Annotated in this window: 90 protein-coding genes, 1 tRNA gene and 8 pseudogenes (2 of these 99 running past the window's edge); 67 read left to right on the top strand and 32 right to left on the bottom strand. The window is 71.4% G+C overall.

Annotated elements, in window-relative coordinates; translation table 11 throughout:
• The 11 genes from ligD to V4Y04_RS31860 form a co-directional block, all read left to right on the top strand.
• Positions 1–200, top strand: the 3' portion of a protein-coding gene (gene ligD, locus V4Y04_RS31810) for a non-homologous end-joining DNA ligase (protein ID WP_332431808.1). 790 nt of this gene lie to the left of the window's left edge; 200 of the gene's 990 nt are visible here — the last part of the coding sequence; its start codon lies beyond the left edge, outside the window; its stop codon occupies positions 198–200.
• A gap of 53 nt (positions 201–253) precedes the next feature.
• Complete coding sequence (locus tag V4Y04_RS31815; protein WP_332431809.1) at positions 254–625, top strand: gas vesicle protein GvpO; 372 nt, start codon at positions 254–256, stop codon at positions 623–625.
• Positions 626–677: 52 nt separating this feature from the next.
• Entirely contained in the window at positions 678–1,112 is a 435-nt protein-coding gene (locus tag V4Y04_RS31820; protein WP_332431810.1) for a gas vesicle structural protein GvpA, read from the top strand.
• Complete coding sequence (locus tag V4Y04_RS31825; RefSeq protein WP_332431811.1) at positions 1,109–1,876, top strand: GvpL/GvpF family gas vesicle protein; 768 nt, start codon at positions 1,109–1,111, stop codon at positions 1,874–1,876. The genes V4Y04_RS31820 and V4Y04_RS31825 overlap by 4 nt, the downstream gene beginning before the upstream one ends.
• Positions 1,877–1,880: 4 nt before the next feature.
• On the top strand, positions 1,881–2,144 hold the full coding sequence (locus V4Y04_RS31830) for a gas vesicle protein GvpG (RefSeq protein WP_332431812.1): 264 nt from the start codon (positions 1,881–1,883) through the stop codon (positions 2,142–2,144).
• Positions 2,141–2,791: a DNA primase gene (locus V4Y04_RS31835; protein ID WP_332431813.1), complete on the top strand. Its 651-nt coding sequence runs from the start codon at positions 2,141–2,143 to the stop codon at positions 2,789–2,791. Before V4Y04_RS31830 ends, V4Y04_RS31835 begins: the two co-directional genes overlap by 4 nt.
• On the top strand, positions 2,788–3,933 hold the full coding sequence (locus V4Y04_RS31840) for an SRPBCC family protein (RefSeq protein WP_332431814.1): 1,146 nt from the start codon (positions 2,788–2,790) through the stop codon (positions 3,931–3,933). The genes V4Y04_RS31835 and V4Y04_RS31840 overlap by 4 nt, the downstream gene beginning before the upstream one ends.
• Positions 3,930–4,328 carry a gas vesicle protein gene (locus tag V4Y04_RS31845; protein WP_332431815.1) on the top strand — a complete coding sequence of 133 codons (399 nt, stop codon included), beginning with the start codon at positions 3,930–3,932 and terminating at the stop codon, positions 4,326–4,328. Before V4Y04_RS31840 ends, V4Y04_RS31845 begins: the two co-directional genes overlap by 4 nt.
• A complete protein-coding gene (locus V4Y04_RS31850; RefSeq protein ID WP_332431816.1) occupies positions 4,325–5,110 on the top strand; it encodes a GvpL/GvpF family gas vesicle protein in 786 nt (261 codons plus the stop codon). Before V4Y04_RS31845 ends, V4Y04_RS31850 begins: the two co-directional genes overlap by 4 nt.
• Positions 5,107–5,295, top strand: coding sequence for a gas vesicle protein (locus V4Y04_RS31855; RefSeq protein ID WP_332431817.1), 189 nt, complete (start codon positions 5,107–5,109; stop codon positions 5,293–5,295). The genes V4Y04_RS31850 and V4Y04_RS31855 overlap by 4 nt, the downstream gene beginning before the upstream one ends.
• A 158-nt stretch (positions 5,296–5,453) precedes the next feature.
• Positions 5,454–5,711, top strand: a complete 258-nt coding sequence (locus V4Y04_RS31860) for a gas vesicle protein K (protein WP_332433062.1) — start codon at positions 5,454–5,456, stop codon at positions 5,709–5,711.
• Between the two features lie 86 nt (positions 5,712–5,797).
• On the opposite strand, the gene V4Y04_RS31865 is transcribed toward V4Y04_RS31860, so the two are convergent.
• A complete protein-coding gene (locus V4Y04_RS31865) occupies positions 5,798–5,968 on the bottom strand; it encodes a hypothetical protein (protein WP_055597260.1) in 171 nt (56 codons plus the stop codon).
• Between the two features lie 42 nt (positions 5,969–6,010).
• A complete protein-coding gene (locus V4Y04_RS31870) occupies positions 6,011–6,832 on the bottom strand; it encodes a class I SAM-dependent methyltransferase (RefSeq protein ID WP_332431818.1) in 822 nt (273 codons plus the stop codon).
• Positions 6,833–7,013: 181 nt separating this feature from the next.
• On the opposite strand from V4Y04_RS31870, the gene V4Y04_RS31875 reads away from it, so the two are divergent.
• From V4Y04_RS31875 to V4Y04_RS31890, 4 genes and pseudogenes are all read left to right on the top strand, one after another.
• A complete protein-coding gene (locus V4Y04_RS31875; protein WP_332431819.1) occupies positions 7,014–8,633 on the top strand; it encodes an ABC-F family ATP-binding cassette domain-containing protein in 1,620 nt (539 codons plus the stop codon).
• Between the two features lie 93 nt (positions 8,634–8,726).
• Positions 8,727–9,025: pseudogene (locus V4Y04_RS31880) on the top strand (DUF6158 family protein).
• A gap of 44 nt (positions 9,026–9,069) precedes the next feature.
• Entirely contained in the window at positions 9,070–9,252 is a 183-nt protein-coding gene (locus V4Y04_RS31885; protein WP_332431821.1) for a hypothetical protein, read from the top strand.
• A 70-nt stretch (positions 9,253–9,322) separates the two neighbouring features.
• Positions 9,323–9,604 carry a hypothetical protein gene (locus V4Y04_RS31890; protein ID WP_332431822.1) on the top strand — a complete coding sequence of 94 codons (282 nt, stop codon included), beginning with the start codon at positions 9,323–9,325 and terminating at the stop codon, positions 9,602–9,604.
• Positions 9,605–9,640: 36 nt separating this feature from the next.
• On the opposite strand, the gene V4Y04_RS31895 is transcribed toward V4Y04_RS31890, so the two are convergent.
• Positions 9,641–10,033 carry a DUF2795 domain-containing protein gene (locus V4Y04_RS31895; RefSeq protein WP_332431823.1) on the bottom strand — a complete coding sequence of 131 codons (393 nt, stop codon included), beginning with the start codon at positions 10,031–10,033 and terminating at the stop codon, positions 9,641–9,643.
• Between the two features lie 188 nt (positions 10,034–10,221).
• On the opposite strand from V4Y04_RS31895, the gene V4Y04_RS31900 reads away from it, so the two are divergent.
• The 3 genes from V4Y04_RS31900 (at position 10,222) to V4Y04_RS31910 (ending at position 13,096) form a co-directional block, all read left to right on the top strand.
• On the top strand, positions 10,222–10,428 hold the full coding sequence (locus V4Y04_RS31900) for a hypothetical protein (protein ID WP_332431824.1): 207 nt from the start codon (positions 10,222–10,224) through the stop codon (positions 10,426–10,428).
• 204 nt (positions 10,429–10,632) lie between these two features.
• Complete coding sequence (locus tag V4Y04_RS31905) at positions 10,633–11,598, top strand: hypothetical protein (protein WP_332431825.1); 966 nt, start codon at positions 10,633–10,635, stop codon at positions 11,596–11,598.
• Between the two features lie 121 nt (positions 11,599–11,719).
• Positions 11,720–13,096 carry an aminotransferase class I/II-fold pyridoxal phosphate-dependent enzyme gene (locus tag V4Y04_RS31910; RefSeq protein WP_332431826.1) on the top strand — a complete coding sequence of 459 codons (1,377 nt, stop codon included), beginning with the start codon at positions 11,720–11,722 and terminating at the stop codon, positions 13,094–13,096.
• 149 nt (positions 13,097–13,245) lie between these two features.
• On the opposite strand, the gene V4Y04_RS31915 is transcribed toward V4Y04_RS31910, so the two are convergent.
• Positions 13,246–13,872, bottom strand: coding sequence for a DedA family protein (locus V4Y04_RS31915; RefSeq protein WP_332433063.1), 627 nt, complete (start codon positions 13,870–13,872; stop codon positions 13,246–13,248).
• A gap of 92 nt (positions 13,873–13,964) precedes the next feature.
• Positions 13,965–14,738, bottom strand: a complete 774-nt coding sequence (locus V4Y04_RS31920) for an MBL fold metallo-hydrolase (protein WP_332431827.1) — start codon at positions 14,736–14,738, stop codon at positions 13,965–13,967.
• An 82-nt stretch (positions 14,739–14,820) separates the two neighbouring features.
• Between V4Y04_RS31920 and V4Y04_RS31925 the strand changes: the two genes are divergently transcribed.
• From V4Y04_RS31925 to dnaK, 7 genes are all read left to right on the top strand, one after another.
• On the top strand, positions 14,821–15,222 hold the full coding sequence (locus tag V4Y04_RS31925) for a hypothetical protein (RefSeq protein ID WP_332431828.1): 402 nt from the start codon (positions 14,821–14,823) through the stop codon (positions 15,220–15,222).
• A 230-nt stretch (positions 15,223–15,452) separates the two neighbouring features.
• Complete coding sequence (locus V4Y04_RS31930) at positions 15,453–17,474, top strand: phage holin family protein (RefSeq protein WP_332433064.1); 2,022 nt, start codon at positions 15,453–15,455, stop codon at positions 17,472–17,474.
• 154 nt (positions 17,475–17,628) lie between these two features.
• Entirely contained in the window at positions 17,629–18,690 is a 1,062-nt protein-coding gene (locus tag V4Y04_RS31935) for an ATP-binding protein (RefSeq protein ID WP_332431829.1), read from the top strand.
• Positions 18,691–18,776: 86 nt separating this feature from the next.
• Positions 18,777–20,519, top strand: coding sequence for a vWA domain-containing protein (locus tag V4Y04_RS31940; RefSeq protein WP_332433065.1), 1,743 nt, complete (start codon positions 18,777–18,779; stop codon positions 20,517–20,519).
• 99 nt (positions 20,520–20,618) lie between these two features.
• Positions 20,619–21,047 (top strand): OsmC family peroxiredoxin, encoded by a 429-nt coding sequence (locus V4Y04_RS31945; RefSeq protein ID WP_332431830.1) that lies wholly within the window; start codon positions 20,619–20,621, stop codon positions 21,045–21,047.
• Positions 21,048–21,192: 145 nt separating this feature from the next.
• Positions 21,193–21,921 carry a glycerophosphodiester phosphodiesterase family protein gene (locus V4Y04_RS31950; RefSeq protein ID WP_332431831.1) on the top strand — a complete coding sequence of 243 codons (729 nt, stop codon included), beginning with the start codon at positions 21,193–21,195 and terminating at the stop codon, positions 21,919–21,921.
• A gap of 108 nt (positions 21,922–22,029) precedes the next feature.
• On the top strand, positions 22,030–23,928 hold the full coding sequence (dnaK, locus tag V4Y04_RS31955) for a molecular chaperone DnaK (RefSeq protein ID WP_332431832.1): 1,899 nt from the start codon (positions 22,030–22,032) through the stop codon (positions 23,926–23,928).
• Positions 23,929–23,943: 15 nt separating this feature from the next.
• Here dnaK and V4Y04_RS31960 read toward each other — a convergent pair whose 3' ends face one another.
• Positions 23,944–24,807: a helix-turn-helix domain-containing protein gene (locus V4Y04_RS31960; protein ID WP_332431833.1), complete on the bottom strand. Its 864-nt coding sequence runs from the start codon at positions 24,805–24,807 to the stop codon at positions 23,944–23,946.
• Between the two features lie 418 nt (positions 24,808–25,225).
• On the opposite strand from V4Y04_RS31960, the gene V4Y04_RS31965 reads away from it, so the two are divergent.
• Positions 25,226–25,651, top strand: a complete 426-nt coding sequence (locus tag V4Y04_RS31965) for a hypothetical protein (protein WP_332431834.1) — start codon at positions 25,226–25,228, stop codon at positions 25,649–25,651.
• Here the strand turns inward: V4Y04_RS31965 and V4Y04_RS31970 are convergent.
• Positions 25,633–26,487, bottom strand: coding sequence for a helix-turn-helix domain-containing protein (locus tag V4Y04_RS31970; RefSeq protein ID WP_332431835.1), 855 nt, complete (start codon positions 26,485–26,487; stop codon positions 25,633–25,635). The two genes, V4Y04_RS31965 and V4Y04_RS31970, sit on opposite strands and share 19 nt — an antisense overlap.
• Positions 26,488–26,673: 186 nt before the next feature.
• Between V4Y04_RS31970 and V4Y04_RS31975 the strand changes: the two genes are divergently transcribed.
• From V4Y04_RS31975 to V4Y04_RS31985, 3 genes are all read left to right on the top strand, one after another.
• A complete protein-coding gene (locus V4Y04_RS31975; protein WP_332431836.1) occupies positions 26,674–26,997 on the top strand; it encodes a 4a-hydroxytetrahydrobiopterin dehydratase in 324 nt (107 codons plus the stop codon).
• Between the two features lie 5 nt (positions 26,998–27,002).
• Positions 27,003–27,806 (top strand): class I SAM-dependent methyltransferase, encoded by an 804-nt coding sequence (locus V4Y04_RS31980; RefSeq protein ID WP_332431837.1) that lies wholly within the window; start codon positions 27,003–27,005, stop codon positions 27,804–27,806.
• An 85-nt stretch (positions 27,807–27,891) separates the two neighbouring features.
• Positions 27,892–29,787: a rhamnogalacturonan lyase gene (locus V4Y04_RS31985; RefSeq protein WP_332431838.1), complete on the top strand. Its 1,896-nt coding sequence runs from the start codon at positions 27,892–27,894 to the stop codon at positions 29,785–29,787.
• A 98-nt stretch (positions 29,788–29,885) separates the two neighbouring features.
• On the opposite strand, the gene V4Y04_RS31990 is transcribed toward V4Y04_RS31985, so the two are convergent.
• Together V4Y04_RS31990 and V4Y04_RS31995 are read right to left on the bottom strand one after the other, a co-directional pair.
• Positions 29,886–32,588: a cellulose binding domain-containing protein gene (locus tag V4Y04_RS31990; protein WP_332431839.1), complete on the bottom strand. Its 2,703-nt coding sequence runs from the start codon at positions 32,586–32,588 to the stop codon at positions 29,886–29,888.
• A gap of 178 nt (positions 32,589–32,766) precedes the next feature.
• Positions 32,767–35,685, bottom strand: a complete 2,919-nt coding sequence (locus V4Y04_RS31995) for a glycoside hydrolase family 48 protein (protein WP_332431840.1) — start codon at positions 35,683–35,685, stop codon at positions 32,767–32,769.
• Between the two features lie 584 nt (positions 35,686–36,269).
• Here V4Y04_RS31995 and V4Y04_RS32000 point away from each other — a divergent pair.
• From V4Y04_RS32000 to V4Y04_RS32010, 3 genes are all read left to right on the top strand, one after another.
• Positions 36,270–37,991: a glycoside hydrolase family 6 protein gene (locus V4Y04_RS32000; RefSeq protein WP_332431841.1), complete on the top strand. Its 1,722-nt coding sequence runs from the start codon at positions 36,270–36,272 to the stop codon at positions 37,989–37,991.
• Positions 37,992–38,207: 216 nt separating this feature from the next.
• Positions 38,208–39,131, top strand: a complete 924-nt coding sequence (locus V4Y04_RS32005) for a class I SAM-dependent methyltransferase (RefSeq protein WP_332431842.1) — start codon at positions 38,208–38,210, stop codon at positions 39,129–39,131.
• A gap of 123 nt (positions 39,132–39,254) precedes the next feature.
• Positions 39,255–39,956 (top strand): SDR family oxidoreductase, encoded by a 702-nt coding sequence (locus tag V4Y04_RS32010; protein ID WP_332431843.1) that lies wholly within the window; start codon positions 39,255–39,257, stop codon positions 39,954–39,956.
• 112 nt (positions 39,957–40,068) lie between these two features.
• Here the strand turns inward: V4Y04_RS32010 and V4Y04_RS32015 are convergent, their stop codons facing one another.
• From V4Y04_RS32015 to V4Y04_RS32025, 3 genes and pseudogenes are all read right to left on the bottom strand, one after another.
• A complete protein-coding gene (locus tag V4Y04_RS32015; protein WP_332433066.1) occupies positions 40,069–40,890 on the bottom strand; it encodes an aldo/keto reductase in 822 nt (273 codons plus the stop codon).
• A gap of 143 nt (positions 40,891–41,033) precedes the next feature.
• Positions 41,034–41,993: pseudogene (locus V4Y04_RS32020) on the bottom strand (AMP-dependent synthetase/ligase); the annotation flags it as partial.
• Between the two features lie 32 nt (positions 41,994–42,025).
• Positions 42,026–42,904: a LysR family transcriptional regulator gene (locus tag V4Y04_RS32025; RefSeq protein WP_332433067.1), complete on the bottom strand. Its 879-nt coding sequence runs from the start codon at positions 42,902–42,904 to the stop codon at positions 42,026–42,028.
• 230 nt (positions 42,905–43,134) lie between these two features.
• Here V4Y04_RS32025 and V4Y04_RS32030 point away from each other — a divergent pair, with 230 nt between their 5' ends.
• A complete protein-coding gene (locus tag V4Y04_RS32030; RefSeq protein WP_332433068.1) occupies positions 43,135–44,208 on the top strand; it encodes a bile acid:sodium symporter family protein in 1,074 nt (357 codons plus the stop codon).
• On the opposite strand, the gene V4Y04_RS32035 is transcribed toward V4Y04_RS32030, so the two are convergent.
• The 6 genes and pseudogenes from V4Y04_RS32035 to V4Y04_RS32060 all read right to left on the bottom strand — a co-directional run bounded on the left by V4Y04_RS32035 (position 44,144) and on the right by V4Y04_RS32060 (position 52,270).
• Entirely contained in the window at positions 44,144–45,355 is a 1,212-nt protein-coding gene (locus V4Y04_RS32035; RefSeq protein WP_332433069.1) for a DUF4185 domain-containing protein, read from the bottom strand. The genes V4Y04_RS32030 and V4Y04_RS32035 overlap by 65 nt on opposite strands.
• A gap of 334 nt (positions 45,356–45,689) precedes the next feature.
• Entirely contained in the window at positions 45,690–46,538 is an 849-nt protein-coding gene (gene fdhD, locus V4Y04_RS32040) for a formate dehydrogenase accessory sulfurtransferase FdhD (RefSeq protein ID WP_332431844.1), read from the bottom strand.
• A gap of 26 nt (positions 46,539–46,564) precedes the next feature.
• On the bottom strand, positions 46,565–47,425 hold the full coding sequence (locus tag V4Y04_RS32045; protein WP_332431845.1) for a 2Fe-2S iron-sulfur cluster-binding protein: 861 nt from the start codon (positions 47,423–47,425) through the stop codon (positions 46,565–46,567).
• Positions 47,422–49,299: an NAD(P)H-dependent oxidoreductase subunit E gene (locus V4Y04_RS32050; protein WP_332433070.1), complete on the bottom strand. Its 1,878-nt coding sequence runs from the start codon at positions 49,297–49,299 to the stop codon at positions 47,422–47,424. Before V4Y04_RS32050 ends, V4Y04_RS32045 begins: the two co-directional genes overlap by 4 nt.
• A 77-nt stretch (positions 49,300–49,376) precedes the next feature.
• A pseudogene (locus V4Y04_RS32055) lies at positions 49,377–51,302 on the bottom strand (molybdopterin oxidoreductase family protein); the annotation flags it as partial.
• Positions 51,299–52,270, bottom strand: a complete 972-nt coding sequence (locus tag V4Y04_RS32060; protein WP_332431846.1) for a 2-dehydropantoate 2-reductase — start codon at positions 52,268–52,270, stop codon at positions 51,299–51,301. The pseudogene V4Y04_RS32055 and the gene V4Y04_RS32060, both read right to left, overlap by 4 nt.
• Positions 52,271–52,580: 310 nt before the next feature.
• Here V4Y04_RS32060 and V4Y04_RS32065 point away from each other — a divergent pair, with 310 nt between their 5' ends.
• The 19 genes from V4Y04_RS32065 (at position 52,581) to V4Y04_RS32155 (ending at position 76,165) form a co-directional block, all read left to right on the top strand.
• Entirely contained in the window at positions 52,581–53,261 is a 681-nt protein-coding gene (locus V4Y04_RS32065; protein ID WP_332431847.1) for an MFS transporter, read from the top strand.
• Entirely contained in the window at positions 53,230–53,385 is a 156-nt protein-coding gene (locus tag V4Y04_RS32070; protein ID WP_332431848.1) for an MFS transporter small subunit, read from the top strand. Before V4Y04_RS32065 ends, V4Y04_RS32070 begins: the two co-directional genes overlap by 32 nt.
• A gap of 191 nt (positions 53,386–53,576) precedes the next feature.
• The gene (locus V4Y04_RS32075; protein ID WP_332431849.1) at positions 53,577–54,524 is read left to right on the top strand and encodes a beta-ketoacyl-ACP synthase III; all 948 of its coding nucleotides are present in this window, start codon (positions 53,577–53,579) and stop codon (positions 54,522–54,524) included.
• 197 nt (positions 54,525–54,721) lie between these two features.
• Positions 54,722–55,399 carry a GntR family transcriptional regulator gene (locus V4Y04_RS32080; RefSeq protein WP_332431850.1) on the top strand — a complete coding sequence of 226 codons (678 nt, stop codon included), beginning with the start codon at positions 54,722–54,724 and terminating at the stop codon, positions 55,397–55,399.
• Positions 55,400–55,592: 193 nt separating this feature from the next.
• Positions 55,593–56,774 (top strand): ROK family protein, encoded by a 1,182-nt coding sequence (locus V4Y04_RS32085; RefSeq protein WP_332433071.1) that lies wholly within the window; start codon positions 55,593–55,595, stop codon positions 56,772–56,774.
• Positions 56,775–57,125: 351 nt separating this feature from the next.
• Positions 57,126–58,643 carry a sugar ABC transporter ATP-binding protein gene (locus V4Y04_RS32090; RefSeq protein ID WP_332431851.1) on the top strand — a complete coding sequence of 506 codons (1,518 nt, stop codon included), beginning with the start codon at positions 57,126–57,128 and terminating at the stop codon, positions 58,641–58,643.
• Positions 58,640–59,659 carry an ABC transporter permease gene (locus V4Y04_RS32095; RefSeq protein WP_332431852.1) on the top strand — a complete coding sequence of 340 codons (1,020 nt, stop codon included), beginning with the start codon at positions 58,640–58,642 and terminating at the stop codon, positions 59,657–59,659. The genes V4Y04_RS32090 and V4Y04_RS32095 overlap by 4 nt, the downstream gene beginning before the upstream one ends.
• A gap of 17 nt (positions 59,660–59,676) precedes the next feature.
• Positions 59,677–60,723 carry a substrate-binding domain-containing protein gene (locus V4Y04_RS32100; RefSeq protein ID WP_332431853.1) on the top strand — a complete coding sequence of 349 codons (1,047 nt, stop codon included), beginning with the start codon at positions 59,677–59,679 and terminating at the stop codon, positions 60,721–60,723.
• 80 nt (positions 60,724–60,803) lie between these two features.
• Positions 60,804–62,012 (top strand): Gfo/Idh/MocA family protein, encoded by a 1,209-nt coding sequence (locus V4Y04_RS32105; RefSeq protein WP_332433072.1) that lies wholly within the window; start codon positions 60,804–60,806, stop codon positions 62,010–62,012.
• Between the two features lie 24 nt (positions 62,013–62,036).
• Positions 62,037–63,035, top strand: coding sequence for a sugar phosphate isomerase/epimerase family protein (locus tag V4Y04_RS32110; protein WP_332431854.1), 999 nt, complete (start codon positions 62,037–62,039; stop codon positions 63,033–63,035).
• Positions 63,036–63,300: 265 nt separating this feature from the next.
• The gene (locus V4Y04_RS32115; protein ID WP_332431855.1) at positions 63,301–67,023 is read left to right on the top strand and encodes a ThuA domain-containing protein; all 3,723 of its coding nucleotides are present in this window, start codon (positions 63,301–63,303) and stop codon (positions 67,021–67,023) included.
• Positions 67,024–67,145: 122 nt separating this feature from the next.
• Positions 67,146–68,369 (top strand): inositol-3-phosphate synthase, encoded by a 1,224-nt coding sequence (locus V4Y04_RS32120; protein ID WP_332431856.1) that lies wholly within the window; start codon positions 67,146–67,148, stop codon positions 68,367–68,369.
• Complete coding sequence (locus V4Y04_RS32125) at positions 68,366–69,460, top strand: SCO3242 family prenyltransferase (RefSeq protein WP_443080115.1); 1,095 nt, start codon at positions 68,366–68,368, stop codon at positions 69,458–69,460. Before V4Y04_RS32120 ends, V4Y04_RS32125 begins: the two co-directional genes overlap by 4 nt.
• Positions 69,457–70,419: a sugar phosphate isomerase/epimerase family protein gene (locus V4Y04_RS32130; RefSeq protein ID WP_332431857.1), complete on the top strand. Its 963-nt coding sequence runs from the start codon at positions 69,457–69,459 to the stop codon at positions 70,417–70,419. The genes V4Y04_RS32125 and V4Y04_RS32130 overlap by 4 nt, the downstream gene beginning before the upstream one ends.
• 125 nt (positions 70,420–70,544) lie before the next feature.
• On the top strand, positions 70,545–71,288 hold the full coding sequence (locus tag V4Y04_RS32135) for an EboA domain-containing protein (RefSeq protein WP_443080214.1): 744 nt from the start codon (positions 70,545–70,547) through the stop codon (positions 71,286–71,288).
• Positions 71,288–72,181 carry a TatD family hydrolase gene (locus V4Y04_RS32140; protein WP_332431858.1) on the top strand — a complete coding sequence of 298 codons (894 nt, stop codon included), beginning with the start codon at positions 71,288–71,290 and terminating at the stop codon, positions 72,179–72,181. The genes V4Y04_RS32135 and V4Y04_RS32140 overlap by 1 nt, the downstream gene beginning before the upstream one ends.
• A gap of 3 nt (positions 72,182–72,184) precedes the next feature.
• Positions 72,185–73,354, top strand: a complete 1,170-nt coding sequence (eboE, locus tag V4Y04_RS32145) for a metabolite traffic protein EboE (protein WP_332431859.1) — start codon at positions 72,185–72,187, stop codon at positions 73,352–73,354.
• Between the two features lie 122 nt (positions 73,355–73,476).
• The gene (locus V4Y04_RS32150; protein ID WP_332433075.1) at positions 73,477–74,820 is read left to right on the top strand and encodes a nucleotide pyrophosphatase/phosphodiesterase family protein; all 1,344 of its coding nucleotides are present in this window, start codon (positions 73,477–73,479) and stop codon (positions 74,818–74,820) included.
• A gap of 133 nt (positions 74,821–74,953) precedes the next feature.
• Complete coding sequence (locus V4Y04_RS32155) at positions 74,954–76,165, top strand: sugar phosphate isomerase/epimerase family protein (protein WP_332431860.1); 1,212 nt, start codon at positions 74,954–74,956, stop codon at positions 76,163–76,165.
• Positions 76,166–76,315: 150 nt separating this feature from the next.
• Here V4Y04_RS32155 and V4Y04_RS32160 read toward each other — a convergent pair whose 3' ends face one another.
• From V4Y04_RS32160 to V4Y04_RS32175, 4 genes are all read right to left on the bottom strand, one after another.
• Positions 76,316–77,704, bottom strand: a complete 1,389-nt coding sequence (locus V4Y04_RS32160) for an OFA family MFS transporter (protein WP_332431861.1) — start codon at positions 77,702–77,704, stop codon at positions 76,316–76,318.
• Positions 77,705–77,826: 122 nt separating this feature from the next.
• The gene (locus V4Y04_RS32165) at positions 77,827–79,971 is read right to left on the bottom strand and encodes an acetate--CoA ligase family protein (protein ID WP_332431862.1); all 2,145 of its coding nucleotides are present in this window, start codon (positions 79,969–79,971) and stop codon (positions 77,827–77,829) included.
• A 261-nt stretch (positions 79,972–80,232) separates the two neighbouring features.
• The gene (gene frc / locus V4Y04_RS32170) at positions 80,233–81,486 is read right to left on the bottom strand and encodes a formyl-CoA transferase (RefSeq protein ID WP_332433076.1); all 1,254 of its coding nucleotides are present in this window, start codon (positions 81,484–81,486) and stop codon (positions 80,233–80,235) included.
• Between the two features lie 46 nt (positions 81,487–81,532).
• A complete protein-coding gene (locus tag V4Y04_RS32175; RefSeq protein ID WP_332431863.1) occupies positions 81,533–83,215 on the bottom strand; it encodes a thiamine pyrophosphate-binding protein in 1,683 nt (560 codons plus the stop codon).
• A 250-nt stretch (positions 83,216–83,465) separates the two neighbouring features.
• Between V4Y04_RS32175 and sucC the strand changes: the two genes are divergently transcribed.
• The 4 genes from sucC to V4Y04_RS32195 all read left to right on the top strand — a co-directional run bounded on the left by sucC (position 83,466) and on the right by V4Y04_RS32195 (position 87,409).
• Positions 83,466–84,596, top strand: coding sequence for an ADP-forming succinate--CoA ligase subunit beta (gene sucC / locus V4Y04_RS32180; protein WP_332431864.1), 1,131 nt, complete (start codon positions 83,466–83,468; stop codon positions 84,594–84,596).
• An 11-nt stretch (positions 84,597–84,607) separates the two neighbouring features.
• A complete protein-coding gene (sucD, locus tag V4Y04_RS32185) occupies positions 84,608–85,492 on the top strand; it encodes a succinate--CoA ligase subunit alpha (RefSeq protein WP_332431865.1) in 885 nt (294 codons plus the stop codon).
• A 94-nt stretch (positions 85,493–85,586) separates the two neighbouring features.
• Positions 85,587–87,173 (top strand): aldehyde dehydrogenase family protein, encoded by a 1,587-nt coding sequence (locus V4Y04_RS32190; protein ID WP_332431866.1) that lies wholly within the window; start codon positions 85,587–85,589, stop codon positions 87,171–87,173.
• Between the two features lie 151 nt (positions 87,174–87,324).
• Positions 87,325–87,409: transfer RNA gene (locus V4Y04_RS32195), tRNA-Leu, on the top strand.
• Positions 87,410–87,552: 143 nt separating this feature from the next.
• Here the strand turns inward: V4Y04_RS32195 and V4Y04_RS32200 are convergent.
• The 3 genes from V4Y04_RS32200 to uriH all read right to left on the bottom strand — a co-directional run bounded on the left by V4Y04_RS32200 (position 87,553) and on the right by uriH (position 91,884).
• Positions 87,553–88,974: an MFS transporter gene (locus tag V4Y04_RS32200; RefSeq protein ID WP_332431867.1), complete on the bottom strand. Its 1,422-nt coding sequence runs from the start codon at positions 88,972–88,974 to the stop codon at positions 87,553–87,555.
• 526 nt (positions 88,975–89,500) lie between these two features.
• The gene (uriT, locus tag V4Y04_RS32205) at positions 89,501–90,940 is read right to left on the bottom strand and encodes a uridine transporter UriT (RefSeq protein WP_332431868.1); all 1,440 of its coding nucleotides are present in this window, start codon (positions 90,938–90,940) and stop codon (positions 89,501–89,503) included.
• On the bottom strand, positions 90,937–91,884 hold the full coding sequence (gene uriH, locus V4Y04_RS32210) for a uridine-preferring nucleoside hydrolase UriH (RefSeq protein ID WP_332431869.1): 948 nt from the start codon (positions 91,882–91,884) through the stop codon (positions 90,937–90,939). The genes uriT and uriH overlap by 4 nt, the downstream gene beginning before the upstream one ends.
• Before the next feature lie 413 nt (positions 91,885–92,297).
• Here uriH and V4Y04_RS32215 point away from each other — a divergent pair, with 413 nt between their 5' ends.
• The 3 genes and pseudogenes from V4Y04_RS32215 to V4Y04_RS32225 form a co-directional block, all read left to right on the top strand.
• Positions 92,298–93,356, top strand: coding sequence for a LacI family DNA-binding transcriptional regulator (locus V4Y04_RS32215; RefSeq protein WP_332431870.1), 1,059 nt, complete (start codon positions 92,298–92,300; stop codon positions 93,354–93,356).
• A complete protein-coding gene (rbsK, locus tag V4Y04_RS32220; RefSeq protein WP_332431871.1) occupies positions 93,353–94,252 on the top strand; it encodes a ribokinase in 900 nt (299 codons plus the stop codon). Before V4Y04_RS32215 ends, rbsK begins: the two co-directional genes overlap by 4 nt.
• Before the next feature lie 6 nt (positions 94,253–94,258).
• Positions 94,259–94,823, top strand: a pseudogene (locus V4Y04_RS32225) (phosphodiester glycosidase family protein); the annotation flags it as partial.
• 175 nt (positions 94,824–94,998) lie between these two features.
• On the opposite strand, the gene V4Y04_RS32230 reads toward V4Y04_RS32225, so the two are convergent.
• The gene (locus tag V4Y04_RS32230; RefSeq protein ID WP_332431872.1) at positions 94,999–96,210 is read right to left on the bottom strand and encodes a globin domain-containing protein; all 1,212 of its coding nucleotides are present in this window, start codon (positions 96,208–96,210) and stop codon (positions 94,999–95,001) included.
• A gap of 250 nt (positions 96,211–96,460) precedes the next feature.
• Between V4Y04_RS32230 and V4Y04_RS32235 the strand changes: the two are divergent.
• Positions 96,461–97,207, top strand: a pseudogene (locus tag V4Y04_RS32235) (ATP-grasp peptide maturase system methyltransferase); the annotation flags it as partial.
• Here the strand turns inward: V4Y04_RS32235 and V4Y04_RS32240 are convergent.
• A pseudogene (locus tag V4Y04_RS32240) lies at positions 97,195–97,332 on the bottom strand (FAD binding domain-containing protein); the annotation flags it as partial. The pseudogenes V4Y04_RS32235 and V4Y04_RS32240 sit on opposite strands and share 13 nt — an antisense overlap.
• Positions 97,333–97,364: 32 nt before the next feature.
• Positions 97,365–98,006 carry a TetR/AcrR family transcriptional regulator gene (locus V4Y04_RS32245; protein ID WP_332431874.1) on the bottom strand — a complete coding sequence of 214 codons (642 nt, stop codon included), beginning with the start codon at positions 98,004–98,006 and terminating at the stop codon, positions 97,365–97,367.
• A gap of 76 nt (positions 98,007–98,082) precedes the next feature.
• Between V4Y04_RS32245 and V4Y04_RS32250 the strand changes: the two genes are divergently transcribed.
• Together V4Y04_RS32250 and fusA are read left to right on the top strand one after the other, a co-directional pair.
• Complete coding sequence (locus tag V4Y04_RS32250; RefSeq protein WP_332431875.1) at positions 98,083–98,778, top strand: alpha/beta hydrolase; 696 nt, start codon at positions 98,083–98,085, stop codon at positions 98,776–98,778.
• A gap of 751 nt (positions 98,779–99,529) precedes the next feature.
• Entirely contained in the window at positions 99,530–101,695 is a 2,166-nt protein-coding gene (fusA, locus tag V4Y04_RS32255; protein WP_332433077.1) for an elongation factor G, read from the top strand.
• Positions 101,696–101,815: 120 nt separating this feature from the next.
• On the opposite strand, the gene V4Y04_RS32260 is transcribed toward fusA, so the two are convergent.
• Positions 101,816–103,672, bottom strand: a complete 1,857-nt coding sequence (locus V4Y04_RS32260; protein WP_332431876.1) for a coagulation factor 5/8 type domain-containing protein — start codon at positions 103,670–103,672, stop codon at positions 101,816–101,818.
• Between the two features lie 311 nt (positions 103,673–103,983).
• Here V4Y04_RS32260 and V4Y04_RS32265 point away from each other — a divergent pair, with 311 nt between their 5' ends.
• The 4 genes from V4Y04_RS32265 (at position 103,984) to V4Y04_RS32280 (ending at position 108,658) form a co-directional block, all read left to right on the top strand.
• Positions 103,984–105,297, top strand: coding sequence for an ABC transporter substrate-binding protein (locus tag V4Y04_RS32265; RefSeq protein WP_332431877.1), 1,314 nt, complete (start codon positions 103,984–103,986; stop codon positions 105,295–105,297).
• 14 nt (positions 105,298–105,311) lie between these two features.
• Positions 105,312–106,304 (top strand): carbohydrate ABC transporter permease, encoded by a 993-nt coding sequence (locus V4Y04_RS32270; RefSeq protein WP_332431878.1) that lies wholly within the window; start codon positions 105,312–105,314, stop codon positions 106,302–106,304.
• A 73-nt stretch (positions 106,305–106,377) separates the two neighbouring features.
• The gene (locus tag V4Y04_RS32275; protein WP_332431879.1) at positions 106,378–107,217 is read left to right on the top strand and encodes a carbohydrate ABC transporter permease; all 840 of its coding nucleotides are present in this window, start codon (positions 106,378–106,380) and stop codon (positions 107,215–107,217) included.
• An 82-nt stretch (positions 107,218–107,299) separates the two neighbouring features.
• Complete coding sequence (locus V4Y04_RS32280) at positions 107,300–108,658, top strand: GH1 family beta-glucosidase (protein WP_332431880.1); 1,359 nt, start codon at positions 107,300–107,302, stop codon at positions 108,656–108,658.
• A 263-nt stretch (positions 108,659–108,921) separates the two neighbouring features.
• On the opposite strand, the pseudogene V4Y04_RS32285 reads toward V4Y04_RS32280, so the two are convergent.
• Positions 108,922–109,823 (bottom strand): annotated as a pseudogene (locus V4Y04_RS32285) (amidase); the annotation flags it as partial.
• Between V4Y04_RS32285 and V4Y04_RS32290 the strand changes: the two are divergent.
• Positions 109,819–109,965: pseudogene (locus tag V4Y04_RS32290) on the top strand (TetR family transcriptional regulator); the annotation flags it as partial. The pseudogenes V4Y04_RS32285 and V4Y04_RS32290 overlap by 5 nt on opposite strands.
• 199 nt (positions 109,966–110,164) lie before the next feature.
• Here the strand turns inward: V4Y04_RS32290 and V4Y04_RS32295 are convergent.
• Together V4Y04_RS32295 and V4Y04_RS32300 are read right to left on the bottom strand one after the other, a co-directional pair.
• A complete protein-coding gene (locus V4Y04_RS32295) occupies positions 110,165–111,679 on the bottom strand; it encodes a hypothetical protein (protein WP_332431881.1) in 1,515 nt (504 codons plus the stop codon).
• Positions 111,676–115,343, bottom strand: the 3' portion of a protein-coding gene (locus tag V4Y04_RS32300; protein ID WP_332431882.1) for a hypothetical protein. Its footprint extends 2,242 nt past the window's final position; only the last 3,668 of its 5,910 coding nucleotides appear in the window; the start codon falls outside the window, past its right edge — the gene reads right to left on this strand; its stop codon occupies positions 111,676–111,678. Before V4Y04_RS32300 ends, V4Y04_RS32295 begins: the two co-directional genes overlap by 4 nt.

Consider the following 115,343-nt stretch of genomic DNA (forward strand, 5'->3'; position numbering starts at 1 on the left):
ACCAGCTGGACGACCCGGAGCTGCACGCCCGCCGCTGGACCGTCGCCGACGCCCTCGACCAGCTGCGTACCGGCCCCTGGGCCGGGCTGCCACGCCGGGGCCGGGCCCTGGGCCCGGCCCGCCGACGGCTGGAGACGCTGCGGGGGCGACCGGCCCGGCCGGCCGGGCCGGCACGGAGCGCGACTGTGGCAATCGGGTGAACCCCGGGAGGTTTGGCGAACGGACTTGAGGCCACACGGAGTAGGAGGTGCCCATGGCGAACGCAAGAAACACCGAAGAGTCCAAGGGTTCACAGGAGCCACAGGATTCTCACGGATCCCGCAAGTCCACGGAAAACAGCAGAGCGAACAAGCGGCCGGGCCCGATGGAGGTGCTGCGCCAAGCGCGCGGCCAGCTCGCGGAGCTCACCGGTATGGAAGCCGAGTCCGTGTCGTCCTTCGAGCAGACGGAGAACGGCTGGGCGCTGGAGGTCGAGGTCCTCGAACTCGAGCGCGTGCCCGACACGATGAGCCTGATGGCGAGCTACCAGGTGGAGCTCGATCCCGACGGTCAGCTCACCGGCTACCGGCGTGTCCGCCGCTACGAGCGAGGACGGGCCGACGCGCGCAGGTCCGGCGGCCAGTAGGCCGCCCGCCCGGCCCCGCTCCCACACCCACAGAAATGGAGGAACAGTCGGCATGACAGTCGTACCGGCACAACAGTCCGGCGGTGGAGGCGGCAGCAGTGGCCTCTACGACGTGCTTGAGCTCGTCCTGGACAGGGGGCTCGTCATCGACGCATTCGTGCGGGTCTCCCTGGTCGGCATCGAGATTCTCAAGATCGACGTGCGTGTCGTCGTCGCCAGCGTCGACACCTATCTGCGCTTCGCCGAGGCGTGCAACCGGCTCGACCTGGAGTCCGGGCCCCGCAAGGACCCGGGCCTGCCCGACCTGGTCGGTGAGATGACCGAGTCCGGCGCCCGTGGCAAGTCCAAGGGCGCGCTGTCCGGCGCGGCCGAGACCATCTCCGACGCCTTCCAGCAGGCGCGCGGCGAAAGCTCCGAGCGGGAGAGCTCGTCTCGCCCGCGGGCCCGCAAGAGCACCTCGTCACGCCGGAAGGAGGAGCAGGAGTGAGCACATACGTCTACGGCATCATCGCGAGTACGCACCCCGCCGTTCCCGAGCACCTGGGCGGCGTGGGGGAGAACCCGCTGCGCGTCCTGAAGGCGGGCGACCTGGCGGCCGTCGTCAGTGACGCCCCCGAGGGGCTGCGCCCCAAGCGCAGGGAACTGCTCGCCCACCAGAACGTGCTCGGTGAGGTCGGCGCGGAGGGTTGTGTGCTGCCGATGCGGTTCGGCAGCGTCGCCCCCGACGACGACTCCGTCACCGACGTCCTCACCGAGCGCGCCGAGCACTACAAGGAGCGCCTGCGGACGCTGGACAGCCGGGTCGAGTACAACGTCAAGGCCAATCATGTCGAGGAAGCCGTCCTGCACCACGTGATGGCCGGCAACCCGGAGGTCCGTGCCCTCGCGGAAGCCAACCGGAAGGCCGGCGGCGGAAGTTACGACGACAAGATCCGCCTCGGTGAGATGGTCGCCGGTGCGGTCAGGGCTCAGGAGGCCGAGGACGGCGCCGCCGTGCAGCGCGCCCTGGAAGCGGCGGCCGACTCCGTGAGCGTGGGCCCCGAGTCCACGGGCTGGCTCGCCAACATCTCCTACCTGGTGGAGCGCGCCGCCGCCGCGGACTTCATGGCCGCCGTGGACCGGGTGCGCGAGGACATGCCGCACCTGGAGGTGCGGCTCAACGGTCCGCTGCCGCCGTACAGCTTCGTGGAACCCGGCCCGGCCGAACCGGCGGGCACCACGGCCGGCGGGGCGGACACCGGAGTGGGGTGACGGCGTGGGTCTGATCTCGGAGGTACTGCTGCTGCCGTTCGCCCCCGTGCGCGGCAGCGGCTGGGCCATCCAACAGGTGCTTCGCGAGGCGGAACGCATTTACTACGACCCCGCCACGATCCGTACCGAACTGGCGCGGCTCGAGGAGCAGTTGGAGGCCGGAGAGATCACCGAGGAGGAGTTCGACCAACAGGAGGACGTACTCCTCGACCGGTTGGAGACCGCAATGCACACCGGCACCACAGGGGACGGGACGGCACCACGATGAACCGAACGGCACTCGGCCTCGCGATAGGGGCCGGATATTTTCTCGGACGGACGAAGAAACTGAAGATGGCGGTCGCCGTCGGCGGCCTGGTGGCAGGCAAGAAGCTGAACCTCGGCCCACGGATGATCGGCGACCTGGTGTCCACGCAGCTGCGGAACAACCCGCAGTTCAAGGAACTGGGGGACCAGCTGCGCGGGGACCTGCGCGGCGCCGGCAAGGCGGCCTCCGGGGCCCTGGTGGAGCGGCAGCTCGACGCCCTCGCCGGCAAGCTGCACGGGCGTACCGCCGAGATGCGCGACCGGCTGAGCGGTGCGGGCGGCCGGCCGGACCGCGAGGCGGAGGACGACGAGTACGACGAGGACGAGGCCGCCGAGTACGACGAGGACGACGAACCGGACGGCGAGGAGTCGGAACCGCCCCCCGAGCGGCCGTCGAAGAGGGCCCCGTCGAAGGAGGAGGCCAAGAAGGCCCCGGCGAAGAAGACTCCTGCCAAGAAGGCCCCCGCGAAGAAGGCGCCTGCGGGGAAGGCCGCCCCGGCGAAGAAGGCCGCGGCCAAGAAGACGGCCGACAGGAAGACCACGGCCGCGCGGACGGCCTCGTCCCGGGGCACCCGCTCCCGCACCTCGAAGGGAGGCGGTGAACGATGACCGACGCACTCGGATCGGCCACGTCCGCCGCGCGCGAGCGGACGTCGAAGAACCCGCTCGCCGACGTGGCCCAGAGCGAGGCCGCCGACCGCCTGAAGGCGGAACTGCAGGATTACCTCGCGGCCCAGGCCACCCGTCTGCTGACCGGTGCCGGCCGCAAACTCGGCGAGACGACCGGCAAGCTCACCGACATCGCCGAGGGCAACAGTTCCGGATTCGCCAAGCTGGCGCTCGACGGCGGCCGTAAACTCGCCGAGGGCAAGAGCCCTCTGCGCACCGCCGTCGAACTGGGCGCCTCGCGCGTCAAGGACAACGTGATGGGTGCCTTCAAGGGCCTGCTGGGCGGCAAGGGCAAGGGCAAGCGCTCGGCGGGGAAGAAGCCCACCGTCATCATCGAGCACATCGATGTCGGCGTCCCGCTGCGCACCGCCTACGACCAGTGGACCCAGTACCAGGACTTCAGCACCTTCGCGAAGGGTGTCAAGAGCGCCAGTAAGGGCGACGACACCACCTCGGACTGGCAGCTGAAGGTCTTCTGGTCCAACCGCAGCTGGAAGGCGAAGACCACCGAGCAGGTCCCCGACTACCGCATCGTCTGGTCCTCCGAGGGTGCCAAGGGCACCACGAAGGGCGTCGTCTCCTTCCACCAACTCGCCGACAACCTCACCCGGGTCCTCCTGGTCATCGAGTACTACCCCGCCGGCCTGTTCGAGAAGACCGGCAACATCTGGCGCGCCCAGGGCCGCCGGGCCCGGCTCGACCTGAAGAACTTCGCCCGCTTCATCACGTTCAAGGGCGAGGCCGAGGACGGCTGGCGCGGCGAGATCCAGGACGGGGAAGTGGTCCGCAGCCACGAGGACGCCGTCGCCGAGGAGGAGGAAGCCTCGCGCGACGAGGCGGCCGACGAGGACGAGGCGGCCGGCGAAGGCGAGACGGACGAGGAACTGGAGGGCGACGAGGAGCCGGAGGCCGAGTACGAGGACGACGCGTACGAGGAGACGGACGAAGCCGCGGAGGACGGAGAACCGGCGGAGGACGCCTACGAGGACGAGGAACGGGCGGAGGACACCTACGAGGACGAGGAGGAGGAAGGCGAGGGCGAGTACGAGCCCGAGTACGCCGAGGGCGGGAGCCGACGATGACCACACCCGGCCGCTTCCCTGAGCCGTACGGCCAGGGGAGCGGCGCCAACCTCGCGGACATCCTCGAGCGGGTGCTCGACAAGGGCATCGTCATCGCGGGCGACATCCGCATCAACCTGCTCGACATCGAACTGCTCACCATCAAACTGCGGCTCGTCATCGCTTCCGTCGACAAGGCGAAGGAGATGGGGATCGACTGGTGGGAGACGGACCCGGCGCTGTCCTCACGCGCCCGCCGCTCCGAACTGGCGAAGGAGAACGCTGAGTTGCGTGAGCGGCTGGCCGAACTGGAGACCGGCCGCCAGGAGGAGACCGGCCGTTCACTGGAGACCGGCCGTCAGCAGGGGGCCGACCGTCAGCGGGAGGCCGACCGTCCACACAGGGAGGCCCCGTGACCGGACTGCGGTACGTCTACGCCGTCTGCCGGCCCTTCGGCGCTCCGCTCCAGGCGCAGTTGGCCGGTGTGGCGGGGGATCCGCCCCGGCTGCTGACCCACCACGGCCTGGTGGTCGTCGTCAGCCACGTACCGGAGGCGGACTTCGCCGAGGAGCCCTTCCGCGCGCATCTGGAGGATCTCGACTGGCTGACCACGACCGCCCGCGCGCACCAGGGTGTCATCGACGCCCTCACCACCGTCACGACGCCGCTGCCGCTGCGGCTCGGCACCGTGTTCCGCGACGACAGCGGCGTACGGACGATGGTGGAGGCGCGCGAGGAGAGCTTCCTGCGGACGCTGGCCCGGTTGGACGGCCGGGTCGAATGGGGCGTGAAGGTCTTCGTCGAGGCGGAGCAGACGCCGGACCCCGCCGCCGCACCGCCCCCGCGCAAGCCCGCCTCGGGCCGGGACTACCTGCGCCAACGGCGCATGGAGACGAAATCGCACGACGACCTGTGGCAGCGGGCCGAGGCTTTCTCGACCCACCTGCACGAGACGCTTTCCGGCCGCGCCGAGGATTCCCGGTTGCACGCACCGCAGAATCCCACGCTCTCCGGCGCCTCGGGGCGCAATGTGCTGAATGCGGCCTACCTCGTGCCGCGGGCGGAGTCCGAGGAATTCGTGGAAACGGTGGAACGGACGAGGGACGGGGCGCCCGGAATACGGGTGGAACTCACCGGCCCCTGGGCGGCCTATTCGTTCGCCGGGGAGGAATCGGTGGCGGGGGAGGAGGGGGCATGACCGTCGTCGAACGCCGGGAGATAGCCCTGGTGGATCTGCTCGACCGGCTCCTGGCCGGCGGCGTCGTCATCACCGGCGACCTCACGTTGCGCATCGCGGACGTCGACCTGGTCCGTATCGACCTCAACGCGCTCATCAGCTCGGTCAACGCGAACGTTCCGTCGCCCTTCGAGGAGTCGCGGTGACGGCCACCCCGGACGACCCTCATGCCGAGCCGCACGGAGGCCGGGGTGACCAGGGAGACCGGGGTGACCAGGGAGACCGGCGTGACCGGGGAGACCGGCGTGACCGGGGTGACCAGGGTGACCGGGGTGGCCCTGGCGGCCGGCGCAACCGGCTCGACCTGGATCCGGACACGGTCGAACGCGACCTGGTCAAACTGGTGCTCACCGTCGTGGAACTGCTGCGCCAGCTCATGGAGCGCCAGGCGTTGCGCCGGTTCGACGAGGGAGACCTGACGGAGGAGCAGGAGGAGCGCATCGGGCTCACCCTCATGCTCCTCGGGGACCGGATGGCGGAACTGCGGGACCGTTACGGACTGCGGCCCGAGGACCTGAATCTGGACCTCGGGCCGCTCGGACCGCTGCTGCCACGGGACTGAGCCCCCAAGGGCCCGGTGACGGGAAGTTTCCCCGTCACCGGGCCCTTGGGGCTGCGTCGGCCGTCATCACAAGCCCGGCCGTCACCTCACCACCTGTACCAGCGGCCCCTGCCCCCGCCCGCCGTCGTGCTGCGCATGAGGAATCCCAGCAGCCACACGACGAGAACGGCCAAGGCGATCCACCAGAGCACCTTCACCGCGAAGCCGGCGCCGAAAAGAACCAGGGCCAGAAGCAGAACGAGCAGAATGGGAACCATGATGTCGACCTCCTGCCTTTCTGATGGCCCGGAATTCGGGTTTCACGCTTCCTTCCGGCACAGAATCTCTCCGTGCAGCACGCTGAACCAGCCGTCGTCCCGCGCGCCCCATTCCCGCCAGGCCCGTGCCGCCGCCCGCAGCTGCCCACCGTTGGCGTGGCCCTGTTCGGTGGCCCGCTCGGCGTAGGCCGACGCCACCGTGCGGTCCGCCCACAGACCGCTCCACCAGGCCCGCTCCTCATCGGTCGAGAAGGTCCAGGTGCCCGAGCCGGCGGTGACGTCCGTGAGTCCCGCGGCCAGCGCCCAGGACTTCAGCCGCCGTCCGGCGTCCGGTTCGCCGCCGTTGGCCCGCGCCACCCGCCGGTACAGCTCCAGCCAGTCGTCCATGCCCCGCGACGGGGGATACCAGGTCATCGCCGCGTAGTCCGCGTCGCGGACGGCGATGTACCCGCCCGGCCTGGTCACCCGTGCCATCTCGCGCAGCGCCCGCACCGGATCCCCCACGTGCTGGAGCACCTGATGGGCATGGACCACACAGAACGTGTCGTCCGGGAAGTCCAGCGCGTGCACGTCGCCCACCGTGAAGGAGGTGTTCGCCAGCCCTCGCGCGGCCGCCGTGGCACGGGCCTGCTCCAGGACGCCCGGAGCCCGGTCGAGACCGGTGACGTGCCCGTCGGGGGCGAGCGACGCCAGGTCCGCGGTGATGGTGCCGGGCCCGCATCCGATGTCCAGGATCCGCATGTCGGGCCGCAGCGCCCCGAGGAGGTACGCGGCCGAGTTGGCCGCGGTCCGCCAGGTGTGCGACCGCAGCACCGACTCGTGGTGCCCGTGGGTGTAGACAGCGGTCTCTCGCGGTGCCGACATGGTGAACCCGTCCCGTCCCGTCGCGTACGTATCGTCCGAACGACTGTCACGGTAAGGGCTCTGGCCGTATGGTGAGACATGCATTTCACCATGTGGACGGTGAGGATGTTCGGGGGCGTCGCCGGGCCCGAGGGGCGAAACGGTTTGCCACCCGTGCCGGCGCCCCGGACAATGGCCTCCCATGGGTCACCTCGAAGCCGCGCATCTGGAGTACTTCCTTCCCGACGGGAGGGCACTCCTGGGCGACGTGTCCTTCCGGGTGGGAGAAGGGGCCGTCATGGCCCTGGTCGGACCCAACGGCGCGGGCAAGACGACCCTCCTGCGCCTCCTGGCCGGCGAACTGAAGCCGCACGGCGGGACGGTCACGGTCAGCGGCGGGCTCGGCGTCATGCGCCAGTTCGTGGGCTCCGTACGCGACGAGACGACCGTGCGCGACCTCCTCGTCTCCGTCGCCACGCCCCGCATCCGCGAAGCGGCCCGCACCGTGGACAAGGCCGAGCACGCCCTCCTCACAGTCGACGACGAGGCCGCCCAGCTGGGGTACGCGCAGGCCCTCGCCGACTGGGCGGAGGCGCGCGGCTACGAGGCCGAGACGATGTGGGACATGTGCACGACGGCCGCGCTCGGCGTCCCGTACGACCAGGCGCAGTGGCGCCAGGTGCGCACCCTCTCCGGCGGCGAACAGAAACGCCTGGTCCTCGAGGCACTCCTGCGCGGCACCGACGAGGTCCTGCTCCTCGACGAGCCCGACAACTACCTCGACGTGCCCGGCAAGCGCTGGCTGGAGGAGCGGCTCGAACAGACCCGCAAGACCGTGCTGTTCGTGTCCCACGACCGGGAACTGCTCGCCCGCGCGGCCCAGCGCATCGTCTCCCTCGAACCGAGCCCCACCGGCGCCGACGCCTGGGTGCACGGCGGCGGCTTCGCCACCTACCACGAGGCCCGCCGCGAACGCTTCGCCCGCTTCGAGGAGTTGCGCCGACGGTGGGACGAGAAGCACGCCCAGCTGAAGAAGCTCGTGCTGAACCTCCGTCAGGCCGCCTCCGTCAGCCACGACATGGCGTCCCGGTACCAGGCGGCGCAGACTCGGCTGCGCAAGTTCGAGGAGGCCGGCCCGCCGCCGGAGCCGCCGCGCGAGCAGGACATCAGGATGCGGCTCAAGGGCGGCCGGACCGGAGTCCGCGCGGTCACCTGCGAGCAGCTCGAACTCACCGGTCTGATGAAACCCTTCGACCTGGAGGTCTTCTACGGCGAACGGGTCGCCGTCCTCGGCTCCAACGGCTCCGGCAAGTCGCACTTCCTGCGCCTGCTCGCCGGGGACGAGGTGAGCCACACCGGCGGCTGGCGGCTCGGCGCCCGGGTCGTGCCCGGACACTTCGCGCAGACGCACGCACACCCCGAACTGGAGGGCCGCGCTCTTCTGGACATCCTGTGGAAGGAGCACGCCCAGGACCGGGGCGCCGCCATGTCCCGGCTGCGCCGCTACGAACTGACCGGCCAGGCCGAGCAGGCCTTCGAACGGCTCTCCGGCGGCCAGCAGGCCAGGTTCCAGATCCTGCTGCTCGAGCTCCAGGGCGTCACCGCGCTGCTGCTGGACGAGCCGACGGACAACCTGGACCTGGAGTCGGCGGAGGCACTCCAGGAAGGCCTGGAAGCCTTCGAGGGCACGGTCGTGGCCGTCACGCACGACCGCTGGTTCGCCCGCTCCTTCGACCGCTACCTGGTCTTCGGCAGCGACGGCAGGGTCCGGGAGACGCCCGAACCGGTGTGGGACGAACGCAGGGTGGAACGGGCCCGGTAGCCCCAGCGGGTCCGGTCGGCGCAACGGGCCCGGCGCCCGGGATGTTCGTAGAGTGGACACAGGGACGCGGGGACTCGCGGCCTCCCCGGGCGGGTGCCCGGACCGCAGGACGCACACGACGAGCGGGGCACACGATGACCGGAGTCGAGCCGGACCGCCTGGACGACCAGCAGCTCATGAAGGAGCTGGAAACCATCCACCGCACGCGCCACGACACCCTGCTGTACGCCTCCGACGACGCTCTGCGGGCCCACAACGGGCGCATGGCTCAGCTGGAGGGCGAGTACCTGCGCCGCAACCCCCGCCGCTTGGTGGCGGCGGGCCGCACCCGTGAAGGGGCCCGGGAGCGCGGCGGCACGGGCACGGCGACCCCCGCGGACCCGGGCACTTGACCGACGGGCCCGGCCCGGGGCCTGACGGCTGCCGGACCGGGCCCGTGCGACGGCCGCCGACCCGGGACTCCGCCCTCGAAGCCCTCGAAGAATCCTGGAACGCAGCTCCCGAGACGGTCCGGGTCCACCCGACGAGCCGGGAGCTGATGCGCGTGCTGACCTCACTGCACCACCGCAGCAACCCGAGGCTGACACGGCTGGCCAAGCGCGCGGGTGTGCCGTTCTGACCTGCCGGCCAAAGCGTGCGTTCCAGCTGGGCTCAGAAGATCACTGTTCCTGCGATCACTGTGAGGGGCCATGGCCGTCACGTACTTGATGCTCGCGCGGCTGCCGGAAGGGGGCTTGGGCGCCTTCGACGCTTATGAAAGCGCCGTTTTGCCGCTCCTTGCCGAGCACGGGGGGCGTCTTCAGCGCCGATTGCGCACGCTGGACGATCGGGTCGAGGCCCACCTTGTGACCTTTCCCGACAGTGAGGCCTTCGCTGCCTACCGAGCGGATCCCAGGCGTTCTACCGCGGCACCGCTGCTGGATTCGTCCGGGGCAGTGATCGAACTACTCGCGGTGCGCGACGTGGAGTGACTGTAACGAACGACCGTTGACGGAGCCGGCGGGCCCCTACGCGTTCTCCGTCTCCCGGGACCGCGTCAGCGCCTCGGCCAGTTCCTGCACGTTGTCGTAGTGGGCCCGCCGGGGCAGGTGTTCCAGCGTGTCGACGAGTGTGTCCGGAGCGTGCCGTCGGCTCAGGGTGCGCATCAGCTCGCGCGGACCCGCGGGGAACGCCCCGCGGCCCAGGATCCTGGCCAGTTCCAGCCGCACCGACTCCAGTGATGTCGGCGCGCGACCCGGCGTCACCGGGCCGCGTGCCACCTCCGGGTCGTCCTCGGCGGACGGCTCCGGGTCGTTCCACTCCTCGGACCGGGTGGGGTGCCCCGACCTCAGCAGGCCCTGCAGTTCGTGCTTCATCTCGTCGTCGCGGTGGGCGCTCAGCCGGTTGCTGCCTCGCTGCATGTTTCCCTCCAGGTGGTTCAAGGTTCGTACCGCGTACCCGGAGGGCGGAGACCGACACGGGGTTCGTCGGCCGGATCGTCACCTCATCGGCACCGGGCCCGTGCGCTGCCGGTTTGCCCCGGGAACGGCGGGAGACCCGGATGTCTCACCCGTACGTGCCTCTGCCCGCCTCCTGGGAAGGGACCGCCATGGCGGTGCTCGCAGTGCTCGTCCCGCCACTCATGCTCGGCATCCTGATCATGCTGGGCCGTTACGAGGATCTTCTGCTGCCCGGCGTGCGTGAGCAGGCCCCCGACGGCGTCCCCGCACCGCAGGACGTGGGTCCCCGGGCCGGTCCCGCGGCCGCCGCGTCCACCGGCCGGACGGACCCGGGCGGGTTCACCGGCGGCTCCTGAACCACCGGACGGGCGCCCCCGCGCACCGGCTTCACCCGCTCGGGCGTGCCCGTCCCGCGAATGGTGTCCGGCCGCGCGCGACGCGGCGGCCGGAGGGCTCTGATGGATGCGGGGCGCGACCCCGCGCCCCGCCGACGTGGGGCCACCCCCGCGGCCGTCGAACGGGACGCCGTGCCCCGGCCGTCGCCCGAAGGAGCCCGCACCATGCGCCGCACCGCCCGTGCCCTGTCCCTCGCCGCCGCCGTCGGCACCGTCCTCGGCGTGTTCGTACCGGCCGCGTCCGCGGATCCGTCCGCCGAGGTCAGTCCGGGCAGCGCGGCCCCGGGCGGCACCGTCACCGTCTCGGTCTCCTGCGACCCGGCCGACGGGCCGCCGCCGAAGACCCTCGAGGCGGCCTCGGAAGCCTTCGACGGGGGTGTCGTCGAGCTGGATCAGGTGACCGGCGGCGACGCGCAGGAGTCCGGCCCCGCCTACCGGGGCACCGCGGACATCCAGGACGCGGGGGCCGCCGGGGGCCCCGACCACGTGGGGGGCACGGCAGGGACCGAGGACGACGAGGCCTTGGACGAGGCTCTGGACGAGATCTTGGACGAGAAGGCCGACGCCGGCGTCGATGACGTCGAGGACACCGGTGACCTCGACGAGACCGAGGACGCCGGGAACCCCGCCGACGACGCGCTCGACGTGCTCGACGCGTTCGGCGGCCTCGATGCCGGCGGCACGGCCGGGGGCGGGGCCGCATGGACCGTCGAGGGCATGTGTCCCGCCGCGCCCGGCGAGAAGGGCAAGCCGTGGAGCGCCGCCTTCACCGTCGTCGCCCGCCACCCGGGAGGTTCCGGCGCCCCGTCCCCCTCCCACAAGCCGTCTCCCTCCCACAAGCCCTCGCCCTCCTACAAGCCCTCGCCCTCCCACAAACCGTCGCCTTCCCACAAACCTTTCCCCTCCCACAAACCGTCTTCTTCCCCTGCGCCTTCCTTCTCGCCCTGCTCCGGCCCCGAGCGCGCCCACTGCGGCGGACCCGAGGTCCCGCGGGGCGTCCAGGCGGGGACAGGCGGCGGGTTCACCGACTCCGTGCCCGCCCTGATCGCGGGCGGGCTGCTGATCGCGGCCGCGTTCGGCGCCGCCGCCCACCGGCTGTACCGCGGCAGGAACACCCGTACGCACGGCTGACGCACCGATCGGCCTGGCCCGCCGACCGCCCCGCCCACCTGGTCCTTGTCAGCGGCGGCGCCCACCGGGAGTGGTCGGCGCAACCGTGGGTACTGACACCGGACACCGACTGGAGGCGCGAATGCGGCGGACGGACCCCGAACCCCACAGCCCCGCGAGCCGGCATCCCGACGGGGCAGGCCCCGCAGGCCGTGATCCCGCAGACCGTGATCCCGCAGACCGTGATCCCGCGGGCAGTGCCCCCACGGGCCGTGACCCCGTCGGCCACGGTCCGGTCCGCTTCGGCCCGGTGCTGCCCGAGGACGGGCTGCCCGTACTGCCCGAACTGGCCGCCGTCCTCGCCGCCGCCGCGTCCCGCGCGGCGACGGAGCCGGTCGGTGGCGGCCCCGTCCTGCTGGACGCCGCGTGCGGCCACGGCGACCGGCGCGGCCTGCCCGCGGCCCCGGACCGGGTGGCCGTCGCCCCCGGCGCGCCCGCGCTGCTCGTGGCGCTCACCGCGGCCATCGGCGGGGACGTACTGGTGCCCCGGCCCTGCGCCGCCTGGTGGGCGCCCTCCGCGCGGTTGCTCGGCCGCCCGGCGTTCCCGGTGCCGGTACCCGCCGAGAGCGGCGGCGTCCCCGACCCGTACGCCCTGCTGGAGACCGTACGGCGGCTGCGCGCCGAGGGCGGCGACCCGCGCCTGCTGGTGCTCTCCGTCGCCGACGACCCCACCGGCACCGTCACCCCGCCCGAGCTGCTGCACGAGACCCTCGAGGCCGCCGCCGGTGAAGGGCTGCACCTGGTGAGCGACGAGACCTGGCGCGACACCCTGCACACCCCGCACGACACCGTGCTGCTCAGCCCCGCCGAGATGCTGCCCGGACAGGTCACCGTGGTCACCGACCTGGCGGGCGCCCTGCTCCCGCCCGGCTGGCCCGCCGCCGTCGCCCGCTTCCCGGCGGGCCCGGAGGGCGGAGCGCTCCACGCGCGTGTGCTCGACGTCCTGACCGCGCTCGACGCGCGCGTCGCCACCCCGGTGGCCGCGGCCGCCGCCTACGCCCTGTCCGAGCCGGAACCGGTCACCGCGCGGGTGGCGGCCGCCGTACACCTGCACGCGCGCGTGGCCGCGGCCGCGCGCGAGACGGTCGTCGCCGCGGGCGCCCTGGCACGGCCCCCGCAGGCCGGGCGGCACCTGTACGTCGACCTCGCGCCGCTGGCCCCGGCACTCGCCGCGCACGGTGTCGGCGACGCGCAGGAGCTGGAGGACTTCCTCACCGGACGGCTCGGCATGCCCGCGGCGGGCGGTCACCGCTTCGGCGACGACCTCGAAGCACCCCGCGTACGGCTGTCCACCGCGCCCCTGCTCGGCGACACCGCCGAGCGGCGCGCGGAATGCCTCGGATCCCCCACACCGTTGGAGCTTCCGTACGTGCGACGCGCGTTGATCCACCTGAAGACGGTCTTCGACGATCTCCGCGACGATGCCCGGCGAGGGGAGCCCCGCCGATCGAGCGGCTGACGAACCTCTCACTCACGTCCGTGCCGCGTGGCAGCCGGCCGGGTCTGTCCCGCGAGAACCTCCGGGACCTGCCGGTGGGCGGTTCCCGCGTCCTGGACCGGCCGCCGCGACGCACCGGCCGATTCGCCGACCGGGGGACGGCCGGCGGCTCACCGCGCCGTCGGCCCCCACAGGCGGCGCCAGACGGCCGGGGCCACGCTGATCAGGACGGTCAGGACGATCGCCGCGAGCACCCCCTGCCAGGGCTCGGCGAACAGCGAGCCGCCCAGGACGCCGACCAGCTGGTACGTCGCCGCCCAGGCCAGACAGGCCGGCAGGTTGCCGCGGACGAAGCGACGGACCGGCCAGTCGGCGATCAGGCAGGCCAGCATCACCGGCAGGCGCCCCGCCGGCACCAGCCGGGACAGCACCAGCACCGTCACGTCGTGATCGGCGAGTTTCTCCTGCGCCTGCGTCAGCCGGTCCTCCGGCGCCCGCGCCCGGATCGCCTCCAGCCAGCGCGAGCCGTTCCGCGACCGCATTCCGCGCCGCCCCAGCCAGTACAGCGCCACGTCCCCGAGGAACGCGGCCAGCGCCGCCGTCGCGAACACCAGCACCATCGAGAGGGGCGCCGCCCGGTGGAAGGCGACCACCGCCGCCGAACTGACCAGCGCCCCGGTCGGCACCACCGGCACCAGCGCCCCGATCAGCACCAGCAGAAACAGCGAGGGATAACCGATCGCCTGCTGGGTGGTGTCCGCGACCACCGTCGCCGGCACGGCCACCGCCGAGACCAGGGCGGACACGGCGGACAGGGCGGGCACGGCGGACAGGGCGGGCACGGCGGACAGGGGCACACCGGCCGCCTGCGCCAGGGCGGCGGGCAGGATCACCTGGGAACCCCCAGGCGCACGCTCTCCCCGTGCCCCAGCCGGTGCACCGGAACCCCGGGCGCCTGCTCGGCCGCCCGCCGCACGAACTCGTCGCCCGGCGAGTGGAATTCGTGCGGACGCACGGCGTCCATGCCGATCGGCCAGTACGTGCCGTAGTGCACCGGCACCGCGTGGCGCGCCCCCAGCCGGGCCAGTGCCTCGGCCGCGCGCGCCGCGTCCAGATGCTCCTCGCCGAGATACGGACCCCAGCCGCCCACCGGCAGCAGTGCCACGTCGACCGGGCCGACCTCCTCGGCCATCGTGTCGAACAGCCCGGTGTCACCGGCGAAGTACGTCCGCGCCTCGCCCTCCAGGACGTAGCCGAGGGCGGGGGAGCGGTGCCGGCCGAGCGGCAGCCGCCGCCCGTCGTGCCGGGCGGGCACCACCCGGACCACCAGATCGCCGGCCGCCAGCACATCGCCGGGCGTCACCTCGCTCACCCTGAGATGCGTGAGCCGGCGCAGCGCCGGCACCGCGCGGCGTGCGCCCCGGGGCACGAGCAGGTGCGTACCCGGGGCGAGCAGGGCCAGCGACGGCACATGCAGATGGTCGGCGTGCAGATGGGAGACCAGCGCCAGGTCCGCGTCGCGGGCGCCCGGTGGCGGCAACGCGCCGCGCCGTCGCCGCAGATGCACGAGCCGGCGGGCGAACAGGGGATCGGTGATCACGCGTGTGTGCGCATCCTCGACCGTGCAAGTGGCGTGACCCCACCAGGTGATCTCCACCGGCACCTCTTCGCCTCCTTCCGCGACTCCCCGAAGCCTACGTGCAGGAGTAGGGTCGACGGCGAAGTCCGGAGGTGAGGGGGGCGCCATGGGGCCGGTGCGGGTGATCGCGATCGCGAGTCTGACGCCGCTGGAGGAACTGGACGCGGATCCCTTCCTCGTGGACTCCCGCAGCCAGCACGCCATGTGCGCCCGCTGGGCCGCCGAACGCGGGTACGTGGTGACCCGGGAGCTGCTGGTGCGCGGCCTTCGCCCCGACCACTGCGTGCTGTGGGACGGCGTACGGCCCGGCTCCGACCTGTTCGTGGCACCCAGCCGCCGGGTACTGGAGAGCGCCCTGTCCTCCGTCGAGGAGTTCACCGCCGAGTGCGCGCGGCGCGGGGTGCGCGTGGAGACCGCCGGCCACGCCGAACCGTTGTACGACGCCGCGATGAAGGCCCGGGTGCACCGCCGCCTGTCCATGCCGACCGCGGGCTACGACGGCCGCTGAGGCCCGCCCGTCGGCTCCGGGGCACCGCCCCCGTTCCCGGCCGTACGTCCTCGTCCGTCGGTTTCCGGGGGACGAAACGGCACGTTCGGGCGTTGTGGCAGGGTGTGGGGCACGGGCAGGGGCCGGTTCGCAGGCCGCCCTGGCGGCAGCGGGCCGGGACGTGAGGTGGACTGGGCGTGAGTGGCGTGCGGTGGCGGCGGATCGCCAGTCAGATCGGTCGGAGCGTCACGGTGTGGGCGGTCGCCACCCTCACCATGCTGGTGCTCGCCGGCATCCTCCCCGACTTCCGGCTGCGCTCCGCCGACGGTGACAGCGCCACCGACATCGCGGTCACCGCGGCGCTCGGCGCCGGCGCCTTCGGCCTGCTGTCGGCGCTGGTGTGGCCCCTGCTGGTGCGGCTGCTGCTGCTCGTCCCGGCGCTCGTCCTCGGCCTGCTGGTGTTCTTCCTCAACGGCGCGCTCCTGCTGGTGGCGCTGCGGCTCAACCCGGTCGAGCGCGGCACCGCCGCCTGGGAGACCGCGATCGTGGTCGCCGCCGTGATGTCCGCCGTGGCCTCCGCCACCGGAGCGGCCCTCGCCGTGCGCGACGACGCCGCCTACCGCCGCCGCCTCTACCGCCTCGCCGACCGCCGCCGGCGCTCCACACCGCCCGTCCCGGCCACCCCCGGCACCGTCTTCCTGCAACTGGACGGCGTCGGCCACGACGTCCTGCTGCACGCGGTCGACCAGGGACTGATGCCGACCGTCGCCCGCTGGCTCGGCACCGACGACGCCGGCCTGCCCCACTCCCACCGGCTCACCCCCTGGCGCACCGACTGGTCCAGCCAGACCGGCGCCAGCCAGCTCGGCATCCTGCACGGCAACAACCACGACGTCCCCGCCTTCCGCTGGTACGAGAAGGACCGCCAGGAGGTGATGGTCTGCAACCGCCCCACCAGCGCGGTGGAACTCCAGCAGCGCGCCGTCCGGTACGCCGGACACCCCGGACTGCTCGCCGACGACGGCGCCAGCCGCGGCAACCTGTTCAGCGGCGGCGCCGACGAACAGGCCCTCGTGCTGTCCATCGCCGCCCGCCGCCGCAGCCCCGAGAACCGCTCCCGCTCCGGCTACTTCGCCTACTTCTCCGACCCGGCCAACGCCGTGCGCACCGCCCTGTCCTTCGCCGCCGAGGTGACCCGGGAGATCGTCCAGTCCACCCGCGCCCGGTGGGCCAAGCAGCTCCCGCGGGTCTCCCGCGGCGGCCTCTACCCCTTCATACGGGCCTTCGCGACCGTCGTCGAACGGGACGTGGTCGTCTCCGCCGTCATGGGAGACCTGCTCGCCGGCCGCACCTCCGTCTACGCCGACCTGGTCGCCTACGACGAGGTGGCCCACCACTCCGGAGCCACGAGCCGGGACGCCGAAAAGGTCCTGCACCGCCTCGACCGCTCCCTCGCCCTGATCGAACACGTCGCCGCACACGCCCCGCGCCCGTACCGGATCGTGGTCCTCTCCGACCACGGGCAGAGCCCCGGCGAGACCTTCCGCTCCCGCTACGGCCTCACCCTCGGCGACCTGGTGCGGGCCGGCGGCGGACTGCCCGTGCCGCGCCGCGCCCGGCGCACCCGCAGCGGCGCCGAGGCCCGCGCGGCGGTCCGGGCGGCGCTGCGCCGCCCGGTCGAGGAGGGCATCGAGCAGTATCGCCCCCCGCGCGGCTCCGAGCCCGTCGTCCTGGCCTCCGGCAACCTCGGCCTGGTCTCCTTCCCGGACGTGCCGCGCCGGATGACCAAGGAGGAGATCGACGTCCGCCACCCCGCCCTGCTGCCGACCCTCGCCAACCACCCCGGCATCGGCTTCCTGCTCGTCGGCAGCGAACGGCACGGCGGCGTCGTGCTCGGCGCACACGGCGCGGAGATCCCCCTGGACGAGCTCGACGACGACCCCGGGCCGCTCGCCGCGTTCGGGCCGGGCGCCGCCGACGCCGTTCGCCGCACTCACTCCTTCCCGCACACCGCCGACATCATGGTCAACTCCTTCCACGACCCCGTCGACGGCGAGGTGCTCGCCTTCGAGGAGCAGATCGGCTCCCACGGCGGCCTCGGTGGTGCCCAGTCCCGTCCCTTCCTGCTGTCCCCGCTCGCGCTGTCCGTGCCGGTCGCCGACGGGGAGGAACTCGCCGGCGCCGAGCAGGTGCACCACGTACTGCGCCGCTGGCTGAAGGAGTCGGACGACTCGCACCTGCCGGCCGATCCGCGCCGGGAACGGGCCGCCTGAGCCCGGTCTGCGGGGGGACGCCACCCCCACTCATGATCGGACGACCGAAAAATATTCACGTGACGACCGCAACCACCGCTTGAGAACCTCAACGGCGAACGACCACATCCGCGAAAGCGGCGCCGGCTTAGGCGCAAAGAGGAGGAACCCCCGCGTGCAGGCAGCCGTCACCGTCACCCCCGCCCATATCCCGGAGCTGCTGCTCGGCCTCGCGACCGTACGCCCGGTGTTCCTCTGGGGCGCGCCGGGCATCGGCAAGTCCTCCCTGGTGAGGGAGTTCGCCGAGTCCCTGGGGCTGGAGTGCGTGAGCCTGCTGGGCACCCAGCTCGCCCCCGAGGACCTCATCGGCGTACCGCAGATCCGCGACGGCCGCTCGGTGTTCTGCCCGCCCGAGGCGATCGCCCGCGACGAGCCGTACTGCCTGTTCCTGGACGAGCTGAACGCGGCGACGCCCGATGTGCAGAAGGCGTTCTACTCGCTGATCCTGGACCGCCGTATCGGCGCCTACGAACTGCCCGAGGGCTCGATCGTCATCGGCGCCGGGAACCGCGCCACCGACAACGCGCTCGCCCGCCCCATCGCCTCCGCGCTCGTCAACCGCCTCACCCACGTGCACCTGGAGGCCTCCGCCGGGGACTGGCTGGTGTGGGCCGGGAACAACGGCATCCACCCGTGGATCGTGGACCACCTCACCGACCGGCCCGACCACCTGTGGTCCAAGCCGCCGAAGACAGAGGAGCCGTTCTCCACACCCCGCTCCTGGCACATGCTCTCCGACGCGCTGCACTCCTTCGGCCCGGGCCTCGACGAGGACACCCTGAAGGTCCTCGCGCACGGCACGCTCACCCCCGCGCACGCCACCGCCTTCTGCGGCTACGTCCGGGTCGTGCGCAGCCGCTTCGGTATCGAGGCCGTCCTCAAGGGCGAGGCCCGCTGGCCGCACCGCACCGAGGACCGCGACCTGCTGTACTACCTCGCCGACTCGTTCCGCGGTCGGCTCCTGAAGGAACTGCCCGCGGACAAGGCGCACATGTCCGCCGCCGGCCGGCAGACCGCCTACCGGGCCAAGGCGCTGCTGGTGCAGCTCGCCGAAATCTCCGTCGAGGTCGCCCAGACCGTCATCGCCTCCGACACCGACGGAAACCCGGTCCTGCCGTCCTGGTTCCTGGTCGAGGCGGCCCGTGACATGCCCCGCCTGGTGGAGGCCCGCCGGTGACCCTGGGAAAGCGGGGGAGCAAGGGGGGCGGGCGGACCAAGCAGGACCGGAAGCGGGAGGCCGCGGCGGCGGCCTTCGACGAGGGGATGCGGCTGCTGCGGGCCGACCCGGCACTCGCCGCGGTCGAGTTCACCGTCTGCCGCGACGAGAACTGCGACCTCGCCCCCCGCCACGGTCTGCTGCGGACCGACTCCGACGCCGTACTGCACATCCATCCGGACCGCCTGGCCGACCCAGGGGAATGGGCCTGGGCCCTCGCGCACGCCGTCCTCCACCTCGGCTTCGGCCACGTCCCCGCCGTCCAGGGCGTGCGCGAGCAGCCGGACCGCCACGACCTCGCCGCACGTTGCGTCGTCGTCAACCGCTTCCTCCTCGGGCACACCATCGGGACGACTCCCGAGGACCTGCCGGCCTCCTACCCCGACGGCGACGAGGACCAGCTCGCCGCCCGGTGGCGCAGGGACGGCCTGCCCGCCGCCTACGAACGCCGCGGCACCGCCGGCGGCGATCCGGACCTGCTGCTCGTGCCCTGGGCCGGCTGGTGGGGACAGCCGCCGGACCGGCAGCTCGCCTTCGCCACCGCCCTGACCCGCGCCGTGTCCGCCGCGATGGACCTGGCGGGCGGCCGCCGTGACAGCCCGGACGGCGAACCGACCGTGCTGCGCCCCTGGGCCAGGGCGCTGAGCTGGTTCGTCTCCTCGTACCCCCTGCTCGGCGGCATCGCGGCCGGCATCACCCTGGTCGCCGACGCCGAACTCGCCCGCGCGCACCAGATCTCCGTAGCCGCCGTCGACGCCGAGGCCGGCGAGATCTACGTCAACCCGCTGTGCCGCCTCGAGGACGAGGAATGGCGCTTCGTGCTCGCCCACGAAATGCTCCACGCCGCCCTGCGCCACGGCGACCGCCGGGGCGGACGCGACCCCTACCTGTTCAACGTCGCCTGCGACTACGTCATCAACGGATGGCTGGAGGAGATGCGGATCGGCACCATGCCCGAGGGCCTGCTCCACGACCCCCGGCTCGCCGGACTGTCCGCCGAGGAGGTCTACGACCGCATCGCCGACGACCGGCGGCGCATGCTGCGCCTGGCCACCCTGCGCGGCAAGGGCCTCGGTGACATCCTCGGCGGGCGCCTCGGACCGCTCGACCCGTCCTGCCACGGAGTCGACCTGGACGGCTTCTACCGCCGCGGTCTCGCCCAGGGCCTGGACCTGCACCAGCGCCAGGGCCGCGGCCTCCTGCCCGGCGGGCTGATCGAGGAGATCCGCGCGCTCAGCCATCCGCCGCTGCCCTGGGACGCGCGGCTCGCCCGCTGGTTCGACGAGTACGTGCCCCGCCCCGAGCCCGTACGGTCCTACGCCCGCCCCGCGCGCCGGCAGGCGTCCACCCCCGACATCCCCCGCGCGGGCCGGTACTTCCCGCCCGAGGAGGTTGCCCGCTGCACCTTCGGCGTCGTCCTGGACACCTCCGGTTCGATGAGCCGGGTTCTGCTCGGCAAGGCGCTCGGCGCCATCGCCTCCTATGCCGAGGCCCGCGACGTACCGGCGGCCCGCGTGGTGTTCTGCGACGCGGCGCCGCACGACGCCGGCTATCTGCCCGTCACCGAGATCGCCGGACAGGTCCGGGTCCGCGGGCGCGGCGGCACGGTGCTCCAGCCCGGCATCGACCTGCTCCAGCGCGTGGACGACTTCCCGGGGACCGCGCCGGTCCTCGTCATCACCGACGGCTGGTGCGACGTGGTGCGGGTACGGCGCGAGCACGCCTACCTGGTCCCCCGCGGTGCACGGCTGCCGTTCACCGCTAAGGGGCCTGTCTTCCACGTCAGTTGACCTGGAGTGTGATCAGATGGGAGGCGGGAACCCGGTGACGCGGGTGCCCCGGACCAAGTACGGACCGGACACGCGTTCGGATATTTGGAAGGAACAGCCATGGCAGCCACGCGCTCCGCACACACCGTTTGGGAAGGCAACCTCATCAAGGGCAGCGGGGTCGTCACCTTCGACTCCTCCGGCAGCATCGGCGAGCAGCCGGTCACCTGGGCGTCGCGTGCGGAGGAGGCGAACGGCAAGACCAGCCCCGAGGAGCTGATCGCCGCCGCGCACTCCAGCTGCTACTCGATGGCCTTCTCCAACATCCTCGACAAGGCCGGCAACCCGCCGACCCGCCTGGTGACCTCCGCCGACGTCACCCTCGTGCCCGGCGAGGGCATCACCGGCATCCACCTCACCGTCGAGGGCACCGTCCCCGGCCTGGACGAGGCGGCCTTCCTCGCCGCCGCCGAGGACGCCAAGGTCAACTGCCCGGTCAGCCAGGCGCTGAAGGGCACCGAGATCACCCTGACGGCGAAGCTCTCCTGACCCGCTCGCCGCACCCGCAGGACACGCAGGACACCCGCAGGCCGCTCCGCAGGGGGCGGCCTGCGCCACGTCCGCGTCCGCCCGGAGGCCTCTGCCTCCAGGACCCCGGCCCGCGACGCCCCCGAACACGCAGGGAGACGCCCGTATGACGTCACGGCCCGCCGTCTCCGCACACCGGGGAGGCTCCGAACACGCCGCGCCCGCGACCCGTGAGGCCTACGAGGACGCCCTGCGGTCCGGCGCGGACTACGTCGAGTTCGACGTACGGCGCACGGCCGACGGAGTCTTCGTCGTCCACCACGACGCCCGCGCGGGACGCACCGGCCCGCCGCTGGCCACGCTCACCCACGCCGGGCTCTGCGCGCACGCCGGGTACCCCGTTCCCGTCGTGGACGACGTCATGGAGCTGATCGCCGGAAAACTCGTAGGGCATCTCGACCTGAAGGAGACCGGTCACGAGCGAGAGGTGATCGACCGCGCGATCGCCCTGCTCGGCAGGGACGGCTTCGTCGCCACCAGTCTGGAGGACCGTTCCGTCGCCGCGATCACCACGGCCTTCCCCGGCGTACGCACCGCGCTCTCCCTCGGCCGGGACGGCACCGGGGTCCCACGGGCCCGGCTGGCACGCACCCGGATCAGCGAACTGCTGCCCATGCGGCGGGTCCGTGCCTGCGGCGCCCACGGAATCGCGGCGCACCAGCGGCTCGCCCGTGGCGGGGCGCTGCGCGAAGCGGGCCGCAACGGGCTCTTCACCATGGTGTGGACGGTCAACGACGACGCCCCGATGCGAGACTTCCTCACCGACCGCCGGGTGGACGTACTGATCACCGACCGCCCCCGGCGTGCCGTGGAACTGCGCGCCGCGAGCGGTTGACGAGTGCTCGACGAACCCTCCGGGCACACTATGGACATTGGCGCACTCGAGTTTTGTGCTGGAAGTCCGGGAGTCCGCAGGGGTGTGCCCTGACGGAAGGGGACAGCGATGGGACGTGCGGTCGGAATCGACCTGGGAACCACGAACTCGGTGGTGGCCGTTCTGGAGGGCGGTGAGTCCACGGTCGTCGCCAACGCGGAGGGAGCCAGGACCACCCCCTCCGTCGTGGCCTTCGCCAAGAACGGCGAGGTGCTCGTCGGCGAGGTCGCCAAGCGGCAGGCGGTGACGAACGTCGACCGCACCGCCCGCTCGGTCAAGCGCCACATGGGCGACGGACAGTGGCACTTCCCGGAACAGGGTTCCGTGGACGGCACCCGCTACCGGGCGCAGGAACTGTCCGCCCGCGTGCTGCAGAAGCTGAAGCGGGACGCCGAGGCCTACCTCGGCGAGGACGTCACCGACGCCGTGATCACCGTACCGGCGTACTTCGACGACACCCAGCGCCAGGCCACCAAGGAGGCCGGGGAGATCGCCGGGCTGAAGGTCCTGCGGGTCATCAACGAGCCCACGGCGGCGGCCCTCGCGTACGGCCTGGACAAGGAGAACGAGCAGACCGTCCTCGTCTTCGACCTGGGCGGCGGCACCTTCGACGTGTCGCTCCTGGAGATGGGCGACGGCGTCATCGAGGTCAAGGCGACCAACGGCGACACCCTGCTCGGCGGCGACGACTGGGACCAGCGGCTCCTCGAACATCTCGCCCAGGGCTTCAAGGGCCGGTACGGCATCGACCTGACGCGGGACAAGATGGCCGTGCAACGGCTGCGGGAGGCCGCCGAGAAGGCCAAGATCGAGCTGTCCTCCTCCTCCGAGACCACCGTCAACCTGCCCTACATCACCGCCTCCGCCGACGGTCCGCTGCACCTGGACGAGAAGCTCACCCGGGCCCAGTTCCAGGAACTGACCGCCGACCTGCTGGAGCGCTGCAAGACGCCCTTCCACCAGGCCGTGAAGGACGCCGGGGTGAAACTCTCCGCGATCGACCACGTCATCCTCGTCGGTGGTTCCACCCGCATGCCCGCCGTCACCGACCTGGTCCGCGAACTCACCGGCAAGGACCCGCACAAGGGTGTCAACCCGGACGAGGTCGTCGCCGTCGGAGCGGCTCTCCAGGCGGGTGTCATCCGCGGCGACGTGAAGGACGTGCTGCTGCTCGACGTCACCCCGCTGTCCCTCGGCATCGAGACCAAGGGCGGCATCATGACCAAGCTGATCGAACGCAACACGACCATCCCCACCCGGCGCTCGGAGACCTTCACCACCGCCGTCGACAACCAGCCCTCGGTCGGTATCCAGGTCTACCAGGGCGAACGCGAGATCGCGGCGTACAACAAGAAGCTCGGCGTCTTCGACCTGACCGGTCTGCCCCCCGCCCCGCGCGGCGTCCCGCAGATCGAGGTGGCCTTCGACATCGACGCCAACGGCATCATGCACGTCTCCGCCAAGGACCTCGCCACCGGCCGGGAACAGAAGATGACCGTCACCGGCGGCTCGGCACTGGCCAAGGACGACATCGACCGCATGATGCGCGAGGCCGAGCAGTACGCCGACGAGGACCGCAGGCGCCGGGAGGCCGCCGAGACCCGTAACCAGGCCGAGCAGCTCGTCTACCAGACCGAGAACTTCATCCGGGACAACGAGGACCGGATCCCCGCCGGCACCAGGTCCGAGGTGGAGGCCGCCGTCGCCGACCTGAAGCCCCTGCTGGAGCAGTCCGCCGACACCGCCGCCCTGCGCGCCGGCGTCGAGAAACTCGCCGCGGTCAGCCAGCGGATGGGCCAGGCGATGTACGCCCGGGCCGATCAGGAGTCCACCGGCGACGCCGGGCAGCACACCTCACCACAGGAGGAGGAAGGGGTCGTCGACGCGGAGATCGTCGACGACGAAAGCGACGGGCATGACGGGGGTCGCGGGGGTCACGGGCAGGGCGGGAGCGGCGACGCTCAGTAGCTGCTCAGTAGCTGCTCAGTAACTGTCCCGGAACTTCCGCAACAGCTTCTGCGTGTCCTCGGCGGAGGCGGCCCGCGCCGTCATGTGGTCCAGCACCTCCAGGTGCACCGAGACCTCCTTGCGGGAGTCCAGATACAGGGCACCGGTCAGGTACTCGGTGAACACCATGTCGGGCAGTTCCGGCTCGGCGAACCGGAACAGCGAGAAGGGCGCATACGTCCCCGGGTGCGGGCCGTCGGCGAACTCGGCCACCTGGAGAGTGATCCGGTCCCGCTCGGACCACTCCAGCAACTTGTCGAACTGCTCGCGCATCACCCGGCCGTCCTGGGCCACCGGGCGCCGCAGGACCGTCTCCTCCACGATCACCCACAGGTGGGGCGGATCCCGGCGCTCCAGGAGCCGCTGCCGCTCCAGCCGCAGCGACACATGCCGCTCGACGGCCTCCGGCCCCCGGTTGCCGATCGTCCCGGCCTCCAGGACGGCACGCGCGTAGGCCTCCGTCTGCAGCAGCCCCGGCACAAAGTGCGGCTCGTAGGAGCGGATGACCCGGGCAGCGCCCTCGAGGCTCACGTACAGGCTGAACCACTCGGGCAGCACGTCGTGGAACCGCTGCCACCAGCCGGGGCGGTTCGCATCCTCCGCGAGCCCGATGAAGGTGGCGGCCTCGCCCTGGGACACCCCGTACGCCGTCAGCAGGATCTGGATGTACGGGATCTTCAGCGCGACCTCGGCCGTCTCCATCCGCCGGACGGTCGCGGGAGCCACCCGCAGGACCCGGGCGGCCTCCTCCCGGGTGAGGCCCGCCGTCTCCCGCAGCTCCTGCAACCGCCTGCCGAGTACCACTTGGCCCACCGTGGGTGCGGCCCGCCGTTCACTCACGCCACGTCTCCCCAACGCCCCCGACCACACGATCAGTCTGCCATGCCCGCTCGACCCTCTCACGGGGGACGGCCGGACGCCCCTGTTCCCGGGCGCCCGGGTCATTACGTCCCAGGTAATCGACCGCGACCCGCTGCGGGCGGGATCGTGGACGCACCGGGTTCCGGGCCGGCGCACTCCGGCCCGGGATCCGGCCCGGATCCGTCCCGTGATCCGGCTGCGCGCAAGGTATGCAATATCCGGCATCTCGTATGGCATGTGCGGTCATCGCGACCCAGCCCGCACGCCGGCCCGCCACCCAGCCCGCGGTGGTGACCCGCAGTCCACCACCGATCCGGCGAGACCCCGACCCCGACCCCGACCTCGATCCCGCCCCGACCTCGACCCCGACCCCGACCCCGACGGAGGGTTATTCGTCATGTCCGCGACCCAGCCTGCCTCACTGGCCCGGACCTCCGGCCCGCAGTCCGTGCTGCACCGGCTCCTGGTTCTCGACGCCGCCGTGACCGGCGTCAACGCACTCGCCTACCTCTCCCTTTCCGGCCCGCTCGGCCGCTTTCTCGGCGTCGGCTCGGGCCTGCTGTCCGGGCTCGGTGCCCTCCTCGCGGTGTACGCGGCCGCTGTGGGGCTGCTGGCTTCGCGCAGGCATCCGCCGACGCTCGGGGTCCGGGCCGTCATCGAGGTCAACCTGGCCTGGGCGGTGGTGAGCTGCGCCGCCCTCGTGCTGTGGCTCGAGCCGAGCGCGGCGGGCGCGGTGTGGGCGGTTCTCCAGGCGCTCGTCGTGGCCGGCTTCGCGCTGTTCCAGCACATGGCCCTGAAATCACGTCAACTCATCCAGGAATGAAGGTACTTGGCCGTTGCCGGATCGGCCGGGAGGAGGGTCTCCACGGCCAGTTCGGCGACGGTCACGTCCATCGGGGTGTTGAAGGTGGAGATCGACGACACGAACGACAGGATCCGGCCCCCGTGCTCGATCCTCATCGGCAGCGCGAAGTACGCCACGGACGCGGACCGCTGCGACCCGTCCGTGTCCCCCGTCCCCTCACCCGGCCCCTCATCCGGCCCGGACTCCGGCACCGGGAAGGCCGCGACCTCCTCGTACAGCGCCCGCAGCGGTGCGGAGCGGCGGAGCGCGATCTGCCGTTCCATCTGCTCCAGCAGATGACCGCGCCACTCCCGCAGATTCCGGATCCGGGGCGCGAGGCCCTGCGGGTGCAACGTGAGCCGCACCGCGTTCAACGGCGGCACCAGCAGCGACTCCGGCACGCCGTCGAACAGCATCATGACCCCGCGGTTGGCGGCCACGACGTCGTACCTCGCGTCCACCACCAGTGCCGGATACGGTTCGTATCCGACGATCAGCCGCTCGATGCCCTCGCGCAGCGCGTCCAGCGCCGGATCGTCCAGCGGGGTCTCGGGGAACCGGGGCGCGTAACCGGCCGCCAACAGCAGAGCGTTGCGCTCCCGCACGGGGATGTCCAGGTGCTCGGCCAGCCGCAGCACCATCTGCTCGCTGGGCCGTGAACGGCCGGTCTCGATGAAGCTGATGTGCCGGGCGGACGAGTCCGCGCGCAGCGCGAGCTCCAGCTGACTGACCCGTCGCTGCTCCCGCCAGGCCCGCAGCAGCGGACCCACGCCTTCGGCAGCGGCGGGAGCGGTACCGGGCAGGAGAGGGCTCATGCCGGGACGGTAGCCGAGAAGGCGCCGCAAGCGGGAGCCGTACCTCCCGGCCGCCCTCCCCGGCCTCCGTCCTGCCCTCTCTCCTGTCCCCTTCTGGCTTCTTGCGCAGGGTCCGGCGGCACCTCCTGTGGCACGCTGGGCGGAGGGAAACCCGACCGCCAGGGGGACAGAGGAGGAGAACAGCCCATGCCCGCCGCATCCGCCGCATCCGCCGCGCCGCTGTCGCCGAAGGAGATCGAGGAAAGGCTGACCGGCCTGCCGGGCTGGTCGCTCGACGACGGCCGGCTCACCCGTTCCTACCGGCTCGGCTCCCACTTCGCGGCGACCGCGATGGTCGTGCACGTCGCCCGGGTGCAGGAGGAACTCGACCACCACTCCGACCTCACCCTCGGCTACAACACGGTGTCCGTCGCCGTCCACACGCACAGCGCGGGAGGCGCCGTCACCGCGAAGGATGTTGAACTGGCGCACAGAGTAGAGGACTTGGCGCCCGGTCACGGTGCACACTGAGGCGTGTGCTCGACTACGACGAGGAAGCGGGGCGGTACGACGCCTCACGCGGCGGTGAGCCCCGGGCCGCGGCCGCCGCGCAGGCGGTGCTGGACCTGATCCCCCCGGGGGCGCGCGACCTGCTGGACATCGCCTGCGGCACCGGCATCGTGACCCGGTGCTTCCCCTCGGCCCGCACGGGCCTGCGGGTGACCGGCGTCGACCTCTCCGCGTCGATGACCCGGAGAGCGGCGGCCCGTCTGCCCGGCGCCGTCGTGCGCGCCGACAGCCGGCGACTGCCCTTCGGTGACGCCCGGTTCGACGCCACCGTCAGCGTGTGGCTGCTGCACCTGCAGTCCGGCCCCGAGGATGTGCGGGCCCTCGTCGAGGAGTGCGCCAGGGTCCTGCGGCCCGGCGGGGTCTACGTCACCACCGTCGACAAGGCCGCCTCGCACAACGTGGGCAGCGACATCGACGCCGTCCTCTCCGCCCGTCCGCGCAGCCCGGTGCGCGACGCCGCCGCCGACGTGGCGGCCTGCGCCGCCGAAAACGGTCTGGTCCCGGCCGGGCAGGCCGTGTTCCGGGGCCACGGCCAGGGTCGCAGCCCTCGCCGTACCATCGCCGACCTGCGCCGGGGCTGGTTCGTCACGCTGTCCCCCGGTTCCCTCCTCGCCGACACCTTCGCCGCCCGCCTCGCCGCCCTCCCCGACCAGGACCGTCCCCGCCCCGATCCGCTCTTCCACCTCCGGGCCTTCCGCAAGTCACCGGCGCCAGGGAACGGGGGAACGACGGCTGTCACGGACGGCTCGGCGTGTCGTGGGCTCGGGTGAACTCCGGTACGGGGTAAGGCAACCAGGCCGTGACCGGCGGCGACTGAGGGGCGGAATCCCCTCGTCCTCCCTGGAGGTTCATCCCGTGAAGCACCCGCACAGGCACGCGCACAAACACCCGCACGGGCCACGCAGACGCCGGCCCGCCCTCCCCGCGGTCCTCACCGCCGTGGCCCTCGCCGCGGCAGGGCTCACCGGGCTCGGCGCGGGCACCGCCGAAGCCGCCACCGCACGGCAGGTAGAGGCACTCGACCGGGGCGTGGTCAGCGTGTACAACGGCAGCGGCAACCTGGTCAGCTGGCGCTGGCTCGGCACCGACCCGGACAACGTCTCCTTCAACGTCTACCGGGCCGGTACGAAGGTCAACTCCAACCCCGTCACCGGCTCCACCACGTTCTTCCACTCCGGCGCCCCGTCCCACGCCGACTACACCGTCCGCGCCGTCGTGAACGGCGTCGAGCAGGGCGACTCCGTGCACGCCGTCCAGTTCCGCGCCGGCTACAAGGACGTACCGATCTCCCCGCCGGCCGGCGGCACCACCCCGGACGGCGTCTCCTACACCTACGAGGCCAACGACGCCTCCGTCGGCGACCTCGACGGCGACGGCGCCCTCGAGTTCGTCCTCAAATGGCAGCCCACCAACGCCAAGGACAACTCCCAGTCCGGCTACACCGGCAACACGATCGTCGACGGCGTCCGGCTCGACGGAACCCGGCTGTGGCGCATCGACCTGGGCCGCAACATCCGCTCCGGCGCCCACTACACCCAGTTCCAGGTGTACGACTACGACGGCGACGGCAAGGCCGAGGTCGCCATGAAGACCGCCGACGGCACCCGGGACGGCACCGGCGCCGTCATCGGCAGCTCCTCCGCCGACCACCGCAACTCCAGCGGCTACATCCTGTCCGGCCCCGAGTACCTGACCATGTTCAACGGGCAGACCGGCAAGGCGATGGGCACCGTCGACTACGTACCCGCCCGTGGCACCGTCTCCTCCTGGGGCGACTCCTACGGCAACCGCGTCGACCGCTTCCTCGCCGGCACCGCCTACCTCGACGGCGTCCGGCCCTCCCTGATCATGGCCCGCGGCTACTACACCCGCTCGGTCGTCGCCGCCTGGGACTGGCGGGGCGGCGCCTTCACCCGCCGCTGGACCTTCGACACCAACTCCTCCACCAACAGCGGCAAGGGCTACGACGGCCAGGGCTCCCACAGTCTGTCCGTCGGCGACGTCGACAACGACGGCAGGGACGAGATCGTCTACGGCGCGATGGCCGTCGACGACAACGGAAACGGCCTGTGGACCACGAAGACCGGTCATGGCGACGCCCAGCACCTCGGCGACCTCGACGCGTCGACCTCGGGCCTGGAGTACTACAAGGTCTCCGAGTCGACCTCCCAGCCCGCGGCTCTCTACATCGACCCGGCCAACGGATCGGTCCGCTGGAAGCTCTCCGCCTGCTGCGACAACGGACGCGGTGTCGCCGGTGACATCTGGTCGGGCAACTCCGGCCCCGAGATGTGGTCCTCGTCCGACGGCAGCATCCGCGACGAGGGCGGCGGCACCAAGGGCCGCAAGCCGTCCTCCGCCAACTTCCTTTCCTGGTGGGACGGCGACCCGGTGCGCGAACTCCTGGACGGCACCCGCATCGACAAGTACGGCACCTCCTCCGACACCCGCCTGCTGACCGGATCCGGGGTCGCCTCCAACAACGGCACCAAGGCCACCCCCGTACTGTCCGGCGACATCCTCGGCGACTGGCGCGAGGAGGTCGTCTGGCGCACCGGCGACAACACCGCGCTGCGCGTCTACTCCACCCCGCACGACACCAACGTCAAGATCACCACCCTGCTGCACGACACCCTGTACCGCACCTCGCTGGCCTGGCAGAACACCGCCTACAACCAGCCGCCGCACACCGGCTTCTTCATCGGCGACGGCATGCCGACCCCGCCGCGTCCGGCGGTCTACACCCCCTGAGCACACCACTCGAGCAACACAGAACCCGAGCAGGACCGCGGGGCGCGTACGGCCGACCCGGCCGCACGCGCCCCGCGGGCTCACCGCTCCTCAGCCGGTCACGTCACCGTGCAGGCCCGCCCGCCGAGAGTGAAGGCCGCCGGTTTCGTGTTCGTCGCCGAACGGCTCGCCGTGAAGCCGAACCCGGCCGACGAGCCCGCCGCGACGGTGCCGTTCCAGTCGGTGTTGCGTACCGTCACCGCCGGACCGGACTGCGTGTGGGCCCCGTTCCAGAGCTGCGACACTCGCTGCCCGTCCGTGAACGACCAGGTCAGTGACCAGCCGTTCCAGGCGTCCGAGCCGGTGTTGGCCACCTGGACCTGGGCCTGGAACCCGTCGGACCACTGGTTGGTGATCTCGTAGGTCACCTTGCAGGCACCCGTCGGCTCCGGATCGGGATCTGGGTCGGTCCCGCCACCCCCGTCGTCCCCGCCCCCGGTGTCCGAGGTGTCGCCGTAGACGATCCCGCGACCGTTGGTCGCCACGTACACCCTGCCGTACACCCGAGGGTCACCGGTGATCGCGGCACCCGTCCAACCCCACTGGTGGGCATCGTCGTTGATCCGGGTCCAGCTCTGCCCCCGGTCCGTCGAGCGGAAGATGCCGCGCACGCCGTCGATCTCCGCGCTGGTGAAGACGGTCTGGTACGAGGCGCCGGGGGCCGCCTTGCCGAAGCCGACGGTGTCGGCCTCGTCGACGCCCGGCAGCCTGGCGAAGCTCTGCCCGCCGTCGGTGGAGCGCCACAGACCGTACGCCCCGTCGCTCGCCCCGCCGGCCAGCCAGATGTCGCCCTTGGCGCCCGGCAGCGCCTTGAACCGCACGCTGTCACCGCTCGGCAGGCCGGTCGCGGGGGAGGCGGTGAAGGTGGACCCGCCGTCCGTACTGACGTAGAACTTCCCGGACTTGAAGCCGTAGAACGTCTTCGGGTCCACCCGGTCGGACTCGACGACCGCTCCCTCGGGGATGCCGCCGGACGCCGACCACGAGGTGCCGAAGCCGGTCGTGTGGTGCACCCCGGCGCCCTGCGGGCTCCACACGAAACGGCTGCCGTCGGCACCCGCGGCGACCGTGCCGCCGCCGCTGACCCCCGAAGGGTCGGTGCCCGCGAACCAGTTGGCACCGTTGTCGGTCGAGAACGCGATGTGCGGCCCCGAGTCCAGGTTCCCCGACCGGACCACCGTGTTCGGGCTGGACTCGGCGAAGTCCAGACTCGTGGTGGAGGTGAAGTTCGGCTGGGTGAACATCATCGACGGGACCTTCGTCAGGTCCGTGTGCCGGAAGCCGCCGATGTCACCGAGCGCGCTGAGCAGCGGGGCGCCCGACGGGGGAGAGGCGAGGTCGTTGACCGCCGTCTCCTCCAGGCCGCGCACCATCGGCGTGATGGTGAACGTGGCGTCGCGGTCCCAGTTCGTCAGGTTCTCCGTGCCGTAGACCGTCGCGCCCGTCCCGTACATCATGCGGTCCGGGTCGAACGGGTCGATCTCCAACGCCTCGGTCATCCAGCCCAGTTTGGGGCTCTGCTCGGGCGGCGACGGGTTGGCGCCCCAGGTCAGCCACGGCACGGACGAGACGTCCATGGTGTAGCGGTTCTCCCGGTTCGGGTACGAGGAGTAGTCCCACGCCTGTGTCCACGTCGCCCCGCTGTCCGTGGAGCGGAAGATCTGGGTGTCCGGCCACCAGGAGCTGTACGCCGTCGCCATGAGAGTCCCGGGGTTCTGCCGGTCGACCGTCAGCCCGCTGAACCCGTAGTACGTGTCGGCCTCGGCGACCGGGCTGATGTCGGTCCAGGTGCCGGTCGCCGTCGTGTACCGCCACAGCCGGCCCTTGCCGCCGTCGTACGGACCGCCCTTGTCGCTGTATGCGATGTACAGGTGACCGTTCTCGGTGTCCAGGACACCCTTGTGCGCCAGCTGCCCGGTCGGCTGCCCGGCCACCCGCTCCCAGGTGGCACCCGCGTCCGTCGACCGGTACACCGCGTTCTGCGTGTCGGCGACGCCCACGTAGATCGTCCGGGTCGCGCTGCCGGGCGTGCCCGTCGACTCGTCGAAGGTGACCCAGACGATGCCCTGGTTGTCACTGGCGTACCCGGAGGTGTCACCCGGATCCTGCACGTAGGTGCCCGGGTTGGGGAAGGCCGTCACCTGCGACCAGCTCGCGCCCGAGTCGGTCGAGCGCCACAGGCCCTTCCCGCTGGGCGCCCCCAGGTACAGCACGCTGTTGCGGTGCGGGTCGACGGCCAGGCGTTCGCCCATGCCCCGCCCCGGCATGTTGCCGCCCAGCTTGAACGGCAGGCCGGCCTTCTGCCAGCTCGCGCCCCGGTCCGAGGAACGCAGCACCGCGCCGTTGCCCGGGTCCCAGTCGTTGGTGTACGTGCCGGCCGCCGCGTACACCCGGTCGGGGTCGACCGGGTCGGAGGCGAGGCTCACCACGCCGGTGTGCCCCCAGTCGTCCCAGCCGACCGAGTCCAGCAGCGGCGTCCAGGTCTTCGACTCCTGCTGCCACCGGTAGGCGCCGCCGATGTCCGTGCGGGCGTACGCCAGGTTCCGCTCGCTGCGGTTGAAGACGATGCCGGGGACGAAGCCGCCGCCGTCGATCCGGGCGTTCTTCCAGGTGTACGTGTCCGCGGCGAGCGCGGACCGGACCGGTGCGTCGGCCGCGGCGGCGGGCCGGTCGGGGGGAGCGGCGGCGAGGGCGGGCGGGCCGCCCGTGAGTAGACCGGCCGCCAGTGCGAGCACGGCCGTGAGGACGCGGGTTCTTCGCACGGTGAAGTCCTTCCTCGGGGTGGGGGGAAACGAGAGGGGGAGGGGAAACGAAAGGGGAGCGGGGGAGCGGGGGAGCGTGCGACGGCCGGGCGGGCCCCCCCGTGCGCGAGGGGGCCCGCCCGGCCGCCGTGGCCCCGGCGTCAGGTGCCGGGGCCGGCACACGGAGCGCCGGCGGGGGCTATTCGAGGAGCTCCGCGTACGAGCCCATGGCCAGGGCGATGTCGGCCTGGGCCCAGAACCGGTGGTACGTGAAGGTGGGCGCGGCGCCGCCCGCCAGATAGGACTCGATCTTCGACCAGGCCGGGTCGTCCTCGTAGAAGGAACGGATCGAGTCGAACGTCGACGACGAGTTGATCGCGTCACCGTTGGGCATGGTGCCGGTCCAGCCGCTCGGGACGTGGAGGGGGTCGTCGAAGCGCTGGTAGTCGGCGCGGGTCTCCGGGACGGCGATGCCGAGGTCGTCCTGGTGGTTGTCCCACATGCCGTCGAGGAGTGCCTTCGCCGTGTCCGCGGCCTCGGTGTCGCCCGAGCGGTCCGCGTAGTACGTCAGCGTCTTGGCGTAGGCGGCGGCCACACCGACGTCGTTGGTGTAGTCGGCGACGGTGACGTGCAGCGAGCTGTTGGCTCCGGGGGAGGACGGGTTCCAGGTGGCGGGGCTGCCCGACCACTGGAGCGTCGACGGGACCCGGAAGGTGCCGTCCGGGTTGATCGTCGTCTCGGACAGCGCCCAGTCGACCCATTTGTCGAGCACCGTCTTGGCGTTCGCGTCGCCGCTCTGCTGGTAGTACTCGGCGACCCGCTCCATGGACCACGCCTGGAAGCCGAACCACTGGTTGGACGGCGGGTCGTGGTAGACCGGCTTCTCGTCGTAGTACATGCCGTAGAACGTCGGTGTCCCGGCCGGCGGCGTCGCGTAGCGGCCCGCCCAGCTGTTGGTGGCGCCGCCCGCGATGGCGCCCTCGTCGGACTGCAGCCAGCGGTAGAACTCCAGTTGCCGGTCGAGGGACTTGTCCCAGTCCTGCGCGCCCGTCGCCGACTTCGGCTTCAGGGCGTCGTAGGAGCTGAGGGCGTAGGCGGCGAGGGGGTTCTGGTAGCCGCCGTGTGCGTGGCTGGAGCCGATGCGCCAGGCCCAGCCCGCCGAGGTGTCGGTCGCGCCGCCCCAGGCGTAGTACCAGGACATCAGGTAGTGCGAGGCGTCCTTGCCGCTGCCGGCCGGGCAGGAGGACGGGCTGGTGCAGTTCCCGACCTTCTTGAAGTACTTGTCGTACATGGAGTAGCGCAGGTAGTCGCCCATTTTGGCGGCCTTGGCGACGGTCGCGGAGATGTCGCCGCCGTTGCCCTGGTCCTTCGCCCACAGGTCCGCCCAGTAGGCGGCCTGCACCGCGCGCGCGTCGGCGTCCGGGGCGTTGGTGAACTTCCACTGCTTCGCGTAGGAGGCGTCCTGGGTGAACAGGTCCAGATAGCCGTTCGTGCCGCCGTACTTGAAGGCGTCGCAGGTGGGCTGCGGCACCGTTTCCCACACCGACTCCTGCGAGCCGCGCTGGAAGGTGTTGATGTACGAGGGCCCGGTCGCCGTCGGACCCGCCTCGCACTTGCCGGGCTCGTTGCCGTAGCCGTAGGTGTTGTCCACGTCCTGGAGCCAGTGCATACCGTAGACGTCGTCCGTGCCGTACGTGGACCTCAGCTCGGCGGCGATCGGGTCCGGGCCGACGGAGACGCCGGTGTCCAGCGGCGCCGGGTACTGCGCGGGGGTGTCGAGCTCGGGCGCGTACGTCGCCGGTTTCGAGGCGTTGTAGAAGGAGTTGGTCGGCTGGTCGGCGTGGGTCGGGATCATGTACCGCTCCATGATGTCCCAGGCCCCGTTGAACTTCGACCAGTCACCGGTCACCTTGCCGTACATGGCCTGCAGCCACAGCAGATAGCTGTACGCCTCCGAGGTGGTCTCGTGGCCGTGGTCAGGCGCCTCGACGATCAGCGTCTCCACCGAGTGGTACGGGATGCCCTCGGGCGAGAAGTAGCCGTTCGCCGGATCGGTGATCTTCCCGTACAGCTCCAGGAAGCGCGCGTCGTACGCCTTCGTCGCACCCAGCTGCGTCACCGTGACCGCCGCCTTGCCGTGGCCCGGGGCCGACGACTCGAAGACCGCCGAGCCGGTGCCCGAGGAGTCGGCGGCGACCGTGACCCTCTGCGCGGTGTCCCAGTTCGACGGCGTGAAGGTGAGTGAGGCGCCCGCGCTCACCGACAGACCGGAGTTGCCGCTCGCGCGGGTCGTCGCGACCGTGGTGTCGGCGCTCGGCCGAGTCGACAGTTTCACCTCATACGTGCCCGACTCGCCCTGTCGCACGCCCAGTTGGGACGGTGTCGCCACCACGGCCGGGCCGGAGGCGACGGTGATGCCGACCGGGGTCGAGTTCGCGGAGGCGCCCAGACTGTCGTACGCCTTCGCCGTCAGCGAATGACTGCCCACGGTCAATCCAGCGACGGAAAGAGTGAAGGGCGCGCTCGTGTCCGTGCCCAGCAGTTCGGTGTCGTCGTAGAACTCCACCTTGCTGATAGTGGCGTTGTCGGCCGCCGCCGCGGTCGCCGCGAGCGGGACCGGCTCCCCCCGTGTGTAGACGGCGCCGGCCGCCGGGCTGGTCAGTACGGCGATCGGCGGCTGGTGGGCCCCGGTGCAGGGGGTGCCGTTGATGGCGAAGGACGAGGGCGCCAAGTTGCTGCCGCTGTAGGAGAACTGCGCGCCGGTGGTGACGGCGTCGCCGGCCGCGATCCGCGCGTTGTACGCGGCGTTCTTCACGGTCACGGTCCTGCCGGACTGGGACCAGCTGCCGTTCCAGCCGTTCGCGAGCTGCTGGTTGCCTGCGTAGCCGTAGGTCAGCGTCCAGCCGTCGATGCTGTCCGTGCCGCGGTTGGTGAGGGTCAGATCCGCGGTGAAACCGGAACCCCAGTCATTGGTGCGGTAGTCCACGCTGCACTGAACGGCCGCTGCCTGAGCGGGAGTCGATCCTGACGAGAGCATCGTCAGCGGAAGCGCGAGAGCGGCCGCCGCGGCGGTCCACAGTCGCCGGACGCCACGGCGTCCTCTGTGTGGGGGGCGCATGGTGCTGGTTCCTCCTGCGACTCGGAGAGGTCAAGGCTTGAACCAGTGGGAGCGCTCCCATAGTGGGGACGGGGTCAGGAGCGGTCAAGCCTTGTGGAGAGTCGAAAAGATTCGATGGTCCGAGTTGAGTGAAAGTCAGCGACTCCCCTGTTCTTTGCCGTCACTTGGCGCTAGCTTCATGAGCACCAGTGGGAGCGGTTCCATCAGTCGACGCGTCCGGCACGGCGCGTCCGAACTGCAAGGAGTCGCTCATGCGGCACCCCCCGCGTTCAGTACTTTCAGCCCTGCTCCAGCCGTACGCGGTGGAGCACTCCGCCACGGCCTCCCCGAGGGACGCCGGCACCGGATCCGCGGTGTCCCGGCTCGACGGCACCACCCGTACCCCCGACGCGGGGACAGCGCACTCCCGTGGGACCCCTCATGGCCGGTCCGGCCCCCGAACATCCCGGACCGCGGACCGGACCCCGTCCTGATCCTGAGCCCCGAGGCACCCCCACGCCGTACGGCACCGGGGCGCGCGAGCCACGCGCGCCCCGACGGACAGCCCTCTTCGGACACCCCCAACGGATAGGAAACCCGCACTCATGAGTCGCACGAGAACCGCGCTCCTCGCTGCCATGGCGCTGGTCGCCGGTGCCGCCGGGACGGCCTACGCCGCCGTCCCCGGCGACGTCGGCGCCGCCGCCGTCCCCTGCACCGTCGTCTACCAGGTGCAGAACCAGTGGGACACCGGCTTCACCGCAGCCGTGACCGTCACCAACCTCGGTGCCGCCAAGTCGTCGTGGGCGGTGAAGTGGTCCTACGCCGGCAACCAGCGGGTCACCAGCGGCTGGAACGCCAAGGTCACCCAGTCCGGCAGCAACGTCACCGCCGCCAACGAGTCCTACAACGGCACGCTGGCGACCGGTGGTTCGGCCAGCTTCGGCTTCCAGGGCACCTACAGCGGAAGCAACGCGATTCCCGCCACCTTCACCCTCGACGGTGTCACGTGCAACGTCGACGGCGGCGGCCCGACCGACCCCACGGACCCGACCGATCCGACCGGCCCCGGCGACCGGGTCAACAACCCGTACAGCGGCGCCAAAGTGTACGTGAACCCCGAGTGGTCCGCGAAGGCCGCCGCCGAGCCGGGCGGCAACCGCATCGCCGGCCAGCCCACCGGCGTCTGGCTGGACCGCATCGCCGCCATCAACGGCGTGAACGGCGGCATGGGCCTGCGCGACCACCTCGACGCGGCACTCGCGCAGAAGGGCTCCGGCGAACTCGTCATCCAGCTGGTCATCTACAACCTGCCCGGCCGTGACTGTGCCGCCCTCGCCTCCAACGGCGAACTCGGCCCGACGGAGATCGGCCGCTACAAGACCGAGTACATCGACCCGATCGCCGCGATCCTCGCCGACGCGAAGTACGCCTCACTGCGGATCGTCACCACCGTCGAGATCGACTCCCTGCCCAACCTCGTCACCAACACCGGCAGCCGGGCCACCGCGACGCCGCAGTGCGACGTGATGAAGGCCAACGGCAACTACGTCAAGGGCGTCGGCTACGCCCTGAACAAGCTCGGCGACGTGGGGAACGTGTACAACTACGTCGACGCCGGCCACCACGGCTGGATCGGCTGGGACGACAACTTCGGCGCCTCCGCGGACGTGTTCCACGACGCGGCCACCGCCGAGGGCGCGACCCCCTCCGACGTCCACGGCTTCATCACCAACACCGCCAACTACAGCGCGCTGAAAGAGAACAACTTCACCATCAACGACTCCGTGGCCGGCAAGTCGGCCCGCGAGTCCAAGTGGGTCGACTGGAACCGGTACGTCGACGAACTGGGCTTCGCCCAGGCCTTCCGCAACGAACTCGTCTCGACCGGCTTCGGCACGAACATCGGCATGCTGATCGACACCTCCCGCAACGGCTGGGGAGGCACCGCCCGGCCCGCCGGACCGGGCGCGACGACCAGCGTCGACACCTACATCGACGGTGGACGCTACGACCGCCGCATCCACATCGGCAACTGGTGCAACCAGTCGGGCGCCGGACTCGGCGAACGCCCGAAGGCGGCACCGGAGACCGGTATCGACGCCTACGTGTGGATGAAGCCCCCGGGCGAGTCCGACGGGGCCAGCAAGGCCATCCCGAACGACGAGGGCAAGGGCTTCGACCGGATGTGCGACCCGACCTACACGGGCACCCCGCGCAACGGGAACAACCTCACCGGCGCCCTGCCGGACGCCCCGGTCTCCGGTCACTGGTTCTCGGCCCAGTTCCAGCAGCTCATGCGAAACGCGTACCCGACGCTGCCCTGACCGGCGGTCCGACCGGCCGGCCGACCTCCGGCTGACTCCGTTCCACCGATGGACCCCGGTCCGCCGGGGGCCGGGCCGCGCGCCCGTTCCCCGGCGGATCCCTCACGCCCGTACGGGCGATTTCGGGAAACCGCTTTGCCGGAGCGGCAACAATACTGGCCTCTCTCCGGTGCGTCGGCCCACCCTGTCCGCATCCCAGCGGAGAGGCTGACCCCCATGGCGTACCACGACCACCCCCACGGCGAGCACCGGCACGGCGAGCGGCACGGCCACCACCACGGCCACCGCACCACGGACACCGGGACCGGCTGGGCGAAGAGGGCCTCCCTGCTCGAATCGGAGGCCGAACTGTTCACGCCCCTGTACGAACGGGCCCTCGGCTGGCTCGCGAAGGAGGTGACGGAGCCGGGACTGATCGTGGACGCGGGCAGCGGGCCGGGCGTCATCTCGTGCCTGTTCGCCGAGGTCTTCGAGGGCGCCCGCATCGTGGCCGCCGACGGCTCCGCCCCGCTGCTCGAACGGGCGGCGGAGCGCGCCGCTCGCTACGGCGCCGGCGACCGCTTCGGCACCCTCGCCGGTGAACTTCCCGGTGTGCTCGACGAACTGGAGTACCCGGCCGACCTGTTGTGGGCCGGCCGCGGCGTCCATCACCTGGGCGACCAGCGCGCCGCACTCGCCGCCTTCGCCGCCCGGCTCGCGCCCGGCGGCACGCTGGCCGTCATGGAGGGCGGCCTGCCCGCCCGGTACCTGCCGCGTGACATCGGCATCGGCAGGCCGGGACTCCAGGCCCGCATCGACGCCGTGGAGGCCGACCGGTTCACCCGCATGCGCACCGAACTGCCGGGCTCCGTCGCGCACACCGAGGACTGGCCCGCCCTGCTGGCCGCGGCCGGACTGCACCACAGCCGCTCCCGCACCTTCCTCCTCGACCTCCCCGCCCCGGCCGGCGACCGCGTCCGTGCCCACGTCGTCGCGACCCTCACCCGCACCCGCGACAGACTCGCCGGGGAACTGGACACCGACGACCGCGCCACCCTCGACCGTCTCCTGGACCCGGCCGACGAGGCGAGCCTGCACCACCGCCCCGACGTCTTCTTCCTGGCGGCCCACACGGTCCACACGGCCGTCCGCCCGGTCTGACCCGTGCCGTCCGTCCGGCCCGGGTGACCAGGTCTCGAGAGCCCGGTCCGGCGGCGCGAGCTTGACTTGAAGCGCTCTCCAAGTGATGTACTCCCCGCTACTCGACGACACACAGGGGGATCCATGACCGACTCACCGGTCACGCTCATCACCGGCGGGGGCAGTGGCATCGGCGCCGCAGTGGCCCGGCGGCTGCTGGACGCGGGGGAGCGGGTGGCCGTCACGGGCCGCGGCGAGGAGCGGCTGCGCGGCTTCGCGAAGGAGCTGGGGGAGCCGGAAGGGCTGGTGACGATCCCCGGGAACGCGGCCGAGTACGACGACGTGTGGTCGGCGGTCGACACCGCGCTGAAGGCATTCGGTCGACTGGACACAGTCGTCGCCAACGCCGGTTTCGCCACCCACGATTCGGTCGCCGAGGGCGACCCCGCCGGGTGGACCGAGATGGTGCTGACCAACGTTCTCGGCCCCGCCCTGCTGATCAGGGCCTCCATCGACGCCCTGAAGGAGACCCGCGGACGGATCGTCCTGGTCGGTAGCGTCGCCGGGTTCGTGCCGACGCCGGGAAACCTCTACGGTGCGACGAAGTGGGCGGTGACCGGGCTCGCCGAGAATGCCCGGCGGGAGGTCACCGAGTGGGGCGTCGGGGTCACCCTCGTCGCGCCCGGCCGCGTGGAGACCCCTTTCTGGGACTCCTACGGCAGCCTCCCGCCCGGCCATCTGCTCACCGCCGACCAGATCGCGGAGTCGATCGTGTGGGCGATGCGGCAGCCGACCGGAGTGGACGTCAACACCGTGGTCGTCCGTCCCGTGGGCCAGCCCAACTGACGAGCCCCGCCCGGTCAAACGGCCGGACAGGGGGGGGCGGCGGCCTTCCCCCTCGGGAGGGGGAAGGCCGCCGCCGTGTCCGTGGCCCGAAAGGCCCGGGCGGGTGCGGAGGTCAGTTCACCGTCGCCGGGTCCGGGCCCAGACGGCGGTCCTCGTCGAGGGCGCTGATCGCCGCGAGGTCCTCCGCGTCCAGGCTGAAGCCGAACACGTCGATGTTCTCCTTGATCCGCGACGGCGTCACCGACTTGGGGATGACGATGTTGCCGAGCTGGAGGTGCCAGCGCAGCACGACCTGCGCCGCGGTACGCCCGTGCTTGCGGGCGATGGCCACGATCGCCGGGACTTCCAGCAGGTCCTTGCCCTGACCGAGTGGCGACCATGCCTCCGTGGCGATGCCCCGCTCCGCGTGGTACTCCCGCGCGGCGGACTGCTGGAGATGCGGGTGCAGCTCGATCTGGTTGACGGCCGGTACGACCGACGTCTCCTCGAGCAGGCGCTCCAGGTACTCGGGCAGGAAGTTGGACACGCCGATGGCACGGACCCGGCCCTCGGCGTACAGCTTCTCGAACGCCCGGTACGTGTCGACATAGCGGTCGCGGGCCGGTGTCGGCCAGTGGATGAGGTACAGGTCCACGTAGTCCAGGCCGAGCTTGGACAGGGAGGCGTCGAAACCGCGCAGGGTGGCGTCGTACCCCTGGGCGTCGTTCCAGAGCTTGGTGGTGACGAAGAGGTCCTCGCGGGGAACGCCCGAGGCGGCGACGGCCCTGCCGGTGCCCTCCTCGTTGCCGTACGCCGCAGCGGTGTCGATGCTGCGATAGCCCGCCTCCAGCGCCGCCGCGACGGCCGTCTCGGCTTCGGCGTCCGGTACCTGCCAGACGCCGAAACCCAGTTGGGGCATCGCGACGCCGTTGTTCAGGGTGATCGGGGGGACCATGCTCACGAGCTCTCGATCCTTCGGTCGGGGTCCGGTGGAACTCCCATGGTCAACGATCATCGTCCGTGATGCATTCCTGACGGCACAATTCGTGTGCCGTGAGCGCACTTCCGGGGCGCGGAGCACCACCGTGCGGCGCTACCTCACGTGCGGTACAGCGCCTCGACCTCTTCCTCGTAGGCTTTCTCGATCGCCCTGCGCTTCAGCTTCAGCGACGGCGTGAGCAGCCCGTGCTCCTCGGTGAACGGCTGCGCCAGAATCCGGAAGGTCCGGATCGACTCCGCCTGCGAGAGCAGGGTGTTGGCCGTCACCACCGCCCGCCGCACCTCCGCCTCCAGCGCCGCGTCCCGCACCAGTTCGGCCGATGACAGGCCCGGCTCGCCGCGCATCGACAGCCAGTGCTCGACCACCTCCGTGTCCAGGGTGACCAGGGCGGCGACGTACGGGCGGTCGTTGCCGACGACGATGCACTGGTTCACCAGCGGATGGTCCCGCACCCGCTGCTCCAGCAGCCCCGGCGAGACGCTCTTGCCGCCCGAGGTCACCAGGATCTCCTTCGTGCGCCCGGTGATGGTGAGATAGCCGTCCTCGTCCAGGGAACCCAGGTCGCCGGTGGCCGGCCAGCCGTCGCGCAGGGTCTCGCCGGTGGCCCTGGGATGGTTGAGACAGCCCTGGAAGACGGTGCCGCCGTTGAGCCAGATCTCGCCGTCGTCCCCGAGACGCACGCTCACCCCCGGAATGGGCCGGCCGACCGTGCCGTACCGGGTCCGCTCGGGCGGGTTGGCGGTGGCGGCCGCCGTCGACTCGGTCAGCCCGTACCCCTCGTAGACATGTACGCCCGCGCCCGCGAAGAACAGCCCGAGCCGGCGGTCCATCGCCGAACCGCCCGACATGGCGTGCCGGATCCTCCCGCCCATCGCGTCGCGGATCTTCGCGTAGACCAGTTTGTCGAACAGCTGATGCCGCATCCGCAGGGACGCCGAGGGGCCGGGCCCGATGCCCCAGGCTTTCGCCTCGACGGCGTCCGCGTACCTGACGGCCACCTCGACGGCCCGCTCGAACGGCCCCGAGCGGCCCTCCCGCTCCGCCTTGCGCCGGCCGGATCCCGGGCGGTACCCCGGTCGGCGGGTCCCGGTCAGCGGGCCCGGCCGCCGGTGCGGTGCAGGCGGTCGCCACCCGACAGGACCGCCGCCGCCAGCGCGTGCGCCGCGCCCTGCGCGGAGGGGTGCCGCCGGCCGTGCGCCACCACGAAGTCGACCCGGCCCGGCTCCGGCAGCCCCGCCCGGTCCGGCATCCGCACCAGCCCCGGCGGGATCATCCCGTGCGCGTGCACCATCACGCCGAGCCCGGCGCGGGCCGCCGCGATCAGGCCGTTGAGGCTGCCGCTGGTGCAGACGATCCGCCACTCACGGCCCTGCCGCTCCAGCGCCCGCAGCGCGAGCTCGCGGGTGATGCCCGGCGGCGGGTAGGCGATCAGCGGCACCGGACGGCCGGGATCGAGACGCAGCCCCTGCGCACCGATCCACACCAGCTCGTCGTGCCACACCAGATCGCCCCGTGGGTCCTTCGGCCACCGCTTCGCGAGCACCAGGTCCAGCTCGCCCGCGGCCAGCTTCTCGTGCAGCGTGCCCGACAGCTCGACCGTCAGCTCCAGATCGACCTCTGGGTGCTCGTGGCAGAACCGCTCCAGGATCTCCGGCAGCCGGGTCAGGACGAAGTCCTCCGACGCGCCGAACCGCACCCGGCCGCGCAGCCGGGTGCCGGTGAAGAACTGCGCCGCCTGCTCGTGCACGTCCAGGATCCGCCGCGCGAAGCCCAGCATCGCCTCGCCGTCCCCGGTGAGCTCCACCGAGTGCGTGTCCCGGGTGAACAGCTGCCGCCCGGTGGCGTCCTCCAGCCGCCGCACATGCTGGCTGACCGTCGACTGCCGCAGCCCGAGACGGCGCGCCGCCCGCGTGAAGGACAGCGTCCGCGCCACGGACAGGAAGGTCCGCAGCTGCGTCGGGTCGTACATCGCGTCCGCCATCCCGGCAGACTAACGCGGCTATCGCGATACGTGATGACAGTGAGAGCGGTATACGGGATTCCCGATCACGGAGGGAGGGAGCAGGATGGGGAGGGGCTCCGCGTGCCCGTACGGGGGCGTCCCGGCGGAACCCAGTGGACCCGAGCGCGCGCCGGAGTGCGTTCCCGAGTGAGTGGAGCAAGTGAAACACCGTGAAACGCCCGCACTGGCCGAGCCGGATGCCGGTCGACCCGTACATCCTGCTCCTGCTCGGGACGGTGGGCCTGGCCGCGCTGCTCCCGGCGCGAGGCACCGGCGCCGACATCGCCTCCGGTGCCTCCACCGCGGCCATCGCCCTCCTCTTCTTCCTCTACGGAGCCCGCCTCTCCACCCGTGAGGCACTGGACGGACTGAGGCACTGGCGGCTTCACGGCACCGTCCTGGCCTGTACCTTCGTCGTCTTCCCGCTGCTCGGCCTGGCCGCCCGCGGCTTCGTCCCGGCCGGGATTCTGAGCGAGCCCCTCTATCAGGGCCTGCTCTTCCTCACCCTCGTCCCGTCCACCATCCAGTCGTCGATCGCCTTCACCTCCCTCGCCCGCGGCAACGTGCTCGCCGCGATCTGCGCCGGCTCCTTCTCCTCACTGGCCGGCATCGTGGCGACCCCGCTGCTGGCGGCGGCGCTGCTCGGCGGGGGCGGGGGCAGCGACGGGAGCCTGGGCGCCGGCGGGTTCTCCGCCGGCTCGGTGACGAAGATCGTGCTGCAACTGCTGGTGCCGTTCGTCGCCGGGCAGGTGCTGCGCCGCTGGGTGGGGGAGTTCGTCCTTCGCCACCGCAAGGTGCTCGGGCTCGTCGACCGGGGCTCGATCCTGCTCGTCGTCTACACCGCGTTCAGCCAGGGCATGGTCGAGGGCATCTGGCACCAGGTGAGCCCGGCCCGGCTCGGCGGACTGCTCGCCGTGGAGGCCGTCCTCCTTGCCGCGATGCTGCTGCTGACCTGGTACGGGGCCAAGGCGCTGAAGTTCGGCCGGGCGGACCGGATCGCGATCCAGTTCGCCGGTTCGAAGAAGTCCCTGGCCGCCGGACTGCCCATGGCGAGCGTGCTGTTCGGTGCGCAGGCCTCGCTGGCCGTGCTGCCGCTGATGCTGTTCCACCAGACGCAGCTCATGGTGTGCGCGGTGATCGCCAAACGCCGCTCGCGTGACCTCGCCGGCCCGCCCGAGGCCGCCTCCCCGGCGGTTGCCGGGGAGGTCACCGTCCCGGTCCCAGCCGGATCGTCACGAACCGGGGCCGGTACAGGGACACGTTCCGGCTGAGCATCGCGGCGGCGCCGGCGCCGGGCGGCTCGAGCAGGTTCACGTCGTAGCTGAGCACCAGCCGTCCGTCACCGCTCAGCTCCGGGTGCGTCTGCGGGTTGTACGCGCCGGTCCCGCCGTGCGGCAGCGCGGGGCCGAACTCCTTCGCCGGGCCGTGCCACGGCCCGGCGGGGGAGCAGGACCAGTACGACGTCACCGTGGTCAGCCCCTTGACGCCCGTGGCCATCGTGAACAGCACATACGTCCCGCCCTCCCGTACCACCGAGAAGGCGCTGCCCACACCGGTGTGCTGCCCGTCCCCGAGCACCGGGTGCGGGCGGGCGCGGGTCTGCCATGCCGTGCCGTCCCAGTACTCCCAGGCGGCCGGGTCTGCGAGCCCGCCCTCCGGGACCCGCGCCACATACGCCCGCGAGGCCTCGCGGGCCACGGCCCGGCCGTCGTCGCCGCCGAAGACGTACGTCCAGCCGTCCTCCTCGACCAGGGTCGTGCCGAACAGCACCCGCCGGGACGGATCGGGCACCTCCCGCTGGTCGAGCACCGTCTCCACCGACTCCAGGCGCAGGCCGGGCAGGGAGAGCGTGGCGACCTCGGTGGCGGTGGGCACCCCGTAGATCCACGGGGACCGCCCCGCCGTACGCACCCACAGCAGGACGCGGACGACCTGCTCCGTGGAACCTGGGGTGCGGGGCTCGACCCGGGCACCGACCGGCCAGCGCCACTGGTCCGGGGCGGGATCGGGGAAGAGCGGGGCGGAAAGCGTCGACTCCAGCCGGCCGTCGCGCATCAGGACGGCCGAGTTGCGCACCATCGGCGCGGTCATGTCCCGCCAGGCGTACGACTCGCCGACCGGGTTGGGCGGGCTGTGCACGCGGCCCAGAAACGTGTCGGAGAACAGCCACAGCAGCCGGCCGTCGGGCAGCCGCACCGAGTGCGTTCCGTCGCCGCCCGTCCAGTCGTCGATGCGGGCGCCGTCGTCGCCGTAGCGGGCGAACTCGGAGGTGAGGGCGTCGTCCTCGGCCCAGGATGCGACGGTGCGCGGAGTGCAGGCACCACCGCCGTCCTGCCGCCCGTCGTCGCGGTCCGGGAGGCCGAGGACCAGCACGGTCCCCAGGGCCAGGGCCAGGGCCAGGAACAGGGCCAGGGCCAGGCCGGCCCAGGGGTCTGCTCCCCGTTGTGGCCGCCGCGGTGGTGTCCGTGGCGGTGACGGTGGCTGTGTCGGGGTCTCCGTGCGTGTTCCTGCGCGTGCTGGCGCTGCGTCGTCGGGCACGCTCCGGGACGTTAGTGGCAGGAGTGGTCCGGGTCCATGGCGCCTGCCGCCCTGCCGCCCTGCCGTCCTGCCGTCCTGCCGCCCTGCCGCCCTGCCGTCCCGACGCCGACGCGTGCACCAGGGCGCGGTGGCCCGTGGGTTCGAGGCGGGGCCCCCGCGGCGCAGGGGGCGCTCCCCGCCGGCAGGGACCCCGCCGCCGTGCCGCGGGGACCGGTCAGCCCTGGGAGGCCGCCGCCCTCAGGACTACGCGGTCCTCACCCGCGTACACGTTCATGGAGCTGCCCCGCAGGAACCCGACCAGCGTCAGACCCGTCTCCGCCGCCAGGTCCACGGCCAGCGAGGACGGCGCCGAGACGGCCGCGAGCACGGGGACGCCCGCCATGACCGCCTTCTGCGCCAGCTCGAAGGAGGCACGGCCGGAGACCATCAGGACGGTCCGGGACAGCGGCAGGTCCCCGCCCTGCAGGGCGCGGCCGACCAGCTTGTCGACCGCGTTGTGCCGGCCCACGTCCTCCCGGACGTCCAGCAGCTCCCCGGCCTCGTCGAACAGGGCCGCCGCGTGCAGGCCGCCCGTCCGGTCGAAGACCCGCTGGGAGGCGCGCAGCCGGTCGGGCAGGCTCGCCAGCAGCTCCGGACCGACGCGCAGCGGCGGGCTGTCGGCGATGGGATGGCGGGTCGTGGTGCGCACCGCGTCCAGACTCGCCTTGCCGCACAGGCCGCAGGACGAGGTCGTGTACACGTTCCGCTCGAGCGTGATGTCCGGGATCCGTACACCGGGGGCGGTCTGCACGTCGACCACGTTGTACGTGTTCACCCCGTCCGCCCGCGCGCCCGCGCAGTACACGACGTTCCGCAGATCGGACGCCGTCGCCAGGACCCCCTCGCTCACCAGGAAGCCGACGGCCAGCGCGAAGTCGTCACCCGGGGTGCGCATCGTGATCGCCAGCGGCTTCCCGTTCAGCCGGATCTCCAGGGGCTCCTCGGCGACGAGCGTGTCCGGGCGGCTGGACACCACCCCGTCCCGGATGCGGACCACCCTGCGTCGTTCTGTGACTCGTCCCATGTCCCCAGTCCCTGGTCGGTCCCCGGTCAGGCCCGGTTCTGTACGTGCTGATAGCCGAAGCGGCCCTTGATGCACAGGTTGCCGTGGGTCACCGGATTGTCGTGCGGCGAGGTGACCTTCACGATCTCATTGTCCTGCACGTGCAGGGTGAGGTTGCAGCCCACACCGCAGTACGCGCACACCGTCGTCGTCTCCGTCTGCGCCGACTCGTCCCAGGTACCCGCCGCCCGCATGTCGAACTCCGACTTGAACGACAGCGCGCCCGTCGGGCACACCTCGACGCAGTTCCCGCAGTACACGCACGCCGATTCGGTCAGCGGACCGTCGTGCTCGACCGCGATGCGGGCGTCGAAACCGCGGCCCGCGACCGAGATCGCGAAGGAGTTCTGCCACTGGTCGCCACAGGCGTCCACGCACTTGTAGCAGAGGATGCACTTGCCGTAGTCGCGCACGTACAGGTCGTTGTCGACCCTCGGCTCCTCGTCGAGGCGGGCCGCGTCCGGGCCGAAACGGTCCGGCTTCGCCTCGTACTCCTTGATCCACTCGGCGGCCCGCGGGGTCGTCGACAGGTCGACGGAGGACGCGAGCAGTTCCAGGACCATCTTGCGGCTGTGCCGGACCCGCTCGGTGCCGGTGCGCACCTCCATGCCCGGCTCCGCCTCGCGCGAGCAGGCCGGGACCAGGGTGCGAGCCCCCTCGACCTCCACCACGCACACGCGGCACGCGTTCTTCGGTGCCAGGGTGTCGCCCTCGCACAGGGTCGGCACGTCCTTCCCGGCCGCCCGGCAGGCGTCCAGGACCGTCGCCCCCTCGGGCGCCCGGACCGGCTCGCCGTCGAGGGTGAACTCCAGCAGGCGGCGGGGAATCCCCAGCGGTGTCACGGTCATTCGTAGGCCCCCAGACGGTCGATGGCGGATTCCACGGCGTTCCACGCGGTCTGGCCCAGACCGCAGATCGAGGCGTCCCGCATCGCGCTGCCCACCTCGCGCAGCAGGGCGATGTCACCGGCGGCGTCGGCCCCGGTGCGCTCCACGATCCGGGCGAGCGCCTCCTCCTGGCGCACGGTCCCCACCCGGCACGGCACGCACTGCCCGCACGACTCGTCCCGGAAGAACCGGGCGATGCGCAGCAGCAGCCGGGGCAGCGGGACGGTGTCGTCGAAGGCCATGACGACCCCCGAGCCGAGCGTCGTGCCCGCCCGACGGGTCCCTTCGAAGGTGAGCGGGATGTCCAGTTCGTCGGCGCGGACGAAACCGCCGGCCGCCCCGCCGAGCAGCACCGCCCGCAGCCCGTCCCGTACGCCGGCCAGCTCCAGCAACTCGCCCAGCGTCGCGCCGAACGGCACCTCGTAGACGCCGGGCCGCCCGACGCTGCCGGAGACGCAGAACAGCTTGGGACCGGTGGACCGTTCGGTACCGATCGCCGCGTACGCCGGGGCGCCCATCGTCAGGACGGGCAGAACGTTGACGAGCGTCTCGACGTTGTTCTCCACCGTCGGCTTGCCGAACAGGCCCTTCTCCACCGGGAAGGGCGGCTTGGAGCGGGGCTCGCCCCGGTACCCCTCGATGGAGCTGAACAGCGCGGTCTCCTCGCCGCAGATGTACGCGCCCGCGCCGCGCCGGATCTCGATGTCGAAGGCGAAGCCCTGGCCGAGGATGTCGTCGCCGAGCAGACCGCGCGCCCGCGCCCGGTCGATCGCATACCGCATACGGTGCAGCGCCCGCGGGTACTCGCCGCGCAGATAGAGGTGTCCCCTGTGAGCACCGGTCGCGTACGCGGCGATCGTCATCGCCTCCACCAGCGCGTACGGGTCACCCTCCATGATCACCCGGTCCTTGAAGGTCCCGGGCTCGGACTCGTCGGCGTTGCAGACGAGATGGTGCGGCCGGTCCGGCTGGGACGCCGTGGCCTGCCACTTGCGGCCGGTCGGGAAGGCGGCACCGCCCCGCCCGACCAGACCCGAGTCGGTGACTTCCCGGATCACCCCGGCCGGGCCCAGCGCGAAGGCCCGGCGCAGGGCCGTGTAACCGCCGTGGGCGCGGTAGTCGTCCAGCGACTGCGGGTCGGCCACCCCGACCCGGCGCAGCAGCGTCAGCGTGGGGTCCCCCGCCTGGGGCACGGCCATCGCCGCGGGCGGCTCCTCGGGCGCCGCGTCGGGCGCGGTCGCCGCGAGCACCGCGGACTCCACCGTCGCCGGCGCGCAGACCGCCGTACGCACCGGGTCCCCGGCCCTGATCGCCAGTGCCGCCGGAGCGCGCTCGCACAGGCCCAGACAGGGGCTGCGCTCCACGCTCACCCCACTCATCCCGCCGGTGCCGCCGATCCCGCCGGTGCGGTCGGTGCCGTCGGTCCCGGGCGTGGTCCCGAGCCGCGATGCGATCCCGGCGCACAGGGCGCCGGCCCCGGCCGCCGCGCACGCCAGGTCGGTGCACACGTGCAGCACCGTCGCGGGGCGCGGGCGGACCGAGAACATCGCGTAGAACGTGGCGACCCCGTACGCCTCCGACGGCGGCACCGTCAGCCGCCGGCACAGGTAGTCCAGGGCGCCCTCGCTGATCCAGCCCACCCGGTCGTTGACCGCGTGCAGCCCCGGCAGCAGCAGGTCGCGGCGGTCCCGGGCCTCCCGCCCGCCCCGGGCCCACCTCAGATCGGCGTCGGTACGGTCGGCGCCCTCCCACGAGGACTCGGGAGGGCCGAGCAGCGCGTCGACCGCCGCCCGCTCCTCGTCCGTCGGTCTGCTGTCACCGAAGCGCAGGTCCACTTGCGTCACCTCACCTGGGGCCCATGGGGCCCATAGGTCGGATGGGCCGGATGGGCCGGATGGCTTGGACGGTTCGCGTGGCCGGGAGCCGGAAGCCTCTCGATCCGGATCGCCGACGCCTTGAACTCCGCCGTCCCCGCGATCGGGCAGTTCGCCTCGATCGTCAGCTTGTTGGTGTCCACCTCGTCGGGAAAGTGGAACGTCATGAACGCCAGGCCCGGCCGCAGCGCGGTGTCCACCCACACCGGCGCGAGAACCGATCCGCGCCGGGAGGTCACCCGCACCTCCTCGCCGACCACCACCCCGTAGTGCTCCGCGTCCTCGGGACACAGCTCGACGGACTCGCCACGCCGCAGCGGCGATGAGTAACCACCGCTCTGGACGCCGGTGTTGTAGGAGTCGAGCCGTCGTCCCGTGGTGAGCCGGATCGGGAACTCCTCATCGGTGAGGTCGACCGGTGGATCGTGCCGCACGATCCCGAACGGTGCGGGCCTGCCCCGCCGCCGCGCGTCCGGTTCCCACAACCTGCCGTGCAGATAAGGCGGTTCGAGGGACTCGGTGCTCGGGCACGGCCACTGGATGCCCTGGTGCTCCTCCAGCCGCCCGTAGGTCATGCCGTGGTGGTCGGGGGAGAGCGACCGGAGCTCGTTCCAGACGGCCTCGGCGTCCGCGTACTTCCAGCCGTGACCGAGGCGGGCGGCGAGATCGCACAGGATGTCGATGTCCTCGCGGGCCTCGCCGGGCGGGGTGAGCGCCCTGCGGACACGCTGCACCCGGCGTTCGCTGTTGGTGGTGGTGCCCTCGGTCTCCGCCCACCCGGCGGTCGCCGGCAGCACCACGTCCGCGAGTTCGGCGGTCTTCGTCAGGAAGATGTCCTGCACCACCAGGAAGTCCAGCCCGCTCAGCCGTCGTACCGCCTGGGCGCTGTCCGCCTCGGACTGCGCCGGGTTCTCACCGATGCAGTAGACGGCCCGCAGCGAACCGTCCTCCATCGCCTCGAACATCTCCGTCAGGGTCATCCCGTGACGCGGCTGGAGGACGATGTCCCAGGCGGACTCGAACTTCAGCCGGACCGCCGGGTCGAGGATGTCCTGGAACCCGGGCAGCCGGTTGGGGATCGCCCCCATGTCGCCGCCGCCCTGCACGTTGTTCTGGCCGCGCAGCGGCTGCAGGCCGGCACCGTAGCGGCCGACCTGGCCGGTGAGCAGGGACAGGTTGACCAGGGCGCGGACATTGTCGGTGCCGTTGTGGTGCTCGGTGATACCGAGGGTCCAGCACAGTTGGGCGCGCTCGGCCCGGGCATAGGCATGCGCCAACTCCCTTATGGCAGCGGCCGGAACACCCGTCACCTTCTCGGCGAGGGACAGCGTCCACGGTTCGACGAGCTCCCGGTACTCCTCGAAGCCGGTGGTCGCCCGCCGGACGAACGCCTCGTTGACCAGACCGGCGTGGATGATCTCGCGGCCGATCGCGTGCGCCATCGGGATGTCCGTGCCGACGTTCAGCCCGAGCCAGCTCTCCGCCCACTCGGCGGTCGACGTCCGCCGCGGATCGACCGCGTACATCCGGGCGCCGTTGTGAATGCCCTTCAGCACGTGCTGGAAGAAAATGGGGTGCGCGAAGCGGGCGTTGGAACCCCACATCACGATGAGGTCCGTGTGCTCGATCTCCTCGTACGACGACGTCCCTCCGCCGGAGCCGAAGGCGGCCGACAGCCCGGCCACGGACGGGGCGTGACAGGTACGGTTGCAGGAGTCGACGTTGTGGGTGCCCATGACGACCCGGGCGAACTTCTGGGCCACGTAGTTCATCTCGTTCGTCGCGCGGGCACAGGAGAACATCCCGAACGCGCCGCGTGCGGCCCCGAGTCCCCGGGCGGCCCGGTCCAGGGCCTCCTCCCAGGTCGCCCGCCGGAACGGCTCGTCCCGCGCGTCACGGACCAGCGGATGGGTGAGCCGGGTATAGGTCTTCGGGCTCCGGTCGCGTTTCCTGGTGCTCCTCATGCGGCGCTCCTCAGCGCGAGCAGGTCCGAGAGGGCGTGCACGGTGCGCAAAGTGGGCACCTCCACGCCGGTGATCTCCGCCAGCTCGACGACGGCGGCGAGCAGCACGTCGAGCTCGAGCGGTCTGCCACGCTCCAGATCCTGAAGCGTGGACGTGCGGTGGTCGCCGACCCGCTCGGCACCGGCCAGCCGGCGCTCCACGGACACGCCGACCTCACAGCCCAGGGCACGGGCGACCGAGAGCGTCTCGTGCATCATGATCTCGATGACCCTGCGGGTGCCGCCGTGCAGACACATCTGCCGCATGGTCGCGCGGGCGAGGGCACTGATCGGGTTGAAGGAGATGTTGCCGAGCAGCTTGACCCAGATGTCGCCGCGCAGTTCCGGCTCCACCGGACACTTCAGCCCGCCGTCCACCATCGCCCCGCTGAACGCGAGACAGCGCGCGGAGACACTGCGGTCGGGCTCCCCGACCGAGAACCGGGTCCCTTCCAAGTGCCGTACCAGGCCCGGCCCTTCGAGCTCGGTGGCCGCGTAGACGACACAGCCGATCGCCCGCTCGGGCGCGAGCACCGCACCGACCGCGCCACCGGGGTCCACACTCTCGAGACGGTGACCGTCGTGAGGGCCGCCGTGCCGGTGGAAGTACCACCAGGGGATGCCGTTCTGGGCGGCCACGACCGCCGTGGTGCCGTGCAACAGGGGTGCGATCAGCGGCCCGCACGCCGCGTAGGCGTTGGCCTTGAGGCCGAGGAAGACGTAGTCGACCGGGCCGACCTCGGCCGGGTCGTCGGTCGCGTGGGGGCGGGCGGTGAAGTCGCCGCGCGGGCTGAGCACCCACACGCCGTACTGCCTCATGGCCGCCAGATGCGGTCCACGGGCGACGAGGTGCACATCGGCACCCGCGCGATGGAGCGCGGCGCCGACGTAGGCGCCGATGGCCCCGGCGTCGAGAACTGCCACTTTCACTGGGGAACGCTCCGTTCGGTCGAGGGAGTACCGCGGAGGTGGCTGCCGACGGATCGGATTCCGCATCATGTCGACGAAATATTGTCTACAGTATGGAAGAGAGTGCAGCAAGGGTCCGCGTACGGTCTGCTGCGCGCGGCCCGTCACCCGGCCCCCGCTGCCCCGATCGGTCGACTGTTGAAGAAACCGGTCGGTCCGACCGTTCGCCGCAGACCGCAGACCGCAGACCGCAGACCGCAGACCGTTCACCGCATACGGTCGACCGATGGGGTTGTTCAATGCCTCATGATCTCCCTACCGTCCGGGTTTCATGAGTCCCCCCGTCGCGCCCCCGGGCTGGAGTCGCTGGCTCGTACCGCCCGCCGCTCTCTCAGTCCACCTCTCCATCGGCCAGGCCTACGCGTGGAGCGTGTTCAAGCCGCCGCTCGAGTCCGCGCTCGGCCTCAGCGGCACCCAGAGCGCGCTGCCGTTCCAGCTCGGCATCGTGATGCTCGGCCTGTCCGCCGCCTTCGGCGGCACCCTCGTGGAAGGCAAGGGGCCGCGCTGGGCGATGACCGTCGCCCTGATCTGCTTCTCCTCCGGCTTCCTGCTCTCCGCCCTCGGCGCGGCCACCGAGCAGTACTGGCTGATCGTCTTCGGCTACGGAGGCGGTTTCGCGACCGCTCCGGCCTATCTGAAGGACCTCTTCGGCACCTATCAGGTCGGCGCCGTCCACGGGCGGCTGCTCACCGCGTGGTCCACGGCCGGTGTGCTCGGTCCGCTCATCGTGAACTGGGTCGCCGACCGGCAGGAGGAGGCGGGCCGGCACGGCTCGTCGCTGTACGGACTGTCCTTCATGATCATGATCGGGCTGCTGGTGGTCGGCTTCGTCGCCAACGAACTCGTCCGTCCCGTGCACCCCCGGCACCACGTGTCCCGCCCCGACGAGACGAAGCCCGACGAGACGAAGGAGACCGCCGATGAGCGGCGAGAGCAGCACGAGTCCGCCTGACGCGGCCGCGGCGGGCCCCGGCCGCCGCGGGCTGATCGTCTTCGCCTGGCTGTGGGTGGGCGTCCCCCTCGCCTACGGCCTGTACGAACTCGTGAGGAAGGCGACCCAACTGTTCACCGGATGACGGCCGGCCCCCGGGCGTGCACGTCCGGGCGCACCCGCGGGACGCGCCGAAGAGCGCCTCCCGGCGTCCGCGGGCCTGACCGAAGCCGACAAGCCCGGCCCTCGAATCCTGTCGTATCACCTGTCGGCGTACCCGCGGGTCACTGATCAGACTGGTGAATCCCGCAACCGCCACACGAGGGGGACCCATCCATGATCGGCTCGCGCATCGCCGCCGTCGGCCACTACCAGCCCGCCCGGGTGCTCACCAACGAGGATCTGGCGGGCATGGTCGACACCAGCGACGAGTGGATCACGAGCCGGGTCGGCATCCGCACCCGTCACATCGCGGGCCCGGAGGAGCCCGTCGACGAACTGGCCGCGCACGCCGCGGCCAAGGCGCTGGCGGCGGCCGGCCGCACTCCCGCCGACATCGACCTGGTGCTGGTCGCCACCTCCACCGCGATCGACCGTTCGCCCAACATGGCGGCCAGGGTCGCGGCACGCCTCGGCATTCCCGGCCCCGCCGCGATGGACGTCAACGTGGTGTGCGCCGGGTTCACCCACGCGCTCGCCACCGCCGACCACGCGGTACGGGCCGGATCCGCGCGCCGCGCGCTGGTGATCGGCGCCGACAAGATGTCCGAGGTCGCCGACTGGACCGACCGCACCACCTGCGTACTCCTCGGCGACGGGGCGGGCGCCGCGGTCGTCGAGGCGACCGAGACCCCCGAGGAGCCCGGGATCGGGCCCGTGCTGTGGGGCTCGGTGCCGGAGATGGGCAACGCGGTGCGGATCGAAGGGACGCCGCCGCGGTTCGCGCAGGAGGGCCAGAGCGTGTACCGCTGGGCGACCACGCGGCTGCCGGCCATCGCCCGCCAGGCCTGCGAGAAGGCGGGGTTCGCGCCGGAGGACCTCGCCGCGGTCGTACTGCACCAGGCCAACCTGCGGATCATCGAGCCCCTCGCGCTCAAGATCGGCGCGGTCAACGCGGTCGTCGCCCGGGACGTCGTCGACTCGGGAAACACCTCGGCCGCGAGCATCCCGCTCGCCTTCTCCAAGCTCGTCGAGCGGGGCGAGGTGTCGTCCGGCGACCCGGTCCTGCTGTTCGGCTTCGGCGGAAACCTCTCGTACGCGGGGCAGGTCGTCCGCTGCCCCTGACGGCCCCTCGTGTTCCGGCAGCCGCTCGTACCCTGACAACGCCTCGGGCGGAATCCCTCGTACGGGTGTGACGCGGTCGACTCTCCCTCTCCCTGGCATCTGCGCGCCGTAGACTGTAGACGAAAGACAATCACTACTGGCGGTGCCGTACGACCGGCCGTGCGGCCGGGCGGGGGCTGCCGAGGAGGGGGACCGCGATGCTGTCGACCGGACTGCCCCAGGGGGCGGTGCCCAAGCTCGAACGCCCGGGCCCGCTGCGCGACCGTGTCTACGAGGCACTGCTCGAGCTCATCACCACCCGCGCTCTGAGGCCCGGCCAGCATCTGGTCGAGAGTGAACTCGCCGGCCACCTCGGCGTCTCCCGGCAGCCCGTGCGCGAGGCGCTCCAGCGGCTGAACACCGAGGGGTGGGTCGATCTGCGCCCCGCCCAGGGCGCGTTCGTGCACGAGCCGACGGAGGCGGAGGCCGACCAGCTCCTCACCGTCCGCACGCTGCTGGAGGCCGAGGCCGCCAGGCTCGCCGCGCTCAACGCCGACAGCGCGGGCATCGAGGCCCTGGACGAGATCGTGGCGCTGGGTCTGCGGGCCGTCGCCTCCGACGACGTGGACGAGGCCGTCGCCCTCAACGCCCGCTTCCACGCCAAGATCATGGAACTGGCCGGCAACGCCGTCCTCGCCGAACTCGCCGCCCAGGTCGGCCGCCGTGTGCGCTGGTACCACACGCCTGTCGCCCGGCAGCGTGGCGGGAAGTCCTGGGCCGAGCACCGCGATCTCATCACCGCGATCGTGAACCGGGACGAGCGGCTGGCCGAGCGGCTCATGCGCGAACACACCGAGCACACCCGGCGCTCGTACCTCGAACAGGCGAAGTCCTGACGGCGGGTACCCGGGGAAGCGGCTCCGCGCCGGCCCCTTTGTCCTGTGAGTGGAAAAAGTAGGGGGCAATTCCTGCGCGACTTCTTCCCACCTCCGGCAGCCGCTGCTACGTTCCCTTCGAAAGCACGCCACACACGTGGCCGGAATCCGGCGCGCAGAGGCCGACCGAGGCGGGGAGGGGTTCGTGAGACGCATGACGGCACGGCCCGCGAACGCTCATCAGGCCCGACTGCTCAGGCTGTTGCGCGACGGCGGACCCAACTCCCGTGCCCAGCTGGGTGACCAGGTCGACCTCTCCCGGTCGAAACTGGCCGTGGAGGTGGACCGGCTGCTGGAGACGGAACTCGTCGTGGCCGACGGACTCGCCGCCTCGCGCGGCGGCCGGCGTTCCCACAACATCCGCCTCAACCCGCACCTGCGACTCCTCGGCGTCGACATCGGCGCGACCTCGGTCGACGTCGCCGTCACCAACGCCGAACTGGAGATCCTCGGACACATCAACCAGCCCACGGACGTACGTGACGGACCGGTCGCGGTCTTCGAGCAGGTGCTGTCCATGGCGGCGAAGCTGAAGGCCTCGGGGCTCGCGGAGGGGTTCGACGGCGCCGGTATCGGCGTCCCGGGCCCGGTCCGCTTCCCCGAGGGCATCCCGGTGGCACCGCCGATCATGCCCGGCTGGGACGGTTTCCCCGTACGGGAGGCGCTCAGCCAGGATCTCGGCTGCCCGGTCATGGTCGACAACGACGTGAACCTGATGGCGATGGGGGAGCAGCACGCGGGCGTCGCCCGCACCGTCCCCGATTTCCTCTGCGTCAAGATCGGTACCGGCATCGGCTGCGGCATTGTCGTCGGCGGGGAGGTCTACCGAGGTACGACGGGCAGCGCCGGCGACATCGGCCACATCCAGGCCGTGCCCGACGGCCGACCGTGCGCCTGCGGCAACCGGGGCTGCCTGGAAGCCCACTTCAGCGGCGCGGCCCTTGCCCGGGACGCCCTGGAGGCAGCCCAGCAGCAGCTCTCCCCCGAACTCGCGAGCCGTCTGGAGACGAACGGCACGCTGAGTGCCGCCGACGTCGCCGCCGCGGCCGCCGCGGGGGACGCCACCGCGATCGACCTGATCCGCGAGGGCGGCAGCCGCACCGGCCAGGTCATCGCCGGCCTGGTCAGCTTCTTCAACCCCGGCCTGGTGGTGATCGGCGGCGGCGTGACCGGTCTCGGCCACACCCTGCTCGCCGCCATCCGCACCCAGGTCTACCGTCAGTCGCTGCCTCTGGCGACCGGCAACCTGCCCATCGTCCTGGGGGAGTTGGGTCCCACCGCCGGAGTCATCGGCGCGGCCCGGCTCATCAGCGACCACCTGTTCTCACCCGCGTAAGCAGCCACCGCTCCACCGCACACAGCAAGTCCGGTTCCACCGTACACAGCAACGAGTCCGGTTCCACCGCACGCAACAGCTCTGCCCTCCACCACGCAGAGCACCCACCGTTTCCACCGACGGAACAGCGCACCGGCACCACGTACCCCCGCCCCGCCGCACGTACGGCCCAGTACCACCCGAACCACTCGGAGCCACCCGAACGACCCGCGCCACCCGTTCAGTTCGCGTCCCCCACCGTTCCTGCCACACAGCGCCGCACCGTCCTGGCACCCCGGCCTGCCCGAAAACACCTTCCCCGCGAGGGGATCGCCCTGACACCGGCCCGCACGCCCGCCGAGGGGAATCCGCATGGCACCCGAACCACCGTTGCTCAGCATGTCCGGCATCACCAAGTCCTTCCCCGGCGTCCGGGCCCTGGACGGCGTAGACCTCGACGTCCAGGCCGGCGAGGTGCACTGCCTGCTCGGCCAGAACGGCGCCGGCAAGTCCACCCTGATCAAGGTGCTGGCCGGCGCCCACCAGCCCGACACGGGCACCATCCGCTGGCGCGGCGAAGCCGTCACCCTGCGCTCGCCGATCGCCGCCATGCGCCTCGGGATCGCCACCATCTACCAGGAACTCGACCTGGTGGAACACATGACGGTCGCCGAGAACATCCACCTCGGCCAGGAACCCACCACCGCTGGGTTCGTCGTCCGTCCCAGGACCGCCAGGGAGTCGACGGCCGAGCTGCTGACCCGACTCGGGCATCCGGAGATCGAACCGGGCCGCGCGGTCGGGGAGTTGTCCGCCGCCCAGCAGCAGATCGTCTCGATGGCGCGGGCGCTCTCGCACGACGTGCGCCTCATCGTGATGGACGAGCCGTCGGCCGCGCTCGACCCGGACGAGGTCGACAACCTCTTCCGTATCGTCGACGGCCTCACCGCCGACGGCGTCGCCGTCGTCTACATCTCGCACCGCCTCGAGGAGATCCGGCGCATCGGCGACCGGGTGACCGTGCTCAAGGACGGCCGCGCCGTCGCCGGCGGGCTGCCCGCCAGGTCGACGCCCACCCGCGAGGTGGTCGCCCTGATGACGGGCCGTGACGTCGAGTACGTCTTCCCCGGCCGGCCGGTTTCCCCACCCACCGGAGAACCGGTGCTGACCGTCGAAAACCTTTCCCGCAAGGGCGAGTTCGCCCCCCTCGACCTCGCACTGCGCCCGGGGGAGATCGTCGGGCTCGCGGGGCTCGTCGGCTCCGGACGCTCCGAGATCCTGGAGACGGTCTACGGCGCCCGCAAACCGGACTCCGGCCGGGTCCTGGTCGACGGGCGCCCCCTGCGGCCGGGCAGTGTGCGCGCCGCCGTCCGCGCCGGGATCGGACTCGCCCCCGAGGAACGCAAGGCGCAGGCCCTGCTCATGCTGGAGTCCGTCACCCGCAACGTGTCGCTCTCCGCCATGTCCCGCTTCTCGCGCGCCGGCTGGATCGACCGCGGCGCCGAGCTGGGCGCGGCCCGCGCGGCCACCCGCGAACTGTCGCTGAGGCCGGACAACCCGGACGTGCCCGTGCGCACCCTGTCCGGCGGCAACCAGCAGAAGGCCGTGCTCGCCCGCTGGCTGCTGCGCGGCTGCCGGGTACTGCTGCTGGACGAACCCACCCGCGGCGTCGACGTCGGCGCCCGCGCCGAACTGTACGCGGTCATAAGGCGGTTGGCCGACGAAGGCCTCGCCGTCCTACTCGTCTCCAGCGAGGTGCCCGAGGTACTCGGCCTCGCCGACCGCGTCCTGGTGCTCCGGGAGGGTGACGTCGTCCACACGGCACCCGCCTCGGAACTCGACGAACACCGTGTACTCGACCTGGTCATGGAAGGAAGCCCGGCGTCATGACGCAGCCCGTCTCCCCGCCGCGGGACAGCACCGACAAGGTGCCGCCGGCCGGCCCCCCGCCCGCCTGGCGCACCGTGCTGTTCCGCGCCGACGTCCGCACGCTGTCCCTGCTCGGCGTCCTCGCCGCACTCCTCCTCATCGGCGGCGTCACCAAACCCGACGAGTTCCTGGACACCCGCAACCTCCAGCTCGTCCTCACCCAGGCCTCCGTCATCGGCGTCGTCACCGTCGGTATGACCTTCGTCATCACCTCCGGCGGCATCGACCTGTCGGTCGGCGCGATCGTCGCCCTGTCCTCGGTGTGGGCGACCACGGTGGCCACCCAGGAGTTCGGGTTCGCCGGCATCCTGTTCACCGCCGTCCTCGTCGGCGTCGGCTGCGGTCTGGTCAACGGGGTGCTGATCGCGTACGGCGGGATGGTCCCGTTCATCGCGACGCTCGCCATGCTCGCCTCGGCCCGCGGCCTCGCCCTGCAGATCACCGACGGGCGGACCCAGGTCGTCACCATCGACAGCGTTCTCGACCTCGGCGAACGCGACGCCTACGTCCTCGGCATCCCGCCCCTGGTCCTGGTGTTCGCGGCGGTCACCGCCATCGGCTGGCTGGTCCTCAACCGGACCACCTTCGGGCGCCGTACCGTCGCCGTCGGCGGCAACGCGGAGGCGGCCCGGCTCGCCGGCATCGACGTCCGCCGCCAACGCCTCTACCTGTACCTGCTGTCGGGACTGTGCTGCGGCATCGCCGCCTTCCTGCTGATCGTTCTGGCCGGCTCCGGCCAGAACACCAACGGCAACCTCTACGAGCTCGACGCCATCGCCGCCGCGATCATCGGCGGCACCCTGCTCACCGGAGGCCGCGGCACCATCGTCGGCTCCGTGCTGGGCGTCCTGATCTTCACCACGATCACGAACATCTTCGCCCTGAACAACCTGCAGAGCGACGTCCAGCAGATCGCCAAGGGCGCGATCATCGTCGCCGCCGTGCTGGTCCAGCGCCGTACCGCGAGCACGACCTGACGAAAGGGTTCACCGCCATGCCAGAGACGCCTTCCACAAGCCGCAGAGGGCTGCTCTTCGGAGCCGCCGCCGTGTCCGCCGGAGTCCTCGTCACCGGCTGTACCAGCAACGAGCCGAGCGACGCCGAACCGGCCGCCAGCGACCGGCCGGCCGCCGACGACAAGCCCGGCAAGCCGGTCACCATCGGCTTCGCGGGACCGCAGGCCGACCACGGCTGGCTCAACGCCATCAACGACAACGCCGAGAAGCGCGCCAAGACGTACTCGGACGTCACCATGGAGATCACCGAGGGCTCCAACGACACCGCCCAGCAGATCGGCCAGATCGAGACCCTCATCAACAAGAAGGTCGACGTCCTGGTGGTGCTCCCCGCCGACGGCAAGGCGCTCACCCAGGTCGGGCTCAAGGCGATGCGCGCCGGCATCCCCGTCGTCAACCTCGACCGCGTTTTCAACTCCCCGCAGGCGTACCGCTGCTGGATCGGCGGCGACAACTACGGCATGGGCCTGAACGCCGGGCACTACATCGGCGAGAAGCTCAAGGACACCCCCGACGCACGCGTCATCGAACTGGCCGGCCTGGACAACCTCGAGCTCACCAAGCAGCGCACCCAGGGCTTCGACGACGCGCTGAAGAACTACCCCAACATCAAGAAGGTGGCCCGCCAGGCCGCCGACTTCACCGTCGAGTCCGGCCAGGCCAAGATGGCCCAACTCCTCCAGGCCCAGTCGAAGTTCGACGCATTGTGGAACCACGACGACGACCAGGGCGTGGGCGCGCTGCGCGCCATCGAACAGGCCGGGCGCGACGACTTCCTCATGGTCGGCGGCGCGGGCGCGCTCTCCGCCTTCCAGGCCATCAAGGCGGACAACGGCGTCCTGAAGGCGACCGTGCTCTACCCGCCGTCGATGGCCGCCTCCGCGATCGACCTCGCCCGCGCCCTCGGCCAGGGCAAGGGCGTCGGAGGCCTCGCCGAGTTCGAGATCCCCACCTCGCTGACCTGCTACTCGGCCGTCGTCGACAAGGAGAACGTCGACCAGTACATGTCCACCGGCTTCAAGTGACGGAGCCCCGCCCCACGGGCCTGGCCGGCCCACCGGGCGGGGCCACCCCCGCCCGCCACGACGACGAGGAGGACATCCGTATGGCACAGCCGCAGCAGTCGGACGGGGCGGAGACGGGGAAGCCACCCCTGCGCGTCGGCATGGTCGGCTACGCCTTCATGGGCGCCGCCCACTCACAGGGCTGGCGCACCGCGGGCCGCGTTTTCGACCTGCCGATGAACCCCGAACTGGCCGTCGTCTGCGGCCGGGACGCCACCGCGGTGCGCGCGGCGGCCGACCGCCACGGCTGGGCGGACACCGAGACCGACTGGCGTGCCCTGGTCGAACGGGACGACGTCGACCTCATCGACATCTGCACACCCGGCGACAGCCACGCCGAGATCGCGACGGCCGCACTCGCCGCGGGCAAGCACGTGCTGTGCGAGAAACCCCTCGCCAACACCGTAGCCGAAGCCGAAGCGATGGCCGATGCCGCCGAACAGGCTCGACAGCACGGCCTGTCGGCGATGGTCGGCTTCAACTACCGCCGGGTCCCCGCGACCGCGCTGGCCCGGCGGATGGTGGCCGAGGACCGCATCGGCACCCTCCGGCACGTGCGGGTGACGTACCTCCAGGACTGGCTGGTGGACCCCGCGTTCCCGCTGACCTGGCGGCTGCGCCGGGAGCAGGCGGGCTCCGGCTCGCTCGGCGATCTCGGCGCGCACATCGTCGACCTCGCCCAGCACCTGGCGGGGGAGCGGCTGGCGGGGGTCTCCGCGCTCACCGAGACGTTCGTGAGGCAGCGGCCGCTGCCCGCGGCGTCCACCAGCGGTCCGGCCGCCGTCGACAGTGCCGGCGCCGGCGAGGTCACCGTGGACGACGCCGCCCTGTTCACCGGCCGCTTCGCCTCCGGCGCCCTCGCCTCCTTCGAGGCCACCCGGTACGCCACCGGCCGCAAGAACGCGCTGCGCATCGAACTCAACGGAGAACGCGGGTCACTGGCCTTCGACCTGGAACGGCTCAACGAACTCTCCTACCACGACGGCACCGAGCCCGCAGCGCACGCGGGTTTCCGCCGCATCCTGGTCACCGAACCCGACCACCCCTACCTGGACGCCTGGTGGCCGCCGGGCCACGGCCTCGGCTACGAGCACACCTTCGTGCACCAGGCCCGCGACCTGGTCCACGCCGTCGCCGAGGGCCGCACGCCCGAACCCTCCTTCGCCGACGGACTGCAGGTGCAGCGCGTCCTGGCGGCGGTGGAGGAGAGCGCCCAGAAGAACTCCGTCTACACGCCGATCACCGCCTGAAGACCTGAGGAAAGGCAGACCCGCGTGCCCCGCAATTTCACGCTGTTCACCGGCCAGTGGGCGGACCTACCCCTCGAGGAGGTCTGCCGACTCGCCCGCGACTTCGGCTACGACGGTCTCGAACTCGCCTGCTGGGGCGACCACTTCGAAGTCGACAAGGCACTCGCCGACCCGTCCTACGTCGATTCCCGGCGCAGCCTCCTCGACAAGTACGGCCTCAAGGCCTGGGCGATCTCCAACCACCTGGTCGGCCAGGCGGTGTGCGACGCCATCATCGACGAACGCCACCAGGCCATCCTGCCCGCCAGGATCTGGGGCGACGGCGAGGCAGAGGGCGTACGGCAGCGGGCCGCCGCCGAGATCAAGGACACCGCGCGCGCCGCGGCCCTCCTCGGCGTCGACACCGTCATCGGGTTCACCGGCTCGGCGATCTGGCACCTGGTCGCCATGTTCCCGCCCGTTCCCGAGTCGATGATCGACCGCGGCTACGAGGACTTCGCGACGCGCTGGAACCCGATCCTGGACGTCTTCGACGCCGAGGGCGTGCGGTTCGCGCACGAGGTCCACCCCAGTGAGATCGCCTACGACTACTGGACCACCGTCCGCACACTGGACGCGGTCGACCGCCGGCCGGCCTTCGGGCTCAACTTCGACCCCTCCCACTTCGTGTGGCAGGACCTCGACCCGGTCGGCTTCCTGTGGGACTTCCGCGACCGGATCTACCACGTCGACTGCAAGGAGGCCCGCAAGCGCCTCGACGGCCGCAACGGCCGCCTCGGCTCCCACCTGCCCTGGGGCGACCCCCGGCGCGGCTGGGACTTCGTCTCCGCCGGACACGGGGACGTCCCCTGGGAGGACGTCTTCCGCATGCTGCGCTCCATCGACTACCAGGGCCCGATCTCCGTGGAATGGGAGGACGCCGGCATGGACCGGCTCCAGGGCGCCCCGGAGGCGCTGACCCGGCTGAAGGCATACGACTTCGACCCGCCGTCGGCCTCCTTCGACGCGGCGTTCAACAGCTGAACCGCATGCCCGACGGCAGGTCGGGGACGGGGGCCGGAAAATCCGCCGGTCCCCGGCCCGGCCTGCCCGGATCCCGCTTTGTCCTGCGTTGGGGAAAAGTGCAACCGGCCCCGTTCCAAGGGGTGTTCGTTCCGGATGAACGCGGTTACCGTCCCTGAAGTGTCCAGGACACCCACGCCGCCGGGGTGACGTCGCACCCCGGCGCCCGCACCGCACGTCTTCGCACCCGTTCCGTACGGCCCCACCCCGTTCCCGGAGGGACTTCGTGCACAGAAGCAGACTCACATCCACCCACACCACGAGGCGTCCCAGACTTCGCACCGCCCTCGCCCTGCTCACCGGCCTGATGCTGGCCGTGGGGGCCCCGGCGACCGTCGCCGGCGCTCACCCCGGGCACCCGGAACATGATGAACCGGCAGCCGCCGAGGGGCAGTTCCAGCAGGTACCGCTCGCCAAGGGCGAGCCCGAGACGGGCGAGCCGATGTCGCTCGCCGTGCTCCCCGACCGCAGCGTCCTGCACACCTCGCGCGACGGCACGCTGCGCCTCACCGACCAGGCGGGTGTCACCAAGATCGCCGGCAAGATCCCCGTCTACAGTCATGACGAGGAGGGCCTGCAGGGCGTCGGCATCGACCCGGACTTCAAGAAAAACCGGGCGGTCTACCTCTACTACGCCCCGCCGCTCGACACCCCCGCGGGCGACGCCCCGGAGACCGGCACCGCCGCGGACTTCGCGAAGTTCGACGGCGTCAACCGCCTCTCCCGCTTCGTCCTCAACCCCAACGGCACGCTGGACATGGCCAGCGAGAAGAAGGTCCTGGACGTCGCGGCCTCCCGCGGCACCTGCTGCCACGTCGGCGGCGACATCGACTTCGACGCCGAGGGCAACCTCTACCTGTCCACCGGCGACGACACCAACCCCTTCGCCTCCGACGGCTTCACGCCGATCGACGAGCGGCCGGACCGCAACCCGGCCTTCGACGCCCGCCGCAGCTCCGGCAACACCAACGACCTGCGCGGCAAGCTCCTGCGCGTCAAGGTCGCCGAGGACGGCTCGTACACCGTCCCGGAGGGCAACCTCTTCGCCCCCGGCACCGAGAAGACCCGTCCCGAGATCTACGCGATGGGCTTCCGCAACCCGTTCCGCATGAGCGTCGACGACAAGACCGGCACCGTCTACGTCGGCGAATACGGCCCCGACGCCGGCGCCGCCGACCCGAAGCGGGGCCCGGCGGGACAGGTCGAGTTCGCCAAGGTCACCGAGGCCGCCAACTTCGGCTGGCCGTTCTGTACCGGCGACAACGACGCCTACGTCGACTACGACTTCGCCACCAAGACCTCCGGTGAGACGTTCGACTGCGCCGCCCCGAAGAACACCTCGCCGCACAACACCGGCCTCGTCGACCTGCCGCCCGCCCAGGCCGCCTGGATCCCGTACGACGGCGGTTCCGTGCCCGAGTTCGGCAGCGGCTCCGAGTCCCCGATGGCCGGCCCGGTCTACCGCTACGACCCCGAGCTCGACTCCAGTGTGAAGTTCCCCGAGGCGTACGACGGCGACTTCTTCGCGGGCGAGTTCGGCCGCCGCTGGATCAAGCGGATCGAGCAGAACGCGGACGGCTCCGTCGCGAAGATCAATGACTTCCCGTGGACCGGCACCCAGATCATGGACATGGAGTTCGGCCCCGACGGGGCGCTCTACGTCCTGGACTACGGCGTCTCCTGGTTCCAGGGCGACGACAACTCCGCGCTGTACCGGATCGAGAACGCCGAGGACGGCTTCTCCCCGATCGCCGAGGTGAGCGCCGACAAGACGTCCGGCGCGGCCGGCCTCAAGGTCGCCTTCACCGGCTCCGCCAAGGACGCCGACTCCCCGGACCTCACCTACAGCTGGGACTTCGGCGACGGCACCAAGGGCGAGGGCCTCAAGCCCACCCACAAGTACAAGAAGGTCGGCACCTACACCGCGACCTTCACCGCGAAGGACCCCGAGGGCAACACCGGTAACGCCAGCACCCGGATCGTGGTCGGCAACACCGAACCCAAGGTGAAGATCGAGGTCCCGGGCAACGGCAGCCTGGCCGCCTTCGGCGAGCCCGTCCCGTTCAAGGTGAAGGTCACCGACCCCGAGGAGAAGATCGACTGCTCCAAGGTCAAGGTCGCCTACAGCCTCGGCCACGACTCCCACGCCCACGAGCTGACCAGCGAGACGGGCTGTGAGGGCACCCTCAAGCCGCCTGCCGGCGACGGCGGTCACGACCCCAACGCCAACATCTACGGCGTCGTCGGGGCCGGTTACACCGACGGCGGGGCCAACGGCCAGGAGGCCCTGACCGGTACCGCCCGCACCGTGCTCCAGCCGCTGCACCGCCAGGCCGAGCACTTCACCACCCAGTCGGGCGTGAAGACCTACGACAAGACCGGCGCCAACGGCGGCAAGACCGTCGGCGACATCGACGACGGCGACTGGATCTCCTTCAGCCCCTACCGGTTCGACGGGCAGAAGAAGATGACCGTACGGGCCTCCTCCGGCGGCGCCGGCGGCTTCGTCGAACTGCGCACCGGATCGCCCGACGGCAAGCTGCACGGCTCGGCGTACATCCCGCCGACCGGCGGCTGGGAGACGTTCCAGAACATCGACGTGCCGCTGCGGTCGCTGCCGAAGAAGACCACGGAGATCTACCTGGTCTTCAGGGGCGGCGACGGCGCACTGTACGACGTGGACGACTTCGAGTTCTCCACCCAGCCGTTCAAGGGCGGCAAGAAGGTGCTGGTCTTCTCCAGGACCGCCGGCTTCCGCCACGACTCCATCCCGCAGGGCGTCGCCGCGCTGAAGGAACTGGGCGGCCCGGCCGGCATCACCGTCGACGCGACCGAGGAGGCCCGGCAGTTCACCACGGCCAACCTCGCCAAGTACGACGCGGTGGCCTTCCTGTCCACCACCGGTGACGTCCTGAACGCCGACCAGCAGAACGCGTTCGAGAACTACGTCAAGAACGGCGGCGGCTACCTGGGCATCCACGCCGCCGCCGACACCGAGTACGACTGGGAGTTCTACGGCGGTCTCGTCGGCGCCCACTTCGACTCGCACCCGGCCATCCAGAAGGCCACCGTGCGCGTCGAGGACCACGACCACCCGTCCACCGCGCACCTGGACGACGCGTGGGAGCGCACCGACGAGTGGTACAACTACCGCACCAACCCGCGTGAGCAGGCCAAGGTCCTCGTCACCCTCGACGAGACGACGTACCAGGGCGGCACCATGAAGGGCGACCACCCGATCGCCTGGTGCCAGAGCTACGGCGGCGGCCGCTCCTTCTACACCGGCGGCGGCCACACCAAGGAGTCCTACGCCGAAGAGGCCTTCCGCACCCATCTGCTCGGCGGTCTGCAGTATGCCACCGGCCAGGTCAAGGCGGACTGCAAGCCGGGCAAGGACCACCGGAAGATCTTCAACGGCCAGACCCTGGACGGCTGGAAGCAGGCCGGCCCCGGCACGTTCGACGTCAAGGACGGCACCCTGGTGTCCGAGGGCGGCATGGGTCTGCTCTGGTACCAGGCCAAGGAGCTGACGTCGTACTCCCTCAAGCTCGACTGGAAGATGCGGGGCGACGACAACTCCGGGATCTTCGTGGGCTTCCCGGCCTCCGACGACCCCTGGTCCGCGGTGAACAAGGGCTACGAGATCCAGATCGACGCCACGGACGCGCCCGACCGCACCACGGGCTCCGTCTACTCGTTCAAGTCGGCGAACATCAAGGCCCGTGACCAGGTCCTGCGTCCGCCCGGCCAGTGGAACTCCTACGAGATCAAGGTCCAGGGCGAACGCCTCCAGGTGTTCCTCAACGGGGTCAAGATCAACGACTTCACCAACAAGGACCCCGAGCGGAGCCTGACCGACGGCCACATCGGCCTCCAGAACCACGGCGCCGACGACCAGGTCTCCTTCCGCAACATCCAACTGAAGGAACTGCCCGCCAAGGGCGACTAGAACGGCGGCGGGCGGAGGACGCCGGACCTCCGCCCGCCGTCCCGCCGGGCCTTCACGCCCGGCACCCCGCTGGTCCGCTTCCGGCGCTCGCACCTGGTTCGCGTACGACAAGGAGGCTGCCCATGTCCGCCGAACCGTCCCTGCCCACCTCCTCCTCCCCGGACCCGCGCTTCGGCGTCTGGTTCATCGGGGCGCGCGGATCCGTGGCCACGACCGCGATCGCGGGCTGCGCCGCCGTCGCCGCCGGACTCCATCCGCCGACCGGCATGGTCACCGAGACCCCTCCCTTCACCTCGTGCGGCCTGCCGCCGCTGTCGTCCCTCGTCTTCGGCGGCCACGACACCGTCGACTGCCCGCTGCCCAAACGCGCCGAACACCTCGCCGCCGGCGGCGTCCTGCCGCACAGCCTGCCGTCCGCCGTGCACGCCGAACTCGTCGCCGCCGACCGGGAGATCAGGCCCGGCGGTCCCCTGCCCGGCGACACGGACGACGGCTCGGACCGCACCCAGGACGAACCGATCGACGTGTTCGCGGCCGACATCCGCGACTTCGTGCGCCGCCAGGGCCTCGCGGGCGCCGTCGTGGTGAACGTCGCCTCCACCGAGCCCGCCTCCACCGAGCCCGCCTCCACCGAGCCCGCCTCCACCGAGCCCGCTCCCGCCGAAGGCTCCCTGCCGCCGAGCTCCCTCTACGCGGCGGCCGCCCTGCGCGCCGGCTGCCCCTACGTCAACTTCACCCCCTCCACGGGGCTGCACCACCCGGCGCTGGCCTCGCCGGCGGAGGCATCCGGCCTGCCCTGGGCGGGCCGCGACGGCAAGACCGGGCAGACCCTGCTGCGCTCCGTGCTCGGCCCGATGTTCCTGCAGCGCGCCCTCGCCGTGCGCGCCTGGTCCGGCACCAACCTTCTGGGCGGCGGCGACGGTGCCGCCCTCGCCGACCCCGCGGCCGCCGCCGCCAAGAACGCCGGCAAGGAACGCGTCCTCGCCGACACCCTCGGCACCACCCCCGAGGGCGAGGTCCACATCGACGACGTACCCGCGCTCGGCGACTGGAAGACGGCCTGGGACCACATCGCCTTCGACGGCTTCCTCGGCGCCCGCATGATCCTGCAGACCACCTGGCAGGGCTGCGACTCCGCGCTCGCCGCGCCGCTCGTCCTCGACCTGGCCCGACTGGTCGCCCGCGCCCGGGAGAGGGGCCTGTCCGGTCCGCTGAGCGAGCTGGGCTTCTACTTCAAGGACCCGGTGGGGGACGGCCCGTCCTCGCTGGCCGAGCAGTACGCGCAACTGAGGCGCTTCGCCGGGCGGCTGCGGGACGACGCCGACGATCACGGAACGCAGCGGTGAGCCGCACGGCCGCCCCGGCGCGGGACACGCCCGCGCCGGCCGGGTCGACGGCGGCAGGCGAGGCGAAGGCGGTAGACGGCCCGGCCCTCGGGGACACCACCACGCCCCTGCCCGGCCCCACGCTCCGCACCTCCCGCCCCCGCTCCGGCCGCGCGGGCGCCTGGGCCGAACTGCTGCGCCTGCCCGCGCTGTTCACCGTCCCCGGCGACGCCCTGGCCGGCGCGGCGGCGACCGGGACGCGCCCCGGACCCCGCACGCTGCTCGCCATCGGGTCCTCCCTGTGCCTGTACGAGGCCGGCATGGCCCTGAACGACTGGGCGGACCGCGCCGAGGACGCCGTGGAGCGCCCGCACCGCCCGCTCCCCTCCGGCCGCATCCGCCCGGCCGCCGCCCTCACCGCCGCCGGTGCCCTCACCGGTGCCGGACTGGCGCTCGCAGCCGGTGCGGGACGCCCCGCCCTCGCGGTGGCCGCGCCCCTGGCGGCGACCGTCTGGGCCTACGACCTCGCGCTGAAGCACACGCCCGCCGGTCCCGCGGCCATGGCCGCCGCCCGCGGACTGGACCTGCTCCTGGGCGCGGCCGCCACCGGCGGCGGCACCCGGGCCGCGCTGCCTTCCGCCGCGCTGCTCGGCACGCACACCCTCGCGGTCACGGCCGTCTCCCGCCGGGAGACCACCGGCGGTTCGGTCCTGGCCCCGTCGGCGGCCCTCGCGACGACGGGGGCGCTGACGTGGCTGGTCACCCACCGCCGCACCCGACTCCCGGCAGGCCGGCGGGCAGCAGCCGCCCCCGGTCTGCCGGGCCCCGGCCCGGCCGGGCGCCCGCCCCGGGCCACCGGCGTCCTGGCCACCGCCCTGGGCGCCGCCTACGCCGCCACGGCCGCCCGGCCCTACTTCCACGCCATGCTCAACCCCTCGCCCCCGCTCACCCAACGCGCCGTCGGCGGCGGCATCCGGGCCACGATCCCGCTCCAGGCCGCGCTCGCCGCCCGCGCCGGCTCGGCCGGCACCTCCCTGCTCGTCGCGGCCCTGGCCCCGGCCGGCCGGATGTTCGCGAGGAGGTCCGGCATGAGGAAGGTGAGCATCACATGAGCCGGAACACGGACGGCGTCTCCGCGCCCCCTCTCCGCTTCGGCTACGGCACCAACGGCCTCGCCGACCTCCGTCTCGACGACGCCCTCGCCCTGCTCGCCGACCTCGGCTACGACGGGGTCGGACTCACCCTCGACCACATGCACCTCGACCCGCTCGCCCCGGACCTCGCCGCCCGCACCCACCGGATCGCCCGACGGCTGGAGGAACTCGGTCTGGGCGTCACCGTGGAGACCGGCGCCCGCTATGTGCTCGACCCCCGCCGCAAGCACGGCCCGTCGCTGCTGGACCCCGACCCGGACGACCGCGCCCGCCGCGTCGACCTCCTCCTGCGGGCGGTCCGCGTCGCCGCCGACCTCGGCGCGCACGCCGTGCACTGTTTCAGCGGCATCGTCCCCGACGGCACGGACGAGGACACCGCCTGGAAACGCCTCGCCGAGACCCTCACCCCCGTGCTGGACGCCGCCACCACCGCCGGCGTCCCGCTCGCCGTCGAACCCGAACCCGGCCACCTCCTCGCCACCCTCGCCGACTTCCACCACCTGCGCCGCACGCTCGGCGACCCCGAGCCCCTCGGCCTCACCCTGGACATCGGCCACTGCCAGTGCCTCGAACCCCTCCCTCCCGCCGACTGCGTACGCGACGCCGCACCCTGGCTGCGCCACGTCCAGATCGAGGACATGCGCCGCGGTGTCCACGAACACCTGCCCTTCGGGGACGGCGAGATCGACTTCCCGCCCGTCCTCGCGGCCCTCGCCGCCACCGGCTACCAGGGCCTGACCGTCGTCGAACTGCCCCGCCACTCCCACGCGGGGCCCCACTTCGCCGCCCGTTCCCTCCCGTTCCTCCACACCGCGGCCCGCACCGCGGCGACCGTCACCGGTGCCGGCACGGCATCCGCCCTCGCGCCCTCGCCCGGCGCTCCCTCCGCCACCCCCGAAGGGAGCGGCACCCCGTGAACCACCCCCGTGCCACCCCGGCGACCCCGGCCACCCCGGAGGCCCCGGAGACCCCGGAGGCAGCCACCACCAGCGGCCCCGACGCGGCCCCCCGCCCACCGGGAACCCCGGCAGCCGACGGCACCATCCCCGCCGCCCCTGCCGCCGCCCCCGCCCTCGCCGCCGCTCCGATCGACCCGGCCGTCACCCCGCTCACCGAACTGCGCCGTCTCCTCTCCGCCCGTCTCGACGCCGCCGCCCGCGCCTGGCTGGACCGGGCCCTCGACGAGGCCGCCGCCCACCCCGGCACCCACGGGCCCATCTCCGTATGGGAGCTGCGCCTGGCCGAGGCCGGCCGCCGCTGCGGTGCGGCCCACGCCGACGCCGCCCGCGTCCTGATCCTGCACGCGGCCCGCGCCGGCACCGAGGAGCTGACCCGGGTCTACGACCAGGGCACCGCCGACGAACGCCGGGCGGTCCTGCACGCCCTGCCCCACCTGGTGACCGGCCCCGAGGCCCGCCCGCTCGTCGAGGACGCCCTGCGCGCCAACGACACCCGGCTCGTCGCCGCCGCCGTCGGCCCGTACTGCGCCCGGCACCTCGACGCCCACGCCTGGCGGCACGCCGTACTGAAGTGCCTGTTCACCGGCGTCGCCCTGGACCGGGTGGCGGACCTGGCCCGGCGGGCCCGCGGTGACGGCGAACTCGCCCGCATGCTCGGCGACTACGCCGACGAGCGCACCGCCGCCGGCCGCCCCGTCCCGGAGGACCTGCACCGCGTACGGGCCCTGGCCCTGGCCCCCGCCGATTCCCCCGCCGATTCCGCCTCCGCTTCCGCTTCCTCCATCTCGAGTCACACCACGGACGACCCCCACGGCAAGGAGTCCTGATGCGCCTCTTCGACCCCCACGTCCACATGACGTCGCGGACCACCGACGACTACGAGGCCATGTACGGGGCGGGCATCCGCGCCGTCGTCGAACCCGCCTTCTGGCTCGGCCAGCCCCGTACCTCGCCGGCCTCCTTCACCGACTACTTCGACGCCCTCCTGGGCTGGGAACCCTTCCGTGCCGCCCAGTACGGCATCGCCCACCACTGCACCATCGCCCTCAACCCCAAGGAGGCGAACGACCCGCGCTGCACGCCCGTCCTCGACCTGCTGCCCCGGTATCTCGTCAAGGACAACGTCGTCGCCGTCGGCGAGATCGGCTACGACTCCATGACGCCCGCCGAGGACACCGCGCTCGCCGCCCAGCTCCAGCTCGCCGCCGACCACGGCCTGCCCGCCCTGGTGCACACACCGCACCGCGACAAGCTCGCCGGACTGCGCCGCACCCTCGACGTCGTACGGGAGTCCGCACTGCCCACGGAGCACGTCCTGATCGACCATCTCAACGAGACCACCGTCAAGGAGGCCAAGGACAGCGGCTGCTGGCTCGGCTTCTCCGTCTATCCCGACACCAAGATGGACGAGGAACGGATGGTCGCGATCCTGCGCTCCCACGGCCCCGAGCGGGTCCTGGTGAACTCCGCCGCCGACTGGGGGAAGAGCGACCCGCTCAAGACCCGCAAGGTCGCCGACCTGATGCTCGCCGAGGGCTTCACCGAGGACGACGTCGACCGGGTCCTGTGGCGCAACCCCGTCGCCTTCTACGGGCTCAGCGGCCGGCTCGCCCTCGACGTCCCCGCTCCCGAGGCCACCCACGAGGGCAACTCCATCCAGCGCGGCGTCCCGAGGGACGAGCCCCCGCGGGTGGCCGGCGTCGCCGCCGCGGAGGCGTGAGCCATGCGCTTCCGCCACCCCGACGGGTCCACCGTCCACCTCGCCTACTGCACCAACGTGCACCCGGCCGAGACCCTCGACGGTGTCCTCGCCCAACTGCGGGACCACTGCGAACCCGTCCGCCGCCGGCTCGGCCGCGACCGGCTCGGCATCGGCCTGTGGCTCGCCAAGGACGCCGCCCGCGCCCTCGTCACCGACCCGTCCGCCCTGCGCGGTCTGCGCTGCGAACTCGACCGGCGCGGCCTCGAGGTCGTCACCCTCAACGGCTTCCCCTACGAGGGATTCGGCGCCGAGGAGGTCAAGTACCGCGTCTACACACCGGACTGGGCCGACCCCGAACGCCTGGAGTACACCACCTCCCTGGCCCGCCTCCTCGCCGGACTGCTCCCCGACGACGTGGTCGACGGCAGCATCTCCACCCTGCCGCTGGCCTGGCGCACCGCCCACGACACGGAGCGTGCCGAAGCCTCCCGCCTCGCCCTGCGCACCCTCGCCGAGCGCCTCGACGCCCTCCAGGAGCTGACCGGGCGCTCCCTCCGCATCGCCCTGGAACCGGAACCCGGCTGCGTCGTCGAAACCACCCACGACGCCATCGCACCGCTCACCGCGATCGGCCACGACCGCATCGGCATCTGCGTCGACACCTGCCACCTCGCCACCTCCTTCGAAGATCCGCACACCGCCCTGGACGACCTCGCCGGGGCCGGTATCCCCGTGGTCAAGTCCCAGCTCTCCGCCGCCCTGCACGCGGAGCAGCCTCATCTGCCCGAGGTCCGCGAGGCCCTGCGCGCCTTCGCCGAGCCCCGCTTCCTGCACCAGACCCGCACCTCCACCGCCGCCGGACTGCGCGGCACCGACGACCTCGCCGAGGCCCTGGCCGGCGACACCCTGCCCGACGGGGCGCCCTGGCGCGCCCACTTCCACGTCCCGCTGCACGCGGCTCCCACCGCGCCCCTCACCTCCACGCTGCCCGTGCTGAAGACCGCCCTGACCCGCCTCGTCGGCGGCCCGCACCCCCTCACCCACCACCTCGAGGTCGAGACCTACACCTGGCAGGCCCTCCCACCCGAGCTGCGGCCCAGGGGACGCGCCCAGCTCGCCGACGGCATCGCCGCCGAACTCACCCTCGCCCGCGACCTGCTGACGGACCTAGGCCTGAAGGAACTCCCTTGACCCCGGACCCCGCGCCAGACCCCACGACAGACCGCACCGCGGACCCCACGCCGGACCGCACCGCGGACCCCGCCACGGAACCCGAGGCCGCCGGCCCCACCCCCCTCCTCGTCCTCGACGTCGTGGGCCTCACCCCCCGCCTCCTCGACCACATGCCCCATCTCAAGAGGCTCGGCCAGTCCGGCTCCCGCGCACCGCTCGGCACCGTGCTGCCCGCCGTCACCTGCGCCGCCCAGTCCACCTTCCTCACCGGCACCCTCCCCTCCGAACACGGCATCGTCGGCAACGGCTGGTACTTCCGCGAGCTCGGTGACGTCCTGCTGTGGCGCCAGCACAACGGTCTCGTCTCCGGGGACAAACTCTGGGACGCCGCCCGCCGCGCGCACCCCGGCTACACCGTCGCCAACATCTGCTGGTGGTACGCCATGGGCGCCGACACCGACATCACCGTCACCCCCCGCCCGGTCTACTACGCCGACGGCCGCAAGGAGCCGGACTGCTACACCCGGCCGGCCGCCCTGCACGACGAACTCACCGAGAAGTTCGGCACGTTCCCCCTGTTCCACTTCTGGGGGCCCGGAGCCGACCTCGCCTCCAGCCGGTGGATCATCGACGCCACCCGCCACATCATGAGCACCCGCCACCCCGACCTGACCCTCTGCTACCTCCCTCACCTCGACTACGACCTGCAGCGCTTCGGCCCCGACGACCCGCGCTCCCTGAAAGCCGCCGCGGACCTGGACGCCGCCCTGGCCCCGCTGCTCGACGACGCGCGCGCCGAGGGCCGTACCGTCGTCGCCCTGTCCGAGTACGGCATCACCCGGGTGAACCGGACCGTGGACATCAACCGCGCCCTGCGCCGCGCGGGCCTGCTGGAGGTGCACACACAGGACGGCATGGAGTACCTCGATCCGATGGCCTCGCGCGCCTTCGCGGTCGCCGACCACCAGATCGCCCACGTCTACGTGCGCCGCCCCGAGGACCTCGACGCCACCCGGGCCGCCCTCGAAGGACTGCCCGGCATCGATCAGCTCCTCGACGACGAGGGCAAGAAGGCCCATCACCTCGACCATCCGCGCGCCGGCGAACTGGTCGCCGTCGCCGAACCCGATGCCTGGTTCACGTACTACTACTGGCTCGACGACGAACGCGCACCCGACTTCGCGCAGCTCGTCGAGATCCACCGCAAACCCGGCTACGACCCGGTCGAGCTCTTCATGGACCCCCTCGACCCGTACGTCAAGGTGAAGGCGGCCACCGCGCTGGCGCGCAAGAAGATCGGCATGCGCTACCGGATGGCGGTCGTGCCCCTCGACCCGTCACCTGTTCGGGGCAGCCATGGCCGCCTCCCTGCGAGCGACGACGACGGTCCGCTCCTCATCTGCTCCCTCCCTCGTGCCGTCGGAGACCGCGTCGCGGCCACCGATGTCAAGCAACTCCTGCTCCAACTCGCCGGACTCGGCTGACGCACCACCACGGCTGACGCACCACCACTCAGGGCCCTCCGAGATCCAGCTACGGAGAGTGAAACACACGGCACTGACAACGGTCGGTCCCGGCGGGACCGGAACCGGCCACGACCGAGAAGGCAGGCCACTCGTGACCTCGTACTCCGACCCCTCCCGCGCCGAGGCCGTCATCGCCTCGGCCACCGACGCCCCGGACGAGGGACTGCGCCGTTCCCTGGGCGTGGACCGGCGCCGTTTCCTCAGCACCTGCACCGCCGTGGCGGCCGGAGCCGTCGCGCTCCCCGTCTTCGGGGCCGCCCCCGCCCTGGCCCACGACCGCGGCAGAGACCACGACCACGGACACGACCACGGACACGGCGGGCAGGTGCTCGTCCCCCCGCACAAGCGCGGCATCATCCTCTACACCGTCCGTGACGCCACCGGCCGCGACCCCCTGTCCACCGATCTGCCCTCCGGCTTCCGCGAGGTGTTCAAGCAACTGGCCCGCCACGGCTACCGCCAGGTGGAGTTCGCCGGCTACAACCAGCACGCGAACGCACCCGGCGGCGCCAGTCTGGAATCCGTCGCGGGAGCCAGGCTGCTGCGCTCCTGGCTCGACGACTACGGCCTGCGCGCCCAGGGCAACCACGGCTTCATCCCCTCCTCCTGGCCGTTGACCACGGCAGACCTGGACACCTTCAAGAAGCACCTCGAGATCGCCAACATCCTCGGCCTGGACCACATGGGCACCGGCGGCGACCCCACCGGCAGCTCCCACCGCGCCGACTGGGACGTGGCCGCCGACAAGTGGAACGCCCTCGGCGCGATCGCCCGCCGCGAGGGCGTCAAGCTCTACACCCACAACCACGACGGCGCCTACGGCTTCCTGCTCGACCGCGGCCCCCTGGACGACCAGGGCCGGCCCACCCGCAGTTCGGGCATCCGGAAGCTGGAGTACTTCCTCAAGGTCACCGACCCGAAGACCGTCTGGCTGGAGATGGACATCTTCTGGGCGCACGTCGCCCAGTACAAGTTCCACACGTACACCGCCCACGACGGCTCCACCCGCAGGAACGTCTTCGACCCGGCCGGCCTGGTCGCCCGCAACAGCAAGCGCTACCCGCTCTTCCACGCCAAGGACGGCGTCGTCAGCACGACCAACGGCATGGGCTACGAGATGGTTCCCTTCGGAACCGGAGTCATCGACTACACGACGTTCTTCTCCCGGGTCGGGCAGCACGACTACCGCAACCCGATGATCGAGGACGACAACGCCCCGAGCGCCACCGACCCCGGGCAGTCGCTGCGGGAGGCCAAGATCGGCTACGACAACCTGGCGGCCCTGCGCAAGCGGCGCCGCTGACCGGGACCACGGATCGGGACCGCTGACCGGGAACACGGACCGGGCGGCCCCTCCCGCAGCACTGCGGGAGGGGCCGCCCGGTCCGCGTGGACGAAGCTCTCGTGCCGGTGCTCCGTGGGGGACGGTATGCGGCTCCGGCGGTCCGTGGAGTCAGGCCGTCTCGTCGCCGAGCGGCTGCGGGTTCGGGCTGATCCGCCTGGGCTTGGGCCGCCCCGGGGGATGCAGGAACACCGCGACGCAACCGGCGAACAGGGAGATCGAACCCGCCAGGACGAACGCGCCCGCGTAGTCCCAGGCCGCCACCACAACGGCACCCATGCCGGATCCGAGCAGACCGGAGACGAGCTTCGAGGAGTACACCAGGCCGTAGTTCGTGGCGTTGTTGTTCTCACCGAAGTAGTCGGCGGTCATCGCGGCGAACATCGGGAAGATGGCACCGCCGCCGAACCCGGAGATCGACGAGAACAGCAGGAACAGCGGCAGGTTCCCGATGTTCCCGGAGAACAGGATGCCGTACTGGGACAGCCCGAGGACGATACAGACGAAGATCAGGCACTGCTTGCGGCCGTACCGGTCGGAGAGCCAGCCGATGACACCGCGGCCGGTCCCGTTGACGATCGCCTTCAGGGACATGGCGGTCGCCACGATGCCGCCCGCGAAGCCCGCGTCGTCACCGAAGGGCACCTGGAAGGCGATACCGAAGATGTTCACCCCGGACGTGCACAGCAGGCAGAACCACATCAGGCCCACCCGGCCGGTCCGCCACGCCTCCATGGGGGTGTACTGGTGCACGGCCGGCGGGTTCTTCTCCATCGCGCGCCGGGTGCGCGCGTCGGTCGGCTTCTTCAGCGGATCGATGTCGGCCGGCCACCAGTTCTTCGGCGGGTCCTTGAAGAAGTAGCCGGCTCCCGCCACCACACCGGCCAGGAACACACCCACCGCGACCAGCACCCAGCGGAAGTTGGTGAGGTCCATGTAGCCGGTGAAGATGAAGACGAACGGCACCGAACCGTAGGCGAAACCGCCGTTCACGAAGCCGGTCTTGCCGCCCTTGCGCTCCGGATACCACTTGGCGACCATGTTCACGCAGGTCGCGTACACCATGCCGGCACCCATACCGCTGAACATGCCGAAGCCGAGATACGCGACGATCACATGCGGTGCGAAGGCCAGCGAGACATAGCCCAGCAGGGTCCCCACCGCGCCGCACATCATCGCCCAGCGGGCCGGCAGTTGCCCGCTCTCCCGCAGCTTGCCCGCAGGGAAGGCCACCGCCGCCTGGAAGAACACCCACACGCCCAGCATCCAGAAGATGTGCGCGCTGCTCCATGAATGGGCCGTGTGCAGGGTGTCCTCGGCGGAGGCGAACGCGTACTCCGCCGAGCTGATGCCCATCATGCCGATCCACGGCAGGATGACCATCCACTTGCGCTTGCGGCCCATGATGTCGATGTCGGTCTCACCGAGGCGGTAGACGCGTCCGTTCGCGTCGGCCACCTCCCGGTAGGGAACCGAAGTACGCAGATCGGTCGTCGTCATGTCGTTCGCACCCCTTGCGTCGAAAGTTCTGGCCAGCGCCCCCTGTCCAATGCCTTTCGTGCGCGCTCGGGTCCTGAGGGCCGGCCGACGCGCACCGTCGGCCGGCCCCCGGTCCACTCACCTCATGAACCGCCCCCCAACAACCCCGCCGCCCGCGCCCAGCGGTACTTCGCCCCGAGGACCGCCACCGGCCGCTCCGTCGTGTACGGGTACGCCACGACGCCCCGCTCGAAGAGGTACCGGCACGCCTCCTCGACCTCCACATCGCCCGCCAATGACGCCACCACCGGCTTCTCGACGCCCCGTTCACGGAACTCCGCCACCACCCGCGCGGTGAGCTCCGCGAACACCATGGGAGGCGTGACGATGGTGTGCCAGTAACCGAGGACGAGCGCGTGGACGCGCGGATCCTCCAGCCCCAGCCGGATCGTCGCCTCGTACGTCGACGGCGGCTCGCCCCCGGTGATGTCCACCGGGTTGCCGGCCGCCCCGAAGGGCGGAATGAACGCGCGGAACGCCGCGTCCAGATCCGGCGGGATCTCCATCAGCGACAGCCCGTTGTCCGTCACCGCGTCCGACAGCAGCACCCCGCTGCCGCCCGCCCCCGTGATGATCACGACGTTGTCGCCCCTCGGGGCGGGCAGCACCGGCAACGCGCGCGCGTACTCGAGCATGTCGCCGAGACCCGGCGCGCGGATCACCCCGGCCTGCCGCAGGATGTCGTCGTACACGGCGTCGTCGCCCGCCAGCGCGCCGGTGTGCGAGCCCGCGGCCCTCGCGCCCGCCGCCGTACGCCCCGCCTTCAGCACCACGACCGGCTTCTTCGGCACCGTCTCGCGCGCGGCCCGCACGAACGCCCGCCCGTCCTTGAGATCCTCCAGGTGCATGGCGATGCAGTCGGTGCGCGGGTCCTGCCCGAACCAGGTCAGCAGGTCGTCCTCGTCCAGGTCCGACTTGTTGCCCAGCCCGACGATCGCCGACACACCCGTCCGCGTGGTGCGCGCGAACCCCAGGATGGCCATCCCGATACCGCCCGACTGCGACGTCAGCGCGACCCCGCCCTTGACGTCGTACGGCGTGCAGAACGTGGCGCACAGGTCGTGCCACGTCGAGTAGTAGCCGTAGATGTTGGGTCCGAGCAGCCGGACGCCGTGCCGCTCGGCGATCGCCACGATCTCGTCCTGGAGCTCCTGCTCCCCGGTCTCCGCGAACCCGGAGGGGATGAGGACGGCGTTCGGGATCCCCTTGCGCCCCACCTCCTCCAGCGCCGCGGCCACGAACCTGGCGGGAATCGCGAAGACCGCCACATCCACCTCACCGGGGACGTCCGTGACACTCTTGTACGCCTTGCGGCCCAGAATGTCATCGGACTTGGGGTTCACCGGATGGATCTCCCCGGCGAAGCCGCCGTCCACCAGGTTGCGCATCACCGAGTTGCCGATCTTGCCCGGCTCGGCGGAGGCGCCGATCACGGCGACCGAACGCGGCTGCATCAGCCGCCGCATGGAGGCGAGGATCTCCTCACGCGAGTACTGGCGGCGCTCCTTCGGCACCTCGGTCGCCAGGATCACCCGGATGTCGGCGGCGACCGCGCCGTCCGGTGTGGCGATCACCGGGTTGAGGTCCACCTCGGCGATCTCCGGGAAGTCCGCGACGAGTTGCGACACCCGGCGGATCTGTTCGGCGAGCGCCCACCGGTCCACACCGGCCTGCCCGCGCACCCCGCGCAGGATCTCCGCCGCACGGATCGAGTCCAGCATCGACAGCGCCTCGTCCGCGTCCACCGGGGCGAGCCGGAAGGTGACGTCCTTGAGCACCTCGACGAGCACCCCGCCGAGCCCGAACGCCACCACCTTCCCGAACGTCGGGTCCGTGACCGCCCCGACGATGACCTCCTGCCCCTGCGGCAGCAGTTCCTGCACCTGCACGCCGTCGATCCGGGCGGCAGGGTCGTACGCGCGCGCGTTCTCCACGATCCGGCAGAACACCGCCCGCACGTCGGCCGCGCCCTCCACCCCGACGATCACACCGCCGGCATCGGTCTTGTGCAGGATGTCCGGTGAGACGATCTTCATCACGACGGGCCCGCCGAACCGCGCCGCGTACGCCACGGCCTCGTCGACGTCCGTCGCCAGCTCCTCACCCGGTACGGCGATCCCGTACGCGTCCGCCAGCACCTTGCCCTCGGGGGCGGTGAGCGAGGTGCGCCCCTCGGCGCGCACCGCCTCGAGCAGCGCGCGCACCCGGAGCGTGCGGTCCTCGGCCATCACCTGATCTCCTTCGAGGATGCCCCGGCCTTCAGGCCAGGGTGGGGGCACGTGATCGGGTAGAGCGTCTGCCGTGCGTGGCGAGAACCGAGCGCGCATACCGTGTCGATCGAGAACCAGGACGGCACACCCGAGCCTTGCTCGACAAACCGGGAAGGTTCCGTCCCGGCTGGTGTTGAGGGAGTAGGACCTTGCAGGTCGCTGACCTGCGGGGCTTCCTGAGCCAGGAATCCCCCCGCTTGAGCTGGGGGAGGGTTCAAGTCAGATCACCCCGTTCGACTTGAGCAGGCGCAGTTCCTCGTCACCGAGGCCGAGTTCGCCGACGAACACCTCTTCGTTGTGCTCGCCGAGCAGCGGGGAGGCGACCACGTCGACGGGGGAGTCGGAGAGCTTCAGCGGGCTGCCGACGGTGACGAACTCACCGCGCTCGGGGTGCGGGACGGTGACGACCATCCCGTTCGCCGCCAGCGAGGCGTCCTCGATGATCTCCCTGGTGGACAGGATCGGCCCGCACGGGATGTTGTGCGCGTTCAGCCGTTCCAGCACCTCCCACTTGGGCAGCGTCGAGGACCACTCCTCGATCAGCTGGAACAGCTTGCCGAGCTTGGGCAGCCGGGCCTGCGGCGTCGCCCAGTCGGGGTCCTCGGCCAGCTCCGGCCGGCCGATCAGCTCACTGAGCGGCTTCCAGCCGACGGGCTGCACGATCACGTACACGTAGTCGTTCGGACCGCCCGGCGCGCACTTGACCGCCCAGCCGGGCTGCCCGCCGCCGGACGCGTTCCCGGACCGGGGGACCTCGTCGCCGAAGTCCTCGTTGGGATATTCGGCGAGCGGACCGTGGGCCAGGCGCTGCTGGTCGCGCAGCTTCACCCGGCAGAGGTTGAGCACCGCGTGCTGCATGGCCACGTTCACCCGCTGCCCGCGCCCGGTGGACTCCCGCTGGAACAGCGCGGCGAGGATGCCCGCCACCACGTGGATGCCCGTGCCCGAGTCCCCGATCTGGGCGCCCGTCGCCAGCGGCGGCCCCTCCTCGAAACCGGTGGTCGACATCGCCCCGCCCATGGCCTGCGCGACGACCTCGTACGCCTTGAAGGCGGTGTACGGACCGTCGCCGAACCCCTTGATGGAGGCATAGACGATCCGTGGGTTGATCTCCTTGATGCGGTCCCAGGTGAAGCCCATCCGGTCGACGGCGCCCGGCCCGAAGTTCTCGACCATGACGTCCGAGCGCCGGATCAGCTCGGTGAGGATCTCCTTGCCGCGCTCGGTCTTGGTGTTGAGGGTGATGCTCCGCTTGTTGCAGTTGAGCATCGTGAAGTAGAGGGAGTCGACGTCGGGGAGGTCGCGCAGCTGTGTGCGCGTGATGTCCCCGGTCGGGGCCTCCAGCTTGACGACGTCCGCGCCGAGCCAGGCCAGCAGCTGGGTCGCGGAGGGCCCGGACTGGACATGCGTCATGTCCAGGACGCGGACCCCGTCGAGGGCCTTGGCGGGGAGTGCGCCCGTGGCGGCGGATATGGCGGTGGGCGTGCTCGTGGCGGTCTCGGTGGTCACCGGGGTCACCTCACTTGTACATGGTCTGGTTCATGGTTCCGGGGGCGTACGCGTCCGGGTCGACCCAGACGTTGATCAGGGACGGCTTGCCCGACTCGCGGGCCCGGCGCAGCGCGGGGCCGATGTCGGCCGGGTCGCGGACCTCCTCGCCGTGCCCGCCCAACATCTGCGCGAACTTGTCGTACGGGACGTCGCCGAGGGTGTTGCCGACCCGCTCGCGCTCCTTGCCGTACTTGGCGGCCTGGCCGTAACGGATCTGGTTCATCGAGGAGTTGTTGCCGACGATGCCGACGAACGGCAGGTCGTAGCGGACGAGGGTCTCGAAGTCCCAGCCGGTCAGCGAGAAGGCGCCGTCGCCGAAGAGGGCGACGACCTCCTTGTCGGGCCGCGCCTGCTTGGCCGCGAGCACGAAGGGGACCCCGACGCCGAGCGTGCCGAGCGGGCCCGGGTCCATCCAGTGGCCGGGTGACCTGGGCTGCACGACCTGCCCGGAGAAGGTGACGATGTCGCCGCCGTCGCCGATGTAGATCGAGTCCTCGGTGAGGAAGTCGTTGATCTCGCCGACCAGCCGGTACGGGTGGATGGGTGAGGCGTCCGACCTGAGCTGCGGCAGCCGCTTCTCCAGCGCCGTCTGCTCGGCGGCCCGCAGTTCGTCCAGCCACTCCTTGCGCCGCGAGGCACCACCGTTGACCCGGCCGGACGCCGCCTCGGTCACCGACCTCAGCACCAGTCCCGCGTCGCCGACGATGCCGAGGTCGATGTCGCGGTTCTTGCCGACGGTGCGGTAGTCGAGGTCGATCTGCACGACCGTCGCGGTGGGGGAGAGCCGCTTGCCGTAGCCCATGCGGAAGTCGAAGGGCGTGCCGACGATCACGATGACGTCGGCGTTGGTGAAGGCGTACCGGCGGGAGAGCTGGAAGTGGTGCGGGTCCCCGGGCGGCAGGGTGCCGCGCCCCGCGCCGTTCATGTACGCGGGGATGTTGAGGGCGCGGACGAGTTCGACGGCCGCCTCGGTGCCCCGGGTGGTCCACACCTGGCTGCCGAGCAGGATCGCCGGCTTCTCGGCGTGCACCAGCAGATCGGCGAGTTTCTCGACGGCCTCGGGGTCGCCGGGCGAGCGCGTCGAGGTGCGGTAGGCCCCCTGCCGCGGTACGCGCGCCGTGGACGCCGGGACCTTGGCGTCCAGGACGTCCCGCGGGATCTCCAGGAAGGAGGGGCCGGGGGCGCCGTGGTAGCACTCGCGGAAGGCCATCGACACCATGTCCGCGGCCCGCGCCGTGTGCGGCACGGTCGCCGCGAACTTGGTGATGGGACTCATCATGTCGACGTGCGGCAGGTCCTGCAGGGACCCCATCTTGTGCTGGGACAGGGCCCCCTGACCACCGATCAGCAGCATGGGGGACTCGGCCCGGAAGGCGTTGGCCACCCCGGTGACGGCGTCGGTGGTGCCCGGGCCCGCGGTGACGACCGCGCAGCCCGGCTTGCCGGTGATGCGCGCGTAGCCGTCGGCCGCGTGCGCGGCGACCTGTTCGTGACGTACGTCGACGACCTCGATGCCCTCGTCGACGCAGCCGTCGTAGATGTCGATGATGTGGCCGCCGCACAGCGTGTAGATGCGGTCGACGCCCTCGGCCTTGAGGGCCTTGGCTACGAGATGACCGCCGGAGACCAGGTCCTGTGTGTCGTCGGGCATGGCGAAGTCCTGTCCCTTCATAGGGGTGGGAACGCTCTCGTGTACTGCTCTCGTGCACCGCTCTCGTGCACCGCTCTCGCAGTACATTGCATACAGTCGACGAATACTGTATGAAGCTTGTTATCCCGCATCCCATGGGAGGTGTCCAGGGGGTGCGCTGCACTTTTCCGCCGCCGGACTCCGGGCCGCCTCCCATCCCTCCCCGCGACCTTCCGGCAGCCTTCCGTCGTCTTCGCAGACAGGAGCCGAGATGGACCTGTATGAACATCAGGCACGCGAACTCTTCGAGGAACACGGCATCGTGGTGCCGGCGGCCGAGGTCACCGACTCGCCCAAACAGGCCCGCGAGATCGCCCGCCGGCTCGGTGGCCGTGTCGTCGTCAAGGCGCAGGTCAAGACCGGCGGACGCGGCAAGGCGGGCGGCGTGAAGCTCGCCGCCGACCCGGCCGCCGCCGAGCTGACGGCACGCCAGATCCTCGGCATGGACATCAAGGGCCACACCGTCGGCAAGGTCATGCTCGCCCGCCCCGTCGACATCCGGGACGAGTTCTACGTCTCCTACGTCCTCGACCGTGCGGCCGGCCGCTTCCTCGCGATCGCCTCCGCCGAGGGCGGCATGGACATCGAGGAGGTCGCCGCCACCCGCCCCGAGGCCGTCGCCCGCATCCCCGTCGACCCCGCCGAGGGCGTCACCTCGGCGACCGCGGCCCGCATCGCCGACGCGGCCGGCCTGCCGCCGCAGTCCGTCGACGTCCTGGTCCGGCTGTGGGAGGTCCTCGTCCGCGAGGACGCCCTGCTGGTCGAGGTCAACCCGCTCGTCCGCACCGGCGACGGACGGATCATGGCTCTCGACGGCAAGGTCACCCTCGACGACAACGCGCGCTTCCGACAAGCACGTTGGGGTACCGAGGACACCGGCCACGAGGACCCGCTGGAGGTGGCCGCGGTGGCGAAGGGCCTCAACTACGTCAAGCTGGACGGCGAGGTCGGCATCATCGGCAATGGCGCCGGCCTGGTCATGTCGACCCTCGACGTCGTCGCCGGCTGCGGGGCCCGACCAGCCGACTTCCTCGACATCGGCGGCGGGGCGTCGGCGCAGATCATGGCGGACGGACTCTCCGTCATCCTCTCCGACCCGGCCGTGAAGTCCGTCTTCGTCAACGTCTTCGGCGGCATCACCGCCTGCGACGCGGTGGCCGACGGCATCGTCCGGGCCCTCGGCACCGTCCGGCTGACCAAACCGCTCGTCGTCCGCCTCGACGGCAACAACGCGGCCCGAGGCCGCGCCATTCTCGACGCGCACGCGCACCCGCTCGTCGAGCAGGTCACCACCATGGACGGCGCGGCGCACCGCGCGGCCGAACTCGCCACCACAGCCTGAGGAGACCGGTCATGGCGATCCACCTCACCAAGGAGAGCAAGGTCCTCGTCCAGGGCATGACCGGCGGCGAGGGCATGAAGCACACCCGGCGCATGCTCGCGGCCGGCACCGACGTCGTCGGCGGGGTCAACCCGCGCAAGGCCGGCCGGAGCGTCGACTTCGACGACCGTGCGGTGCCCGTCTTCGGATCGGTCGCCGACGGTATACAGGCGACCGGAGCCGACGTCACGGTCGTCTTCGTACCGCCGGCCTTCGCCAGGTCGGCCGTCGTCGAAGCGGCCGACGCCGGAATCGGCCTGGCCGTCGTCATCACCGAGGGCATCCCCGTCCACGACTCCGTCGCCTTCACCACCCACGCACGGCGCAAGGGCACCCGGGTCATCGGCCCCAACTGCCCCGGCCTGATCACCCCCGGACAGTCCAACGCCGGCATCATTCCGGCCGACATCACCAAGCCGGGCCCCGTCGGACTGGTCTCCAAGTCCGGCACCCTCACCTACCAGCTCATGTACGAGCTGCGGGACACCGGCTTCTCCACCTGCGTCGGCATCGGCGGCGACCCCGTCGTCGGCACCACCCACATCGACTGCCTCGCCGCCTTCCAGGACGACCCCGACACCGACCTCGTCGTCCTCATCGGCGAGATCGGCGGCGACGCCGAGGAACGCGCGGCGGCCTACATCCGCGAGCACGTCACCAAGCCGGTCGTCGCCTACATCGCGGGCTTCACCGCACCCGAGGGCCGTACCATGGGACACGCAGGCGCGATCGTCTCCGGCTCCTCGGGCACGGCACGGGCCAAGAAGGAAGCGCTCGAAGCCGTCGGTGTCCGGGTGGGCGGCACCCCCACGGAGACGGCACGGCACGTGCTCGCCGTCCTGGAAGCGGGGCGGTGACCCCGGCCCGTCCTTTCGACCGCCACCACCCCAGCCGGGGGCGGCCCCAAGGGCCCCCTTCTCTCGACTGTGCACCGAGAGCGGAGCGAACCGCATGGCATCCACCCCGACCACCCCGACAGCCTCATCCGCTGCGACGGCCCCACCCACCCTCACCCTCAAGGCCGGCACCTCCTGGACCGACGCCTGGCAACGCTGCCTCGCCGTCGCCCCCGAGGCATTCCGGGACGACCGAGTCCTCAACCTCTGGAACGCCGCCTGGCAGGCCGACGGCCGGACGCTGCCCGCCGCCAGCCCCGTCGACGGCAGCCCCGTCGCGGGTCCGCCGCGCCTGGACCCGGTCACCGCCCGGCGCGCCGTACACGCCGCGCTCGACCAGCACCGCGCCTGGCGGCACGTCCCGCTGCCGGAACGCCGGGCCCGCGTCGGCGCCACCCTCGACGCCCTCACCGAGCACCGCGAACTGCTGGCCCTGCTCCTCGTCTGGGAGATCGGCAAACCCTGGCGGCTCGCCCAGGCGGACGTCGACCGGGCCATCGACGGCGTGCGCTGGTACGTCGACGGCATCGACGGGATGCTCGACGGCCGGACCCCGCTGGACGGACCCGTCTCCAACATCGCGAGCTGGAACTACCCGATGAGCGTGCTTGTCCACGCCCTGCTGGTCCAGGCACTGGCGGGCAACGCGGTCATCGCCAAGGCCCCCACCGACGGCGGCGTCGCCTGCCTGACCCTGGCCTCGGCGCTCGCCGCCCGCGAGGGCATTCCCGTGACCCTCGTCAGCGGCAGCGGGGGCGAGCTGTCGGAGGCGCTGCTGCGGGCGCCCGAGATCGGCTGCGTCTCCTTCGTCGGCGGCCGCTACACCGGCGCCGCCGTGGCCACGGCCGTCGCCGACCTCGGCAAGCGGCACATCCTCGAACAGGAAGGACTCAACACCTGGGGCATCTGGAACCACTCGGACTGGGACACGTTCGCGGCGGTCGTGCCCAAGCTCTTCGACTACGGCAAGCAGCGCTGCACGGCGTACCCGCGCTTCGTCGTCCAGCGGCAGCTGTTCGACGAGTTCCTGGCCGCGTACCTGCCCGCGGTGCGCACGCTCAGGGTCGGCCACCCGCTCGCCGTGGAGCACCCCGACGACCCCTTCCCGCGCCTGGACTTCGGCCCGGTGATCAACGCGGCCAAGGCGAGGGAACTGCGCGACCAGGTCGCCGAGGCCGTCGAACGCGGCGCCGTGCCCCTGCATCGCGGCAGGCCCGAGAACGCCCGCTTCCTGCCCGGCCAGGACACCTCGGCGTACGTCCAGCCCGTCACGCTCCTCGCCCCGCCCCGCTCGTCCCCGCTGCACCACGCGGAGCCGTTCGGACCGGTCGACACGATCGTCCTCGTCGACACGGAGGCGGAACTGCTCGCCGCCATGAACGCCTCCAACGGCGCGCTGGTGGCCACCCTGTCCACGGACGACCGGGCCACCTACGACCGGCTCGCCCCGCAGATCCGCGCCTTCAAGGTCGGCCACGGCACACCACGCTCCCGGGGCGACCGCGACGAGCTGTTCGGCGGGTTCGGCGCGTCCTGGCGCGGCGCGTTCGTCGGCGGCGAGCTTCTGGTGCGGGCCGTGACCCAGGGTCCTGCCGGTGAGCGGCTGCCGGGCAACTTCCCGGAGTACCAGCTCATGCCGTGACGGAGGGCTGGGCCCCCGACAGTCGTTCCGCCACCCGGTCCCGGCCCTCCGTCCAGGGACACGGAAACGCAGGTGAAAGGCACTGCGAAACCTTGATATGGTTGTCCACGTCGCCGCACGGGATCACTCCTGACAAGGCGGCAGACACCTGGTCCGGGTGGCGGAATGGCAGACGCGCTAGCTTGAGGTGCTAGTGCCCTTTATCGGGCGTGGGGGTTCAAGTCCCCCCTCGGACACTCGCTGTGGCGATATGAAAGCAAGGGTCTCAACCTGACGGTTGGGGCCCTTTCTTCGTTTTCGTGAAGCGCCCGCGAAAACGACACTGCGGCCCTCTTCCCTCATGCGCGGGGGAAGAGGGCCGCAGTGGGTCGCGGACGGTTCAGCGGGCCGCGGTGGCGGCGGGGGACCCGTCCCGGTCGGTGGCGTCGACGCCGGCGGGGGTCTCGCCCTCGTCGAGGGCGATGTCCTTGGTCTCCTTGCCGATGAGCAGCGCGACCAGAGTCAGCAGCGCCATCGAGGAGAGGTAGACGCCGACCAGCCGCGGCGAGCCGTCGGCGGCCTCCCACAGCGCCACCGCTATGAACGGGGCGACGGCCGCGCCGAGGATCGAGCTGACGTTGTACGAGATGCCCGAGCCGGTGTAGCGCACGCTCGTCGGGAAGAGTTCCGGCAGGAGCGCGCCCATCGGGCCGAAGGTCATGCCCATCAGCGTGAAGCCGAGCACCAGCCACAGCACCACGCCGAGCGTGCCCATGCCGATCAGCGGCACCCACACCAGCCCGAAGACCAGGATCGCGACGGTGACCCAGATCAGGGTGGCGCGCCGGCCGTACTTGTCGGCGAGCGGCCCCGAGACCAGGGTGAACGCGGCGAAGAACAGCACCCCGAAGATCAACATCAGGACGAAGGTGGTGTAGCTGTACCCCAGGCCGGGCACGGCGGCGTCCGTCGAGGTACGGCCGTAGCTGAGTGAGAACGTGGTCATCAGGTAGAAGAGCACGTACGTCGCCAGCATGAAGAAGGTGCCGAGGATCAGCTGCTTCCAGTGACTGCGGAAGACGGTGGCCAGCGGCAGCTTCCGCACCAGCCCGGCCTCACGGGTCTTGGAGAAGACCGGCGCCTCGACCAGGCGCATCCGCACCCACAGGCCGATCGCGACCATGACGGCCGAGAACAGGAACGGGATGCGCCAGCCCCAGGTCAGGAAGGCTTCGGAGGGCTGCGAGGGGTCGGCGCCCGCGCTGGACGGCAGGAGAGCGCCGATGATCAGGAAGAGGCCGTTGCCGATGATGAAGCCGAGCGGGGCGCCCAGTTGCGGGAACGTGCCGTAGAGGGCGCGCTTGTTCTTCGGGGCGTTCTCCGTGGCGACCAGCGCGGCGCCGCTCCACTCGCCGCCCAGCGCGAAGCCCTGGGCGAGCCGCATCAGCACCAGCAGTGCGGTGGCGATCCAGCCGGCCTGCGCGTAGGTGGGCAGCACGCCGATGAGGAAGGTGGCGATGCCCATGGTGAGAAGCGACGCCACCAGCGTGCCCTTGCGGCCGAGCCGGTCGCCGAGGTGCCCGAAGACGACGGCGCCGATCGGGCGCGCGACCATCGCGGCACCGAACACCGCGAACGACGAGAGCAGCGCCGTGGTCGGGTCGCTGTTCGGGAAGAAGAGCGAGGGGAAGACCAGGACCGCGGCGGTCGCGTAGATGTAGAAGTCGTAGAACTCGATCGTCGTGCCGATGAGGCTCGCGACGAGGACGCGGGACCGCGAGTTGGCGGGGGCCTGGGCCGGGCTGGTGGTTGATGCGGACATTTCTCAGTCTTTCGCACGAGGGCGGAGAGCAGGCGCCGGCGGTATGCCGCCGACGGCCCGCCCGACAGCAGCGTCTTCCCGGGGGAAGGCCGTGTGTACGGTGCAGGTATCTCGAGGTTCTCAAACATCCCACCTGCCGGTCAGCCCGTATCGATATGTGGGACGAACTTGAGGTGCCTGGCGCCCTGAGCGCGCACGGGAGGACCAGGGGAGTCGGCTCCCTGCCCTCAGGCTCCCTGTCCCCACGCCGATGGCCTGGACGCCGGTCGAGAGCGACTCCGTGCGGTGAGGACGGCCGACCCCGGTGGTGTTTCTGGGCCCGGGGAGCGAGCCGGGGCGGACGGGAGTCGCGCCGGGGCGGACCCGGAGAGGCCGGGCGGGCGCGCGCGAACGGCCTGCGGCGCGGGCCCGGGAGGAATCCCCGGGCCCGCGCCGCAGGCCGTCGTCATGTCGCCGCACCGGAGTGCCGCCGGATCGAGGCGATCGAGGCCATCGAGGTCATTGAGACGGTGCCGGAAGGGCCGGATCAGTCGCCGGTCTCGGCCTCCACCGGCTTCGGGATCATGAAGGACGTCGCGAAGGCGGCGGCCAGGATGACGACTCCGGCGATCATGCCGGCGGTGTAGTCGGAGGGCGACGTGGGATCGTCGGGCAGGGCCGCCGTCTTGACCGCGTACAGCAGCGCGAAGCTGAGACCGGCACCGAGGTTGAACGCCCCCGCGTTCAGGCCGGGCAGGAATCCCGGGTTCTCCTTGGGGGACAGGACGATGCCGAGCCCGTTGAGCACGATGTTCGCCACGCCCGCGTAGGCGACGCCGACCAGGACCGAGGCCAACAGCAGCATGACGCGGGACTGGGAGTCGATCGTCAGGATCATCAGGACGACCGCTGCTACGGCTCCGATCAGCCCGAACCGCAGGATGCGGCTGTACCCGAAGGTGGCGGCGAGCCGGCCGGCGAGGGGTCCCATGGCCAGGCCGGCCAGGGCGTACGGCGTGAGGGTCCACCACGCGGACTGTTCGGCGCTCATGCCGAGTCCGGCGTTCCCGTCCTGGGCGAGGGCCGGGATCAGCCCGTTCATGACGGCGAACACGCCCGTCATGGTGAGCAGGGTGGTCAGCAGGGTCGCCCAGGTCGAGCGCTGCTTCAGGTGCCGGGTGGCGACCAGCGGATGCCCGCTGCGGTTCTCGGTCCGCCAGAACAGACCGAAGACGACCGCCGCGACGACGATGAGGGCCGCGACGAGGAGCCAGTCGGCGTCGGCGAGCTTGCCGGCCTCGTTCAGCGCGATGAGCAGCGAGCCGACCGACACGACGAGGAGTGCGACGCCGGGCCAGTCCATCCGGGTCGCGGCGGGCGCCTTGGTCTCGGGAGTCAGAGTGGCGACCAGAACGGTGGCGAGGACCGCCACGACGGCCATCGTCCAGAAGACCGACCGGAAGCCGTAGTTGTCGGCGAGGTAGCCCCCGGCGAGGGCGTCGACACCGGCGATGCCGCCGTTGACGGCGGTGATCACACCGAGCAGGGTGCCGTACCTCTTCGGTTCGGTCACCTCCTGCCGCAGCATGATCAGGCAGAGGGGAACGACCGGGCCGGACACGCCCTGGATGATGCGGCCGACGAACAGCACCGGCACGCTCGGCGCCAGTGCGGCGACGACGCAGCCGACGGCCATCAGGGCCAGCATCCCGGCCAGGACCTTGCGCCGGCCGATGACGTCGCCCAGCCTCGGCAGGAAGAGCGAGAACAGTGCCGCCGAGGTGAAGAACGCGGTCTGGGTGAGCCCGATCTCGGCCGAGCTGGCCCCGAAGCTCTCCTCGATGTTCTTCAGCGCGGGGCTGAGCATGCTGGCGTTGAGCTGGAAGGCGAAGCAGGCCGAGAGGAGTGCGGCGAGCAGCACACCCACGCGGGTGGTGCGCCGGCCCGGCGCCTCGCCGGGCCGGCTCATGGTGGCGGGTGCGCTCATGCCTCGACGTCACCGATCCGCTCGAGGGCGTCCACCACGAGGTCCCAGAACCGCTCGCGGTCGAGCTCGACCGCGACCTGGGTGTGGCAGTCGGCCGGCGCCGGGGCCCGGAAGTCCGTCACGGTCATGCCCAGGGTCAGGCCACCGGTGAGTTCGACGTCCACGGGAGCCTTGCGCACTGTCATGACGTTCGGGTCGATCACGTACGCGACCGCGCACGGGTCGTGCACGGGCGGGTGCTCGAAGCCCTGCGCCTCCTTGTAGGTGGCGCCGAAGAAGTCCAGCAGTTCGCCGACGAACTGGGCGGGCTTGGTGCCGACCGCCGCGATCCTCTCGGCGACCTCGGGCGTCGCCAGCGCCTGGTGCGTCAGGTCGAGGCCGACCATCGTGACCGGCCAGCTCTCGTTGAAGACGATGTGGGCGGCCTCGGGGTCGATGATGATGTTGAACTCGGCGACCGCGCTCCAGTTGCCCTCGTGGTAGCCGCCGCCCATCAGGACGACCTCGCGGACCCGCTCGACGATGCGGGGCTCCTTGCGCGCGGCGAGGGCGATGTTCGTCAGCCCGGCCGTCGGGACGATGGTGATCTCGCCGGGCTCGTGCGACATCACCGTGTCGATGATGAGGTCGACGGCGTGCCGGCGGTCCAGCTCGAGGGTCGGCTCGGGCAGTACGGGGCCGTCCAGACCGGTCTCGCCATGGATGTCCGGTGCCGTCTCGATGGCCCGCACCAGCGGCCGCGGGCAGCCGGCGGCGAAGGGCACGCCGGTGATCCCGGCGATGCGCGCCACGGACAGGGCGTTGCGGGTCACCTTCTCCAGCGTCTGGTTCCCGACCACGGTCGTGACGGCGACCAGGTCGATGTCGGGGTTGCCGTGCGCCAGCAACAGTGCGATGGCGTCGTCGTGCCCGGGGTCGCAGTCGAGGATGATTTTCCTGGTCATCGGAAGAGCCCCTTCGCTCTAGCGGGTCTGTGAGGAGGTGGATCTCCACAGCGGCGGCCGCGGGCGGGCCACTACGGAGGGTGCGTCGGCTCACGTGTCCGGCGCCGGAGGTGGCAGCGGTCTCCGCCGCGCTGCCGGGGCATCGACACGTACGGAATCGCTGTCGCCGACCACAGGAGCCGGCATCGCTGCCCGCATCCCTGGCCATAGCGTGGGAAAACGTTCTCCAGAAATTTCACCCAAGCATGCACTGTTGTCAATGTCGGACATCACATACTTCGATGCGCACGAGCAGGAAATTCGATGGTTTCCCGGTGATAACGTTTGCCGAAATTGTTTCCGGGAGGCCGCTTCCAGCCCGGTGGAGCCCTACCGGGCCCAGCGCCGCCGAACCGAACGAAGGGGGCCGCACCGTGACCGACGTCACCCTGAGAGAGGTGGCCCGCGCATCGGGCTGCTCCGTCGCCACGGTGTCCCGGGTCCTGGCCGGCACCCGTCCGGTCGGGGCCGAGACAGCCCGCAGGGTACGGGAGGCGGCCGAGGAACTCGGCTACCGGCCCAACCAGGTCGCCCGCGCCCTGCGCAGCCGCTCCACCGGCACCGTCGGTCTCGTCCTGCCGCAGATCACCAACCCCTTCTTCCCCTCCCTCGTGCGGGAGGTGGAGCACGCCCTGCACGCCGAGGGACGTGCCGTGCTGCTCGCCGACTGTGACGACGACCCGGAGGTCGAGGCCGCCCGGATCACCGACCTCCTGGACCGGCAGGTCGACGCCCTGCTGATCATCGCCGTCGACGAGAAGCGGAGCCGGGAGGCGGTGGCGAAGGCCGCGGCCCACGTGCCGCTGGTGCTGCTGGACCGCGGCTGCGGCCCCGGCGTCGCCGACTCGGTCGCGACCGACAACGCCACCGGTATGGCGCTCGTCCTGGACCACTTGGTCGCCACCGGCCGCCGCCGGGTCTGCTTCGTGGGGGCCGCCGGAACCGGCTCGGCGGCGGTCGAGCGGCTCGCGGCGTACGAGGCCGAGGCCGGCGCCCTGCTCCCGCGCGGCTCCGGACGGGTCGAACTCGGCGACTTCTCACTGGAGTGGGGGCGGGCCGCGGTGGACCGGATCCTGCCGTCCCGTCCGGACGCCGTCGTCTGCGCCAACGACCTCCTCGCGGTCGGCGTACTGCAACGGCTGCGACAACTCGGCGTGGACGTCCCGGGCGACATCGCCGTCACCGGCTTCGACGACATCCCCATGGCGGACCTCGCCGACCCGGCCCTGACCACCGTCCGCCAACCCGTGCGCGCACTGGCGGCCGAAGCCGTGCACCTGCTCGGCCATCGGCCGGCCGGACAGAACGGCGGGCCGCGACGGTCGGTCCGTCTCGCCCCCGAACTCGTCGTACGCGCCTCCAGCGCACCCCGCGCGTCCTCCACCGAGGAAACCGGCACCGTCAGTACCCGCACCCCAGAGGTGGAACAGTGATCGCAGTCGTCGGAAGCCTCAACCTGGATCTCGTCGCACCGGTTCCCCAGCACCCCGTGCCGGGCGAGACGGTCCTCGGCGGTGACATCGCCCAGCACCCCGGCGGCAAGGGCGCCAACCAGGCCGTCGCCGCCGCCCGGCTCGGCGGGAACGTCGCTTTCGTCGGCCGGGTCGGCGAGGACGACGCGGCCGACATCATGCTCGACGCCGTCCGCAGCGAGGGCGTGGACGCCGCGCACATCACCCGCACCCCGGGCGCGGCGACCGGCCGCGCCCTGATCGCCGTCGACCCGGCGGGCGAGAACACCATCATCGTCAGCCCCGGTGCCAACGCCCGCGTGGGCGCCGCCGACTGCGAGGCCGCGGCGGACCTGCTGCGGAAGGCGGCCGTGACCGTCCTGCAGCAGGAGATCCCGGACGAGGCCAACCACGCCGCCGCGCGAATGGCCGGCGGTATCGTGCTCCACAACCCGGCCCCCGCCGTCGCCGGCGCCGTCCCCCCGCCCCACGTCGACGTGCTGGTCCCCAACCGAACGGAACTGGCGACCCTCACCGGCACGCCCGTGCCGGAGACGATCGACGACGTCGTCGCCGCCGCCCGCAAGCTGACCGGGGCCGGCGCGGCGATCGTCACGCTCGGCGGCGACGGGGTCCTCCTCCTCGAAGGCACCGCGCACCTGCACATCCCGGCGTTCCGTGTCCGGCCCGTGGACACCACCGCCGCCGGTGACTCCTTCTGCGGCGCGCTCGCCGTCGCCCTCGCCGAGGGCCGCACCCTCGAACAGGCGGCCCGCTGGGCCTGCGCCGCCGCGGCGATCAGCACCACACGCGCGGGCGCCCAGCCCTCGCTCGCCCGCCACGACGAGGTCGAGGCCTTCCTCGCGGGACAGCGCTGAGACGTTGTCGTCGAGCTGTGCTCACCCCGTGGTGGGCCGCTCCTGGACGGTGGCGACCCCGTTCAGGAGGCCGGCTGACGCGTCGCAGAGCTGACCGGACTCGCCTGCGTCGGCGACCGCCTGTGCGCCAAGGCGACCCTGCTGGACGAACGCGGACACCGGGTTCTGCTCCCTTCCCCCCGTACCGACATCCTGAATGCCGGTCCCGAACCGGTCCGCGACGGACGGCTCCACGTCACGCCCGCCACCGACGGCATGGTGCCCCCGGGTGACCGGAGTCGGTACTACGGCTGGGTGCACAAGCGCAGCCCGCGCACCCAGGCCGGAGTGGACGCCGTCGGCCGCACCGTGCTCGTCACCGCCGACGGACGCAGCACCGGACTCCCCCGGGCTCAGCACCGGCGAGAGCGCTGAGGTCGCCAAGGCACTCGGACTGTGCGACGCGGTCGACCTCGACGGCGGCGGCTCGGCCACCATGGTGGCCGACGGTGCCGTCCTCAACGATCCCCCAACGTCGCCGGCGAACGCCCCGTCGGGGGATGCCTTGTCGGTATTGCCTCGCAGGAACTGAACCGTTCCGGGTTCGGCAGAGAGCTGGGCCGGCCCCGAGTCGCGTGGAGTCGTGAGCCGTCAGTTCTGCCGCACAGCGATCGACGTCATCCCCCTGGTGTGGCCCCACCTGCTGTCATCGCCCTACCGCCGGAACCGGCGGAAGGGGCGTGATCGTGGCGCCGTGGCCGCGGCGGTCAGTCCAGGTCGGCCTGCCACAGGTCGGGGCCGAAGACCTCGTACTGGATGTCGCGCGGGGCGACCCCCTGCTCGATCAGCCGGCTTCGCACGGCCTGCATGAAGGGCAGCGGCCCGCACAGGTAGTAGAGGGCGTCGTCGGGGACGTCGACGCCGGTCAGGTCCATCTGTCCCTCGAAGACGCCGGCCACCGGTTCGAGGCTGCGCGCGTCCTTCTCGTACCAGAGGTACATCCGCGCGTCCCGCAGCGCCAGCACGTCGTTGACCACTTGCCGCCGCAGCGGGAGGGACGCCTCGTCGAGGTCGGCGTGCAGAACGGTGATCGACAGCCCGGAGTCGGCCGCGACCAGGTGCGACAGCATGCCCGCCATGGGGGAGATCCCGATGCCGGCACTGGCGAAGACCACCGGTCGCCCCGAGTCGTCGAGCACCACGTCGCCGTACGGCAGTGACAGCGTCAGGAGGTCGCCCACCCCGACGGAGTCGTGCAGCAGCGCCGACATCTCGCCGTCGGGGTCGCCGTCCTCGCCGCGCACCCGCTTCACCGAGAACTGGCGGTGCTCGCCGTCGTCGGCGCGGGTCAGGCTGTACTGGCGCGGCTGGAGCTTCCCGTCGGGCATCCGCATCCGGACGGTGACGTACTGGCCCGGCAGTGAGGTCTTCACCAGGCGGTCGTCGTTCCGCTTGACCACGAAGGTGACCACCTCGTCGGTCTCCTTGATCTTCCGCTCCACCCGCCAGTCCCGCCAGACCGTCTCCGGCCGGACCCCGCGGGCGCTGTAGAGGCCGCGTTCCTGGTTGATCAGGGCGTTGGCCATCAGCCAGTACACCTCGTCCCAGGCGGCGGCCACCTCCTCGGTGACCGCGTCGCCCAGGACATCGCCGATCGCCCACATCAGGTGGTCGTGGACGACCTGGTACTGGTCGGGTCGGATGCCGAGCGAGGCGTGCTTGTGGGCGATCCGGCTCAGCAGTTGTTCCGGCACTCGCTCCGGTGTCTCCACCAGGGTCGTCGCGAACGCCGCCACCGAGCCGGCCAGGGCCCGCTGCTGATGGCCGTGCGCCTGGTTACCGCGGTTGAAGACGCCGTCGAGGAGTTCGGGATGCGCGGAGAACATATGCCGGTAGAAACGCTGGGCGATCTCACCGATGTGGTCGGCGACCACGGGGAGCGTGGCGGTGATGACGGGACGGGATGTGTCGGAGAGCATGCGACTTTCCTCCGGGGCCGGCGAGGACTCCTGGCCCGCTCCAGGTACCCGTCCCCTCCGGAGCGACACAGCCTGTGGCCTCGGCTGGAACGGGTTGCCGTGAGTCTGCCCGTGATGACGATGTGATCGCGCGAGCCTCAGAGGCCGGCGAGGGCGGTGACGACGAGCAGGCGGCGGCCCGAATCGTCGTGCGGCGGCGTGGCGAGGTCTGCCGCGGGGGAGGGGAGCCGGTCCCCCGCGGGCGTCCGTGACCGCGATCCTGTGCCACCGGCTCGGGGACGAGGCCGTGTACTCCGTCGAGTACGACGAGGACCTCGCAGCCGCTGCCGCACGGCACCTCAGGGCCGCCGGCTGCTCCCCGCACCTCGCTGTCGGTGACGGCCTGCGCGGTCACCAGGACGGTGCGGACTATGACGCGGTGATCGCGACGTGCGCCGTACGCACCATCCCCCCGTCGTGGCTGTGGCAGCTCAGAGAGGGAGGCAGCATCGTCACGACGGTCAGCGGCTGGATGCTGGGCTCCGGCCTGATCCGGCTCGTTCTCGATGACAAAGGAACCGCACGCGGCCGGTTCGTGGCCGACCAGGCGTCGTACATGCTCGCCCGGCCGCACGAGCGGCCGCCTCGCCCCACGTTCTACGCCCATCCGGGCAGCACGCGAGACTCATGGGTGAGCCCGGACCTGCTGGACGACTTGACCGGGCTCTTCGTCGCGCAGCTCGGGGCGCCGTCAGCCGAGTTGGTTCGTACGGGGGACGGTCTCGCCCTGGTCGACGTGGCAACCGGCTCGCAGGCATGGACCGAGCCCGACGGCACCGGCTGGACGGTCCACCAGGACGGGCCCTTGCGCTTGTGGGACCAGGTTGAGGAAGCGCTCGACGCGTGGCAGAAGGCGGGCGCGCCCGACCAGACCGCGTTCGGCATGACCGTCACCGAGTGGGACCAGACCGTCTGGCTGGGAGACCCGGCCGGTCCTTGCTGGCGGCTGCCGACCTGAGAACTGTCGCAGGCGGCGCTCACGTCACGGAAGTACGTGCAGCGGGTGCGCTGCATGATGTTGCCGCCGATGGTGGCCATGTTCCGCAGCTGCGGGGAGGCACTCGGCTCCAGTGCCCGCGAGATGTGACCTCAGGCGATCGGTAGGCGACGCAGCACTACGTGCCCGACGTCGTGTCGGTGCTGGTCGTGCTGCTGCCGGCGGGTGCCTGGGAGCGGTGGGCGGCTGAGCCGTCGCCGCTGGGCAGGTGCTCGCCTGCGGCGAGGAAGTCGAGGAAGTCGCGGAAGGCCCGGTCGGTGCGGGTGGTGTCGGCGGTGGCGTCGAGGTCCATGAGGAGACCACGGATGACGGCGAGGACGAGCGTCGCCAGCTCCGGCCGGCCGATGCTGCGCAGGCCGTCCTCGAGCGGCCCGAGCCAGTCGGTCGTGGCGGTGTGCCGAAAGTCGGGCCACAACTGTTGCGCTGCGCTCTCGCGCAGCTGACCGAACATCTGCAGGTACGGCCGCCCCTCCAAGCCGGTGATCGAGGTCCAGGCGCGATCCAGGGTGGCGATGTAGGGCTCGTCGGGTCGCGCCCGCAGGAGGTCGCCGAATGTGTCGAGCTGACGTTGGCGCGCGTGCCCGAGAACGGCCCGCAACAGGGCGTCGCGGGTGCCGAAGTGATAGATCAGCATTCGTGCCGAGGTACCGGTGGCGGTGGCCAGCGGCTCGAGCCGGTCCGGGAGGCCGTGCGCGAGGGCGTAATCGGCGCAGGCGTCGAGCAGCCTGTCCTTGATGTGCGGCTGCGGTCGTCTGCCCATGTCGACATCTTTTCCCGTAACGGCGGCTACGTCTACCGTTGACCGAAAGGCAGTCAAGGCAGACGTGGAGGTAGCGATGAGGGTCGTGTTCGTGCATGGGGCGTGCGTGCGGGACGGGTCGTGGTGGTGGCACCGCACCGCCGAGCTGCTGCAGGAGCGAGGGGTGCTGAGCGTGGCCCCGGCGCTGCCGAGCTGCGGCGAGGCGGGCCTGCCCGGAGGCGCCGGCGGTCCGGGGCTGTCCGAGGACGTCGCGGCGGTGCGGCAGGTGCTGCTGGACGGCGACGAGCCGACCGTCGTGGTCGCCCACAGCTACGGCGGCATCGTCACCGCGGAAGCCGCCGCGGGCGTCGGGTCGGTACGCCATCTGCTGCTGGTCTCCAGCTACCTGCCCGAGGTCGGGCAGAGCCTGTCGGAGTTCGGGGACGGCAGCCCCGCCCCGTTCCTCGACGTCGACCCTGACGCCGGCACCTTCGGGGTCCGCCCCGAGCTGCTCGTGGACACGTTCCTGCAGGACTGCGACCCCGAGGTCCAGGCGCAGGCGGCGGATCACCTCGCCCGGCAGAGCGTGCAGGTGACCGGGCAGCCGGTCGGGGCGGCCGCATGGCAGCAGGTGCCCTCGACGTACCTCGTCTGCGCCCAGGACCGGGGCACCCCGCCGCGGCTGCAGCGCGAGTTCGCCCGCCGGGCCGGCAGCGTCGTCGAACTCGACGCCGGCCACCACCCGTTCCTGTCCCAGCCCGCCACGGTCCGGGACCTGCTGCTGAGCCTGTGACGGCAGTCGCGGAGAGGTCGAAGCGGTCATGGTCGTACGGCAGGAACACGGGCCGGTCCGAGTCGGCCCGGCCGATGACCGCGGTCTGCACCTTGCGGGTGTCGTCCGCCGTGTGCGGAATGAGGGCTCCGTGTGCGGTCGGGGCGAGCAGTGCCCGTCCGGGGCCGCGGGCCGGCCGGGTGCTCGGGTGCGTACGGGGCCAGGAGTGCCGGCGGTTGAGGCCGTCCGAGCCGGGGCCGCAGACCGTCGGGGTCCTTTTTTTGGTGACGCGGGTCGCTCCGGGCGGGGAGCAGTCCGAACCGGGGTGGACGACGCCGGCATTGCCGCTCGTCTCCTGATGCGGGACTGGAAAAGCCGTGGCCTCGTTCCCCGTCCCTCCCTACACTCGACCATCAGCAAGCGCGGCCCCTCGTACCGAGGCCGCGTATCCGTGACCAGTGAGGGGAGTCCGGCCGTGCGTGCTCGCGCCGCTGTTGTCGCTCCCCGTTCCCGGTTCTGCGGGTCCTCCCGGTTCTGCGGGGCCTCCTGGTCCTCCTCGCGGTCCATGGTGATCCTGGTGTCTTCGTCCGTCCGGTGCCCGCTGCGCGGCCGGCGCCGGATGTCGTGACGAGGCGACACAGCTGACGGTTCGGGTCTTGGACGCGTTCACGTCCGAGGCGTTCTCATGCCTGTCCGCCTGCCGTTCGTTTCGTCCGGGAATCGCGCCGCCCTGTCACAGAGCAGCGAAAGGCCTCGGGCCATGCGCAACCCCATGCACACCAATCCCCTCGCCGCCGTCCGCAACCTCGGCGTCCTCGCCCACGTCGACGCCGGGAAGACCACCGTCACCGAGCGGATCCTGTATGCGACCGGCGCCACGCACAAGCGCGGCGAGGTCCACGACGGCACCACCGTCACCGACTTCGATCCGCAGGAGCGCGACCGGGGCATCACGATCTTCGCCGCCGCCGTCAGCTGCACCTGGGACGGGCACCGGATCAACCTGATCGACACCCCAGGACACATCGACTTCGCCGACGAGGTCGAGCGCTCGCTGCGCGTCCTCGACGGCGCGGTCGCGGTGTTCGACGCGGTCGCGGGCGTGGAGCCGCAGAGCGAGTCGGTGTGGCGGCAGGCCGACCGGCACGGTGTGCCGCGCATCGCGTTCGTCAACAAGATGGACCGGGCCGGCGCCGAGCTGGACACCGCCGTCGCCTCGATCCGCGAACGGCTGCACCCGGTGCCGTTGGTCGTGCAGTTGCCCATCGGCGCCGAGGACGCCTTCACCGGCGTCGTCGACCTGGTGCGCCTGCGCGCTTTGACTTGGACCGACGACGGCGCTGCCGCGGCCTCGGACGTTCAGGAAGGCCCCGTGCCGGACGACCTGCGAGAGGAGACGCACCGTCGGCGCCGTCTCCTCGAGGAAGCCGTCGCCGAGCTGCATCCGGGAGCGCTGGAGGAGTTCTGTGCCACGGGATCGCTCGGCGCCGGTACCCTCGCCGCCGCCCTGCGCTACCTGACCCACAGCGGTGAGGGCGTCGTCGTGCTGTGCGGCTCGGCCTATCGCAACCGCGGGGTGGAACCGTTGCTGGACGCCGTCATCGCCTACCTGCCGTCGCCGCTCGACGTGCCGCCCGTCCGCGGGACGCACGACGGCGACGGCGACGGCGCTGGCGACGGCGATGAGCCGCAACGGGCCGCCGACCCGGCGGCACCCCTCGCCGCCCTGGCATTCAAGGTGAACGCCACGTCCACCGGGCGGCTGACCTACCTGCGCCTGTACTCGGGAACGATCGAGAAGGGAGACACCGTGTGGGACGCGACCGCACGCCGCACCGAGCGCATCGGCCGCATCCTGCGGGTCCGGGCCGACCGGCACACCCCGCTGGACCGGGCGGTCGCCGGGGACATCGTCGCCGTCGTCGGGCTGAAGTCGGCCCGCGCCGGCTCCACCCTGTGCGCGTCGTTCGCCCCGCTGGTCCTGGAACCTCCGGGGGTCGCCGAGCCCGTCGTCTCCGTCGCGCTCGAGGCGCTCCGGGGCACGGACACCGGACGTCTGGCGTCGGCACTCGCGCGGCTCGTCGAAGAGGACCCCTCGCTGGTGGCGCGGACCGACCGGGAGACCGGCCAGACGGTGCTGTCCGGCATGGGTGAACTGCATCTGGAGGTCGCGGTGGAGAAGATCCGGCTCGATCGTGGGCTGGGCGTCAACGTCGGTCGTCCCAAGGTCAGTTACCGGGAGACCGTCGGACGTGGGGTGTCCGGGTTCGTGTACCGGCACGTCAAACAGGACGGCGGGGCAGGGCAGTTCGCCCACGTCGTGCTCGACGTCGAGCCGCTGGACATCCCGGGCTCCGGCTCCGGCTCCGGTTCCGGTTCCGGTTCCGGTTCCGGGTTCGAGTTCCGCTCGGCCGTCGTCGGCGGGCGCGTGCCGCGGGAGTACGTCCGTGCGGTCGAGGCCGGCTGCCGGGACGCCCTGGTCGAGGGGCCGTCGGGCGGCCACCCGGTGACCGGTCTGCGTGTCACGCTCACCGACGGGACGACCCATGTGAAGGACTCCTCGGACACCGCGTTCCGTACGGCCGGCCGGTTCGGTCTGCGGGACGCCCTGCGGGCCTGCGCGATGGTGGTGCTGGAACCGGTGGTCGAGGTCACCGTCACCGTGCCCGAGGACGCGGTGGGCGGGGTGCTCGGAGATCTGGCCGCGCGCCGCGGCCGGGTGACCGGCTCGGGCACCCGGACGGGTGGTACGGCCGGCACCGCGGCCGTCACCACCACGGTCACCGCCACCGTGCCGCTGGCCGAACTTTTCGGCTACGCGACCCGGTTGCGCAGCCGCACCCAGGGCCGCGGCACCTTCACCACCCGCCCCACCGGCTACGCCCCGGCGCCCGCGCCTGTGTCGGAGTCCTCGCCCGCATCCGCATCCGCGCGGTAGCCGGCACGCAGGAACGGCGGTCCCTCCCGGTCACTCACCCCGGGAGGGACCGCCACCGGCGTCACACCGGTGCCTGCCGCGACCGTCGGCGCCGGTCGTGGCAGGCACCGGACGCCGGGCTCAGGGGTAGGACACCACCTTCGACGGCACGGTGTTCGTGCCCGACGTCGGCGCGCCGGTGTCGTTGATGACGCATTCGTACTGCCCGTTGCCGCTGAGCGACACGACCAGCAGGTGGTGGAAGCGGACCCCCGGTCGGTTCGGGGCGGCGAAGCCGTGGTGCTGCACGATCGTCGGGTTGACGTTGTAGTAGCAGTAACTCCCCATGCCCCAGCCCTCGTGGGTGGTGACACGGTCGCCGACCTTGTACGCGGCGTAGCCCTTCATCGAGCCGTTCTGGATGGCGGCCTGGTTCGGAGCGTCGTAGGCCTTCTCGTTCTGGAAGAAGATCGTGCGCCCGCGTTCGCCGTTCCACTGCACGTCGTACTTGTTGAAGTGTTCGACGAACAGGCCGGTCGCCAGGACGTCGTGGCCGTTGACGACGACGCCGTAGTCGCAGCGGTTGGTCTCCCAGCCGACGCCCTCTCCGTGGTCGGCACGCCAGATCCAGGTGTGGTCGACGATGGTGTGCCGGGCGTTGATCACCATGCTGGTGGTCGCCTTGCCGGGGCCCGCGCCGCCGATCCGGATGAACACGTCCTGGACGGTGATCGGGTCGGCGGAGTGGTTGCGGGAAGCGCCGTTCGGGCCGATCTCCACCAGGACGCGGGAGTTGACCGGTCCGGCGTCGACGAGGAAGCCTGCCAGCCGTACGCCGTCGACGTCGGCCACCTGGAGGGCGGTGGCGCCGTTGGCGGGGATCAGGGTGGCGTAGCCGAGACCGAGGACGACCGTGCCCGCGCGGTTGACCCGGATCGGCTGGTCGACGTGGTAAATGCCGGGTGTCAGCAGCAGGTTGAGGCCCTGGTCGAGTGCCTGGTTGAGGGTGGCCGCGGAGTCGCCGGGCCTCGCCACGTAGAACCGGTCCAGGGGCAGGGAGGTGCCGCGCGGGGTGCCGTTGCCCCAGGTGACGCCGCGTGCGTCGCGGCGCAGCGCGGGCAGGAACACGCGGTAGTCGGCGCCGTCCAGGTACAGGAACGGCTTCTCGCGGGAGATCGGTGTCCGGTCGAGGGTGGTGTACGGCGGCTCCGGGAAGCTCTGCGCGGGGGCGCCCTCGACACCTGAGAACACCATGTTCCACACGGCGTTGGTCCACCCGCCGACCGAGCTGTCCCGGGTGTACCACTGCTGCTGCGAGTACGGTCCGACCACGCCGTCGATCCGGCTGTCGGCGATGTAGCCGCCGCTGGCCCAGCCGTAACCGGCGGGTGCCAGGTTGAGACCGCCGCGTATGTGCATCCGTCGGAACGGGGCCGCCTGGGCGACCGCCCAGCGGTTGGTGCCGTTGACCGGAACGAGGGCCAGGTTCTCCGCCGAACGCCAGAAGTTCTGCGTGGCGTTGCCTTCGAACCAGCCGGCGTCGACCGTCACGTCACCGTGGATGGTGGTGTCGTCGGGGGAGAGTCCGAGACCCGAGATCGAGGTGTAGAAGCCGAGTTGGGCGTTGAGCCCGTGGTAGGCACCCGGCTTGAAGAGGAACTGGTAGCGGCCCGGGCCGAACTGGTCCGACTCCTGCCGGGCGAACACCTCGTCCAGCTTCGCCTGGATGCCCGGCGTCGACGGGTCGAAGACGATCACGTTCGGGCCGAGGTCGCCGCCGGCCAGCAGCCGACGCCGCTTCCCGCGCTTCTTCGCGGCGTCAGGGGCGGCGGGGACGGCCGGTGGGGCGGGGGCGGCCGGTGCGGCGGAGGCGGTGGTGGTGGTGGTCAGTGCGGCCAGTACGGGTACGGCTGCTGCGGCTCCGAGCACGGCCCGGCGGCGGACGGCGGCGCGTGGGCCGTCGGCGGGCGGCTGGGTGGAGGGGGAGTGGGAGGTCATGGGCGGCTCTCCTGGTTCAGGAAGTGAACGGCGTGGGGGAGGTGGGAGCGCTCTCTCGCCGCTGATGGTTCATCCGTGGAACAGATGAGTCAAGAGGTGCGGCGAGAGTGGGGTGACTGTGTCCAAACCCTTGACGGCGCCCTTTCCAAGGGTTTAACTCACGTCCTAAATTAAGTCATGAGTCCCCTCGTCTCGCGCCCCCTTGTCTCCGCCGCTTCCCCTCGTCCCCCTCTGTGTCCTCCTCGCATCCCCGTTGCATCCCCGTTGCATTCCCAGCACCCCGCCTCTCGCGGAAAGGCACATCAGAAGCCATGCGCAGCAACCGAGCCGCGGCCACAGGCGCCGTCATCCTGTCTCTCGCACTCGCCACCACGGCCTGTGGCGGCGGATCCACCTCCGGCGGGTCCAACGACTCGCCCAAGGAGCTCACTTACTGGGCCTCCAACCAGGGCGCCAGCGTCGAGATCGACAAGAAGGTGCTCCAGCCCGAGCTGGACAAGTTCGAGAAGCAGACCGGCATCAAGGTCAAACTGGAGGTCGTGCCCTGGTCCGACCTGCTGAACCGGATCCTCACCGCGACCACCTCCGGCCAGGGACCGGACGTGCTCAACATCGGCAACACCTGGTCCGCCTCGCTCCAGGCGACCGGCGCGCTGCTGCCGTGGGACGCGAAGAACTTCGACAGGATCGGCGGCAAGGACCGCTTCGTCGAATCCGCCCTCGGCTCCACCGGCACCGAGGGGCAGGACCCGGCAGCGGTCCCGCTGTACTCGATGGCGTACGCCCTCTACTACAACAAGCAGATGCTCGCCGACGCAGGTGTCGACGCGCCCCCCGCCACCTGGGACGAGCTGGTCGCCGCCGGCAAAAGTGTCACCAAGGACGGCAAGTGGGGGATAGCCATGGAAGGTTCGAACCCCTCCGAGAACATCCACCACGCCTTCGTCTTCGCCAAGCAGCACGGCGCCGACTTCTTCACCGCCGACGGCAAGCCCGACTTCACCAACGACGGCGCGGTCACCGCGGTCAAGCAGTACGTCGACCTCATGGCCAAGGACAGGATCATCGCCCCGGGCAACGCCGAGTACGCCCAGAACCAGTCCGTCAGCGACTTCGCCAAGGGCAAGACGGCGATGCTGCTCTGGCAGTCCGCCTCCGCCAACCTCAAGTCCCAGGGCATGGCCGACGATTCCTACGGCATCGCTCCCGTGCCCGTGCAGTCCGGCGCCCCGGGCGCCGGCAAGCAGGTCAACTCGATGGTCGCCGGCATCAACCTCGCCGTCTTCAAGAACAGCGACAACATCGACGGCGCCACCGACTTCGTGAAGTTCATGACGAGCGACGCCGAGCAGAAGATCCTCAACACGGCCTACAGCTCCATCCCGCCGGTCAAGGCGGCCCAGGAGGACGCGGCCTTCAACTCCCCTGCCAACTCCGTCCTGAAGGACACCCTCGCCCAGAGCGCCGTCGCCCTCCCGCAGGTCCCCGACGAGTCCCAGTTCGAGACCGCCGTCGGTACGGCCGTCAAGGACCTGTTCGCGGATGCCGCCGGCGGCCGCGAGGTGACCACCGCATCGGTGAAGGCCGCCCTCACCAAGGCCCAGCAGCAGATGCCCAAGAAGTGAGCCCGGACACCGTTATGACCGCCACGGTCCCCGCGGCAGAGGCCGCCGCGCGGAAGAGTTCCCCCGGTGCGGAGCGCGGTCCTCGCCGCCGCACCGGGCGGCTCCGCCGCATCGGACTGCCGTACCTGTTCCTCCTGCCCGCCCTCCTCCTCGAACTCCTCGTCCACCTGGTGCCGATGGTGGTCGGCATCGTGATGAGCTTCAAGGAGCTCACCCAGTTCTACATCCGCGACTGGGGCACCGCCCCCTGGGCCGGCCTCGACAACTACAAGGTGTCGGTCGACTTCGACGCCCCAGTCGGCCAGGCACTGCTCCACTCCTTCTTCGTCACCCTCGCCTTCACCGTGCTGTCGGTCGGCCTGTGCTGGCTCATCGGCACCGCCGCCGCGATCTACATGCAGGACACCTTCCGCGGCCGCGGTCTGCTCCGCGCCCTGTTCCTGGTGCCGTACGCGCTGCCGGTCTACGCCGCCGTCATCACCTGGGTGTTCATGTTCCAGCACGACAACGGCCTGGTGAACCACGTCCTGCACGACCAGCTCGGCCTCACCGACAAGCCGTCCTTCTGGCTGATCGGCGACAACAGCTTCGTCGCCCTGCTGACCGTATCGGTGTGGAAGGGCTGGCCGTTCGCCTTCCTCATCGTCATGGCCGGCCTGCAGAACATCCCCCGCGAGCTGTACGAGGCCGCCGCCCTCGACGGCGCCGGAATGATCCAGCAGGTCCGCCGCATCACCCTGCCGTCGCTGCGCCCGGTCAACCAGGTACTGGTACTGGTCCTGTTCCTGTGGACGTTCAACGACTTCAACACACCGTTCGTCCTGTTCGGCAAGGCCGCCCCCGAAGCCGCGGACCTCATCTCCGTCCACATCTACCAGGCATCCTTCGTCACCTGGAACTTCGGCACCGGTTCCGCGATGTCCGTCCTGCTCCTGCTGTTCCTGCTCGGCGTGACGGGCGTGTACCTCGTCCTCACCTCGCGCCAACGGAGGCCGTCACATGGCTAGTTCACCGACGGCGACCCGGGTGTCTCCCGCGGCACGCGCTTCCAGGCCGTCGCCCGCCTCCCCGGTGTCGCCCATGGCCCCGCCCCGCTCGTTCCTGTGGTCCCGGCGGATCTTCCTCACCCTGCTCACCGGCTTCGTGATGATCCCGGTGTACGTCATGATCTCCAGCTCGCTGAAGCCGCTCGCGGACGTCACCGGCACGTTCCGCTGGCTGCCGAGCGAGGTGACGTTCCGCCCGTACATCGACATCTGGTCCACGGTCCCGCTCGCCCGGTACTTCGTGAACTCGCTGATCGTGGCGGGCGCGGCGACCGTCTGCTCGGTGGTGATCGCGGTCTTCTCCGCCTACGCGGTGAGCCGCTACAACTTCCGGGGCAAGCGCGTCTTCACCGTGACCGTGCTGTCGACGCAGATGTTCCCCGGCATCCTCTTCCTCCTTCCGCTGTTCCTCATCTACGTCAACATCGGCAACGCCACGGGCATCGCCCTGTTCGGCTCGCGCGGCGGCCTGATCCTCACGTATCTGACGTTCTCCCTCCCGTTCTCCATCTGGATGCTGATCGGCTACTTCGACTCGGTGCCGCGGGACTTGGACGAGGCCGCGCTGGTCGACGGCTGCGGCCCGCTCGGCGCGCTCTTCCGGGTCGTCGTCCCGGCCGCGATCCCCGGCATCGTCGCGGTCGCCGTCTACGCCTTCATGACGGCCTGGGGCGAAGTACTCTTCGCCTCGGTGATGACCAACGACACCACCCGCACCCTCGCCGTGGGACTCCAGGGCTACTCCACCCTCAACGACGTGTACTGGAACCAGATCATGGCGGCCTCGCTCGTGGTGAGCATCCCCGTGGTCGCCGGCTTCCTGCTCCTGCAGCGCTACCTCGTCGCCGGCCTGACGGCAGGAGCCGTCAAGTGACCGACCTCCCCGCATCGGGCAACCCCCCGCATCGGGCAACCTCCCCGCATCGGGCAACTCCGCTTCGCTCGAAAGGACTTACGTGACCATCGACTACGCCGCCCTCCCCGAGGACTTCCTGTGGGGCACGGCCACCTCGGCCTACCAGATCGAGGGAGCCGTGGCCGAGGACGGCCGTTCGCCGTCGATCTGGGACACCTTCGCGCGCACCCCCGGCACCATCGACAACGGCCACCACGGCGACACCGCCTGCGACCACTACCACCGCTGGCGCGAGGACATCGACCTGATGCGCCGCCTCGGCACCAACGCCTATCGCCTGTCCCTCGCCTGGCCCCGGATCGTCCCCGGCGGCGACGGCCCGGTCAACGCCAAGGGCCTCGACTTCTACGACCGGCTGACCGACGGCCTGCTCGAGGCCGGCATCGTTCCGTCCGTCACCCTCTACCACTGGGACCTGCCCCAGGTCCTCCAGGACCGAGGCGGCTGGCCGGAGCGCGACACCGCCGAACACTTCGCCGCGTACGCCTCGGCGGTCGCCGCACGCCTCGGCGACCGCGTGCACCACTGGACGACCCTCAACGAACCCCTGTGCTCGGCCTGGATCGGCCACCTGGAAGGCAAGATGGCGCCCGGTCTGACCGACCTGACGGCGGCCGTCCGCGCCTCCTACCACCTGCTCCTGGGCCACGGCCTCGCCGCGCGCGCCATCCGCGCCGCCGCCCCCGGCGCCCAGGTGGGCATCGTCAACAACCTCTCCACGATCCACGCCGCCACCGACAGCCCCGAGGACCTGGCCGCCGCCGCCCGCATGGACGGCCACACCAACCGCTGGTGGCTCGACCCCGTACACGGCCACGGCTTCCCGGCCGACATGCGCGAGGTCTACGGAGTCGAACTCCCGGAGCGGCCCGGTGACCTGGTGACCATCGCCGCCCCGCTCGACTGGCTCGGCCTCAACTACTACTTCCCCCAGGTGGTGGCGGCCGACCCCGACGGCCCGGCCCCTCACGCCGCCACCGTCCGCCGCGCCGACGTCCCACGCACCGGCATGGACTGGGAGATCGACGCGAGCGGCCTCGAGACCCTGCTCCTCCGCCTGACGAACGAGTACGGCGCCCGCAAGCTCTACGTCACCGAGAACGGCTCCGCCTTCCCCGACACGGTCCGCCCCGACGGCACGATCGACGACCCGGAGCGCCAGGACTACCTGGAGCAGCACCTCGCCGCCTGCGCCTCCGCCGCCCGCAAGGGCGCCCCGCTCGCCGGCTACTTCGCCTGGTCCCTGCTGGACAACTTCGAGTGGGCCTACGGCTACGACAAACGCTTCGGTCTCGTCCACGTCGACTACGAGACCCAGGCCCGTACCGTCAAGGGCTCCGGCCACCGGTACGCGGACATCATCCGCGGCCACGGAGACCGGATACGACGGGCGGCCTGACCCGAGAGGTGACGGCTACGCCGGTTTCCTCTTCCTCTTCCGTTTCCGTTTCCGTTCCTGTTCGGGCGGGCGGGCGGGCGAAGTGCCGTGAAGTGGCTGCGCGGGTCCGGACGAAATGGCTGTGCGGGTCCGGACCCGGGGACGCCGGGAGGGAGTATGAGCTGATATGGGCGATATGGGCGACATGTGCGACTTGATTATCTTGCTCACCCAGTGCATGCGTGGTCCCTGCCCCTGGCCTCCCGGCCCCCGGGGAGCGCTCCTCAGCGGCCGGTGTGATTCCCCGCCCACACCACGGGGGCCGGCCCGACCACGGGCTTGCCTGTTCGAGTTGACCGGCGAGGCGGAAGAGGCGGTTTTCGAGACCGTGACCAGCGGCGAGCTGCATACCGATCGGGAGCGCCGTCCCGGCGTCGGCTGTCACGGGCACGGACATGGCGGGTGTGCCCGCCACGTTGAACGCCATGGTGAACGGTGAGCGGTCGTTGAGGCGGTCGATCCAGCCGAGGCCGTCCAGGGCCTCCGCACCCTCGGCGTAGGTGCCCAAGGGAACGGGCAGCTCCGGCAAGGTCGGGGTGAGCAGCATGTCGTGGGCGTCGAAGTACCGTGCCAGGTTTCGGGCGACCCGGTTGCGGACCGCGAGAGCGGTGACGAACTGGGCACCGTTGACCCGCTGCCCGTAGTGGTAGCAGGCGAGAGTCGCCGGCTCAAGGGACGAGGAGTCGACGGGCCGGTCGAAGGCGGCGGCCAGTTCGTCGAGCGAGGCCGTGAGATTCGCCGTCATCAGACGGGCGTTGGCCAGGACGAGCTCCTCCCAGTAGGCCCCGAGGTCGACCTTGACCTTCTCCACCCGGTGGCCGAGGGATTCGAGCAGACGCACGGTACGGGAGAGGGCGTCGGCCACCGGTGTGGTGGTGCGGCGCACGCCCCATGCCTGGGTGAGGACACCGATCCGCAGCGAGCCCGGGTGGCGGGTGACTTCCTCCGCGTAGGGCCGGGACGGCTGCTGGGCGAAGTAGGGGTCACCCGGTTCCGGGCCGCGGATCCGGTCGAGCAGCGCCGCGCTGTCGCGTACCGTGCGGCTGGCGCTGCCGTGTACGGCCAGGCCGTTGAAGACTTCGTCGGCGGCGAGGCCCATGGAGATCCGGCCACGAGTGGGCTTCAGCCTCGAAGGCGCGCAGGTCAGCATGCAGAACGGAAGCATCGATCAGGTGGCGGATCGGGTGATGAGAATCGTCGAGGGGATCGTGGATCGGCACCGCTCCCCGCTCGACCCGCTCGACGCGGACCGGGCGACCACCGGCTGACCACCTGCCCGATGCGGGCGACCCGGCCGGACCGCTGTGGCTGACCGCCTGCATTCCGCGCTCGACCGGGCATTCTCTGACGACGGGCGAGTCAACCGCGCCCGGCAGGGCGAGGGCACGTCGGGTTCGCTCGTCCTCGCGGGCAACCGCGCCTGCCCGACCGGTCCCACCGAGGGCGGGGGCGGCCAGCCGGTGCCGGTCAGACCGCGGTCCAGTCCGTGGTCAGCACCCCCGTCAGGACCACGAGTTCACCGTGGTCCAGAGGGGTCCGGTGGGAGAGGGTGTTGCGGGCTGTGTGCAGGACGCGCAGGCGGTGACGTTGCGTGGTGGTCAGGGTGAGCATGTAGGCGGCGTGGGAAAGGCCGCCGAGCTCGAGTTCTTCGAGGTCGGGCACGTCGGCGTCCTCGGTGTTCCTCCAGTGCTGGGAGCGGGCCTTCTCGCAGAAATCCCGGAGGGTGAAGAGCTGTTTGCGCAGCATTCCGGGCACGAGGTGGATCAGGGCGGCGCGGGCTTCCTCGATGAGGGGAAGGAGAACACGGTTCTGGGCATGACAGACGAGAACCCGCAGTTCCTGGGAGTTGGAGTCCAGGAGGGAGCGGCCGTGGGCGGGATGGATGCGTCCGTCCCAGCTGTCGATGGCACCACGGGCCCAGGCACCGTGGATCTCGGCGCCGGGGGTGGAGGCGTGGGCGGTGGACAGCCGTCCGGGTGGCACGAACTCAGCGGATCCGAGAGGGCGCCCGGACAGGACTCGACCGAGGGCGCGGCGAAGCGTGCCGAGGTCACCACCGTCCCAGGCCTCGCGGAGGATGAGGGCATGGTCGATGTCGGGACCGCAGACTTCGGCGACGACGGCGTCGGTGACGCGGCAAAGCAGCGTGCCGGCGGCGTCAGCGGCTCCTGAGCGGGAATGCCAAGCCATGAGGACCTCGGTGTCGAGACGGGTCCAGACCTTCCACCACCAGTGGACAACGGCACGGCCCTGGCTGCCGAGCGTGGCCCGGGGCAGGTCGTCGGCACGGGCGGTAAGGAGGAAGCGCGGTCGCGCATGGCCGGGGAGGCCGGCTTCGTGGAAGGTGGCTTGGGCGACGCGGAGGAGTCGGGCAGCCTCTTCGGAAGAGGTCTCGTTCCAGCAGCGCACGACCACTACGTGGGGGGCCTGGCCAACGGAGGCTTGTTCGACCAGGGCCTCTACGGGGTCGCCCGTGACGCCGAGTTCCTTGGCGAGGCGTTCCTCCAGGGTCGTGGTCGGAGTCGGGGCAGTCGGAGCGGCGCTGGTCCGAACGGTGCCGCTGGGCGCGGTGAGCCGGCTCAGGAGACTGCTGTAGGGATCGTCGGGCAGATCAGTGTCCCACTCGTCGTCCGTGTCCGCCCAGATTCCCTGTGGCTTCGTGACCGGTGCGCGCTGCGCGGGCAAGGAGGCCGGTCCGGCGTGGCGATCGGCGAGGGACACGACGCCGGGAACGGGGATCACTGCCTCGAGACGGTGGGTGAGTTCGCGCACGAAGAAGCCGGCACGGCCGGATTCCACGACGGGGTCGGGGAAGTACCAGACGCAACTGCGACCGGCCCGCAGGTCTGCCTCGAGCGCGTCGAGGTGCCGACGAGGGCCGGGGAGCCGGGCGAGGTCCTCGTCCATGACCTGCCGGCCGGCCTTGGCGGTGACCGGCTCCGGTGCCGCGGACTCCGTGCCACCGAAGTTCACGGTGCTCACTGCGCGGGCTCGATCGTCTTCAGCGCCCGGAAGGTGACCGGGTCGAGACGGACGCCTCCGGATCTGTTGGGGTCGAGGACCGCCAGGCCGTCGAGGCGCTTCAGGAGATGCTCGGCGGCCTGAAGGGACTCCTCTTCGCTCTCGTCGAAGAACGCTGCGGCGATGTCGCCCGGAGTCATGGAGGCCTTGCCGTCCGCGTACTCCTCGTCGCTGTAGAACTGGGCCCAAGCCGCCAGTCGGGAGACATCGACGGGAGTGAAACCGGCTGCCTTCAGATGGGCCGCTGCGGCGTCAGGAGTGCCCAGACGCTCGTGCAGGCTCTGGAGGACCTCCTTCTGCCGCATGCCGGAGCGCACGTTGTGCATGGCGGTCTCGACCAGGCCGGGCCATCCCCCGGTGGAGTCCATGAGGCCACGGCGTTCCTGCGGGGACCCGAACGGCGACTCCGGCCAGGCGCGCACACTGTCGACGGTCCACCGCTGCGGCAGGACGAGGCCGGCTCCTGTCTTCTCCGCTTCCGCCGTGGTGCCCGGCGAGCAGAGAACCACGGCGTACCGGCGGGGCGCGTCGGAGGCCGAGTCGGTGTCGGGTGCCGTGCCCCCGGTGTGCTTGACGAGTTGCTCGGCGGCCTCCCCGACCTGATCGGCGTTCCGGCCGCGCAGGTCCACGAAGAGGAGCCGGGAGCCCTCGCGGCGTGAGGTGGCGGTGATCGCGTCGGTGAGGCGGTCGTCAGGTCCAACGCTGATGATGTCGAGGCCGTACCCCTCTGCGTACGAGCGCAGCCCGTGTTCGACGTGGTCGTCGCCGAGTGCCCGGGTGCAGGGCACGAACGTGGTGCGGGTGGGGTGGCCGAGCATGTCGCTGAGCTGTCCCTCGGTGAGCGGGCTCCTTCGCTGAACGCGGCCCCGAATGTCGATGGAGCGGCGGGCGGTGCGCGGGTTGTAGTCGTAGGGCAGGTCGAACTCGGTGTCGTTCAGCTCGCTCTGAAGCTCGTTCCGGGTGCCGAGCATGTTGACGACGTTGGGGCTGCGCATAGCGTAGGCGCGTTCCTCGCCGGGCACCCGGATGAGTAGACCCAGGCCCACCATCTCGTCCAGGAAGAGGGTCAACTGACGTTCGCTGTTGAGAGGGAAGCCCTCTTCCCAGATCTCGTGGGCGTCCTCCAGCAATTCGCTGGGCCGGGACGCGTGCGCGTAGCCGTGCTCGAGGCTGCGCAGGGCGACCAGGAGAGTGAGTACGCGGTAGCGGTCCTCCAGGTTGATGGTGTAGCGCAGGCGTTCCGCGATGAGCTCGCGGACCCGCTCCAGGTTCGCGACCACCTGAACGTCGTCCCAGGTGATGGGGGCGTGCCGACCACTGGGGGGCATGGCGCGCTGCTGCATGTAGGCGACGAGGTGGTCGCAGAAGATCTGCACCAGGTTGGCCTGGTAGTTGGTGACGCCGAGGATGTGCCAGACCAGGTCGGGAGTCTCGAAGGTGAGTCCGACGGCGGCCAGGGGCTCCTCGACGAGCCCGACGGCGGCCTGCGGCTTGAGCGGACCGACGAGGACTCCTGGCCCACCGTGCGCGGTGACCACGTTGGTGAGGTGGTTGAAACGCTGAACCTGGTGCAGACCGGCGAAGACAACCTTGAACGACCGGCTGGTGGTCTCCATCAAGCGCTGGAGCCGCTTGACGGTGCGGAAGGTCGACTGGCCGCCACTGGTGTAGACGGTCTGGGCGTCAGCGGTGAGGAAGGCGTCGGCCTCGTCCGCGAGCAGGAGGACGCGGCGGCCGGGCTCGGCCTCGATCCACTGCTGGACTGTTTCGGCGATCACGTCGACGGTGGCGGCACGGCCGGGGACGTTCGCTCCGATGACGCCGCGGCGCTTCAGCTCGGCCAGCAGGACCCGCCAGATGCCCTCCGGGGGTTCGGCGTGTCCGATGTCGGCTTTGAGGAGGTCGATGTAGACGGCGATGTGGCGCTTCGAGTCGGCCTTCTGGAACACATCGACCGCTTGCCGCAGAAGGGACGACTTGCCGAGCTGGCGACCGCCGAAGAGGAAGATGGACCCGTCGGGGCTGAGGATCTCCTGCATCTCTTCGGCGCGGCCCTTGAAGACCTCCGGCGGAACGAGCCCCGCGACGTGCGGGGTGTAGGGGGTGTAGCCGGTCCAGGGCAGGGTGACGCGCTGCGTCACCCTGAATGAGCGCGGGGCGCGGGCGGCGACCCAGCCGACGACGGCCGGGTCGACGAGCAGGGCTTGCTGGCCGCGGTTGCGGGAGGCGAGGGCGAGTTGGCGGCGCCCTTCCGTGCCGAGGGGCTGGAGGTAGAGGATCAGGTTGGCGCCGATGGCCGATTCGGGAAGGTGGCGCAGCGGTCCTTCGCCCCGTAGTTCGTCGGCGATGACGACGACCTTGTACACGCGGCGCGCCTGGGAGCCGAGGGCGGCGACGTAGCCGGGGGTGCTCTCGGTGATGTCCGCGCGCACGCTGAGCCGGGTGACGCCGTGCCGGGCCTCCTCGACGTTGGCCTCGTTCACGTTCAGACCGAGCAGGCGCAGGACGCTCTTGACCAAGCCGCGGATCTTCCGCTGGTCCCGCTCGCCGATCAGCCCTTCCCATGAGTCGAGTCCGGCGACCGCGTTCTGCACCAGCGAGTCGTCGCCCGCGTAGTGCTTGGCCCACCAGCGGGCGCTGACGCCGTGCCGGGCGGGCTGGGGAGCCTTGGAGTGGGCGATGCCCTGCAGGAAGCGTGCCAGTTCCTCGCCGGCCGGTTCGGCGGGGGCGGGCAGAGCCTCGCCGCGGCGGGCGAACGACAGGAGCTCTTCGGCGGCGACCGTCTTGCCTTGGTCCAGCAACTGGCGGATGCGCCTCCGCTCGACTTCGGGTAGGCGGGCGGCGTCGAGCTGGCGGTAGAGCTTCTCGGTCTGCTGCTTCTCCAGGTCGCGCAGGTCGTGGCCGATGGAGGCGATGGCGCGGAAGCGTTCCCCGAAGCGGTCGCCGTGGCTGTCCCCCTCCAGGTCGAGGAGCCGGGCGGTGAAGTCGTGTTCCTCCTCGGGCTTCAGCAGGTTCTGCACTCGGATCTGGGCGAGGACCAGCTGGGCGCTTCGGTGTTCCTCAGCGCATCTACGATCCCAGGTGACAGCCGCGTCGGCGATGCGCTGGCGCCACTCGGCGAGCTGCGCGGTCGTCAGGGCGGCGCCGACGATCCGCCCGTGCTCGAGCCGCTCGAGCAGGCGGATGGCGAGGTGGAGGTCGCCTTCGTCCCGGTGGCATTGCAGCGCGACGGCGGGGTCGGCCGGGCCGAGCAGGCCCAACAGCGCCCCGAGCGCGTCCGGGTGGTCGAGGTTGGGTTCGTCCTGTCCCTCGTGGACGTGCCAGTGCAGTTCGGGCAGGTGCAGCAGGCTTTCGGCGGGCGGCCGGAAACCCGTGTCGCGCGGCTCGGGGACGTAGGAGCCGTCGAGCCAGCGCAACAGCAGCGCGAGGAGGGCTCCGCCCACGCCGGGCAGCGGTTCGGCCTGACGTGCGTCCGCGATCGCCCGCATCAGATCCCGGCCGATGTCGCGGCCACCGGACGGGCGCGGGGACGAGGCGATGCGCAGAGCCGTTGTCAGCAGGTCCCGAACGGTCTTGATGCGGGCGCGGAGCTGGTCACGGGCTGTCGAATGGATGTCGTTCTTCG

This window comes from Streptomyces sp. P9-A2 (genome assembly GCF_036634175.1).
GTDB lineage: Bacteria > Actinomycetota > Actinomycetes > Streptomycetales > Streptomycetaceae > Streptomyces > Streptomyces pratens.

Coding starts and splice junctions, on each gene's coding strand:
- V4Y04_RS32000 (WP_332431841.1), top strand. CDS start 36,270: ATGAGTCGCACGAGAACCGCGCTCCTCGCTGCCATGGCGCTGGTCGCC.
- V4Y04_RS32140 (WP_332431858.1), top strand. CDS start 71,288: ATGCGCCTCTTCGACCCCCACGTCCACATGACGTCGCGGACCACCGAC.
- V4Y04_RS32230 (WP_332431872.1), bottom strand. CDS start 96,210: ATGCTCTCCGACACATCCCGTCCCGTCATCACCGCCACGCTCCCCGTG.
- V4Y04_RS32065 (WP_332431847.1), top strand. CDS start 52,581: ATGAGTCCCCCCGTCGCGCCCCCGGGCTGGAGTCGCTGGCTCGTACCG.
- V4Y04_RS32190 (WP_332431866.1), top strand. CDS start 85,587: ATGGCATCCACCCCGACCACCCCGACAGCCTCATCCGCTGCGACGGCC.
- V4Y04_RS32275 (WP_332431879.1), top strand. CDS start 106,378: ATGGCCCCGCCCCGCTCGTTCCTGTGGTCCCGGCGGATCTTCCTCACC.
- V4Y04_RS31820 (WP_332431810.1), top strand. CDS start 678: ATGACAGTCGTACCGGCACAACAGTCCGGCGGTGGAGGCGGCAGCAGT.
- V4Y04_RS32265 (WP_332431877.1), top strand. CDS start 103,984: ATGCGCAGCAACCGAGCCGCGGCCACAGGCGCCGTCATCCTGTCTCTC.
- V4Y04_RS31910 (WP_332431826.1), top strand. CDS start 11,720: ATGCGGCGGACGGACCCCGAACCCCACAGCCCCGCGAGCCGGCATCCC.
- V4Y04_RS32075 (WP_332431849.1), top strand. CDS start 53,577: ATGATCGGCTCGCGCATCGCCGCCGTCGGCCACTACCAGCCCGCCCGG.
- V4Y04_RS31865 (WP_055597260.1), bottom strand. CDS start 5,968: ATGGTTCCCATTCTGCTCGTTCTGCTTCTGGCCCTGGTTCTTTTCGGC.
- V4Y04_RS31900 (WP_332431824.1), top strand. CDS start 10,222: ATGGCGGTGCTCGCAGTGCTCGTCCCGCCACTCATGCTCGGCATCCTG.
- uriH (WP_332431869.1), bottom strand. CDS start 91,884: ATGACCAGGAAAATCATCCTCGACTGCGACCCCGGGCACGACGACGCC.
- V4Y04_RS31875 (WP_332431819.1), top strand. CDS start 7,014: ATGGGTCACCTCGAAGCCGCGCATCTGGAGTACTTCCTTCCCGACGGG.
- V4Y04_RS32100 (WP_332431853.1), top strand. CDS start 59,677: ATGCCAGAGACGCCTTCCACAAGCCGCAGAGGGCTGCTCTTCGGAGCC.
- V4Y04_RS32045 (WP_332431845.1), bottom strand. CDS start 47,425: ATGACCGTGACACCGCTGGGGATTCCCCGCCGCCTGCTGGAGTTCACC.
- V4Y04_RS32030 (WP_332433068.1), top strand. CDS start 43,135: ATGCCGGTCGACCCGTACATCCTGCTCCTGCTCGGGACGGTGGGCCTG.
- V4Y04_RS32080 (WP_332431850.1), top strand. CDS start 54,722: ATGCTGTCGACCGGACTGCCCCAGGGGGCGGTGCCCAAGCTCGAACGC.
- fusA (WP_332433077.1), top strand. CDS start 99,530: ATGCACACCAATCCCCTCGCCGCCGTCCGCAACCTCGGCGTCCTCGCC.
- V4Y04_RS32010 (WP_332431843.1), top strand. CDS start 39,255: ATGACCGACTCACCGGTCACGCTCATCACCGGCGGGGGCAGTGGCATC.
- V4Y04_RS32165 (WP_332431862.1), bottom strand. CDS start 79,971: ATGGCCGAGGACCGCACGCTCCGGGTGCGCGCGCTGCTCGAGGCGGTG.
- V4Y04_RS31950 (WP_332431831.1), top strand. CDS start 21,193: ATGACGTCACGGCCCGCCGTCTCCGCACACCGGGGAGGCTCCGAACAC.
- V4Y04_RS31870 (WP_332431818.1), bottom strand. CDS start 6,832: ATGTCGGCACCGCGAGAGACCGCTGTCTACACCCACGGGCACCACGAG.
- V4Y04_RS32175 (WP_332431863.1), bottom strand. CDS start 83,215: ATGCCCGACGACACACAGGACCTGGTCTCCGGCGGTCATCTCGTAGCC.
- V4Y04_RS32260 (WP_332431876.1), bottom strand. CDS start 103,672: ATGACCTCCCACTCCCCCTCCACCCAGCCGCCCGCCGACGGCCCACGC.
- V4Y04_RS31840 (WP_332431814.1), top strand. CDS start 2,788: ATGACCGACGCACTCGGATCGGCCACGTCCGCCGCGCGCGAGCGGACG.
- V4Y04_RS31895 (WP_332431823.1), bottom strand. CDS start 10,033: ATGCAGCGAGGCAGCAACCGGCTGAGCGCCCACCGCGACGACGAGATG.
- V4Y04_RS32090 (WP_332431851.1), top strand. CDS start 57,126: ATGGCACCCGAACCACCGTTGCTCAGCATGTCCGGCATCACCAAGTCC.
- V4Y04_RS31995 (WP_332431840.1), bottom strand. CDS start 35,685: ATGCGCCCCCCACACAGAGGACGCCGTGGCGTCCGGCGACTGTGGACC.
- V4Y04_RS31845 (WP_332431815.1), top strand. CDS start 3,930: ATGACCACACCCGGCCGCTTCCCTGAGCCGTACGGCCAGGGGAGCGGC.
- V4Y04_RS31890 (WP_332431822.1), top strand. CDS start 9,323: ATGGCCGTCACGTACTTGATGCTCGCGCGGCTGCCGGAAGGGGGCTTG.
- eboE (WP_332431859.1), top strand. CDS start 72,185: ATGCGCTTCCGCCACCCCGACGGGTCCACCGTCCACCTCGCCTACTGC.
- V4Y04_RS32245 (WP_332431874.1), bottom strand. CDS start 98,006: ATGGGCAGACGACCGCAGCCGCACATCAAGGACAGGCTGCTCGACGCC.
- fdhD (WP_332431844.1), bottom strand. CDS start 46,538: ATGGGACGAGTCACAGAACGACGCAGGGTGGTCCGCATCCGGGACGGG.
- V4Y04_RS31815 (WP_332431809.1), top strand. CDS start 254: ATGGCGAACGCAAGAAACACCGAAGAGTCCAAGGGTTCACAGGAGCCA.
- V4Y04_RS32070 (WP_332431848.1), top strand. CDS start 53,230: ATGAGCGGCGAGAGCAGCACGAGTCCGCCTGACGCGGCCGCGGCGGGC.
- V4Y04_RS31905 (WP_332431825.1), top strand. CDS start 10,633: ATGCGCCGCACCGCCCGTGCCCTGTCCCTCGCCGCCGCCGTCGGCACC.
- V4Y04_RS32005 (WP_332431842.1), top strand. CDS start 38,208: ATGGCGTACCACGACCACCCCCACGGCGAGCACCGGCACGGCGAGCGG.
- V4Y04_RS31855 (WP_332431817.1), top strand. CDS start 5,107: ATGACCGTCGTCGAACGCCGGGAGATAGCCCTGGTGGATCTGCTCGAC.
- V4Y04_RS32120 (WP_332431856.1), top strand. CDS start 67,146: ATGTCCGCCGAACCGTCCCTGCCCACCTCCTCCTCCCCGGACCCGCGC.
- V4Y04_RS32015 (WP_332433066.1), bottom strand. CDS start 40,890: ATGGTCCCCCCGATCACCCTGAACAACGGCGTCGCGATGCCCCAACTG.
- V4Y04_RS32250 (WP_332431875.1), top strand. CDS start 98,083: ATGAGGGTCGTGTTCGTGCATGGGGCGTGCGTGCGGGACGGGTCGTGG.
- V4Y04_RS32105 (WP_332433072.1), top strand. CDS start 60,804: ATGGCACAGCCGCAGCAGTCGGACGGGGCGGAGACGGGGAAGCCACCC.
- V4Y04_RS32085 (WP_332433071.1), top strand. CDS start 55,593: ATGACGGCACGGCCCGCGAACGCTCATCAGGCCCGACTGCTCAGGCTG.
- V4Y04_RS31835 (WP_332431813.1), top strand. CDS start 2,141: ATGAACCGAACGGCACTCGGCCTCGCGATAGGGGCCGGATATTTTCTC.
- sucC (WP_332431864.1), top strand. CDS start 83,466: ATGGACCTGTATGAACATCAGGCACGCGAACTCTTCGAGGAACACGGC.
- V4Y04_RS32095 (WP_332431852.1), top strand. CDS start 58,640: ATGACGCAGCCCGTCTCCCCGCCGCGGGACAGCACCGACAAGGTGCCG.
- sucD (WP_332431865.1), top strand. CDS start 84,608: ATGGCGATCCACCTCACCAAGGAGAGCAAGGTCCTCGTCCAGGGCATG.
- V4Y04_RS31965 (WP_332431834.1), top strand. CDS start 25,226: ATGTCCGCGACCCAGCCTGCCTCACTGGCCCGGACCTCCGGCCCGCAG.
- V4Y04_RS32130 (WP_332431857.1), top strand. CDS start 69,457: ATGAGCCGGAACACGGACGGCGTCTCCGCGCCCCCTCTCCGCTTCGGC.
- V4Y04_RS31925 (WP_332431828.1), top strand. CDS start 14,821: ATGGGGCCGGTGCGGGTGATCGCGATCGCGAGTCTGACGCCGCTGGAG.
- V4Y04_RS31970 (WP_332431835.1), bottom strand. CDS start 26,487: ATGAGCCCTCTCCTGCCCGGTACCGCTCCCGCCGCTGCCGAAGGCGTG.
- V4Y04_RS32270 (WP_332431878.1), top strand. CDS start 105,312: ATGACCGCCACGGTCCCCGCGGCAGAGGCCGCCGCGCGGAAGAGTTCC.
- V4Y04_RS31975 (WP_332431836.1), top strand. CDS start 26,674: ATGCCCGCCGCATCCGCCGCATCCGCCGCGCCGCTGTCGCCGAAGGAG.
- dnaK (WP_332431832.1), top strand. CDS start 22,030: ATGGGACGTGCGGTCGGAATCGACCTGGGAACCACGAACTCGGTGGTG.
- V4Y04_RS32200 (WP_332431867.1), bottom strand. CDS start 88,974: ATGTCCGCATCAACCACCAGCCCGGCCCAGGCCCCCGCCAACTCGCGG.
- V4Y04_RS31945 (WP_332431830.1), top strand. CDS start 20,619: ATGGCAGCCACGCGCTCCGCACACACCGTTTGGGAAGGCAACCTCATC.
- uriT (WP_332431868.1), bottom strand. CDS start 90,940: ATGAGCGCACCCGCCACCATGAGCCGGCCCGGCGAGGCGCCGGGCCGG.
- V4Y04_RS32025 (WP_332433067.1), bottom strand. CDS start 42,904: ATGTACGACCCGACGCAGCTGCGGACCTTCCTGTCCGTGGCGCGGACG.
- V4Y04_RS32160 (WP_332431861.1), bottom strand. CDS start 77,704: ATGACGACGACCGATCTGCGTACTTCGGTTCCCTACCGGGAGGTGGCC.
- V4Y04_RS31940 (WP_332433065.1), top strand. CDS start 18,777: ATGCGGCTGCTGCGGGCCGACCCGGCACTCGCCGCGGTCGAGTTCACC.